General features: G+C 52.4%; 94 protein-coding genes and 1 pseudogene (2 of these 95 only partly in view). 35 read left to right on the top strand and 60 right to left on the bottom strand.

Annotated elements, in window-relative coordinates; genetic code table 11:
- The 3 genes in view from VCU37_RS07075 to VCU37_RS07065 are tightly spaced (at most 53 nt apart) and all read left to right on the top strand, a layout consistent with a single transcriptional unit that may run on beyond the window.
- Nucleotides 1-471, top strand: the 3' portion of a protein-coding gene (locus VCU37_RS07075) for a DUF6882 domain-containing protein (protein ID WP_336249933.1). Its footprint begins 195 nt before the window's first position; the window shows 471 of its 666 coding nt (coding positions 196-666); its start codon lies beyond the left edge, outside the window; its stop codon occupies nucleotides 469-471.
- A gap of 45 nt (nucleotides 472-516) precedes the next feature.
- Nucleotides 517-3,108: a leucine--tRNA ligase gene (gene leuS / locus VCU37_RS07070; protein WP_336249932.1), complete on the top strand. Its 2,592-nt coding sequence runs from the start codon at nucleotides 517-519 to the stop codon at nucleotides 3,106-3,108.
- A 53-nt stretch (nucleotides 3,109-3,161) separates the two neighbouring features.
- On the top strand, nucleotides 3,162-5,102 hold the full coding sequence (locus tag VCU37_RS07065; protein WP_336249931.1) for a M13 family metallopeptidase: 1,941 nt from the start codon (nucleotides 3,162-3,164) through the stop codon (nucleotides 5,100-5,102).
- A gap of 88 nt (nucleotides 5,103-5,190) precedes the next feature.
- Here VCU37_RS07065 and VCU37_RS07060 read toward each other — a convergent pair whose 3' ends face one another.
- On the bottom strand, nucleotides 5,191-5,883 hold the full coding sequence (locus tag VCU37_RS07060; RefSeq protein WP_336249930.1) for a lysophospholipid acyltransferase family protein: 693 nt from the start codon (nucleotides 5,881-5,883) through the stop codon (nucleotides 5,191-5,193).
- A 136-nt stretch (nucleotides 5,884-6,019) separates the two neighbouring features.
- Between VCU37_RS07060 and glgX the strand changes: the two genes are divergently transcribed.
- The 3 genes from glgX to ilvE all read left to right on the top strand — a co-directional run bounded on the left by glgX (nucleotide 6,020) and on the right by ilvE (nucleotide 10,107).
- A complete protein-coding gene (gene glgX, locus VCU37_RS07055) occupies nucleotides 6,020-8,122 on the top strand; it encodes a glycogen debranching protein GlgX (protein WP_336249929.1) in 2,103 nt (700 codons plus the stop codon).
- Between the two features lie 5 nt (nucleotides 8,123-8,127).
- The gene (locus VCU37_RS07050) at nucleotides 8,128-9,024 is read left to right on the top strand and encodes a DUF368 domain-containing protein (protein ID WP_336249928.1); all 897 of its coding nucleotides are present in this window, start codon (nucleotides 8,128-8,130) and stop codon (nucleotides 9,022-9,024) included.
- A gap of 84 nt (nucleotides 9,025-9,108) precedes the next feature.
- Nucleotides 9,109-10,107, top strand: a complete 999-nt coding sequence (ilvE, locus tag VCU37_RS07045; protein WP_336249927.1) for a branched-chain-amino-acid transaminase — start codon at nucleotides 9,109-9,111, stop codon at nucleotides 10,105-10,107.
- 84 nt (nucleotides 10,108-10,191) lie between these two features.
- Here ilvE and glgB read toward each other — a convergent pair whose 3' ends face one another.
- Together glgB and VCU37_RS07035 are read right to left on the bottom strand one after the other, a co-directional pair.
- Entirely contained in the window at nucleotides 10,192-14,088 is a 3,897-nt protein-coding gene (gene glgB, locus VCU37_RS07040; RefSeq protein ID WP_336249926.1) for a 1,4-alpha-glucan branching protein GlgB, read from the bottom strand.
- Entirely contained in the window at nucleotides 14,089-16,044 is a 1,956-nt protein-coding gene (locus tag VCU37_RS07035; RefSeq protein ID WP_336249925.1) for an alpha-1,4-glucan--maltose-1-phosphate maltosyltransferase, read from the bottom strand. It lies immediately after the preceding gene.
- A 113-nt stretch (nucleotides 16,045-16,157) separates the two neighbouring features.
- On the opposite strand from VCU37_RS07035, the gene glgP reads away from it, so the two are divergent.
- A complete protein-coding gene (gene glgP, locus VCU37_RS07030; protein WP_336249924.1) occupies nucleotides 16,158-18,776 on the top strand; it encodes an alpha-glucan family phosphorylase in 2,619 nt (872 codons plus the stop codon).
- Nucleotides 18,777-18,867: 91 nt separating this feature from the next.
- On the opposite strand, the gene VCU37_RS07025 is transcribed toward glgP, so the two are convergent.
- Nucleotides 18,868-20,499: a peptide chain release factor 3 gene (locus VCU37_RS07025; protein ID WP_336249923.1), complete on the bottom strand. Its 1,632-nt coding sequence runs from the start codon at nucleotides 20,497-20,499 to the stop codon at nucleotides 18,868-18,870.
- Between the two features lie 123 nt (nucleotides 20,500-20,622).
- Here VCU37_RS07025 and VCU37_RS07020 point away from each other — a divergent pair, with 123 nt between their 5' ends.
- Together VCU37_RS07020 and VCU37_RS07015 are read left to right on the top strand one after the other, a co-directional pair.
- Nucleotides 20,623-21,180 carry a hypothetical protein gene (locus VCU37_RS07020; protein WP_336249922.1) on the top strand — a complete coding sequence of 186 codons (558 nt, stop codon included), beginning with the start codon at nucleotides 20,623-20,625 and terminating at the stop codon, nucleotides 21,178-21,180.
- A 39-nt stretch (nucleotides 21,181-21,219) separates the two neighbouring features.
- Entirely contained in the window at nucleotides 21,220-21,414 is a 195-nt protein-coding gene (locus VCU37_RS07015) for a hypothetical protein (RefSeq protein ID WP_336249921.1), read from the top strand.
- Nucleotides 21,415-21,747: 333 nt separating this feature from the next.
- Here VCU37_RS07015 and hrpA read toward each other — a convergent pair whose 3' ends face one another.
- The 3 genes from hrpA to VCU37_RS07000 are packed head-to-tail and all read right to left on the bottom strand — an operon-like array spanning nucleotide 21,748 to nucleotide 28,216.
- Nucleotides 21,748-25,707, bottom strand: a complete 3,960-nt coding sequence (gene hrpA / locus VCU37_RS07010; protein ID WP_336249920.1) for an ATP-dependent RNA helicase HrpA — start codon at nucleotides 25,705-25,707, stop codon at nucleotides 21,748-21,750.
- Between the two features lie 3 nt (nucleotides 25,708-25,710).
- Complete coding sequence (gene metA, locus VCU37_RS07005; protein ID WP_336249919.1) at nucleotides 25,711-26,787, bottom strand: homoserine O-succinyltransferase MetA; 1,077 nt, start codon at nucleotides 26,785-26,787, stop codon at nucleotides 25,711-25,713.
- A gap of 19 nt (nucleotides 26,788-26,806) precedes the next feature.
- A complete protein-coding gene (locus tag VCU37_RS07000; RefSeq protein WP_336249918.1) occupies nucleotides 26,807-28,216 on the bottom strand; it encodes a nitronate monooxygenase in 1,410 nt (469 codons plus the stop codon).
- Between the two features lie 133 nt (nucleotides 28,217-28,349).
- Between VCU37_RS07000 and VCU37_RS06995 the strand changes: the two genes are divergently transcribed.
- Genes VCU37_RS06995 through VCU37_RS06980 form a run of 4 tightly spaced genes read left to right on the top strand, consistent with a single transcriptional unit; the run spans nucleotide 28,350 to nucleotide 32,146 of the window.
- Nucleotides 28,350-29,762, top strand: a complete 1,413-nt coding sequence (locus VCU37_RS06995; protein ID WP_336249917.1) for a glycine hydroxymethyltransferase — start codon at nucleotides 28,350-28,352, stop codon at nucleotides 29,760-29,762.
- 39 nt (nucleotides 29,763-29,801) lie between these two features.
- Nucleotides 29,802-30,359 (top strand): PRC-barrel domain-containing protein, encoded by a 558-nt coding sequence (locus tag VCU37_RS06990; RefSeq protein WP_336249916.1) that lies wholly within the window; start codon nucleotides 29,802-29,804, stop codon nucleotides 30,357-30,359.
- Between the two features lie 48 nt (nucleotides 30,360-30,407).
- The gene (locus tag VCU37_RS06985) at nucleotides 30,408-31,064 is read left to right on the top strand and encodes a hypothetical protein (protein WP_336249915.1); all 657 of its coding nucleotides are present in this window, start codon (nucleotides 30,408-30,410) and stop codon (nucleotides 31,062-31,064) included.
- Nucleotides 31,061-32,146 carry an amidohydrolase family protein gene (locus VCU37_RS06980; protein ID WP_336249914.1) on the top strand — a complete coding sequence of 362 codons (1,086 nt, stop codon included), beginning with the start codon at nucleotides 31,061-31,063 and terminating at the stop codon, nucleotides 32,144-32,146. The genes VCU37_RS06985 and VCU37_RS06980 overlap by 4 nt, the downstream gene beginning before the upstream one ends.
- A 57-nt stretch (nucleotides 32,147-32,203) precedes the next feature.
- Here the strand turns inward: VCU37_RS06980 and VCU37_RS06975 are convergent, their stop codons facing one another.
- From VCU37_RS06975 to xseA, 3 genes are read right to left on the bottom strand one after another with little or no spacing between them, the layout of a single operon-like run.
- Nucleotides 32,204-33,214 (bottom strand): COX15/CtaA family protein, encoded by a 1,011-nt coding sequence (locus VCU37_RS06975; protein ID WP_336249913.1) that lies wholly within the window; start codon nucleotides 33,212-33,214, stop codon nucleotides 32,204-32,206.
- Between the two features lie 40 nt (nucleotides 33,215-33,254).
- Nucleotides 33,255-33,488, bottom strand: coding sequence for an exodeoxyribonuclease VII small subunit (locus VCU37_RS06970; RefSeq protein ID WP_336249912.1), 234 nt, complete (start codon nucleotides 33,486-33,488; stop codon nucleotides 33,255-33,257).
- Entirely contained in the window at nucleotides 33,481-34,728 is a 1,248-nt protein-coding gene (gene xseA, locus VCU37_RS06965) for an exodeoxyribonuclease VII large subunit (RefSeq protein ID WP_336249911.1), read from the bottom strand. The genes VCU37_RS06970 and xseA overlap by 8 nt, the downstream gene beginning before the upstream one ends.
- Nucleotides 34,729-34,881: 153 nt before the next feature.
- Between xseA and VCU37_RS06960 the strand changes: the two genes are divergently transcribed.
- Entirely contained in the window at nucleotides 34,882-35,409 is a 528-nt protein-coding gene (locus VCU37_RS06960; RefSeq protein ID WP_336249910.1) for a hypothetical protein, read from the top strand.
- 280 nt (nucleotides 35,410-35,689) lie between these two features.
- Complete coding sequence (locus VCU37_RS06955; protein WP_336249909.1) at nucleotides 35,690-37,345, top strand: peptide ABC transporter substrate-binding protein; 1,656 nt, start codon at nucleotides 35,690-35,692, stop codon at nucleotides 37,343-37,345.
- Between the two features lie 76 nt (nucleotides 37,346-37,421).
- Here VCU37_RS06955 and VCU37_RS06950 read toward each other — a convergent pair whose 3' ends face one another.
- The gene (locus tag VCU37_RS06950) at nucleotides 37,422-38,561 is read right to left on the bottom strand and encodes a UDP-N-acetylmuramate dehydrogenase (RefSeq protein ID WP_336249908.1); all 1,140 of its coding nucleotides are present in this window, start codon (nucleotides 38,559-38,561) and stop codon (nucleotides 37,422-37,424) included.
- A gap of 171 nt (nucleotides 38,562-38,732) precedes the next feature.
- Here VCU37_RS06950 and VCU37_RS06945 point away from each other — a divergent pair, with 171 nt between their 5' ends.
- Entirely contained in the window at nucleotides 38,733-39,785 is a 1,053-nt protein-coding gene (locus tag VCU37_RS06945; protein ID WP_336249907.1) for a magnesium and cobalt transport protein CorA, read from the top strand.
- 96 nt (nucleotides 39,786-39,881) lie between these two features.
- Here VCU37_RS06945 and VCU37_RS06940 read toward each other — a convergent pair whose 3' ends face one another.
- The 9 genes from VCU37_RS06940 to bioA all read right to left on the bottom strand — a co-directional run bounded on the left by VCU37_RS06940 (nucleotide 39,882) and on the right by bioA (nucleotide 51,046).
- Nucleotides 39,882-42,110, bottom strand: a complete 2,229-nt coding sequence (locus VCU37_RS06940; RefSeq protein WP_336249906.1) for a cell wall-binding repeat-containing protein — start codon at nucleotides 42,108-42,110, stop codon at nucleotides 39,882-39,884.
- 167 nt (nucleotides 42,111-42,277) lie between these two features.
- Entirely contained in the window at nucleotides 42,278-44,497 is a 2,220-nt protein-coding gene (locus tag VCU37_RS06935) for a cell wall-binding repeat-containing protein (RefSeq protein ID WP_336249905.1), read from the bottom strand.
- Nucleotides 44,498-44,566: 69 nt separating this feature from the next.
- Entirely contained in the window at nucleotides 44,567-45,022 is a 456-nt protein-coding gene (locus VCU37_RS06930) for a hypothetical protein (RefSeq protein ID WP_336249904.1), read from the bottom strand.
- A gap of 45 nt (nucleotides 45,023-45,067) precedes the next feature.
- A complete protein-coding gene (locus tag VCU37_RS06925; protein ID WP_336249903.1) occupies nucleotides 45,068-46,420 on the bottom strand; it encodes an MATE family efflux transporter in 1,353 nt (450 codons plus the stop codon).
- On the bottom strand, nucleotides 46,372-47,154 hold the full coding sequence (locus tag VCU37_RS06920) for a methyltransferase domain-containing protein (protein WP_336249902.1): 783 nt from the start codon (nucleotides 47,152-47,154) through the stop codon (nucleotides 46,372-46,374). The genes VCU37_RS06925 and VCU37_RS06920 overlap by 49 nt, the downstream gene beginning before the upstream one ends.
- 59 nt (nucleotides 47,155-47,213) lie before the next feature.
- Nucleotides 47,214-47,882, bottom strand: coding sequence for a pimeloyl-ACP methyl esterase BioG family protein (locus VCU37_RS06915; RefSeq protein ID WP_336249901.1), 669 nt, complete (start codon nucleotides 47,880-47,882; stop codon nucleotides 47,214-47,216).
- On the bottom strand, nucleotides 47,858-49,021 hold the full coding sequence (locus VCU37_RS06910) for an aminotransferase class I/II-fold pyridoxal phosphate-dependent enzyme (RefSeq protein WP_336249900.1): 1,164 nt from the start codon (nucleotides 49,019-49,021) through the stop codon (nucleotides 47,858-47,860). The genes VCU37_RS06915 and VCU37_RS06910 overlap by 25 nt, the downstream gene beginning before the upstream one ends.
- Nucleotides 49,022-49,025: 4 nt before the next feature.
- Entirely contained in the window at nucleotides 49,026-49,733 is a 708-nt protein-coding gene (bioD, locus tag VCU37_RS06905) for a dethiobiotin synthase (protein WP_336249899.1), read from the bottom strand.
- Between the two features lie 2 nt (nucleotides 49,734-49,735).
- Nucleotides 49,736-51,046: an adenosylmethionine--8-amino-7-oxononanoate transaminase gene (bioA, locus tag VCU37_RS06900; RefSeq protein WP_336249898.1), complete on the bottom strand. Its 1,311-nt coding sequence runs from the start codon at nucleotides 51,044-51,046 to the stop codon at nucleotides 49,736-49,738.
- Nucleotides 51,047-51,126: 80 nt separating this feature from the next.
- Between bioA and VCU37_RS06895 the strand changes: the two genes are divergently transcribed.
- From VCU37_RS06895 to VCU37_RS06885, 3 genes are read left to right on the top strand one after another with little or no spacing between them, the layout of a single operon-like run.
- Nucleotides 51,127-52,125, top strand: a complete 999-nt coding sequence (locus VCU37_RS06895) for a methionine ABC transporter ATP-binding protein (protein WP_336249897.1) — start codon at nucleotides 51,127-51,129, stop codon at nucleotides 52,123-52,125.
- A complete protein-coding gene (locus tag VCU37_RS06890; protein ID WP_336249896.1) occupies nucleotides 52,091-52,819 on the top strand; it encodes a methionine ABC transporter permease in 729 nt (242 codons plus the stop codon). Before VCU37_RS06895 ends, VCU37_RS06890 begins: the two co-directional genes overlap by 35 nt.
- 16 nt (nucleotides 52,820-52,835) lie before the next feature.
- The gene (locus VCU37_RS06885) at nucleotides 52,836-53,684 is read left to right on the top strand and encodes a MetQ/NlpA family ABC transporter substrate-binding protein (RefSeq protein WP_336249895.1); all 849 of its coding nucleotides are present in this window, start codon (nucleotides 52,836-52,838) and stop codon (nucleotides 53,682-53,684) included.
- 82 nt (nucleotides 53,685-53,766) lie between these two features.
- Here VCU37_RS06885 and VCU37_RS06880 read toward each other — a convergent pair whose 3' ends face one another.
- Nucleotides 53,767-54,423, bottom strand: coding sequence for a helix-turn-helix domain-containing protein (locus VCU37_RS06880; RefSeq protein ID WP_336249894.1), 657 nt, complete (start codon nucleotides 54,421-54,423; stop codon nucleotides 53,767-53,769).
- Nucleotides 54,424-54,488: 65 nt separating this feature from the next.
- Here VCU37_RS06880 and VCU37_RS06875 point away from each other — a divergent pair, with 65 nt between their 5' ends.
- The 3 genes from VCU37_RS06875 to VCU37_RS06865 are packed head-to-tail and all read left to right on the top strand — an operon-like array spanning nucleotide 54,489 to nucleotide 58,060.
- Nucleotides 54,489-55,877: a hypothetical protein gene (locus VCU37_RS06875; protein ID WP_336249893.1), complete on the top strand. Its 1,389-nt coding sequence runs from the start codon at nucleotides 54,489-54,491 to the stop codon at nucleotides 55,875-55,877.
- Between the two features lie 31 nt (nucleotides 55,878-55,908).
- Nucleotides 55,909-57,147 (top strand): glucose-1-phosphate adenylyltransferase, encoded by a 1,239-nt coding sequence (gene glgC / locus VCU37_RS06870; protein WP_336249892.1) that lies wholly within the window; start codon nucleotides 55,909-55,911, stop codon nucleotides 57,145-57,147.
- Between the two features lies 1 nt (nucleotide 57,148).
- On the top strand, nucleotides 57,149-58,060 hold the full coding sequence (locus VCU37_RS06865) for a cation diffusion facilitator family transporter (protein ID WP_336249891.1): 912 nt from the start codon (nucleotides 57,149-57,151) through the stop codon (nucleotides 58,058-58,060).
- Here the strand turns inward: VCU37_RS06865 and VCU37_RS06860 are convergent.
- From VCU37_RS06860 to dnaE, 4 genes are all read right to left on the bottom strand, one after another.
- Nucleotides 58,057-58,689 (bottom strand): TetR/AcrR family transcriptional regulator, encoded by a 633-nt coding sequence (locus tag VCU37_RS06860; protein WP_336249890.1) that lies wholly within the window; start codon nucleotides 58,687-58,689, stop codon nucleotides 58,057-58,059. The two genes, VCU37_RS06865 and VCU37_RS06860, sit on opposite strands and share 4 nt — an antisense overlap.
- Nucleotides 58,676-58,972, bottom strand: coding sequence for a DUF3040 domain-containing protein (locus VCU37_RS06855; RefSeq protein ID WP_336249889.1), 297 nt, complete (start codon nucleotides 58,970-58,972; stop codon nucleotides 58,676-58,678). The genes VCU37_RS06860 and VCU37_RS06855 overlap by 14 nt, the downstream gene beginning before the upstream one ends.
- A gap of 121 nt (nucleotides 58,973-59,093) precedes the next feature.
- Nucleotides 59,094-60,269 carry a DNA polymerase IV gene (dinB, locus tag VCU37_RS06850; protein WP_336249888.1) on the bottom strand — a complete coding sequence of 392 codons (1,176 nt, stop codon included), beginning with the start codon at nucleotides 60,267-60,269 and terminating at the stop codon, nucleotides 59,094-59,096.
- A gap of 3 nt (nucleotides 60,270-60,272) precedes the next feature.
- Nucleotides 60,273-63,653, bottom strand: a complete 3,381-nt coding sequence (gene dnaE, locus VCU37_RS06845) for a DNA polymerase III subunit alpha (RefSeq protein ID WP_336249887.1) — start codon at nucleotides 63,651-63,653, stop codon at nucleotides 60,273-60,275.
- 174 nt (nucleotides 63,654-63,827) lie between these two features.
- Between dnaE and VCU37_RS06840 the strand changes: the two genes are divergently transcribed.
- Together VCU37_RS06840 and VCU37_RS06835 are read left to right on the top strand one after the other, a co-directional pair.
- Nucleotides 63,828-64,937 (top strand): BMP family lipoprotein, encoded by a 1,110-nt coding sequence (locus VCU37_RS06840; RefSeq protein WP_336249886.1) that lies wholly within the window; start codon nucleotides 63,828-63,830, stop codon nucleotides 64,935-64,937.
- Between the two features lie 103 nt (nucleotides 64,938-65,040).
- Nucleotides 65,041-65,619, top strand: a complete 579-nt coding sequence (locus VCU37_RS06835) for a cysteine hydrolase family protein (protein WP_336249885.1) — start codon at nucleotides 65,041-65,043, stop codon at nucleotides 65,617-65,619.
- A gap of 86 nt (nucleotides 65,620-65,705) precedes the next feature.
- Here VCU37_RS06835 and aceE read toward each other — a convergent pair whose 3' ends face one another.
- From aceE to VCU37_RS06820, 3 genes are all read right to left on the bottom strand, one after another.
- Nucleotides 65,706-68,444, bottom strand: a complete 2,739-nt coding sequence (gene aceE / locus VCU37_RS06830; RefSeq protein WP_418896470.1) for a pyruvate dehydrogenase (acetyl-transferring), homodimeric type — start codon at nucleotides 68,442-68,444, stop codon at nucleotides 65,706-65,708.
- A gap of 107 nt (nucleotides 68,445-68,551) precedes the next feature.
- A complete protein-coding gene (locus tag VCU37_RS06825) occupies nucleotides 68,552-68,806 on the bottom strand; it encodes a DUF3039 domain-containing protein (protein WP_336249883.1) in 255 nt (84 codons plus the stop codon).
- Nucleotides 68,799-69,077, bottom strand: coding sequence for a hypothetical protein (locus VCU37_RS06820; protein ID WP_336249882.1), 279 nt, complete (start codon nucleotides 69,075-69,077; stop codon nucleotides 68,799-68,801). The genes VCU37_RS06825 and VCU37_RS06820 overlap by 8 nt, the downstream gene beginning before the upstream one ends.
- Nucleotides 69,078-69,129: 52 nt before the next feature.
- On the opposite strand from VCU37_RS06820, the gene VCU37_RS06815 reads away from it, so the two are divergent.
- Genes VCU37_RS06815 through VCU37_RS06805 form a run of 3 tightly spaced genes read left to right on the top strand, consistent with a single transcriptional unit; the run spans nucleotide 69,130 to nucleotide 71,229 of the window.
- Complete coding sequence (locus tag VCU37_RS06815) at nucleotides 69,130-70,185, top strand: serine/threonine-protein kinase (RefSeq protein WP_336249881.1); 1,056 nt, start codon at nucleotides 69,130-69,132, stop codon at nucleotides 70,183-70,185.
- A gap of 9 nt (nucleotides 70,186-70,194) precedes the next feature.
- Complete coding sequence (locus VCU37_RS06810; RefSeq protein WP_336249880.1) at nucleotides 70,195-70,761, top strand: hypothetical protein; 567 nt, start codon at nucleotides 70,195-70,197, stop codon at nucleotides 70,759-70,761.
- A gap of 6 nt (nucleotides 70,762-70,767) precedes the next feature.
- Nucleotides 70,768-71,229: a hypothetical protein gene (locus VCU37_RS06805; RefSeq protein WP_336249879.1), complete on the top strand. Its 462-nt coding sequence runs from the start codon at nucleotides 70,768-70,770 to the stop codon at nucleotides 71,227-71,229.
- A 15-nt stretch (nucleotides 71,230-71,244) separates the two neighbouring features.
- On the opposite strand, the gene VCU37_RS06800 is transcribed toward VCU37_RS06805, so the two are convergent.
- The 5 genes and pseudogenes from VCU37_RS06800 to VCU37_RS06780 form a co-directional block, all read right to left on the bottom strand.
- The gene (locus VCU37_RS06800) at nucleotides 71,245-72,222 is read right to left on the bottom strand and encodes an ROK family protein (RefSeq protein WP_336249878.1); all 978 of its coding nucleotides are present in this window, start codon (nucleotides 72,220-72,222) and stop codon (nucleotides 71,245-71,247) included.
- 9 nt (nucleotides 72,223-72,231) lie between these two features.
- Complete coding sequence (locus VCU37_RS06795) at nucleotides 72,232-72,945, bottom strand: hypothetical protein (RefSeq protein ID WP_336249877.1); 714 nt, start codon at nucleotides 72,943-72,945, stop codon at nucleotides 72,232-72,234.
- A gap of 130 nt (nucleotides 72,946-73,075) precedes the next feature.
- Nucleotides 73,076-73,354, bottom strand: a pseudogene (locus VCU37_RS06790) (HU family DNA-binding protein); the annotation flags it as partial.
- 115 nt (nucleotides 73,355-73,469) lie between these two features.
- Nucleotides 73,470-73,832 carry an arsenate reductase family protein gene (locus tag VCU37_RS06785; protein WP_336249875.1) on the bottom strand — a complete coding sequence of 121 codons (363 nt, stop codon included), beginning with the start codon at nucleotides 73,830-73,832 and terminating at the stop codon, nucleotides 73,470-73,472.
- An 18-nt stretch (nucleotides 73,833-73,850) separates the two neighbouring features.
- Nucleotides 73,851-75,755 carry an ABC transporter ATP-binding protein gene (locus VCU37_RS06780; RefSeq protein ID WP_336249874.1) on the bottom strand — a complete coding sequence of 635 codons (1,905 nt, stop codon included), beginning with the start codon at nucleotides 75,753-75,755 and terminating at the stop codon, nucleotides 73,851-73,853.
- Between the two features lie 362 nt (nucleotides 75,756-76,117).
- Here VCU37_RS06780 and VCU37_RS06775 point away from each other — a divergent pair, with 362 nt between their 5' ends.
- Complete coding sequence (locus VCU37_RS06775; RefSeq protein ID WP_336249873.1) at nucleotides 76,118-77,263, top strand: FAD-dependent oxidoreductase; 1,146 nt, start codon at nucleotides 76,118-76,120, stop codon at nucleotides 77,261-77,263.
- 51 nt (nucleotides 77,264-77,314) lie between these two features.
- Here VCU37_RS06775 and VCU37_RS06770 read toward each other — a convergent pair whose 3' ends face one another.
- The gene (locus VCU37_RS06770; RefSeq protein ID WP_336249872.1) at nucleotides 77,315-77,767 is read right to left on the bottom strand and encodes a thiol-disulfide oxidoreductase DCC family protein; all 453 of its coding nucleotides are present in this window, start codon (nucleotides 77,765-77,767) and stop codon (nucleotides 77,315-77,317) included.
- Between the two features lie 325 nt (nucleotides 77,768-78,092).
- On the opposite strand from VCU37_RS06770, the gene VCU37_RS06765 reads away from it, so the two are divergent.
- Complete coding sequence (locus VCU37_RS06765; RefSeq protein WP_418896469.1) at nucleotides 78,093-78,512, top strand: DoxX family protein; 420 nt, start codon at nucleotides 78,093-78,095, stop codon at nucleotides 78,510-78,512.
- Nucleotides 78,513-78,623: 111 nt separating this feature from the next.
- Nucleotides 78,624-80,705: a copper-translocating P-type ATPase gene (locus VCU37_RS06760; RefSeq protein WP_418896468.1), complete on the top strand. Its 2,082-nt coding sequence runs from the start codon at nucleotides 78,624-78,626 to the stop codon at nucleotides 80,703-80,705.
- Nucleotides 80,706-80,727: 22 nt separating this feature from the next.
- Here the strand turns inward: VCU37_RS06760 and VCU37_RS06755 are convergent, their stop codons facing one another.
- From VCU37_RS06755 to cobO, 6 genes are all read right to left on the bottom strand, one after another.
- Entirely contained in the window at nucleotides 80,728-81,555 is an 828-nt protein-coding gene (locus tag VCU37_RS06755) for an RCC1 domain-containing protein (protein ID WP_336249871.1), read from the bottom strand.
- 187 nt (nucleotides 81,556-81,742) lie between these two features.
- Entirely contained in the window at nucleotides 81,743-82,777 is a 1,035-nt protein-coding gene (gene mgrA / locus VCU37_RS06750; RefSeq protein WP_336249870.1) for an L-glyceraldehyde 3-phosphate reductase, read from the bottom strand.
- A 9-nt stretch (nucleotides 82,778-82,786) separates the two neighbouring features.
- Nucleotides 82,787-85,672, bottom strand: a complete 2,886-nt coding sequence (uvrA, locus tag VCU37_RS06745) for an excinuclease ABC subunit UvrA (protein WP_336249869.1) — start codon at nucleotides 85,670-85,672, stop codon at nucleotides 82,787-82,789.
- Between the two features lie 33 nt (nucleotides 85,673-85,705).
- Nucleotides 85,706-86,839: a diguanylate cyclase domain-containing protein gene (locus VCU37_RS06740; protein ID WP_336249868.1), complete on the bottom strand. Its 1,134-nt coding sequence runs from the start codon at nucleotides 86,837-86,839 to the stop codon at nucleotides 85,706-85,708.
- Nucleotides 86,839-88,179 (bottom strand): GGDEF domain-containing protein, encoded by a 1,341-nt coding sequence (locus VCU37_RS06735; RefSeq protein ID WP_336249867.1) that lies wholly within the window; start codon nucleotides 88,177-88,179, stop codon nucleotides 86,839-86,841. The genes VCU37_RS06740 and VCU37_RS06735 overlap by 1 nt, the downstream gene beginning before the upstream one ends.
- Before the next feature lie 129 nt (nucleotides 88,180-88,308).
- Nucleotides 88,309-88,893: a cob(I)yrinic acid a,c-diamide adenosyltransferase gene (gene cobO / locus VCU37_RS06730; protein ID WP_418896448.1), complete on the bottom strand. Its 585-nt coding sequence runs from the start codon at nucleotides 88,891-88,893 to the stop codon at nucleotides 88,309-88,311.
- 64 nt (nucleotides 88,894-88,957) lie between these two features.
- On the opposite strand from cobO, the gene cbiB reads away from it, so the two are divergent.
- The 4 genes from cbiB (at nucleotide 88,958) to dhaL (ending at nucleotide 93,220) form a co-directional block, all read left to right on the top strand.
- Nucleotides 88,958-89,860 (top strand): adenosylcobinamide-phosphate synthase CbiB, encoded by a 903-nt coding sequence (gene cbiB, locus VCU37_RS06725; protein WP_336249865.1) that lies wholly within the window; start codon nucleotides 88,958-88,960, stop codon nucleotides 89,858-89,860.
- Nucleotides 89,851-90,840 carry an aminotransferase class I/II-fold pyridoxal phosphate-dependent enzyme gene (locus VCU37_RS06720; RefSeq protein ID WP_336249864.1) on the top strand — a complete coding sequence of 330 codons (990 nt, stop codon included), beginning with the start codon at nucleotides 89,851-89,853 and terminating at the stop codon, nucleotides 90,838-90,840. The genes cbiB and VCU37_RS06720 overlap by 10 nt, the downstream gene beginning before the upstream one ends.
- Nucleotides 90,841-90,865: 25 nt before the next feature.
- Complete coding sequence (locus tag VCU37_RS06715) at nucleotides 90,866-91,417, top strand: bifunctional adenosylcobinamide kinase/adenosylcobinamide-phosphate guanylyltransferase (protein ID WP_336249863.1); 552 nt, start codon at nucleotides 90,866-90,868, stop codon at nucleotides 91,415-91,417.
- A 93-nt stretch (nucleotides 91,418-91,510) separates the two neighbouring features.
- Entirely contained in the window at nucleotides 91,511-93,220 is a 1,710-nt protein-coding gene (dhaL, locus tag VCU37_RS06710; protein ID WP_336249862.1) for a dihydroxyacetone kinase subunit DhaL, read from the top strand.
- Nucleotides 93,221-93,285: 65 nt separating this feature from the next.
- Here the strand turns inward: dhaL and VCU37_RS06705 are convergent, their stop codons facing one another.
- The 17 genes from VCU37_RS06705 to VCU37_RS06625 all read right to left on the bottom strand — a co-directional run bounded on the left by VCU37_RS06705 (nucleotide 93,286) and on the right by VCU37_RS06625 (nucleotide 110,719).
- Nucleotides 93,286-94,323: a zinc-binding dehydrogenase gene (locus VCU37_RS06705; RefSeq protein WP_336249861.1), complete on the bottom strand. Its 1,038-nt coding sequence runs from the start codon at nucleotides 94,321-94,323 to the stop codon at nucleotides 93,286-93,288.
- 2 nt (nucleotides 94,324-94,325) lie between these two features.
- The gene (locus tag VCU37_RS06700; protein WP_336249860.1) at nucleotides 94,326-95,891 is read right to left on the bottom strand and encodes an FGGY-family carbohydrate kinase; all 1,566 of its coding nucleotides are present in this window, start codon (nucleotides 95,889-95,891) and stop codon (nucleotides 94,326-94,328) included.
- 42 nt (nucleotides 95,892-95,933) lie between these two features.
- Nucleotides 95,934-96,770 carry an HAD-IIA family hydrolase gene (locus tag VCU37_RS06695; protein ID WP_336249859.1) on the bottom strand — a complete coding sequence of 279 codons (837 nt, stop codon included), beginning with the start codon at nucleotides 96,768-96,770 and terminating at the stop codon, nucleotides 95,934-95,936.
- 4 nt (nucleotides 96,771-96,774) lie between these two features.
- The gene (locus VCU37_RS06690) at nucleotides 96,775-97,716 is read right to left on the bottom strand and encodes a DUF7973 family transport facilitator (protein ID WP_336249858.1); all 942 of its coding nucleotides are present in this window, start codon (nucleotides 97,714-97,716) and stop codon (nucleotides 96,775-96,777) included.
- 22 nt (nucleotides 97,717-97,738) lie between these two features.
- Nucleotides 97,739-99,106 carry a sn-glycerol-1-phosphate dehydrogenase gene (locus tag VCU37_RS06685; RefSeq protein ID WP_336249857.1) on the bottom strand — a complete coding sequence of 456 codons (1,368 nt, stop codon included), beginning with the start codon at nucleotides 99,104-99,106 and terminating at the stop codon, nucleotides 97,739-97,741.
- Nucleotides 99,107-99,118: 12 nt separating this feature from the next.
- Nucleotides 99,119-99,610, bottom strand: a complete 492-nt coding sequence (locus tag VCU37_RS06680) for a ribose-5-phosphate isomerase (RefSeq protein WP_336249856.1) — start codon at nucleotides 99,608-99,610, stop codon at nucleotides 99,119-99,121.
- A 26-nt stretch (nucleotides 99,611-99,636) separates the two neighbouring features.
- Nucleotides 99,637-100,716, bottom strand: a complete 1,080-nt coding sequence (tal, locus tag VCU37_RS06675) for a transaldolase (protein ID WP_336249855.1) — start codon at nucleotides 100,714-100,716, stop codon at nucleotides 99,637-99,639.
- A gap of 83 nt (nucleotides 100,717-100,799) precedes the next feature.
- On the bottom strand, nucleotides 100,800-101,612 hold the full coding sequence (locus VCU37_RS06670; protein ID WP_336249854.1) for a DeoR/GlpR family DNA-binding transcription regulator: 813 nt from the start codon (nucleotides 101,610-101,612) through the stop codon (nucleotides 100,800-100,802).
- A gap of 13 nt (nucleotides 101,613-101,625) precedes the next feature.
- Nucleotides 101,626-102,687, bottom strand: a complete 1,062-nt coding sequence (locus VCU37_RS06665; protein ID WP_336249853.1) for an NAD(P)H-dependent glycerol-3-phosphate dehydrogenase — start codon at nucleotides 102,685-102,687, stop codon at nucleotides 101,626-101,628.
- Between the two features lie 12 nt (nucleotides 102,688-102,699).
- Entirely contained in the window at nucleotides 102,700-103,749 is a 1,050-nt protein-coding gene (locus VCU37_RS06660; protein ID WP_336249852.1) for a zinc-dependent alcohol dehydrogenase, read from the bottom strand.
- Nucleotides 103,750-103,752: 3 nt separating this feature from the next.
- Nucleotides 103,753-104,409, bottom strand: a complete 657-nt coding sequence (locus VCU37_RS06655) for a class II aldolase/adducin family protein (RefSeq protein ID WP_336249851.1) — start codon at nucleotides 104,407-104,409, stop codon at nucleotides 103,753-103,755.
- Nucleotides 104,410-104,423: 14 nt separating this feature from the next.
- The gene (locus VCU37_RS06650; protein ID WP_336249850.1) at nucleotides 104,424-104,867 is read right to left on the bottom strand and encodes a PTS sugar transporter subunit IIA; all 444 of its coding nucleotides are present in this window, start codon (nucleotides 104,865-104,867) and stop codon (nucleotides 104,424-104,426) included.
- On the bottom strand, nucleotides 104,864-105,289 hold the full coding sequence (locus VCU37_RS06645) for a hypothetical protein (RefSeq protein WP_336249849.1): 426 nt from the start codon (nucleotides 105,287-105,289) through the stop codon (nucleotides 104,864-104,866). Before VCU37_RS06645 ends, VCU37_RS06650 begins: the two co-directional genes overlap by 4 nt.
- A complete protein-coding gene (locus VCU37_RS06640; RefSeq protein ID WP_336249848.1) occupies nucleotides 105,286-106,812 on the bottom strand; it encodes a PTS galactitol transporter subunit IIC in 1,527 nt (508 codons plus the stop codon). Before VCU37_RS06640 ends, VCU37_RS06645 begins: the two co-directional genes overlap by 4 nt.
- 3 nt (nucleotides 106,813-106,815) lie before the next feature.
- Nucleotides 106,816-107,115, bottom strand: a complete 300-nt coding sequence (locus VCU37_RS06635; RefSeq protein WP_336249847.1) for a PTS sugar transporter subunit IIB — start codon at nucleotides 107,113-107,115, stop codon at nucleotides 106,816-106,818.
- Between the two features lie 231 nt (nucleotides 107,116-107,346).
- The gene (gene glpK / locus VCU37_RS06630; protein ID WP_336249846.1) at nucleotides 107,347-108,879 is read right to left on the bottom strand and encodes a glycerol kinase GlpK; all 1,533 of its coding nucleotides are present in this window, start codon (nucleotides 108,877-108,879) and stop codon (nucleotides 107,347-107,349) included.
- Nucleotides 108,880-108,973: 94 nt separating this feature from the next.
- Nucleotides 108,974-110,719: a glycerol-3-phosphate dehydrogenase/oxidase gene (locus VCU37_RS06625; protein WP_336249845.1), complete on the bottom strand. Its 1,746-nt coding sequence runs from the start codon at nucleotides 110,717-110,719 to the stop codon at nucleotides 108,974-108,976.
- Between the two features lie 161 nt (nucleotides 110,720-110,880).
- On the opposite strand from VCU37_RS06625, the gene VCU37_RS06620 reads away from it, so the two are divergent.
- Nucleotides 110,881-111,831 carry a sugar-binding transcriptional regulator gene (locus tag VCU37_RS06620; protein WP_336249844.1) on the top strand — a complete coding sequence of 317 codons (951 nt, stop codon included), beginning with the start codon at nucleotides 110,881-110,883 and terminating at the stop codon, nucleotides 111,829-111,831.
- Nucleotides 111,832-112,394: 563 nt separating this feature from the next.
- On the opposite strand, the gene VCU37_RS06615 is transcribed toward VCU37_RS06620, so the two are convergent.
- The 3 genes from VCU37_RS06615 to VCU37_RS06605 form a co-directional block, all read right to left on the bottom strand.
- Nucleotides 112,395-112,694 carry a hypothetical protein gene (locus VCU37_RS06615; RefSeq protein ID WP_336249843.1) on the bottom strand — a complete coding sequence of 100 codons (300 nt, stop codon included), beginning with the start codon at nucleotides 112,692-112,694 and terminating at the stop codon, nucleotides 112,395-112,397.
- Between the two features lie 166 nt (nucleotides 112,695-112,860).
- Nucleotides 112,861-113,706, bottom strand: a complete 846-nt coding sequence (locus VCU37_RS06610) for an adenosylcobinamide-GDP ribazoletransferase (RefSeq protein WP_336249842.1) — start codon at nucleotides 113,704-113,706, stop codon at nucleotides 112,861-112,863.
- 34 nt (nucleotides 113,707-113,740) lie between these two features.
- Nucleotides 113,741-115,343, bottom strand: the 3' portion of a protein-coding gene (locus VCU37_RS06605; protein WP_336249841.1) for a magnesium chelatase subunit D family protein. Its footprint extends 581 nt past the window's final position; 1,603 of the gene's 2,184 nt are visible here — the last part of the coding sequence; its start codon lies beyond the right edge, outside the window; its stop codon occupies nucleotides 113,741-113,743.

The following is a 115,343-nucleotide window of genomic DNA, read 5'->3' as shown; positions in this document are numbered from 1 at the left end:
TGGGCTGACGGCCAGCCCTTCCCTGAGGAACTCACAATTACCGCCAGAGCCTTGCGTGATATGGGGAAACGAGAACTACTCCCAGAGTTTGGCGAAGCTATTTGGCATCTCGACGATATTCAACCTTATGTGGTGGCTGCGATTGCCCGTGGCTGGGGGCTAGCTGACGTGCTCTACCGTGTTCCTATCGACCACCGTGCAATCTATGTATTAATGAGTGATGTCACCCTCCCTGCACCCAAAGCCCATGAGTTAGCGAACGCACTGACCACCGCAATTGCTATGGTGCCTATTGACCATCGTCGCGCCACCGTTGACCTCATGGCTGATGCACGTATCCCTACGACGGGTGTTGATGAGGTTGTGCTGGCAACAGTGCCACCATCTGGGCCAGATGGAAAACCAGAAAGTGTCACGATTACCTTTACGCCCCAAGGAAAAATCGCAGATGTTGGGGTCGTCATCGTCTGATCCGTACCTGACGATTACTGTAGTGCCAACCGAAGGAGAACCACGATGAGCGACGCCCCTGCACACCGCTATTTACCGAACACAATTGAACCTAAATGGCAAGCCCGTTGGGAACGAGAAAACGTGTTTGCCGCCCATAATGATAGTGACAAACCCAAGTATTACGCCTTGTGTATGTTCCCTTATCCATCGGGTACTGGGCTTCATGTTGGCCACCCAGAGAGTTACACGGCCATCGATATTGTGAGTCGGTATAAGCGGATGCAAGGGTTTAACGTGCTTAATCCCTTTGGGTTTGATGCCTTTGGCTTACCTGCCGAGCGTGCGGCTCAGCGCGAAGGCCGTCACCCTGAGGGCATTACTCGTGAACGGATGGAGTATTTCCGTACACAGGTGAAGTCACTTGGGTTCAGTTTTGACTGGAACCGTGAAGTAGTTACCTGTGACGTGGACTATTACCACTGGACGCAATGGCTTTTTACGTTGTTCTTTGAACGTGGATTAGCGTACCTAGCTGAGGTACCCGTGTGGTGGTGCGAGGCGCAAGGCACCGTATTGGCCAATGAGGAAGTTGTTGATAATCGGTACGTTGAAACCGGTGACCCTGTGGAACGTCGCTATATGCGCCAGTGGATGTTGCGGATTACCGACTATGCCGAGAGTTTGCTGGAAGGGCTTGATGACCCATCCCTAGATTGGCCAGAAGGGCTTAAAGACATGCAGCGTGCATGGATTGGAAAATCCACTGGCGCGCAGCTTTCCTTTGTGATTGATGGACACGACGATTTGACCTTTGACGTGTTTACCACACGGCCAGACACCCTTGGGGCGGCAACCTATTGTGTGTTGGCGCCAGAGCACGAACTCGTTGCTGCGATTACGACTGATGACCAGCGTGAGGTCGTGACTACCTACGTTGACGCTGCTGCGGCTAAAAGTGAGCGTGATCGTCAGGTAGGGGAGAAGGATAAAACTGGAGTCTTTACAGGGGCCTATGCCATCAATCCGTTGAATGGGCGCAAGGTACCCGTATGGGTTGCGGACTATGTGTTGGCCGGGTACGGCACGGGTGCAATTATGGCTGTACCTGGTCATGATGAGCGCGACCATGACTTTGCTACAGTGCACGGGCTGCCTATTGAAAGTGCGTACACCTTGCCAGAGGGGTTTGATATTGGTGCTGGGGTATTCCTCGCAACGGAGACCCAAACCACGGTCAATAGTGGCCAATTTGATGGTCTTGGCCAAGAAGAAGCGAAGCAGGCGATTACCGATTACCTCGTGGCTGAAGGTATCGGTGAAGCACAGACCAATTACCGGCTTCGGGATTGGCTCTTTAGTCGCCAACGGTATTGGGGTGAACCATTCCCCATTTTGCATGGGCCAAATGGGGAAATTGTGACTGTGCCTGATGATGCCCTTCCGGTTGAATTGCCCCATGTTGATGAATACCGTCCAACTGATGCTGGTGAACCACCTCTTGCGCGTGCTACTGAATGGGTGAACGTCACTATTGACGGTAAAACCTGGAAACGTGAAACGAATACGATGCCCCAGTGGGCTGGTAGCTGCTGGTACTGGTTGCGGTACATGGACCCACACAATGATAAGGCTGCTTGGAGTAACGAAGCGACGGAGTATTGGCAGGCAGTGGACCTCTATATCGGTGGGGTAGAACATGCTGTTTTGCACTTGCTGTATGCGCGATTCTGGAACCATGTCTTCCATGATTTAGGGCTAGTGTCTGTCCGTGAACCCTTTACTCGGCTATTTAACCAAGGGATGATTCTGGCGAACGCCTACCGTGAACGCAATGGCAAATATCATCACCCTAATGATGTGGTGAATCTCCAAGATGAACCCTTTGAGATGGTGAGTCCTTGGACGCAACAACCCGTGGTAACGACGTGGTATGCAACGGATGAGCACGGCAAGCGGGTGCCGGTTGAAGAGAAGTCCGGAAAGATGGGGAAAAGCCTTAATAATGCCGTTGACCCTATGGACATCGTGGCCAGCCACGGCGCCGATGCACTGCGGATCTATGAAATGTTCATGGGCCCGCTCGACCAGGTGAAGGTGTGGTCTACGTCTGGTTGTGACGGGGTGCTGCGCTTTTTACAGCGGGTGTGGCGTCTGTTTATCAACGATGAAACCGGTGAAGTGCGGCCCTTCGCGTCACAAACCAAACCGGCAGCACGTAAAGCCCTCCATGTCGCGGTCAAAGAAGCCGGGGCGGGTATCGAAGAACTTCGCTTTAATACGCCCATTGCCAAGATGATGGAGTTTGTGAATGTCTGTGGTCCAGACACTCCATCACGTGATGATGCTGAGATCTTTGTGCGTATCTTGAGTCCTTGGGCGCCACACGTGGCAGAGGAGTTGTGGGAACGGTTTGGCCACACAGAGAGCCTCACGTTTGAGCCTTGGCCAGCGGTTGACGAGTCCGCCCTCATCGATGATGAGATCACGATTGTGATCCAAATTAAGGGCAAGAAGAAGACGGTAATTCAAGTACCAGTTGATGCAGATGATGACACGATACTCCAAGCTGCCCGCGATGCGGCTGACCTTTCTCCCGACAATGTCATCAAGGAAATCCTTGTGCCGGGTCGGCTTGTCAACTTTGTGACCAAGTAAATCCAATTAATACCAATGAAATCCACGCTTGTTTACTGGTAAAGGAAACCTCGATGTTTAGTGCCAAAATCCGTCCCCAAGATGACCTCTGGGGTTCAGTCAATAATGATTGGCTCGCTGACAACCCCATTCCTGAAGACAAAGCATCCTGGGGGTCCTTTGAGCAGCTCAGGGAACTCAGTGAAGAGCATGTCAAGACCATTATTGAAACAAGTGCTGCAAATGCGGTGAATGACCATGAAGATGCCTTGATAGCCCACTTGTACGACGCGTTCATGGATGAAGATCGTATTGAAAGCCTTGGGCTTGAACCTTTTCATGAACGGTTGGCCGCTATTGAGGCCATTGATTCACTTGAGGAGTTTATTACCGCGTCCGGTCAGCAGTACCGGCAAGGGACCGGCAGTGTATTTGGCTTTTATGTGTGGTTAGATGCGGACAACCCTGACCGGTATGTGCCGCATATGGGACAAAGCGGTATCGGGCTTCCCGATAAGGCCTACTACCTTGAGGCAGAACATGGCCCGATATTGGAAGCGTATCGCTCCCATCTGATCAATATGCATCAGCTCGTAAGGCTTGACGGGGAGGCAAGCCCGTGGGCAGACCGCATCATCACCCTTGAAACCAAGATTGCTCGTGCCCATTGGGATCGTGCAAAGTGCCGCGATGCCATTGCGACACATAATCCACGCAGCGTTGATCAGCTTCGAGACGATTGGCCGCAGATAGACCTATTCCTTGACGCCATCGGTTTACCAGAACAGGCTCGTGAGCGCATTCTGGTCAGCCAACCTGATGTGGTGCCCGCGATGGCTGCCGTGTTGACATCAGAGCCGTTAGCGGACTGGAAAGCCTGGATGAGTTGGCGGTCCATTCGCGCGATCGCAAGTCTTGGTCCACAGGCAATCGTGGATGAAGATTTTGCCTTTAGTGGTCGCATTATGAACGGGACTGAGGTTATTCGCCCTCGCTATAAGCGCGCAATTGGACTGGTTGAAAGCTATCTCGGTGAACCCATTGGTAAACGCTATGTCGCCAAGCACTACCCTGAGCGCGCCAAAGTACAGATGGATGAGCTCATCACCCATCTCCTTGATGCCTATCGTGAGTCCATAACCAACCTTGACTGGATGCAAGCCTCAACGCGGACCAAAGCGTTGACCAAACTCGATAAGTTCACCCCAAAAGTCGGGTCACCGATTACCTGGCGTGACTATAGTGAACTCCGTCTTGATGGCCTGAACCTTATTGATAGTGTGCTGGCCTGTCGTGGATTTGAGTACGCCTATGAGTTGGACCGATTGAATCGGCCACGCGATAAGAACGAATGGCTCATGACTCCGCAAACGGTCAATGCGTATTACTCCCCACTCCAAAACGAAATTGTGTTTCCGGCAGCCATTTTGCAGCCACCCTTCTTCGACCCAGACGGCGACCCTGCCTATAACTATGGTGGCATCGGAGCCGTGATAGGCCATGAAATTGGGCATGGATTTGATGACCAAGGCAGTCGCTATGACGGTGATGGGGTACTTCAGAATTGGTGGACTGACGCTGACCGCGAAGCATTTGAAGACCGTACGGCTTCATTGATTGCCCAGTTCCAGGGGCTTATCCCGCGAGCACTGGCTGAAGAATCCGAGTCGCTCACGGGTGTGAACGGTGAATTGACCTTGGGTGAGAATATCGGAGATCTCGGTGGGGTAGGTATCGCATTACAGGCCTGGCGCGCCTATGTACGTGACCATGGTGCTGATGACACGATTGATGGATTGACCGCCGACCAGCGGTTCTTTGTCGGATGGGCCCGTTCCTGGCGTTCGCAATCTCGTAATGAGCGTGCCCGTCAACTCTTGGCCGTTGATCCCCACTCACCAGCAGAGTTTCGAGCCAATATCGTAAAGAACGTCGATGCGTTCCATGAGGCATTTGAAACAACCCCTGATGATGCCATGTGGCTTGAACCTAGTGAACGTGTTCAAATCTGGTAGGGGAGACTAACCCTATTGAGAGCCAATGCGGCTCCGATGTGGCTGACCGGGAGTACCGGTCAGCCACCGGTGTCATAGCGAACGTGGCCTAGGCCGCTTTCCATGCCGCAAGTTCGGTTTCTGCTCGAACAATTGCACTGGTCATCGCTTCACGTAGTCGCTGCGTATTGGCCCGAGCCGCCAGGTTCGGGTCTGTGTGAAAGAACGTCTGGTCAATGTAGAACACCACTTTTTCTCGACGGAAGAAGCGTGGCCATTTCCCTACCGGCCATGCCTTTTCGGTTCCGGCGAGGCCAACAATCATGATCGGTACGTCACTCTGGGCAGCCAGACGTGCTGCACCCGTATGTAAACGGCCCATCTCCGTAGGGTTCTCACGATTATGCGATAGGCGAGAACCCTCAGGCATAATCACAACGGAGTACCCGCCGCGCAACGCCTGCTCAGCATCGCCAAGCACCCCGCCGCGTCGATCATCGTCACGATACACGGGAATAGCCCCGGCTTCTTTTAAGAGCCAACCAAACACGGGTATTTCCGTGTATTCGTACGCAACGAGGAAGCGGATAGGAATGTTGTATTTCACCGCAGCGATTGCACCGGTTGCAAAATCAATGAATGAACGGTGATTGCCTACCATTACGGCTCGTCCATCAAACCCTGGGGGTGGGCCATTCACAATGCGCAGGTTCATGGCCGAAGAAAAGACGATGCGCATCAGGGCGACAAGCACGTGCATGAACACCGTATTGCGTCGAGGGGGGTTGGGAGTTGTTGGCATTTCATTACGTTACCCATTGAACAGTAAGAAGTACACCACTACCTGCCGAACCTATACACAATGTGCTGAACATCACCTATGGGTCTACGCGCATTCAGTACCCTTTAGGGGATTACCGGTAGAGAGGATGTTGTGTATGAATCCAGTCCAAGGCGGATTGGGCCCACTAAAACCAAACGACCCCGGCCTGACACAACCATTTGGTGTGCATTGGGATGGACGGGGATCTTCTGTTCGGGTGTATTCAACCGTGGCTAAGGGCATTGACCTGTGCCTATTTGATGACGGTGGGGTTGAGCATCAAGTGCCGCTCGAAAATATGAATGGTGGGAATTGGGGTGCGTGGATAGCCGGATTGGACCCTGGCACCCACTACGGTTTTCGTGTTGATGGGCCGTGGGACCCAGACCAGGGGCATCGGTGCAACCCGAAGAAACTCCTTATGGACCCCTGGGGACGTGCCTTTGACGGATGGTTGAAGTGGGATGAATCCACCCAAGACCACACGGGCAATGTGCGCGAACGCAATGACCTCAACAATGCCAATGTGATGCCGAGGTCTGTCGTTATCGACCCGGTGTATCGATGGCGGTTTCCTGGACGCCCCAATCATCGTCTGCGTGACAGTGTCATTTATGAGCTCCATGTAAAAGGGTTTACCGCCACCCATCCTGACGTGCCAAAGCCCCTGCGTGGCACCTATGCCGGATTAGCCCATCCGGCGGTTATTGATCACTTCAAACGGCTTGGTGTTACTGCGATTGAGTTATTACCGGTCCATCAGTATTACGATGATGGGTTCTTAGTCCGCAAGGGTTTAACCCAGTACTGGGGATACAACAGCGTCGGGTTTTTTGCGCCGCACTCGGCGTATTCTTCACTCGGGACCCGTGGTGAACAAGTCACCGACTTCAAATATATGGTTGACACCTTGCACGCCAACGGAATCGAAGTGATTTTGGATGTGGTGTATAACCACACCGGTGAAGCCGATATGGCCGGTCCGGTTATTAATTTCAAAGGGTTTGACAACCGTGCATGGTATTGGCTTGGCGGGGACCGAACGCACTACGTTGATTTTTCTGGCTGCGGGAATACCCCAGATATGCGCCAGCCGCAGATGGTGTCATTCATTATGGATAGCCTCCGCTATTGGGTTACTGAAATGGGTGTAGATGGGTTCCGTTTTGATTTGGCATCAACAATGGCCCGAGGCGATTCCGGCGTACAGATGCACGGCCCGGTACTGAGCGCCATTCACCAAGATCCGGTACTTCAACAGGTCAAATTGATTGCGGAACCGTGGGATCTCGGCGGTGATGGATACCGCCTTGGTGACTTCCCACACCCTTGGAGTGAATGGAATGGGGGATTCCGTGACCAGATTCGCTCGTTCTGGCTCCTTGACCAACCTGGGCAAATATCCAATGTCGTTAATCGGGTGGCAGGATCCCAGGACACCTTTGCGCACAATATGCGTACCTGTGAATCAAGCATCAATTTCGTCACTGCCCATGACGGTTTCACCCTCAATGACCTTGTTAGCTACGAAGAACGTCACAATCACGCCAATTTTGATGATAACTCAAGCGGTGATGTGCATAACCATTCCAGTAACCATGGGGTTGAAGGTCCTACCGACGACCCGGCCATCAATGCGATACGCGCACGCCAACAACGCAACCTGCTCGCCACCTTGATGCTGAGTATCGGAGTGCCAATGCTGCTTGGCGGTGACGATATCGGTAATACCCAATACGGCAATAACAATCCCTACTGTGTGGATGCCCCACTGAGTTGGATTGATTGGGAACATGCTGATAGTGCGCTATTCGCCTTTACATCAAACCTTGTCCACCTCCGCCGCAATAACCCGGTGTTACGGCGTCACGCGTGGCTACAACCCGAAGATGTGCGGTGGTTGCGACCAGACGGCAAGCCGATGGAATCAGCTGATTGGCACAACGATGCCTTACGTACCTTCACGATGCACCTCCTAGGTGATCGTATAGACCCAGCACTGAGTTTGAACGGTGTTGATCAGCCTAAGGACCTGGTTGCCATCTTCAATGCAGATACTGGTCATCAGGCCGTCACTGTTCCAGGAGATACCAACATGGTGTGGGAAGTCGTTGTTGATACTGCTGAATCACTGCCCAACACGGTGACCGGTGGGTCGGTACTCATGTTGGAAGGACGCAGTGTTGCTGCCCTCAGCCCGAATGACCGCATACAGTAACGGCCATGGCTAAACACTCAGGCACGTCGTATCGAGATACTTCCCCAACAACTCCGATCATTCACATTCTTCAGGGTCTCCTGATGGGTGCTGCCGATGCCGTACCCGGCGTCTCTGGTGGCACGATGGCCTTGATTTGTGGAATCTACGACCGGCTCGTTGGTTCTATTGCCATTGGAGTTGACGCCATTTTGTTACTCTTCCAAGGCAAGTGGCGGCAATCCCTGAAGCGACTGGGACATATTCGGTGGTTCTTCTTGTTGCCACTAGTACTGGGGATAGGGCTCTCCGTGGTCACTGCGAGCCACATTTTGCCCGACCTTATTGCTACCTACCCGACGGTCACAAGTGCGCTCTTTTTTGGGTTGGTAGCAGCAAGCTTGCAAGCACCCTACCGAGAAATTGGTCGGTCGCTCCAGCCCCGCGATTGGGTAGTGATGATTGCGTTTGCGTTGTTTGCCTTTTGGCTAGTGGGGCTGAATGAAGCCGGAACGGTCACCGACCCCGGCTACCTCCGCATTTTTCTCAGCGCAGCCATTGCAATCACCGCAATGATTCTTCCAGGTATCAGCGGAGCCTATCTGCTCGTTGTCCTGGGAATGTATACCCCCACACTGACTGCACTTAAAAGTCTCAACCTGCCTTATGTCGTTACCTTTGCACTCGGAGCGGCTATTGGCCTGGGCGGATTTTCGAAGATACTTACTTGGCTCCTCACCCATCATCGTGCCACGACAATGAGTGCTTTACTCGGACTGATGGTTGGGTCACTTCGAACCCTCTGGCCATTCACGGCTGGCATGAGCATTGCCCAAGGCAGCATTGTCGTTGCCTGGATCGGCTTGGGTATGGTTATGGTTACTGCCATCATGCACATCGCCCTGCGCACATCCGCGTCCTAAGCCCTTCCCTACACCTCTCACCGGCAGTTTCAGTTGTAGTTTATGAACTAGACTGTTGCACCCCGCTATCTTGAAGGAGCCTCCATGGCCGGATCATTCGGTACCACCTTTGCCCCCCTCATGGCCGTCAGCCAATCAGATGCCAACGGGGTCTATGAGCCGGTAACGATGCAACCATTTGGACCGATCTCACTTTCTCCTGCTGCCCATGTCTTGCACTATGGCAGTGCATGTTTTGAAGGGTTAAAGGCCCATCGTGGGGAGGATGGTGTTGTTCGTCTATTTCGTTTAGATGCCCACGTAAACCGCCTGGTCCAAACGGCGTCACTCATGCATCTACCCCATCCTCCGGCTGCGTTCATGACCGATGCGATCTATTCCACGGTGCAGGCCAATTTGGATGCGATCCCAGCCCAGCCAGATAGTGCCTATGTCCGCCCGATGATTATTGGGACCGAACCCAATATCGGAGCAGCTGGTCATCCCAGCACAAGCGCTTCTTTTATGGTCCTCGTGAGTCCTGTCGGGCAGTATTTTTCGGCCGATAAAGCCCTGCGTATTGCCGTTGAAACAGAACTGTTGCGTACCACACCAATGTTTGGGCGGGCGAAGGCAGGTGCAAACTATGCCCTTGCCCTGCCACCAACCATGGCTGCTGAAGCGGCCTATGAAGCTGACCAGGTACTCTTTGCCCCAGGTGGGGATATTCAAGAAACCGGAGCCAGCAACGTGATGGTCTTTACTGAAAACACACTGATCACACCGCCGCTATCTGATGCATTCTTACACGGGGTGACCAGGGACTCCATCATTCAACTTGCTCGTGACAATGGTATGACGATTGAAGAACGCCATATCAGTGTGGATGAACTGGTTTCCCTTGCCCCAACCGGTGAAGTGGCATTGACCGGTACGGCAGCGATCATGGCGCCGGTAGGCACCTTAATTGTCGATGGTCAAGAAGTACCCATTCGTGATGGTAAGCCGGGTGATACTACGACGGCACTTCGAGCACAACTCCGGGCAATACAACAAGGTACTGCACCTGATACCCATGGATGGTTAACCCCAGTCACCAGGTAGGAGCAGATCACACCACCGGTTTGAGGAAAGGGGTATGGCGATGTACCGCCATACCCCATCGTGTGATTCTAATCTGATGACCAGCTAGGACTTATCCAAATCTGGGGTGAAGTAAAGAACACCCAAGGGGGGAATCGTCATCCGTGTAGAGGCAGGCTGTCCATTAAATCCCTCTAGACCGGCATGTACACACCCTTGGTTTCCTACTCCCGACCCGCCATAAATATCTGCATCGGTGTTAAGAATCTCACGCCATGCCCCTCGTTGGGGGAGTGGTATAGGGAAGTCATATCGTGGAACCGGAGCAAAGTTAGCAACCACCACCACTGGAGGATGCTCGTCAACGCTGTTACGAACGAAAGCCAGAATATTGTCATCGGCATCATCTCCAATGAGCCAGGTGAACCCTTCTGGAACGGTATCTAGTTCATACATTGCGTGATATTGAGCTTGTACCGTATTTAAATCTGTGACGAGTTTATGAATACCGATATGCGGTTCTGCGGCGAGGCATCCCCAGTCGAGTTCACGCTCACTTGACCATTCACGCCATTGGCCAAATTCAGAACCCATAAAGAGCAACTGCTTACCCGGATGGCCCCACATCCAAGCATAGAGCGCACGAAGATTGGCAAATTTCTGCCAGTCATCACCAGGCATTTTTGCAAGCAACGCCTCCTTGCCATGGACAACTTCGTCATGGGAAAGGGGGAGCACAAAATTCTCACTCCAGGCGTACACCAATCCGAAGGTCAAATCGTCATGATGCCATTTCCGGTGCACCGTTTCGTGCTGAATATATTCCAAGGTGTCATGCATCCACCCCATATTCCACTTGAATCCAAACCCCAGCCCACCTTGGTCCGTCGGACGACTAACTCCGTCCCATGACGTTGACTCTTCAGCAATCATAAGCGCATATGGGTTGCGCTTATAGACCGTGGCATTGACCTCTTGCAAGAATCGAACAGCCGCAAGGTTCTCTCGCCCACCGTATTCGTTGGGAACCCATTCCCCTTCTTCACGGCTGTAATCCAAATACAGCATTGAGGCAACGGCATCAACCCGAAGCCCATCTACGCCCATTTCTTCAATCCAAAATAAGGCACTTGCAACCAGGAAGTTACGCACTTCATTGCGGCCATAGTTATACACAAGCGTGCCCCAGTCAGGATGCTCGCCTTGGCGTGGGTCGGCATGCTCAAACAGGTGGGTGCCATCAAACTGGGCAAGCGCCCACTCATCTTTAGGGAAGTGCGCTGGTACCCAGTCAACGATGACCCCAATGCCGGCATCATGGAAAGCTTTCACGAGTTTCCGGAAATCATCAGGAGAACCGTACCGACTGGTTGGCGCGAACTGACCGGTTACTTGATATCCCCACGATGGCGCATAGGGGTGCTCTGCGACCGGGAGAAACTCAACATGTGTAAAGCCCAATTCTTTAACATAGGGCACGAGCTCATCAGCTAACTCAGCATACGTAAGCGGCCGGTTTTCATGCCAGCGCCAAGAACCAAGATGAACCTCGTAGATACTCAACTGCTCAGCATGCGGCCGTTCTTCGGGCGTCCAATTTGGTGATGCGGTATCTATACCCGATGAGGTAAAGACACGACTTGCCTGACCCGGTGGAATCTCCGCATACTTCGCAAATGGATCAGCACGAGTGACAAGACGCTGATCCGCCGTCACAAGCTCAAACTTATAGAGGGACCCATCGGGCACATCTGGGATGAATAGCTCCCAGATTCCGCTTTCACCCAAACTCCGCATGGGATGAAGCCGTCCATCCCAAGAGTTGAACTCTCCGATCACCCGAACTGCATGAGCATTGGGTGCCCAAACCGCAAACGCAATCCCACTGATACCGTGCAAGGTCCGCCGGTTCGCACCCAACATTGTCCAGGCTTCTTCATGCCGACCTTCACCCCAAAGATACCGATCGAGTTCACCGATGGTTGGCTCAAATGCATAGGGATCAACAAGGGTGAATACGTCGTCTCCATAATGCACCTGCCAGCGTGCCTGACCAGGGTTGGGTTGGTCATCAAAGAAAGGCGATTCAAAGAGTCCGGGGTGGCGTTCCGTGGCTGCTACCGGAGCGGCATCAGGGGTAACGTGATAGAACACGTCTGTGGCATCTGGACGCCAGATTCGATGAACCCAACCATCAGCGGTGCGATGGACACCCAAGACATCGTGGGGAGCTACACACCGGCCGTCTGCCAATTGTGGTGCCATCTCCAAGAGCACGTCATGTGATGGACGAGGTTCTGGTTCGCTACCAGAAGACATATCGGTCATTGTGTCCTCCTCATCGTCACTAGGTAGGTCGATCGTATCTGATGACACCGGTGAAATGGGAGCTGAGTCGGTATCAGATTGTGAAGGGTCGTTCACCTGCACCTCTACCTGCACGTCAGTCGACATGGTTTGTGGGGTATCGTCAGTTGGCGCATCTTCTTCGGCAGGGTCAGACTCGCTATCGGGGTCTGTATCCTCATCCGGTTCATGTGTCTGTACATCTGAAGGAGCCGTCATACCCACCGGTTTGGTATCGGTAGATGCACCATTGATGGGTGTTGGTGTATCAATGACGATGGCGTAGTGGTCACCCTGGGAAGATTTTGGTTTCGCCTTAGTAACTACGGTTGGAATAATGGGCGCAGGTGGGGTATCGGCTCGAATAATGTCCGTGGGATCATCATCGAAGCCGCTGAGGGGAACTGCTGCCCATTCAGGGCGATGCGATAACTCATAGCGTACTTCATAGAGATGGCGTTCAAGTTCATGCACATAGAGCCATTGACGATCAGCGGTCGTTAGCCCGTATCCAGACAGCAACTGCTTGCGTGAGGCTTGTGCCCACTCATGGGCGAAACGTGGATCCATCCCTTCTCGAATAGCCGTTGCTTCCGCATAGGCGATTGAACGGGTAAGGCCGGCTAAATCATGCATCCGACCTTTGGGTTCATGCCGTTCACTATGGCTACGACCAGGTTCACCGGCAAAGTCAATAATCCACCAGTCACCATCAGATTCGATAAGAGTCTGTCCGAGATGAAGATCACCATGAACTCGCTGCACCGGTTCTGGGTGGCGTGGGAGGTGGCCAAGCACGTAGTTCAGGTGGTTCATTAACCCGCCGGTGGCATCAAAACCTGCTTCAGCCATAGCCTGAATAGTTTCCTGGCTATTGGTATTCAGCCGCTCTTCCCAGTCATGTGCGTTCAAATGAGGCGCATCAACGGGCAATCGATCATGGAGATGTTTATGAATGGTTTTTAAATGCTGGCCGAGGGTGTACATCCAGGAGGGGGAGAGGAGCACATCCTTACCCCGCATCGTATCCATGGCGGCTTCCCAGCCATTTATGGCGTCATGGACGAGGGCATGGATGGTGATGATGCCTTCAAGCCGTGGACCAACCATTACACCCAGTAGGGGTACAACACCAGGAGTTTTAGCCAAGGTCAATTCACGACCAAGCTCAAATTCTGGGTCTGGTCCGTCCTCAAACGTACGATTCAGTTTGACCGCAACTTGCCCATCCACTTCAAAGGTTGAGTTACTTTGTTCACCACCGATAACACGGGCTTCTTTCAGTGGTAGCTCAGTCAGCGTGTTCATTGATCCCGAGCGCAACCCATCTGGAAGAGATCGATGGTCAAGGACCGCACGCACGAGTACCAAAATGGCTCCAGGACGGGTGCTCACCTCGGCAACAGGGATGTGATCAACCTCACCAATCCGGTCTGGATCATCCGCTGAACACCGTGTTACGAGTAACGTGATGGTGCCAATACTTTTGTCTTGCCCATGAAGATCGACGGTTATCAGCCATGTGGGGTGTTCCTCTGGGCTGCTGACTTGCCAAATATTGGTCGGGATAATGTGTTCGATCGTGCGATCTTTTGCCCCGAACCAGCGCTGGTTGGCAAGCCATTCACCAGCTCCATCGAAAACCATTGATGCCATTTAGTCCACCTTCTGAGACAAATCGAAGAGATGCATTGGTGCGCCGTTCCATGGATTGAGCGACACCGGGTTGTGGGCTCCATGCCAAAACCATGTATTTCCAGATACTAGGTCTCTTACTTTATAGGAGGCTTGCTCAGGAAGGCCGAGGCGTTGCAAATCGAGATGGACCCACGTGTTAATTGGTTCGTTTGCGCCCATATGAATGACGGCTAGCAGTGGGTCGCCACCGTTAGGGTCATGTTTTGAAAATACGAGTACATCATCGTGGTCGGCGCCGTGGAACCACACATTCGTTAGGTGTTGGAAATGCGGATAGGTATGCCGCCAGCCATTGACCAGTTTGATCCAAGGGGCAATAGAGTGAGCTTTGTTAAAGTCACGAGGTTTGAACTGGTATTTTTCGCTGTCTTTATATTCTTCACTCCCCAATGCAACTGCAGTGTGTTCGAGGAGTTCATATCCGGAGTACATACCGGCATTTGGGCTTAACAATGCGGCTAATGCCCAACGAATCTCAAACATTGCCCGCGATCCGCTCTGCAACTGGTCGGTCAGAATATCTGGTGTATTTGGCCAGAAGTTTGGACGTAAGAAGTCAGCGGTTTCTGTCACCAGTTCAACAACATAATCAATCATTTCTTGCTTATGGCGGCGCCAAGCAAAATAGGTGTAGCTCTGCGTAAATCCGAGTTTGGCTAATTGATGCATCATCACTGGGCGGGTAAAGGCCTCAGCCAAGAAAATAACATCTGGATTCGTTTGGTGGACCTTATCAATTAACCACTCCCAAAAGTTCAATGCTTTTGTGTGGGGGTTATCAACACGGAAGATGGCGATATCGTGCCCAATCCAAAACATCACCACCTCATAGAGGGCATTCCAAAGCCCCTCTTGGTCTGGGGTGCTGAAATCTATGGGATAAATATCTTGGTATTTCTTTGGGGGATTTTCTGCATAGGCGATAGAACCATCACTCTTGATACGGAACCATTCAGGATGTTCCTTCACCCAAGGATGGTCAGGGGAACATTGAATGGCAAAGTCCAATGCGACTTCCATGCCGAGGTCCTTCACCGCTTGGACAAAATGGTCAAAATCATCCAATGTGCCCAGTGCTGGATGGACAGCCATATGCCCACCTTCGTCAGACCCAATCGCCCAGGGCACCCCAGGGTCGTTTGGTCCGGCAATCAGCGAGTTATTGGGACCTTTTCGGTTCGTTATCCCAATGGGATGGATGGGTGGTAGATACACCACGTCAAAGCCCATTTCAGCAATACGTGGCAATGCGGATTCGGCTTGGGCGAAGGTGCCGGACGTAAATCCGTCAGACCCGATGGAACGGGGGAAAAACTCGTACCAGGTGCTAAATGCAGCCCGTTTGCGATCAATCCAAAGGGGAAGTGCACCGGAGAAAGAGGCATCTGGCATCCATGGATGCGCCCTAATAAGTGCATCTATCCGTGGGTCTTCAGCGGCCTTGATCCGGTCAGCGTAGGGATAAGTAGGGTCAGTTAATGCGGTAGCTAGGGCATGCAATTGTGCTTGCGCACTAGGGTCATCTTCAGCGAGGGCAATGTGTTCATTAAGTATCTGGGCACCATCAGCAAAATCGACATCAAGATCGGGAACAAATGCATCAACTTTTTTGCGCATACCGTCGCACCAAGACCGCCAATGATCTGTCCATGCGACGATTTCAAATTCCCAAGCCCCCAGCGAATCAGGTGTAATGGTGGCGGTAAAACGATCAAATGTTTGGGCACTAAGTGGAGTAATTCTCCAATCATGTTCGTTGATTGCCCGGAATCGTACGGAGGCAGCAACAAGATCATGACCTTCTCGGAAACAAACTGCAGACACGGGTATTTGACGATTATTTACGCCTTTAGCCGCGTAACGACCCCCATCAATTTGAGGCTGGACTTGAGTGATTTGGATACGATTTTGCACAGCAACAGAATTAGTAGAAAACCACAAATTATGCAAAGTCATAGGTCTAATTCCCTAAATACGTCAAACTAGTTCTCAGTGCTCGTCAACTGCCCCTAATCAGAGGAGACCTCGTGGCCAAGGCCATTCGTACATTTCGCATCAAACCATCGTTGCCTCAAGAACTTGAGCAACTCAACGCATTGGCCGCCAACCTTCGTTGGTCTTGGCATCGTCCGACCTTAGACCTCTTTGCCAGTATTGACCCTGACCTGTGGGAAGAAACAGGCGAAAATCCGGTCAAGTTCATTAATCGTTTGCACCCTGACCGTATGGAGTCCCTACGCCATGATGAGGCATTCTTGGCGCGTGTAACTCGTGAACACGATGAACTCCAACACTATTTAACACGAGACATGTGGGCCCAGTTCCAAGAAACCCCACCAACAGGCATTGCCTATTTCAGTGCTGAGTTTGGGTTAACGGAAGTCATGCAGATTTATTCTGGAGGGCTAGGGATTCTGGCAGGAGACCACCTCAAGAGTGCAAGTGACCTGGGCTTGCCCCTGAGCGGTGTCGGTTTGTTTTACCGCCACGGCTATTTCAATCAATCCCTTGACTCAACCCATTGGCAGCGTGAGAGTTACCCCGATGTCAATCCCCATGACATGCCAGTTGAACGCCTATCTGAACATGGTGAGCCTGTGTATGTAACGGTTGATCTCGATGGCCGTACCGTGACCATACAAACATGGGTGGCTTCTGTTGGACGGGTGCCGCTGTTGTTATTGGATACAGATGTTGAAGGCAACCACCCTGATGACCGTGTGGTTACCGACCGCCTCTACGGTGGTGATGCAACCCATCGTGTGCGTCAAGAGATTGTGTTAGGTATCGGTGGGATTCGAGCACTAGCAGAAGCTGTTCGGCTCGGTGTTGTGCCCTTCACCCCCACGGTCTTTCATGCTAACGAGGGCCACGCGATGTTCTTACAGTTTGAACGTATGCGCCAACTGATCACCGGCCAGCGCAGCGTACTTGTTCCTGGTGGTACCGACGGGGTTACCAACGGGATGACCTTTGAGGAAGCAAAAGAAGTTGCCCGGGCAGGGGTGCTCTTCACAACGCACACGCCGGTTCCTGCGGGTATCGACCGCTTTGATCGCGGCCTAATTGAACACTGGTTTGCAAACTTTGCGGATTCATTTGGTGGTATGGATGCTCTATTGAGTTTGGGTCATGAAAATGGTTCCGATAAGTTCAATATGGCGATGTTTGGGTTGCGCTTATCATCCAAGGCAAACGGTGTATCCAAACTCCATGGCCAAGTAAGCCGAGAAATGTTCCAGTCTGTCTGGGCTGGCGTTGAAGTAAGTGACGTACCAATTACGTCAATCACGAATGGCGTTCATGCTGAAACATGGACAAGCAATGAAATGAGCCAGATATTCGATGAGCATCTGGCCGAAGGTTGGCGCTGGAATCCTGATGCTTGGGCTAACGCCGGCAATATAAGCGATGAACGTCTGTGGGAAGCTCGCGTGCATAACCGCTACAAGCTGGTTGAAAAGGCGCGTGAATGGACTCGTGACCAACACATTGCACGTGGCGCGAGTGAACCAACCCTGCATTGGATTAACGAAGCGTTAGACCCTAATGCGTTAACGATCGGGTTTGCACGACGTTTTGCAACCTATAAACGGGCAACCTTGCTTCTCAGCCAGCCAGAACGGTTGCGTAAATTGTTGACTGATCCACACCGACCCGTTCAGTTCATTTTCGCGGGGAAGGCCCATCCAGCTGATGACGGAGGCAAGTCACTCATTCGCCAGATTGTTGACTTCACTAAAGATGACCCTGAGATGCGTAAGCGTCTGCTCTTCATTGAAAACTATGACATGGAAGTAGCCCGTTACATGCTGCATGGGGTGGATGTCTGGTTAAACAATCCACGTCGCCCCCATGAAGCATCTGGTACATCTGGTGAAAAGTGTGTATTGAATGGTGGTCTCCACGCCAGTGTGCTTGATGGCTGGTGGGACGAAATGTATATCAGCTCAGAAGATTCTGACTTTGAAACGCAAAGCAGCAACGGCGTTGAAAATGGTTTTGCTATCGGTACCCGTTTCATGCATGCCGATGATGCACAACAAGATGCCTCTGATGCGGCCAGTTTGTTTGACCTCCTTGAACACCGGATTATTCCCTTGTTCTGGGATCGTGAAACAAACTTGTATCCCCGTCGCTGGATGAAGCGGGTTCGTCATTCCTTGGCCACAAACGGCCCCAAGGTCCTTGCTACGCGCATGGTGATGGATTACACGAATGAGCTCTACACCCCGCTAGGCGAACACGCCAAGCGCTTGGCTGAACATGCCGGTCAGCGTGCTATTGAGTTCAACCGTTGGAAGGATAAGGTCCGCAAGGCCTGGCATGAAGTCACGATCAATGCGGTCCATATCGCCGATAGCGCAGCAACCGCTGGTGAACAGCGTGAAATTGTCATTGAAGCCAACCTTGGCTCGCTGAACCCAACGGATGTGAAAGTTCAAGTCCTCCATGGGGCAGTCACCGTTGATGGCACCATCACTGAGCCAGATGTACTTGACCTTGCCATTGGTGACGATGGCCGCTGGCACGGCAACCTTCATTTGACCAATGCGGGTGAACACGGGGTCACCGCACGCATCATTCCCCACCACGAAGACCTAGGCCACTTTGCCTCCGTGGGGAAGATCACCGTCTTGAGCTAGCCACACCTATTGACTGTGTGTCGGTGTACCCGTATCGGCCCGATACGATACACCGACACACCGCCTTTCAGCGTGGGTTGACCGAGACGAACTAGCGGCGAATGGCCAGGCCGGTTCCGAGTTCAACAAAGGTGATGTCGGGGTGGTCGGTGATCGCTTTGTCCAATGCCACCGTTGACCCAAATAAAATCAGGTACTGACCGCGTGAGTTTTGCACAATGATTGACCGGAACTGGTCACGTAAAGCGTCCACAGCAGACGCATCGATACGCCGGGCCTCAACCCAGGGGAGTGGTTCAAAGCGAACCGGAGCCCCAAACTCATGTTCAAACCGATGGGCGGCCACCTCAAACTGCAAGGCACCCACACCGGCCAAAATAGGGAGCTGGTCGCCTAAATCAAGGCGACGGAGTACATGAATGACACCTTCCTCATCGAGTTGGACTAACCCATTTCTAAATTGCTTTGCCCGACTGGTGTCTCCGAGGCGGACACTCATGAACTGTTCAGGTGCAAAGGTTGGGATTGGTAAAAACGTCGCGGGTTTATCCATATACAACGTGTCCCCAGGCACCAGATCCGTGGCATTAACGAGACCTACAATGTCACCCGGTACAGCCGCATCCACACTGTTTCGGTCCGCAGCAAAGAGTTGGTGGGCGTATTTAAGCTGATAGCTACGCCCCGTTCGTGCGAGTGTGGCGCTCATACCGCGTTCAAATACCCCCGAGTTCACACGCAAAAATGCCATCCGGTCACGGTGTCGAGGATTCATATTCGTTTGAATCTTGAACACCTGACCGCTAAAGGGTGCGTCAAGGTCACGATGGCCAATGATGGTAGTGGCGGCAGTGTCTTTTGCATCAATAACTGGTTGAGCTGATGGGGGAGGGGCCAGTTCAGCAAAGCCACGCAGCAAAATCTCGACACCAAAGTTGTGCAAGGCTGAGCCGAAAAACATGGGTGAAATCTTGCCGTCCATGAACGCATCGTGGTCAAAGTCACGATCGTCCATATCGAGCAGATCCAACTCTTCACCCACTTGTTCCCAACGATCGGTGGGGCAGGCACCTGGGTCGGCTGTGGCAAAAGGCTCTTCGATAAACGTGCCTTTGCGGGTACCTGACTGGGTATCACCAACTCGAACAAGGTTTCGGGTTTCTCGGTCAACGATGCCAACGAAACCTGGCCCGTCACCTACCGGCCAGTTAAATGGCACCGGACGTACCCCGATTTCTGCTTCAATTGAATCGATAAGGCCTAAGGGGCCAAGGCCTGGCCGGTCACACTTGTTCACAAAGGTAACGATAGGAAGCCCCCGGTCTCGACAGACTTTGAAGAGCTTTAGGGTTTGAGGTTCCAGACCCTTTGCAAAGTCCAACACCATGATGGCCGCATCGGCGGCGCACAACGTGCGATACGTATCCTCTGAGAAATCTGCGTGGCCAGGGGTATCTAACAGATTGAAATGCCAATCACCCCACGAAAAGTGCATGACGGTTGACGAAACACTAATCCCACGTTCTTGTTCGAGTGCCATCCAGTCACTACGAGTTCCTCGGGCAACTCGACGGCTTTTGACTGCACCGGCTTCACCCACCGCCCCGGCATACAGCAGGAATTTTTCCGTTAAGGTCGTTTTACCAGCGTCAGGGTGGCTGATGATCGCAAACGTGCGCCGCTGGTGAACTGCGCTTGCAAAATCAAGTGATGTAAGGCTCATGAGACCTCAAAGTCTGCCAGTGATTGGCCAAAAGTCGTAGGTATCGCAAATATGAATCGGTACCTGAGCTGCTTTTGGTATAAGGTGAGTACATCGAGGTTGTCTACGACAGAGGAGAAAACGGTGTTTAAGCGTTCTAAGACCGGAGCTGTCATACGGGCAGCCCTACCCTTCGCCAACTTTGCGTCTGACAAGATTTCACACTACGGAGCCAAAGGGTTCCGCATGGTTGCTGATCAGTTAGATGGGCGTGTTGAAAACAAATTCTCGAATATGGAGAGTGCTTTGCAAAAATTTGATTTTGATCAGCTTGTGGATAAAGTCCGCTCAATCGATCCCCTCGATACCCGGCATCTTGCCAACGCCAACAAGGCGCTTGAGGCTGAGGTTGAGGAATTGCGCACCCAGCTAGCTGAAGCGATCAAGCCCAAGAAAAAAGGGCTCGGTGTCTGGTGGTGGCTCATTATCTTGATGACCTGCGGCCTTGGCCTATTCGTAGCAGCGGCCTGGTGGCTGTACGGCAGTGATGACGACGACTTATTTGATGAGTTTGATGACTTCACCTTGCTGGATACAGAGCACGATATTCCTAATGTCCACGAAGCTGCTGAAGAAGCAAAGGAAAACGCAAAGCGTTTAGTTGAGGACGCAGTTGGAGACGACACGGTCGACCTCGGGTAGTCAGCCTCAATACATTGCTTTAATTGACAGGATAATCAAATGAAAAACGTGCTGAAATTTGGGTTATTTGGATTGCTACTTGCCGCCATCGTGTGGGTTTGGATGCAATCCCAGCAAGCGAACGACGACCTTTTCGATGAGTTCGATGATTTTGAGGGATTTGACGATCTGCCAGATCCCCACAAGGTTGCGAAGGAAGCGAAGGAAGCGGCCCTTCAGGCAGCAGGTCGCTAGTCCAAACACTATTTTCCATACACAGAGGTAGGCAAAACGGCGGTATACCCGCCGTTTTGTCATATATTCGTGACCTGGCCGCACACCCGTAGTGCATACACCCACATTCAAAACGTCCGTATTTGCAATGTAGAAATCCACCAATTCACCAGGTGAGGAACTATTCGATAAAAATCCTAGTGATTACGAATGTGGCTATCTTTACATCAGTGGTGGTTGCTGGATACATCGGCTGCAGCCATCATGCATGCCCTGGTTGCTTGGCTTCTCTAGCATTGCTAACCCTAATGTGGAGTTGTGATGTCACCCCTATTACCAGGACTCCAGGCCGCATTATGCCGGTTGGTCGCGTTGAATAAGGGCACGAATCTGGTTACGAATCCGTCGTTCAGACACGCTTTGCGCCGTACCAAGGCGCTGCGCAAAGAGCTGGACGTGGAGTTCTTCGAGTTGCCATCGAATGGCGTTAAGTTCAGCTTGAGTAGCAACCCTTGCTCGTTTAAGAGCAGCGAAGTCCTCCTCTAAATCAACCATTACAAGCTGGTTTCGATCATCCTTATCAAAGCTGCCGGGCAAGGCCAGTAGCCGTAAGCGCAACGCATCAAGGTAGCGGGGGAGTTCTCGTAATTGGCTTACTCCCATACCCGTGACAAAACCGGGATACACGAGTTGCTGGTACCGCAACAAGACGTTGGCGCGCACCTGCAAACTTGGACGATGCTGGGTTGGCGTGGTGAGCGCAGCATTAACGGCTTCAGCAATTGTTAATGCTGACACCACAATTCGGGCAACTTGGGCGATCTCTGTTTTCCAATGCCGGTCAATCACCTCAGTCCGTTTTACAAAATCGGCATGCGTCCAAGCCACCCCACCCGTACGCATCAGCAAATCATCAACGACTGCCCCAGCCATATCTGCGGCCAAGGCCTCTACAGATTCATGGGGTGCAAGGGTGAGCCGTAATTTATCTCTCGCGCCCAATGTGCCATTGACCACCTGTAACGGTCGGGCACAGTGAGCAAGAAGTAACTGGCGTTGTGCGGCTACCATCCCTGAGCGTTGGGTAGCTTCTGTTGGCATGATACGAATCCGAACATGCTTCCCGTCTGTATCGGGAACCAGCGCGGGGTACCCGGTTACCGCATGACCGCCAACTTGACGAGTGATCGCTCGTGGTAAATCTGTCTCCGGGAACCCGTCAAGCCCGTCGGCTTCTAACTCAGCACCCACCTTTTTAATTTCCGCCCGCATATGTCCGGCAACCCCAGCTTGAAGCGCCCCCAAATCGGGACTTGTGGCCAAGATGGTGCCATTGTTGGTTACCGCCCACCGAACCCGGAGATGAGCGGGCCGATCGACTTGGGCTATTTGTGCCGCAGTCACGATTTGACCGACTTGGTTGGAAATCGTTGTTGCTAACACCTGGTTAAAAGGACCGTCCGCAGGGTCAAGTTGTTCACCATATCGTTGTGCCGTCGTGGCTATCGGGCTGAGGCCACGACGAATGGTCTTATCCAGCCCGCGCAATATCGTTTCGATCAGTTCTGCACGGAACCCTGGTACCAGCCAATCACCCGCCCCAGGCGTAATAGCAGGCAGTACCCCTACAGGGACATGTATCGTCATCCCATCGGCTTCGGCATCACTCGGATCAAACGTATAGGTCACCCCAAGCTCGTGTCCATCAATGGTGAGGTGGTCAGGAAACCCTCGCCCACCAAGGCCGTCAGCATCTCCAATCAGTTGCTGGGCTCGAAAGGTGATCGATGCTTCACGCTGTTTTGCTGCCCTGGCACGGCGTTCTTTTAACGCTGAATTCGACTCGCCATCACGGCGCTTTAACGGTCGGGTACCTTTACGAATCCACTTGGTAAGCTCAGTTGCACCAGTAACCCATTTGGGCAAAACAGCCATCAACCGGTCAATGAGAACCGCTTCAGGGTCAATGATCCCACGGGCACGCATCCGATCTTCAAGCTCATGGGCATCATCAATTGCCGCTTGATTGGCGGTGATGACCCGTTGAAGCTCCGGCGTCATTGAGCGTGCAGTGAGCTGGCCACCAACAAGGCCTTCTTGAATAAACAAGTCCCGTGCGGCCCCTTGATCGAAGTGGGCTAGCGGAACAGGCCTGCCTGGTTCGATGACTAGCCCACGGAATGAGATACGCTCCGTAACCACGGCCTGCCCACGGTCGGCCATCCAACGCTGGTCAGAACGAGTAAATGTGCAATGGTGGCGGAGTAACCCCACAATCCACTGGGGGTCGATGGTGGCGACATGGGTAGCCCACAGGCCGGTGGTTTCAACGATTTCGCTTGCAACCACCCAATCTGGTGGATGGGTAGACGTTGCTGACCGCTTCCCAAGACGAAACTGCGTACCACGAGTACCGCTGTACGTGACCGGCCCCTTCTGCGGCGGTCGGCGTCGTTTTGTTTTTGATTGAGGAGGTCCTGATGTTGGAATCCGTTTTTGGCCAACACCGGCAGCCATCGCCACAAGCACCGCACGATGAAGTGCCTCACCGGGTGCACGGGCATCATCATGATCTTGGACTCGATTGGCAGTGTCGCTAACGAGAAATGCATCCTTGGCTGCCTTGCATAACTGGTTAACCAGGTCAACCCACTCACGCCATCGCAAGAAGTGAATGAACTCAGCTTTACACAGAGCCCGAAACTTGGTACCTGATAGTGCGGCACGCTGGTCTTGAAGATAATTCCATAACGCCAACACGGTGAGGTAGTCAGAGGCGGGGTCATCGAAACGCCGGTGCAGTCCGACTGCGACATCACGTTGCGCTTCAGGATATTCGCGTACATCACGAAGCGATAACGCTGCGGTACAGATGATGGCAGCATCTAAGACCCCAAAGGCAGCGCCGGCAATCATCAGGCGTGCCAACCGTGGGTCTACCGGCAGGCGGGCCATAGCACGACCGATGTCGGTTAAGCGCTGCCCATTGGGCTCTTGGGGTGCCGCCTCAATTGCATCCAGTTCATCTAACGTTGTTTTTGCGTCGTTGATCGCCTTTTTATCTGGTGGCTGAATAAAAGGAAACTCGGCAACATCACCCAACCCCAGACTGGTCATCTGCAACATCACGCTGGCAAGATTCGTCCGTAGAATCTCGGGTTCAGTAAACGCCGGGCGCTGGTGAAAATCATCTTCACTATATAGGCGAATCGCAATACCCGGACCGATGCGTCCACAGCGTCCAGAACGCTGGTTGGCACTGGCTTGGCTGATCGCTTCAATGGGGAGGCGCTGCACCTTAGATTTTCGACCGTACCGACTGATACGGGCCAACCCTGAGTCAACGACATAGCGAATACCTGGAACGGTCAGACTCGTTTCGGCGATATTGGTCGCAATAACAATGCGACGACCCGTATGCGGGCTAAACACATTGTGCTGTTCTTGGGCACTCAGGCGAGCAAACAATGGCACAATTTCAACGCCTTGGAGTAACCGGTCATGGGCTGCCGCCTTGGAGAGCGCTTCAGTGGCATCACGAATAGGACCTTCCCCACTGGTAAAGACCAAGATGTCTCCTGGGCCTTCAGCACACAGTTCATGCACCGCGAGCACAATCCCTTCGGTGACATCACGATCGACGTTGTTGCCCTCAAAATCATCGTCTTCAGGATGCGCCGCTCCGCTCGGTGCGTCCAAGGGGCGGTACCGAATCTCAACGGGGTAGGTGCGCCCACTCACCTGCACGATCGGAGCAGGTTCACCATGGTGAGCAAAATGCTCAGCAAACCGTTCGGTATCAATGGTGGCAGATGTGATAATCACCCGTAAATCTGGGCGTTTAGGCAATAGGTTGGCGAGATAGCCCAGAATGAAATCGATATTCAGGCTGCGCTCATGCGCCTCGTCAATAATCAAGGTGTCGTAGCGGTTTAATGCGGGGTCACGTTGAAACTCATTGAGCAAAATCCCGTCTGTCATCACCTTGATGCGAGTTTCTGGGCCCGTTGTATCGGTGAAGCGAACCGTATAGGCAACCGCCTGTCCGATTGTTGTGCCCATTTCTTCGGCTACACGTTCGGCAACGGCACGTGCTGCAATGCGGCGAGGTTGGGTGTGCCCAATTAATTTTGGACGACGATCTCGAGAACGAGCTAAAGCAGAGGCATAGGCAATTTTGGGTAGCTGCGTACTCTTCCCGCTGCCAGTTTCACCAGCAACCACAACCACCTGATGGTGGTCCAATAGCTGCAGAATCTCCTCAACATGGTCTGTGATGGGGAGATCGGCTGGGTAACGAAGTTGGATCGTCATCGCCTAGGGCAAAATAAACTGTGCGAATGGATTATCTGGGTCAACACCGTCCATCCACGGTACGCCACGTTCCACGTTGGTGAGTTGGTAGACCAGCCCAATCCAATTTGCAAACAGACTGCGTGCGCTATCGGCCCAAGAGTTGTGCAAGGTCTCAGTAATCTGTGATTCAGGAAAAATGGGTATCGGCTCACCGTTTCGACGCGCATTGATCACCGCATCCATGTATTCACCAAGTATCGTTTTGGCCTCCGGACTTAAATAATGTTCGGGGAATGGTGGAAGTCCGGCGGGTACCCCTTGGGCCCATAAGGTCAAGTCGCGTTTGAACTCTTTTAAGAGGCTATTGGTGTCGTATTCAGGGTGGCCTTGAAGAAAAACAATACGGAGTCCGTCTGGGCTTGTAGCAACGGCTACATCGTTAGAAAAGCTCTCCACCAATACCTGCACGCCAGCCCGTTCAAGGGACGGACGGGTGAGGGTATTCCAGCGAGAATGTGGCATATCAAACTTCGTATTCATGCCACGTAGCAGTGGATGTGACCGTTGAACGGCCCGATGTGCAAACACTCCCCAACGCTTGGACGCTAACCGTTCGCGCTCAATCCCATACAGATGGTTGACCAGGGCGTGTGAACTCATACACGAACACAATGTGCTGGTTACGTGGTCATAGGCCCATGAAATTACTTCTATGAGGGGATCCCAAAACCCCTGAGATTGGAGTGGACCAGGCCCGATATTTGCCCCTGTGATGATAAGTGCGTCAAGTCCATCACGTTTGAGGTCATCAATAGATTCATAGTAGGTATCAATATAAGCCTGCGTGTCATCCGATCGCTCAACCCCTGGGAGGGTGAAGGGGTGGGCATGGATTTGTACGATCGAGTTGGCATTCCCTAAAAGGGATAGGAATTGGCGCTCAGTGGGAATAAGTGCGGCATCGGGCATCAAATTAAGGAGTCCGATGTGCAGTTCTCGAATGTCTTGCGCATCAGCCTGGGCTGGGGTCAACACCGCTTCGCCACGATGGCGAAGGTCCATGAAGGTAGGAAGATCACAATGGGCTACAAGGGGCATCGCCAGCCAGTTTAAATTGCTATGCCGCTGCTACATACGCGGCTGGCTTCCCGTTAATCCAGTTGATGACATCCACGGCTTCCCAGCCATCGGGATGACGGTCCAAAAGGGCTTCACAGGAGGATAAATCCTGCCCCAACGTGACGACCGGAGGTTCGACATAGCCATCTTTTCGTGTTTGACCCAATCCGGTTGTCGCCATCAACCCGTTGCACAGGCACGCACGACCTTCAGTATCAGCAATGTCACCACCTTTGGCCACATATTCATCAATGGGTTCAGATGCACACCGATACCCAATACGACCATTCTCACGTTCATACGGGGTACGCAGATACCCAAGATCACAGAGACGTGGACGTTCAGCATCATCACGCTTGGCAATTTTGAATGGGAATCCGGTTGGTGATGCGAGCATATCGTTGCGTACTGACAGGGTTGAAGCCCGGAGCTTATCCATCATCTCATCACGCAAATGAGGGGCCAGCCCAGACTCTTTACTCATCGCAAATGGTGTACCAACTTGTACACCAACGGCACCCAGTGACTGCGCGGTGGCAAGTCCTTCAGGGCTTCCCATACCCCCTGCAATCCATACGGGTAGTTCGGTGCCCATCAATACATCCCAGTTAGGGAGGTCTTTTTTGCCATAAATCGGTTCACCAGTCTCATCAAGACTGAATTTCCCGCGCGGTGGTGCGCTATGTCCACCTGCATTTGGAGCCTCGTAGATAAAGGCGTCTGGACGAATGGTTTCGTCGCGGTTTAAAAAGGTTGCCAATTTGTCACTTGACACAATGGCCATCATCTTTGGTGGCTGGGCTGACGCCCCAGGCGTAACGACTTCGGGGTCGATAACTGTTCGATAGTCCTGCGTGGCATTGTCAACATGCACCGAGACGGATCCTGCTTTACCAGATGCAAGCCGACGTATGAGCTCGGGAATCTCGCGAGGAATACCGGCGCCCATCAGAATCGCATCAACGCCCCCAATCATCGCCCCCCACACTGCGGCAGGAGTTGCAAACTGAATCTTTTCTAACAGGTTGATGCCAATGCGTCCGTTGTGCCCTTCCTTGGCTAGCCACACCTGGGCAAAATTTGCCGCCACACTCAAGTCATCGGCGTGTCGACGCGGTGCAATCGTCGGCATCGGATGGGGGCGGTACGGGGCGTCCTTCTCTTTTCCACCCTCAACGAAGTAGCGCTTAATTAAAAACTCAGCGATGTCCTGGAGGGGATAGTGGGCGAGTGCGCGCCGCCAGTGACCACCCTTATCACCTTGTTGAAGGGTACGGACCATCACCGCATCTGCGGCAGTGCCACTTACAACCCCCATCGCACCCGCGTGTGCACAGGCATTGGCAAGTTGCCAGGAGGAGATATTCACTCCCATGCCGCCTTGGATGATTGATGGAAAGAAACGCATTGATGTTTCCTTTCTCTGGATTGTTCGGGCATTCGCAAAAATCTACGACGTAGTAACCTACGCTATCGTAACTAACGGATACATGCTTTTTATGGCACCATGTCCATGTCTGAGTCGAAATGGAGTCCTAATCATGTCCTTAGCCCACGATGCCTTTGCCGCTACTCAAGCCTTGATCGCCGACCAAGACCCTGAAATTGCGGCTTTTATCGTTGAAGAACTTGAAAATCAGCGCCGTCAGTTGAAGTTTATTGCAAGCGAAAACTATGCAAGTCCTGCGGTTTTAGCGGCGATGGGGAACTGGCTGAGCGATAAATATGCCGAAGGGACACCTGGCCGAAGGTTCTATGCGGGCTGTGAAATTGTTGACAAAGTTGAAACGTGTGCAAATGAACGGGCAAAGGCCGTATTTGGTGCACAGCATGCATATAGCCAACCCCATAGTGGGATTGATGCCAACCTCGTCGCGTATTGGGCTATTTTGAGTGCTCGCGTGGAGGCGCCAGCCCTCGAACGGGCTGGGGTCAAGCAAGTGAACGCGATGACCGACGACGACTGGGACAACCTCCGTGCAGCGTTTGGTAATCAGCGCCTGATGGGGATGAGTTTGGATGCTGGTGGGCATTTAACGCATGGATTCCGCCCAAATATCAGCGGGAAAATGTTTAATCAGCGTTCCTATGGTGTTGACCCATCCACCGGAAAAATTGATTATGACGCCCTACGGCAAGCGGTGATTGCGTTTGAGCCGCTTGTATTGGTTGCTGGCTTTAGTGCGTATCCAGGCCGTATCAACTTTGCCAAGATGCGCAGTATTGCCGATGAAGTTGGCGCCGTGTTGATGGTCGATATGGCCCACTTTGCGGGGCTAGTCGCTGGTGGGGTGTTGACTGGGGAGTACCACCCGGTTCCATATGCCGACATTGTTACGACCACTACGCACAAGAGTTTGCGTGGTCCACGTGGTGGGTTGGTGTTGTGCACCGAAGAGTTTGCCCCCCATGTGGACCGTGGCTGTCCGATGGTGTTGGGCGGACCAATGGCGCATGTGATGGCCGCGAAAGCGATTTGCTTTGCGGAAGCGTTAAAACCAGAGTTTAAAACCTATGCCCATCAGATCGTGGCGAATGCCAAGGCGCTTGCAGACGGGCTGACGGCTAAGGGAGCCACATTGACGATGGGTGGTACGGAAAACCACCTTTTTGTCCTTGATACACAGGCATCGTATGGACTGAATGGGCGCCAAGCCGAGCAAGTGTTACTGAAAGCTGGGGTGGTGTGTAACCGCAATAGCGTCCCCAATGACCCCCAGGGTGCCTGGTACACCTCAGGTGTTCGCCTGGGTACACCGGCGGTTACCTCCCTGGGTATGCACGAAGCCGATATGGCAGAGGTGGCAGACATCATTGACACGGCATTGCGTGCCGCGACGCCGGGTGATAGCCCAGCCAAATTTATCTTTGATGATGCAACAGCCGAACAGCTCGCTGACCGGTCCGCAGCCCTCTTGACCAAGTACCCCTTATACCCAGATATTCAGCTTTAACGACGTCAATCTCTTTGATGTGTCGGTAAAGGACAAGCGATGAGTCAATTGATGACCGCAACTCGTATCGTGGGCCTCCCTGTTGTAGATCTTGCTACGTCACAGGTGCATGGCACGGTTCGTGAGATTTTGTATCACCCGTATGAAGGGGCATTGATGGCCTTTTCGTTATCAGACACCGGGTTCTTTGGGCGCAAGCTTAGGACGTACGTACCCGTTGACCAAGTATCGGCTATCGGGCGTGATGCGGTCATGATTGCTGATGACACTGCCTTGGTTGAACCGAGTACACACCCGCTGCCAGATCTGGACCACCCAGAACAATCCAATGTGATTGGTGCCAATGTGATGACAACCGACGGTGTGCATCTTGGGCGCGTTGTAGACCTGGTGGTGATGGTTGGTGGAGATGGCACGGTAGTGGGGTATCGCATTCACACTGAGGAAGGTCGGGCAAGTTACATTCCGCTTCCAACGCAAATCAGTGTGAGTGGAACGAACCTTGTGGTGCCAAGCGATTTACGAGACTTTGTTCGTGATGATTTGGTTGGACTGGGTGCGGCGGTGGATGCGTTCCGTGATCGGGTCGGTATCTGAACCCAAACCCATGATGGTGCCTTGAGTCAGTAATAGCGAGGAGATGCGATGCGCAAGATTGTGACGGCAACAAAAACATTGAAGCGGCCGGTGATGGCTGTCGCAACGGCCTCTGAATTGGGTAGGGTATCTGGGTTTGGTGTTGATCCTGAAACGTGCCGTGTTGCCTTTGTGCGCTTTGGCCGTGGATCAAATACTCGTCTTGTTGCGTGGGAAACCTTGGCCGGTATTGGACCAGATGCCGTTATGGTCGCTGATCATGGTCGTATTAAAGCCCCTCACACACCTGAAGAAGAACTCATTGCACACGGTGATCGAGGCCTCTTAGGGCATCGCGTACTGAGTGAGATTGGTAACGATTTGGGTACGGTAACTGATTTTGATTTCGATGCCACAAGTGGAGAGGTCCTGCGGATTGTGACTGACCACATGACGCTGGACGGTGATGTGTTGCGTCGGGTCGGCCCGGCGGGTGTGATTGTGACTGCCGATGTAGACCCGGTGTACGCCGATGGTATTGCACGTGCCGCGAAACGCCGTCCCATTGGGGCGTTGCCGGAAGGCCCCCGGCGGCGAGAAGGCGTGGCCAGTGATGCTGAAAAGGATGCCTTGCGTGCCGAGTTTGCACGTCAACAGGCTGCACAAGAAACAACGCATACCGAAGTGACGTGGGTGGACGTCGATAGCGTTGAGGTAGACGGATGAGCACTATTCATCTCCGTGGCCCGATCTTGCGTGGACCAGATGATGTGGTCGGCCAAGGTTGGGTGGTAGATGGGCGTATGACCTATACCAAACCAAGCGGCTCCATTGACCACACGATCGACGGTTGGGTTATCCCTGGGCTTGTGGATGCTCATTGCCATATCGGGTTGGGTGCCAAGGGACCGGTCAGTGACGATGAAGCCCTCGCTCACGGCCAACGAGATTTGAGTGCTGGTGTCACCTTAGTGCGTGATGCTGGTGCGCCAAGTGATACGAATTGGCTGCGTGATGACTTGCGAGTACCTGAGATTATTCGAGCGGGGAAACATATTGCGAGAACCCGCCGGTACTTTCGTGATTTTGCTGTAGAGGTCGAACCTGAATACCTGGCAGCAGAGGCCACCCGTCAAGCTAAGGCTGGAGACGGATGGATCAAGCTGGTTGCTGACTGGATTGACCGGGAAACAGGTGACCTGGGGCAAACTTTTACACCTGAACAGTTCAACGCCGCGATTGAAGCAGCCCATCAAGCTGGCGCTCGGGTTACGGCCCATGCCTTTGATGAAGGTTCTATTGAGCCCCTGGTGCTTGGAGGTATTGACGGTATTGAACATGCCACTGGCATGACTGAAACCACTGTTGGGTTGGTTGCCGATCACCAGGTGGCTGTGGTGCCAACCCTCATTAATATCAATACGTTTGAGTCAATTGTGGCTAGTGCGAGAGAAAAGTTCCCGACATATGCCAGGCACATGCAAGCACTTTATGACCGGCGCTATCAAACGATTCATATGGCCCACGAAGCCGGTGTACCCCTCTTTGCTGGTACCGATGCAGGATCAGCCATTACCCATGGGCGTATTGGAGAAGAACTGGTTGAGTTAACCAAGGCTGGGCTAAGCCACACAGAGGCGTTAGCTGCCGGTTGTTGGCATGCCCGCAAGTGGCTCGGCTATGCAGGGCTTGAAGAAGGGGAGTGGGCAGACGCGATGGTTGTCCCCCAAGACCCTCGAGAACAGGTAGTCGTCTGCCAACATCCTCGCGCAGTGCTACGGCGTGGACGGAGTGTTGGCCTGGTGTAAGTGCCAGAGCAGATGAAAGGCATCAAGAACCCCGCGCATGTCGGGGTTGTTGCGTGTCTATGACGCGTCGGCTTGCTGTTTTGCAGCCATGGCCCGTGTCATTAATGACAGTACGGGAATGCGTGGATATAAATAGCTGACGGCTGTCATAAGCGTGACCACACTGAGTGCCCCTAGGATGACATGGAGCACGTGAACAATGGGCGATAGCGCAATGAATACCTGGACCAAGATGATGAGCAGGTCTACCCCCAACAGGCCGACAAGTACTGCCCACACCCGACGACCGGGTTGAAGAATGCGTTTGGGAGAACGGTATATCCACACAGTACTCCCAACCACTGCTGCGGTGAGGATGACGAGATCCCCGACATAGGCGTGAGTCAGTGTGGCCACATTGATGGAATCGGCGAACGGTAATGCCTGAATGTGGGCGTCATTGGCGTCAATAAGCAGCACACCACTCCCGATCGCAACGATTGCCAAGATGGCAACCCCCCAAACAATGAGCCGACTTGACCACCCCGTTGCCGGACGCAGGGGAACATCAGGGCGACCGAGGCGAATAACAAGCCAAGTGGTGAGTGCAATCAGTACAAATGACCAGGCGGTATGTGCCACATTCAGCCATTGAATGGCAGGGAAGATCGCTGCACACAACCCAAGGATGGCTTGGACGATGACCCCAGCAAGCGGCAACGCTGCAAAGGTGTGTATGCGATGGGGGCGCCGCTTCGTAGGCAGTGTTCGTAACGTCAGCGCAATAAGTCCAACTGCACTCACAATGGCAAGAAGCAATAACACCCACTGCGCAGTATCTATGGTGGTGTAGTAGCCGGCAAAGGGCAGATCGTGCGCATTCGGTTCGCAATCTGGCCAGGCATAGCAGTTGACTCCCTGCTCAATAAGCCCCGCTTTTGCCACACGAACGATTGCATGGGCCACAACGACCAGGAACTGGATGATCACATTGGCAACGGCAAACCCATCCACCCATCGGGTAACCAGGTCGCGGCGAGCGACAGGGGCCTCTGGTGTTACTTGTGTTAAATACTGGGCATCATTCACGTGCGTCAGCCTACTCAATCGTGTTCAAGAAACGAAGTGCCTAGAACGGTTCTTTTTCATCAGTTTCATCAGGCTCCTCACCACGGATGCGTTCTGTCGCGGCGAGAAGAAGGGTTTCACAATGTTGAGCCAGGGCTTCTCCACGTTCCCATAACCGAACGGTGAGGTCGAGCGGCATCGTACCTCGCTGCATTTGTTCAACCAGTTCAGCGAGTTCGTCGCGTGCCGTTTCATAGGGCATATCGGCAATATCGTCGAACGATCCTTCAGTCATCTTGGTCTCCAGGTGTGGTGTGCGATTCCAGTGGGGGTGTGGGTACCGTTGCGAGGACTGCACTATGGAGTGAGCCGTCGCGGAGCCGGACAGTCAATTGAGTGCCTATGGGCGCTTGGTCTATCGAAGAAATAACGTCACCGTTTACCATCGCAAGGGCATATCCCCGTTCTAATACTTGGTTAGGAGATATCGCGTCTAACGTAGCTCGGAGCGTTGCGATATTGGCACGATGAAGATCAAGGTTACGCAACACGATGTGCGCTAATTGTTCACGAAGATGTGCTATCTGCTCATGCCACTGTGCTACGAGTGCATCTGGACGTGCAATATGTGTACGCAACGTCTGGATCCGTTCGTGTTCATGGTCGAGGAATTGATGCACTGTTTGATGGAGATAGCGGCGTTGGCGCTGAATTTCCTCATATTCGCGTATGGCATCAAGGACAACAACTTGTCCAGCCCCTGTGGGAGTTGAGGCGCGGTAGTCAGCAACATCATCAAGGATGGGGTGGTCTGGTTCATGGCCAATGGCGCTAATAACAGGCGTTGTCATATCCGCCACAAATCGCACGAGGGATTCATCACTGAATCCCACCAAGTCACGATAATCACCACCACCTCGGGCCACGATGATCACCTCTACGGCCGGATCAGCCTCAAGCCGTTCGAGGGCCTGAATCACCTGTGGAGCACAGTCAGCACCTTGGACAGGAGTATTTACCACCTCAAAGGTTGCTCCTGGCCATCGTGCAAGGGCATTTCGCTTGACATCTTGTTCAGCCATCGTTTGAACACCAACCACGAGCCCAATCTTTTGGGGGAGTAGGGGCCAGGTACGCTTCCGATCAGGGTCAAATAGGCCTTCTTGGGCAAGGCGTTGACGCCGCTCTTCAATTTGAACAATGAGTTGACCGATACCGGCTTGGCGCACCTCAACAACGTCGAGTTGTATTTGACCGCGTTTAGTCCAAAATGTCGGAGTGACCTTGGCAACAACCTGATCACCTACCTTAGGCAACGGATCAGGGAGGACGGGACGGCGGCCCTGCCAGATGGAAAAGGAAAAGGCGTGGCCGTCTTCTTCAAAGGTTCCATACACGGCACCACGACGCGTATTCCATTGAGTGATTTCGGCACTAATCCAGACAAAACCGAGCTTGTCAATATAGGCCGTCAAACTTTCGTTAACGAATCGAAGTGGACGTGGTTCCTCAGGTGTTCCCGTCACATTGTCCATATCAACACGATATTCCTTGGCTTGGTGTTATGGCATTCCTGGACATTAGTTCAAGGCAATGCACACCTTTTAACTACTTTTCATCAAGAAGATATGCGCAAAGCTAGTCGAATGAACTACCGTTGTCGGCAGTCTGACGCTGGAGGAACCCCAATGCGCAATCGCATGCCAATAATCGCTTCACTCGTTGCTATGGTCGCCCTGAGTGGGTGTAGTTTGCTTGGACAAGGCGGAAAGACCACGCCATCAGAGAGTGCGAGTGCCAGCGCTGATGCGACTGCGGTTGCCTCGGTAACACCTGAAGCTACCCCAACGCCGGAAGGCCCACAAACGGTTGCCGAATATGACCTGTTCCTCCAAGAGCGTGCCAATGTTGTTGCTGGCGAGCTGACGAATATTTCCAATGGGGTTACGCAATTCAATAACGGTGCGATTGATGAAGAACAATTGCGTTCAGTTAGCGAAGAGGCATTCCGTACGATTACTGAGCAAACGACGATTGTGAAAGAAACGAATGTGCCTGAGGGTGCTGAAGATCGTCAAGCCAAATGGCTGAATGCCGCGTCAGCCATCCAAAACGCCCAAACAACGGTCACAAACTGTCTGACGGCTTCTGATCCGGTTTGCCGCGCAATTGGTAACACGCTTGGTCCACTTGGTGAAGCACTCAACGTAAACTAATCCCACCATATGAACGAACGGCTGTGCCCAATGCGTACACAGCCGTTTATGTATAGGGCTTATACATTATGGATGGCTGATCGGCAAGGAAATTAGTCCACTATTTGGCTGATAAAGGCTAGTGGATTTGTTTATTCCTGTCCTATTGATATATATTCTCCTTTGCGTTGTTATTCACAGGTTTGTGATGCAAGCGTTCGGTCAACGATGCCCGGAGAGCTCCTCGTGCGTTTTGTATGAGTAGTTGTGTTGATATTGCCTTACGTTAAGGAGAAACGTAATGTCCAAATTCCGTCTGAGTTCTGCATTGTTGCTGTCATTAGCCATGTTGGCTGCTGGCTGCTCAAGCAACCCATCTGGAGGAAGTTCCGAGGGCGCATCTGACGCCGGATCATCCTCTAATTCCAGCTCTGAAGTAGCTACAGGGGAGACGGGTGGCACCTTGAATGTGTACGCCTGTGAACCTCAGGTTCTGGTGCCAAGCAATACAAATGAAAGCTGTGGGAGTGAGATTCTTTCAGCCCTTTTCACACCACTCGTGCGTATCGACGAAGACAAGAAGCCAGTCTTCGGTGATAACCAGCCTGACACTGTCGCCAAGGACATCAAGCTCAGTGATGACAAGCTTGTCTACACAATTACGTTAAAAGACGGGTTTACATTCCACAACGGTGAAAAGCTTGATGCGGAAGCCTATGTCCGGGCATGGAACTATGGTGCCAATCCAGACAATGCGCAGAATAACTCAGCGTTCTACGACAAAATTGCCGGGTATCAAGAGGTGCAAGACAAGGCAGCAACAGAGTTGTCGGGGCTGAAAGCCGTTGATGACAAGACCCTTGAAGTTACATTAAGTGCACCGTTCTCCCCATTTATTTCTTCCTTGGCGTATACCGCGTTTTATCCCATGCCCAAGGCTGGTGCTGATGATGTAAAGGCGTATAACGAAGCCCCCATCGGTAATGGTCCATTCAAGATGGATGGGGAGTGGAAGCACAACCAGAGCATTACCGCCGTGGTAAACGCTGATTACCCTGGGACGAAGCCAAGCTTCTCTACGTTGAATTTCCAGATTTATTCTGATATTGGCACGGCCTATAACGAATTGCGCGCCGGCAACTTAGACGTTGTTGAAGACCTACCGCCGGAACAACAAGCTTCCTTTGAATCTGACTTGGGAGAGAATCTTGTCGTAACACCTTCATCGACATTCGGGTTCCTTGGTGTACCAGTTAATGTTGAAGGGTTGAAAGATAAGCGCATCCGTCAGGCTCTTTCCTTGGCCATTGACCGTGATGCCTTGAATAAGGCGGTATGGAATGACACCCGTACCCCTGCAGATGACTACGTTGCCCAACCTATTGACGGATACCGCGAAGGGGCCTGTACCTACTGCACCTATGATCCTGAACGGGCCAAGCAGCTCTTTGAAGAGGCTGGCGGCTATGACGGTACCCTTGAAGTTTGGTTTAACAGCGGTGCTGGTCACGAAGAATGGATTGAGGCCATTGCCAATAGCTGGAAGCAGAATCTGGGTATCTCAGAAGTGAAGTTCCAGTCCATGATTTTCGCGGAGTTTTTGAACAAGCTCGAAGAAAAGAACGTGAGTGGCCCATATCGCTTGGGTTGGTCCGCCGACTACCCATCCATGGATAACTATTTGGCACCAATTCTTGGGACGGACGGATCATCGAACTACACGGGCTATTCCAACCCTGAATTTGATAACCTCATTAAGCAGGGGAACGAAGCTGCAACCCGTGAGGAAGCAGTGAAGTTCTATCAGCAAGCTGATGACCTTGTTTTGGAAGATATGCCATTGATTCCTATCGTGTACTCAAAGAAGTTCTCGGGTATCAGTGACAATGTTGATGATTTCAAGGTCGATTTCTACGATCACGTTGAATACGTCAATATAAAGCCAAAGCAGAACTAGGCACACTTCGGTCTAGAGGGGCGGCCAATGGCCGCCCCTGCATCATGTGGATCTGGTTGGTCTCAAGTCTGTTCACCTAAGACGACGGGCGTGGACGCGGGGGATAAGCCACGGGCTCAGGATGCAATCGAATGCCAAACGTGCGCTCAACCTCTTCCATAATCTGATTAGCCAAGTTCCAAACATCGTTGGTTGTTGCTCGCCCACGGTTGGTGATGGCAAGGGAGTGCTTGGTGCTGAGGGTGGCTACCCCGTTTTCAGGCCAGCCTTTTTTGAATCCAGCACGTTCGATTAGCCAGGCTGCAGAGAGTTTGTATCCATTGGCAACTGGATGAACCGGAATACGCTCGGCAACATCATCACCACAGGCAAATCGCACCCGCTCAATGACTGGACGAAGATCAGGTACAACGGGGTTGGTAAAAAACGACCCGGCACTTGCCGTGTCTACATCGTGAGGGTCATAGACCATGCCTTTTGCACGCCGCTGGGCAAGGACCGCTGTTCGTACTTTTGCACTCGGGCGACGTTCACCTTCGCGTGCATCACACATGCGTAGTAATTCGGTGTAGCGCAACGGGGCGCTCAGCCCATCAGGATTTCCGCGTAGTTGAACCGCAAAGACAATGCGACGGTCTTGAAACTTTAAATTGGATGTTCGGTATCCCAAGTCCAGTTGTTCTGGTTCAATCCATTGGGCTGCTTTAGTTTGCCGATCGTAGACGAGTACTGCGTTTAAGATATGGGCGATTTCGACCCCATAGGCACCCACATTCTGTACGGGGGTCGCTCCAACAGACCCAGGGATACCTGATAGGCATTCCAACCCACCAAGTCCAAGCCCAATGGCGCTCTGGACGAGGTCATCCCAGGTGATACCCGCATCAGATGTAATGGCGCCAGACTTTGGATCAATTGTGACGTGATCGGTATAGCGTGCATCACCAGCGCGAACCCCAGAGCCAGGCAATTGGACCGCAACAACATCCAAGTCGCCATCGTCAATCACGAGGTTGGACCCACCACCAAGGACCAGGCTTGGAATATCCATATGATCTAAATAATCAAGCACCTGCTTAGCGGCTGCGTTCGTATTAGTGCGCACAATGGCACGCGGCATACCGCCGACCCCAATAGTGGTAAATGCAGAAAGGGGACGACTCGTAATAACTAAGACATTCGGAATTGCTGTAAGGTCTTCAATGAGTTCAGGCACATAGGCAGCTTAGCGGTTACGGCACCACGGTAGAAGGAAAAGAAACGGAAGATTCAAAAAACGCACATAATATATATTATGTAAACTTATGGATATTTGCGGGAAGAGTTCGGTTCCGTTGGTCTTGTTCGCTAGACTCTCGTACGTTTGACGTTTCAGGAGGTGATTTCGATGGCAAAGACTGATATCTGGCCTTCTGCGCCGATACAGCCCTCAGACAGTGGACGTCCACTTCAGAGAACGAACCCATCGGTCACCCTGGTTGTTGATGGGTTACCACAAGGGGCACCTGAGGACTATACAGTTACACAGTTGCTAGCCGACCTGGACGCCAATCCCAATATGATTGGGTTATTGAGCTTCGACCAGCCCGATGAAGCTGATCTCGAGGAACTGATTGAGTCCATGGATTGGCACCCGGTGATGGTTGAAGACCTCACCATGGCGCGCCAACGCAGCAAGGTAGAACGCCACGGTGAAGCCTTGTTTCTTGTCGTTCGACCCGCAGGGTATGTTGACATCGATGAAGACATCGTGGTGGGTGAATACCACGTCGTCATGCATCGTAATTTGATTGTCCTTGCTCGCCAAGGGCTGCATGGTGGAGCCAATCAGCGGTTTACCCGTGCATTTCGGCCTGACCATGAACTCTTACAACATGGACCAGAAGCATTGCTGTATGCGATTATTGATGCGGTCGTCGATACCTACTTCCCCGTGCTCTACGGCATTAGCAACGACGTGGAACAGATTGAACGCCAGGTATTTAGCGGTGACCCCGATGCACCTGAACGTATTTATCGCCTCTATCGAGAAGTGATCGACTTCCAACATGCAGCCCATCCCCTGGTTGAGGTGCTTGATGACCTGAGCGGAGGCTTTGATAAGTACACCGTTCCTGAAGAGCTTCAGGCCTATCTCGAAGACGTACAAGACCACCTCTTACGCGTGAACTCACGGATGGCGAGTAACCGCGACTTGCTCAATCAGATTTTGACGGTTAATGCCACGTTGGTTGCTGAACGCCAAAACGAAGATATGAAACGGGTATCCAGCTGGGCGGCCATGTTGGTTGTACCCACGGTCGTAAGTGGCATTTATGGGATGAACTTCACGCATATGCCCGAATTAGATTGGGCTTATGGATACCCTATGGCGCTCATATTGATGTTTGCCTTGAGCCTTGGATTGTATTTCTTATTCAAGCGTCGCAATTGGCTCTGATCGACGCGATAGGCAACAACCAATGTGGGTGTGCCGAGACGTTCCTCGGACAACACCCACATTGGTTTACTGCTGGCTAGATCGCCTCTGTATGGCTTACTGGTTGCTGGCTTGTTCTACCGCCTCGCATACCTGAAGCTCACCCATACAAATGACATTCTGTAAATTCAGGTCCTTCAGGACCTTCTTCGTTTCTGGTGGCACGGTGGTACCGGCTGTCAACAGAATCGGAGCATTCAAGTCATTGGAAAGCCCAGCCAAGCTGAACCCCAACTGCCAGGCGTTTTCACCTTGACCGTCAATGACAATGGCACGCTGAGGAGTTTGGAACTTGTGGGCAATCTGGCCGGCTGTATCGGCACGGTTTGCACCAGCAATACGATTGACTGTTGAACCCGTCACCGTTGCAATCGTGTCAGCAACCGAAGGGTTTACAGCCGCATGGCCACCAACAACTGTTGCCTGAACGCCAAGGGTCAACTGGCTCAACATGCTGGCAGATAATTTATCCGTTTGCGTTAACAAGATCGGCCGTCCGGTTTTTGCAGCTAAACCACCCAAGGCAATGGAATCAGCCCAAGAACGCGTTTCGTCGCCTTGATCACCGAATGCACGTGCGATAAATCGATCCTTTTCCATCCTTGATGTGCGGGTTGCCTGTGCTTTCGCAATTTCGACAGCCGTTTGGGTACGGTCAGAACCGGCGATACGACGGGTGGTTAATCCATTGGCCTGCAACGCCTGTTCAACCGCAGGACTCAATGCCATAGGGCCACCCAGTAACCAGACTTCATGGATGCCCATGGCCTTGATTTCATTCAAGATGAAGGGTTCTAACTTGTCTGGACTGGTGAGGTACAAGGACGCATTATTTTGCAATACCCCACTGGCCAACGCATCGGCCATCTTCGTTTCACTCGCCAACAACGCAATTCGTTTTGCTGACGGTTCCGTTGACTTCGGCAAATCCTTAAATGCAGCCCGTAACCGGTTCACCCCTGCGGCAAGCTCAGAACCAGCTGGTCCTTGAGTTTTTGGTAGCGTCCAACGCATCGGCCCATCTGACGGTACCGGTACGTTCTTAAGCAGTGCAGGATCACCGGGGCGGCTAGGCAGGGTCTCTGGAGCCTTGGGTGCATCTGGTGCAGGTGTCGGTGGTGCGGGTGCGTCTGGTACCGGTACTGGTGCTGGCGCCGGGGGAACGGGCTGATCAGGTTTAGGATGTTCTGATGCAGGTGGCTGCACAGGGCCTTGCTGGTTACCACTGTTAGGTGCAGCATACGGTGGCGTCTGTAAATAGATGTGAGGTGCAGGAGCCCCCGGTGCCAAGTTGGCATGCATCACATGTTCAACCCATGGACGAACATAGGACACAGACGAATACATCGTGCCTACGCGACCACAAATATCGTCACCCCAGAAATTATGGATTTGGGGTGTGTAGCGTGAGTGGCTGACGATACCAACCTGACGGCGCTGACCGTGTTCAGTCACAAACAGTGGTCCCCCGCTGTCACCAACACAGCTGGCAGGGTGACGGTGATTCGTGCGGTGATGACGTTCTGATTCTGGGATACCGTTGAGACGGTTAATGTCGATCTGCTGCTCAGCACAAATGAGCGTATCTAGTGGACAGTTGAGGACAGGGACCTCAGCACTTTCGAGAAGGTCAGGGTTCGCACGGTACCGACCGGCGTTCATTACACCTGGTGCATTGATACTTTCCCACCAAGACGCCCCTCGACCAACAACACGCGCAGTGCCTTGGCGTGGCAGTTCTTCCCCGGCACGGGCCAACGTGACGGTGGGTACGGCCAACTCAACATCGGGGAACCGATTTAACCGCTCCCTCGTTTTGGGATTCATTGGATATCCGGTTGAGATATTGTTCTCTAGCTCGACAAGCGCAACGTCATATTTGCCGCGAGTAATCTCCCGTGATTCAAAGTTCTCTTTGAATTTGGGGTGGATGAAGAACCGCTTGGAGGTGTGCCGCGTTCCGTACGTGCGACCGTCTTCGGCTTTCCCATAGGGGGTAAATGCGGTAACGGTGACCGTGGCATTGGGGTCACTGTCGGCAAGGCAGTGTGCTGCCGTAAGAATCCAGTGGTCATCAATGATGGTTCCGCCACAAGCCGCTACAGAGGAATCCCCAATAGGGATTGAAAGGTAGACAACCTCTGGATAGTCCGTTGCTGCCTGGTCCTGCCCATTCACAATACTAAAATCAGCGGTTTCCTGAGGTGCCGCTATGGCCGGAATCCCCAGACCAGTTAATGCGGCACAGGTGGCAAATGCTGCCGCTATCACAGTGCGTTTAAACACGAATCGTCCTTCCATGAATTGTTCGTGGCTATCGTGACCCAAAACCTGAGGCGCGCTGAGCCGAGCCATCGCCTAGACATCGGCATCAGCGTGCCGTTCTTAACCCTCACTTGGGTGACGGCAGTCTAGTGCTTATCTACGCCGTCATTGTTGGGCAGCTTGCTCAATTACGGTTGCAGTTGACGACACACGACTTGGTCGGCAAAACAAAAGAGGTTGTTGATGCCGAGCTTGGTGATTGTCTCACGGGTTTCTGGGGGGACGGTCTTGCCCGCGACGAGCAAAATTGGGGCGTTGTTCTCCCCTGCCAATCCTGCAAGGCTGAAGCCTAACTGCCAGGCCTGGTGCTGTTGGCCATCAATAATGTAAGCATGGGTTGGCTTGGTGAAGTTTGTGGCAATGGCGCCAGCTGTTCCAGCACGGTTTTCACCCGCAATGCGTGCCGTTGGAATACCGGTCAATGTTGCAGCCAGGATTTCAACTTCAGGTGCTAAGGCATTCGGTCCACCAACCAGAGTGACTGGCACACCCTCGGTTAAGCGATTCGCAACATTCTCAGTGATCGCGTTTTGAGGTGAAAGCAAAATGGGTTTCCCCATCCTTGCGGACAACGCACCAAGGGCAATTGCGTCAGCCCAGGAGCGAGTCTCGTCCCCCTTATCACCATACGCCCGTGATAGGAACCGGCCTTTGGGTGTATTTGCTTGGAGGGCAACGGCTTGGTTCGCGATTTCGATTGCCGTTTGGGTGCGGTCTTCACCAGCAATCCGTTGTGTGTGATAGCCAAGATTGGACAGAGCTCGTTCAACCCCAGGTGCAATTGCTTGTTCCCCGCCAAGGATCCATACATCAGTAAAGGCCTGATGGGCGAGTTCTTTGGCAACAAGTGGCTCAAGTTCGGTTGGGTCGGTCAAAAACAATGTTGTATTGCGTTGTAATACGCCACTGGCTAAGGCGTCGGCCATTGTCTGCTCGCTCGCTAAGAGTGCAGTTTTGCGCCCACCCAATTCATTCCGGACGGCAATACGTTCTGAAGCTGCACGGAGGCGTGCGACCCCGACGGACAGCACGGAACCATCCTCTTGGGTTGTTTCTGCGATTGGCCAGGTAACATCGCCGTTACGAAGCTGCGGAAGTTGTTTAAGCAATGGGGGGTCATCGGGATAGGTAGGAACGATACCCAACGGCCGTTCCGGTTCACTTGGATCGGGTGTTGGCGGTGGCGTGTTGGGCTCGCTACCTGGTGCGTCGGGAGCCGCGCCACCCGGTGGCAAAGATTGACTTGGCGGTGGCGGTGACCCTGCTCCTGGTGGTGTAGGTGCAGGTGTCGTATCGCTATAGGGTGGCACCTTCAAGGAAACTTGAGGAAGGTCTGCGGGGGTACTTGGATTGGCTGCAATAACCGCATCAATCCATGGGCGTACGTAAGCGATTGACGTGAACCATGTGGCAACACGCCCACAGGTATCGTTACTCCAGAATGTTTGGGCGGCATTGTTGAATCGGCCATGACTGATAATGCCGACCTGTGTGTGAGTGCCATCCGGTGCGGTGATAAATAATGGTCCGCCACTATCACCAACACAGCTTGATGGGAGTCGATGTTTGGTGTCGAGATGCCGTTCCTGTTCAGGGAGATCTTGAAGGGTTTTCTCGTCAATCCGGTTACCAGCACAAACGTGGTAGTCCGAACGGCATCCTGACTGGACCGGGATTTGAGCACTCCGAAGCTGCGTGTTTACCGAATCATAGTGACCGGGTATACCAACGTAGGCGTTACCGGGAACCCATGACTTTGCACCGCGACCAACGACGATACCGTTACCTGAGCGCGGTATATCTGCTCCGGCACGGTCCAAGGTAACCGTTTTTAACACCGGGTTGGCGTCGCGTCGTGGATGCACTTGGAGGGTGTTGGGGTCGATCGGTGTTGTTGACGAGATTGGTTCACTCAGACGGACGAGGGCAACATCGTATTTCCCGCGTGTTGGGCCACCAGCATTGAAATCGTCAGCAAACTGAGGATGGGCGAATACGGAGCTACTCACAATTGGACGGGCATAGACATCACCAGAAGCAGCTTGGCTAAAGGCAGTTTGTACCCTCACGGTGACGGGGAAATTCGAATTCCAATCGTGAAAACAATGGGCTGCACTCAAGATCCAACGATCATTAATAACGGTGCCACCACAGTCTTCTGTGGCACCTCCCCCACTCATCAATGGCACCGAGATTGCAACAACTTCAGGATAGGTCAAGGGATCTTCATCTTGACCGTTGACAATGGAAAAGGAGCCATGATCATCGGCGGGCATCCACGCCGAGGCTTGGGTTGCGGTTAAAGCACTTGAGACCGCAAGGGCAGCCATGGGAATGCGCCAATTCAACGGAGTACTCCTCTATCAGGGTTGTCTAAGTGTGATGTAATCATAATGACGGCTTATCTATGAGAGGCCTTAAGCCTGGGTATCAATAACCAGCCCGGCGGCGTCAACCGGATTGGGAATAGTGCGCTCGGCATATCGACACCGTTCTTGGGCGAAACGCTTTGCCAAGGCATCAATACGGGCGAGGTCATACCCATGTGCCTCAGCATTTGTGTATAAGGCTCCCAGCAAATGACGTTGGTCCATTGCTAAATGACTCACCAGATGTGGGATACGCATTTGGTAGCGCTCAAAAAGTGGCTCCAAACTGTCTAATGAATTCAAAAAGGTACCGTTTGGGATGGTTTGAGGTTCGTCGCTGCCAGCCCGTTCCTGTGGTTGGCTTGGTGAGCGATTACCCCGATCCTGTTGACCGTGATGATGTCGGCCCTCCCCTTCCTCACGGCGAGTAGGCAAATAGTCAGTCACGGTTGGTTCTTGTACCGGGGCAGGAGCTGTTGTCGTTCGTAGGCGAGGGATGTCCATCACCGCTCCTTTCGTACCCTGATATGGCCCTAACGGTGTAAGACGCTACGAAGGGTCTATTTGTTGCGCTTCCTTTTTATCGGCCATTCGCATCCCTACCCAAAGCACTATTCCTCGAATAACGATTGCGACCTCAACAGCGATCCATAACACAATCAGATGAGCTTGAGCGGATACCACAACCAGGCCAACCCCGATGGCGATAGAACAACCGATAATGGCGCTGGCCGTGAGTACTTTCCACCGCTCATAGCCCATCACAATGCCGTCACCTACAAACGTTAACCCATCAAATGCCGCGCTAAACACAGGAACGATCCAAACCAGTGCGGTGAGGGCAACGACCGCTGGATCGGTTGTGAAGAGTCCGATTAATGGGTAGCGCACAAGCATCATGACCGGTATGAGGACCAACCCGAAAACGGCACCGAGACCAGATGCGGTACGCATCAGAACTCGGCGTTCTCGGACGGTAGCCGTATCAAGTGACTGGGCAACAAGGGCTTGGGAGGCATGGGCAAAAGAATCGAGGATGACGTTTTGAATGGTACGAACTTGCATCAAGATCTGGTGGGCTGCTGCAGCGACTACGCCTAGCCGGCCCGCAACTGCTGCCATGACCATATATTGTCCGGCCAAAAAGAGGCTCCGTACGAACAGGTTGGAAACAGACCCAAGCATGGATTTGAGTTCCAAACGAGAGGGGTACCACTTTGATTTTCGGGGAATACGAACCCCTAAATACCTATAGGCGTAGGTAATTAATAAGAGGCTCTCAATACATTCGACAATATCTGTACCAATAGCGACCCCTTTGAGCCCCCACCCCAACCCCAGGGCCAACCCCATTGATATGGGGAGATTCAAGATCGCAATGGCAATGCTGACAATGAGAACTGGCACATTGGCGTTGACACCGCGATACGCACCCCACCACACAAATGAAATCATCAAAAAGGGCATACCAAAGGCGCGTAAACGAACGTAGTCAACGGCAAGGGGCTGGAGCGCATCAACGGCGCCGGTGAGGTGAATGAGTAGCCCTCCCCCAAACCAGTACAGCATGACCAACCCCAGGGCAATGATCTGAGAAACGACCAGGGCATAGATGGTCGCTCGATTCGCGGTGCGCATATCGTTACGACCAAATGCACGCGCAACGGCGGTGGTACTCCATGCCGTAAGGAAAAAGAACATCCAGCTGATGGACCCAACCAATGTGCCTGCCAAGCCCATAGCCCCTAACTCGGCAGTCCCAATTTGTCCGGCTACAAAGGTATCGGTCATGGTGAGTACCGGCTCGGTAAGCGCACTCATCCCAATAGGGACACCGAGCGCAATGATGCGCTTTACTTCATGCGTCCAACTTGGGGGTTTTGATTCGTTGCGATCAGCCACACAGGTCTCCAGCTCAACGTTACTTGACCATCGGGGGTGGAATAGTGTTCACGCCATTGTTCGTCTAAGCGGCGAAGAGCACTCGGCGTACGTATGGATGTTCCACCTGTGGCGGTCACACCCGTTGCTTTCAAGGATTTCAACGCATCTAAGGGCGTATCGAAGAGCTCAATTTCTTCACCTTGTTCAACAGCGGTGATCGTCATACCAGCGGTGGTTAACCATCCAACCCATTCACTTAGAGCCGGATAGTGTAGCCCATGATCGGTGAGCGCTGCGACTTCTTTAAGATTGCCGGGGCCATAGGTAACCATGGCAAATACGCCACCATTTGTTAATAGATCTGGTACACGAGTACAGAAGGACTGGGGACTGGCGAACCAGTGCACACTCGAACCTGCACACATCAAGGCATAAGGGCCGCCAAGATCAAGGGTTTGGGCATCCCCGATGAGTGACGTCGTGGGGGTGGGTGCGAGGTCACGAACCAATGCTTCAGGCGGCGAATACAAGTCATTCAGTGCCCACTGTGTGATGGTGTGGTTGGCGTGAACACGACGGGTAAGTAATCCCGTACCACAACCTATGTCAATCGCAGAACCATGAATATGGCCGATCGTTTCATTCAGTAAGGCGATAAGGCGATCTGCCACTCGTGCCTGAACATGAGCATGTAACCCATAGGTTGTTTGAGCTTGGGCGAAGCGTCTACCGATCAGGTCCGGAGAAGGCATTGGGCCATCTTGCCTGTCCAACCGGCCTGTTGCGAACAGGTGACGTCATTGCGACGTATTTAGGGGACCAATAGGGCATCTGGTAGCCAATGTGCGCCAGTCACAATCGTTGGCTCAGCCAAGCCAAGGCGCTGCCATTGGGCTATTTGGCCCTGAGGGTCACAGATACGGTCATGTGAACTAACACAGGCAGAGGACCATCGTGATGCTCGCACCATCGGTGGCTCACGTTCAATCGCAATCCACCAGGCCAAGGACTGTTGTAAGCGGATGAGGTCGGGATGACCGTCAAGGGCGCGCCAGCGCTGAAGTGCCCGACGAGATCCACACATACCCATTTGAAAGGCATGGAGGGCATCTGGAGTCAGAGCATTGGCCATCGCAACGGTTGTTGTTCGGTCGAGACAGCCCTCAAACGGGAATGGCACCCCATTAATCGCCTCAAATTGGGCGTTACTTATGTCACCTAGTAGTCGAGAGGCAGTTACAACACCCAATGACCATGCTGTAATTCGACAGTTGTCATAATCTTTGGCGTCAGTTATGAGGGTATTCAGCCAAAGGTCATTGACCGGATTGCTAATGGCCACAACCGCATGGTCTTCGTTAACCCGTTGGATGGCTGATGCCGGAGCACTCCACCCTAAACACACAATGTCAAGTGTTGACGCTTGGGGCGGGCGGTGGACCCAATGCATACTTGTCAGGTCAGCGTTTGATCGGTCCATAACTCACGAAGATCATTCAAAAACTCGTGGATGGCTGCAGTCGGCATATCTGCACGCACGCTCAGGCGCACGCGCGAGGTTCGCTCAGGTACGGTTGGGGGCACAATAGCCATCACCTGCCATCCCAACGCTTGTAACCGGCTGGCAAGATGTTTTGCCTTCGTATTCTCACCGACCAAGATCGGAATGATGTGGGTACACCGTGAGGTGTCTTGGCCAGTAACCGATTGAATACCGTTGGCGAGTAGGTGTTGATTTTCCGTCAATGCACCTCGACGGTCATCGGCTCGACTCACAATATCAAGGGCATAGCCTGTCCAAGCGGCTTGAATCGGTGGGAGTGCCGTCGAGAAGAGAAAAGAACGGGTTGTTGAAATGAGAAGATCTTTCACTGGCTCAGAGCAACCAACAAAGCTTCCAACAGATGCCATCGCTTTCCCCAGTGGCGCAATGAGCACATCAATGTGATTGCTCACCCCCTCACGCGCAGCTACCCCTCTCCCCCGCGGTCCGGTGACCCCAACGGCGTGCGCTTCATCAACAACAGTAATTACGTGAGGATAAATCTTGGTAATCTCCACCCATTTCGCTAAATCCACCTCATCACCATCCATTGAGAAGATGGATTCAGTCACCACCATGACCCGGTCATTAGGGCTATGGGTAGCCAAGAGTTCTGCTAGATGATCTAGGTCATTATGGCGGTACCGGCGAAGGTGGGCGCCTGAAAGGCGGATACCATCCAAGATGCTGGCGTGGACGAGTCGGTCGGTATACACGGTGGTATCTCGGTTAGCCAAGGTCGATAACACCCCAACATTGGCATGCCATCCGCTTCCCATTGAGAGGACTGGTCTCCCCCACCACAAACTTGCTTGGTGTTCAAGGGCAAGATGTTCTGGGTGGGTGCCAGTCTGTAACCGTGCTGAGGAGGCACTAAAGTGCGCCTCAGAGTGAAAATGCTGTCGGATAATGGGATCTGATGCGATCCCGAGGTAGTCGTTCGATGCAAAGTTAAGGCGACGCTCTTCATCCACCGTTGCCCAAGGGCCGTCAATCGTGACGGGGGTGTACTGACGCTGGGTACCTGCTTGTCGCAATCCAAGCAGTTGTTCATACGCCCACGCATCTAGATTCATTGCGCTATCCGAGGCTGATCGGGTGGGCTTGCCAGTGGGCTGTGAGGGTGGCAGTGAAGCGGTTATGGTCCATATCACCCAAATGGTCTGGCAATACCGTTAGCAGTGGTGAATTGGCAAAGGTCTTCATTTCATCAATATTTAATTGGCCGGCCACATCGTCCGGATTCGGTGCAGCACCCACAACGGTTCCCAATAGGGGTACTGCATTTGTTTGAAGCATCCAAACCGTCAGGCGCGTGTGGTTCAAGGTGCCTAGACCTGCACGGTTAACGATGACGGCATGAGGATCAAGGTCCAGTGCCTGCAAGTCGTGGGCTAAATCAATCAGTGTGTGGTCCTCAGCATCTAATGGCACACTGATCCCCCCTGCGCCTTCAACAAGAATGACATCATAGGTGGGTACAAGCCCAGCGATGAATGCTGCATGCTCACGCATGGGTGGTAACGCCACACCAGCACGGCTAGCTGCTTGGGTTGGCGCCAATGGTTCGGGGAGACGGACCCGCTCATAGGTATCTTCAGGTGCTATGCCACTGAGACGAGCAACGGTTTCAACATCGGATTGTTCGCCATCCTCAACCCCAGATTGGACGGGCTTAACGACCCCGACACGACGGCCTTGTTGGCTGAAATGAACTGCAAGGGCTGCGGTTGCAATTGTTTTACCTACACCCGTATCGGTTCCTGTAATCAGTAGTACCTGACTCAACGTTATTGCCTTTCAGCGTGTTCAACCGCAATGGCCATTGCCGCGGTTATCGTGTCGATGTGGTGGGTTTGGGCGATGTATGGCGGCATCGTGTACAGCAGTTTACCGAATGGGCGTACCCAAACCCCAGCATCCAATGCCGTTGCAGTCAGTCTGGGTACATCAATGGGGTGATGAAGTTCGACGACACCTACGGCGCCAAGGATACGAACATCAGCTACCGCATCAACGGTGATGAGCGGGCTGAGCCCTTGATGCAGCCGTGTCTCAATCATCGCAACTTGGTCTTTCCAATCTTCGGTCCGCAATAACCCAATCGAAGCCAGACTGGCCGCACAGGCAAGTGGATTCCCCATAAAGGTGGGACCGTGCATCAAGACTTCTGATGGGCTCTGGCGTAATCGTTCAGCAACCTGGCTGGTGACCAAAACGGCTGCCTGGGTCATATATCCACCCGTGAGCGCCTTGCCCACACACATAATGTCTGGGACCACATCAGCATGACTAGCCCCCCACCATTGGCCAGTTCGACCAAAACCTGTGGCGATCTCATCAAAAATGAGCACTAATCCTTGGTCATCCGCAATGGCACGCAGGATTCGGAGCACTTCAGGGCTGTAGATATACATGCCGCCTGCCCCCTGTAAGACAGGTTCAAGTACGATGCCACAAAGCTCGTTGCGATGGGCCTCAATGAGGGCACTCACATCACCTGCCCATGTTTGAAGTGCAGGGTCATCACTCGTTCGCCCATATCCGGCAGGTGGTCGCGGTAGAAATACCTGGTGGCCGAGTGCATCACCGTACAAGGCGTGCATACCCCCTTCGGGGTCACAAACACCCATCGCACCCCAGGTATCGCCGTGGTATCCCCCCCGAAGGGTGGCAAGGCGCATGCGCGATGTATCCAATGTGCCCTGAGGTGATCGGGTAATGGCTTGTTGGCGAGCTAATTTCAACGCCACCTCAACAGCCACACTGCCACTATCGGCTAAAAACACATGGGCGAATCCCGAGGGTGCAAGGGCAAGCAGTTCCTCACAAAGCCGAATCGCTGGCTCGTGGGTGAGGCCACCAAACATGACGTGACTAAAGCGGTCAACTTGGTCTTTGATAGCTTGACTCATCACCGGATGGCGGTAACCGTGGACCATGCACCACCAAGAGGACATCGCATCAATGACCTCACGCCCATCTTCTAAAGTCAAGTACACCTCGTGGGCATCAATAACAGGATAGGCCGGATAGGCCGGAGGCATTGGGGCATACGGATGCCAGACGGCAGCTGCATCACGTTCAGTCAGGGTATTCATCGTTTCCACTGTAAGAAAAAATTGAAGCCGATAGGGTTGAGCCGAGCAAAAACCACCCGATAGCAGGAAAGGAGGGTCCATTGATCACGTTAGCGCATGTCTCAAAAACCTTTCCTGGGCCCAATCCTGTACGCGCGTTGGATGATGTGAGCTTACATGTTGAAGCTGGCGAGATTTATGGTGTCGTTGGTACCTCTGGTGCTGGAAAGTCAACGCTGATTCGTACGGTTAATGGCCTCGAACGTCCCGATAGTGGCACCGTCACGGTGAACGGGCGTGATATGCGTGCCTTGCATGGAGAAGCACTGCGGGTAGCCCGTCACGACATCGGAATGATTTTTCAACAGTTCAATTTATTGTCCAGTAAAACAGCACTGGCCAATGTTGAGCTTGCGTTGATCACCTCAGGTTTTACAGGTGATCGCGAACGTGAAGCCATGAACATGCTGGATCGTGTTGGTCTTGCCGATCGTGCCCACCAGTACCCTGCCCAGCTTTCTGGTGGGCAAAAACAGCGAGTCGGGATTGCCCGTGCCTTAGCGAGTAAGCCGAGCGTGTTGCTCAGTGATGAAGCCACCAGTGCCCTTGACCCTGAAACAACACACCAGATTCTTACCCTTTTAAAAGAGCTGAATGAAGAGCTAAACCTCACAGTGCTCCTCATTACGCATGAAATGGAAGTGGTAAAAACCATTTGTCACAGCGCCGCATTGATGCGTAAAGGCAATATCGTTGAACAAGGCAAACTCGTGGATGTGCTTGCGGTTCATGGATCAGTGTTAGGGAATGAACTGTTCCCACTTGGGCCACTCCCACGCTCTCGCGGCAATACGATCATTGAAGTGACCTTTGCTGGTGTGGCAACTAATGAACCCTTCATTGCACAGCTTGTGCGCGACCATGACATTGACGCGTCGTTATTGGGTGCGGCGATAGAGAATATTGGTGATATGCAAATCGGACGGACCCGGCTTGAATTGCCTGGCCCGGTGGAATTACATCAACATGCCCTTGCTGACCTACGGTCTAAGGGGTTAATTGTCGATGTCATCAGCAACCGGGAGGGCAACGATGGTTGATCCGAGCGCACCAGGCTTTTGGCCCAAGTTATTTGAATTACTGCTTGAAGCGACGTGGCAGACGCTATTCGTGGTTATCGGCACGATGATTTTTACCGGCATGTTCGGACTGCTGATGGGCATTGCCCTTGTTGCTACCGAAAAGGGCGGGGTACTTGAGGCACCGTTTGGATCTCGAGCTCTAGGTAAGGTGATTAATGGCTTTTTGGCTATTTCCATCAATATTGGGCGGTCTATTCCCTTCATCATCTTGATGGTGGCCCTCATCCCATTCACGCGGTTCCTATTGGGGAGTGCCTTTGAGGTACACAGTGCGATTGTGCCCCTCACGATTGCTGCCATCCCCTTCTATGCCCGGATTGTCGAGATTTCACTCAAAGAGGTTCCACCAGGACTCATCGAGGCTGGAGAATCACTGGGTGCAACACGGTGGCAACTTATTTCTCGGTTCATGCTGCCTGAAGCAATCCCTGGGTTGTTACGCGGATACACCACAACGGCGGTCAGTGTTATCGGTTATAGCGCCATCGTGGGGGTCATTGGGGCCGGTGGGTTAGGTGATGTCGCCTTACGATACGGCCATCAGCGCTACAGCGTTATCCACATTATTGGCACGGTTGTGATCCTTGTCGCCATTGTTCAAGTTTTCCAAGCCGTTGGTGGCTGGTTAGCCAACCGACTAGACCACCGATAATTCGAAAGGAATGCACATGAAGAAACTGATTGCTGTTGTGGCGGCAAGCGCCTTTGCGCTGGCCGCATGCGCAGCCCCAAGTTCAACTGATTCAGCGTCTGCGGGTGCGTCTTCGGGCGCGAGCACGGCAGCAGGTGAGGGCGGCAAGCTAGGAACCTTGAAGGTCGGTGCTACCGCAAGTCCAGAGGCTGAGATCATCCAATATGTTATTGATTCTGGCCAAGCTGAACGAGCCGGTCTTGTCGTAGAGATCCAAGAGTTCAGCGACTACACCACACCCAATCAAGCGCTGGCAGATGGGTCAAATGACGCCAACCTCTTTCAACATCAGCCGTTCTTAGATGAGTATTTGGCGAATAACCCCAATGACAAAATTGTCACGGTGGGGCCTGTTCACTTGACCCCGATGGCGGTCTATTCCAAGACGCTCAAGTCCATCGATGAGCTTGGTGAAGGGGCACGCCTCGCCATTCCGAATGATCCATCTAATGAAGCGCGCGCCCTTGAACTATTGTCCCGTGAAGGGCTAATCAAGGTCGAGCAGGATGCGACATCAATCGACCAGATCACCGATAACCCCAAGAAGCTCGAAATTAGGGAACTCGAAGCCGCCACATTGCCATCAGCACTCGATGATTTTGATGCGGCAGCGATTAACTACAATTATGCCGCTGGGGCAGGACTCACCGCCGAAAGCCAAATTGCGGTCGAACCACAAGACAGTGTCTGGTACAACATTGTTGCCACCCGCGAAGAGTTAAAAGATGACCCGCGTATCACGACCTTCTACTCCCTCTTAACCAGTGATGAAACAAAGAAGTGGATGGAAACCGAGTGGAAGGGTCTCGTGATCCCTGCACCATAAGGCAGCACACACTTGTACGACGTATAACGGGCACCCCTGAGGTGCCCGTTATTTGGTGAGTGCTATCGAAAGTAAATGCGTGTTAGGCGCGCCGCCATGTTGAGTCGCCAGTCTCTTCGTCTGGTTCGCCTTTAATCAGTTCACCATCGGCTTCCATACGCTCAATCAGCTGGCGTACCACGGTACGTGACACGTCGGCCTGTTCAGCTAACTCTGCCACCGTGAATGGTTGCTCAGTCATCGCAGCGACGGCACGACCGGTCGGGCTATCAGGATCTTCGCTCCCTGCGGTTGGCGTTGCTGAAGGGGTTGGTGTGGAAACGGGTACGACGCGGGTGCTTTCGCTACGGTCGGTTGTGTCGACGACTTCTTCAGCGGCACGCATTTCATCTTCGTCAACCCACCCAGCAGCTTCGTCACTGATATTCAGTCCAGCCTGGCGGAGTACTGGTAACGGGACACCTTCATAGAAGAAGTCGTCACCGATCACTTGGTTGGCTTCAGCCCATTGGCCGGCAAAGGCAACAAAATCAGCTTCAAGATCAGGAATATAAGTGGCTGGATCAGAGGCTTGCCGCCATTGAGAGCGCAACAATACGCGACGAACAGGGTCCGTTGCTTCGGTTATTTGCCCGGCAAGATCGTCTACGTGGTCCCAGTCAACCGCCGAATTGGGGTCTTGAAGTGCTTCCATGTAGGCGCGTACCGCTTCGTCAGCGACGCGAGCTCCACGTACCATGAGTTTTCCTTTCACAGAGGATCAGTTGCACGTCATGCTACCAAACTGGTTGGCGCATACCGCTAATGCCATATTCTTTACATGAGATTATGACTGGTGACCCGAAGAATCGATTTCCCCAACCATCCGATCCCGATTCGGAAGGGTGGTGGCCATCTGCATATTTTGATCAGCCCGACTACCCAGGAGAATATGCGGGTAGAGACCCGTCTGACCAGGGAAGTAAGGCATCGGTATCACCGAAACAAGAAGCTGCTCCGAGTGTCTCTGTACTAAAAAGGGACACTATTACTGTTGAATCAGACACACCGCTATCAATGCCATCAGATTTATCTGATGCTGAGCGGTGGGCCTCGATGGATGGTCACGAACATCCTCCGATGCTGGTGACTGTACCAAACCAGGATGAGGCCTCTGGATCTAACGAATTAGACGTCATCCCTACAGTTACCCCTGCTTTTACGAAAGAAGAGACAGAAGCAATTTTGCGGGGTGAGGTACGGACCTCTGAGCAAGAACCTCAGCAACCACCTCAGCAACCACCGCCTCTGGTATCACCACAATCAATCCCAAGTTCTCCACCCCCCTCTTCATCAGAACTAGCCCCTTCCCCCATGTCACCAGACCAACAACCTATCGATCAGCGAGCAGACATGAGCGCACCTCAACGTGCTCCTGCTCAAGCGATGCCATCACAACCTGAACCAACTCAATCGGCACCAATTACTGTAGCTCCGCGAAGTGTTGCCCCATCTGTACCAATCCCTGCTGATGATACCGATAGTTGGATTGTCGAATCCTTTACTGAAGAAGACCAAGATGAGACGCCATACGGAGCGCCCTTCTCTTCAGAACCCCCAGCTGCAAGCCGATTCTGGGGGCGGTCTGCACGCCGGCGATCTACTGATAATGAGGTCGATCGTAACCTCACAAATACCCATGCCCCGCTCGATGTTTTGTTTGCCCAAGATCAGGTAGGGAAAGCTCGTCGCATGGCACTTCAACCGGGGTTTGGTCGAGACATCCTTGTTTGGCTGGTTGCCCTCATCGGTGCGGCTCAACTATTGGGCCGTTTTTGGGTGTTGCTCCCGACATTGACCGCATGGAATGCAAACCATTCAGATTTTCAAATTAGAGCAGCGATCAGTTTGATGGTCGGTGGAGCAGTTGGGGTTGTCCTCACGATTCTTGCCGTTCGCTTCATTACCGGGATGCGGTCGTCATTGCCTTGGATGATCGGCAGTTTTCTCGTCTTTGGGGTGTTCCCGTGGTACGGCTTCGGGTCACAACTCTCCCCCACTGGATTGCCACCAATTCCTCCATTTATGGATGTATTGTTTAATCCGATCTACGACCCTTCTAGCATGTATGGGCTAGCACTATTCGTGTTAGCGATCTGTGCACTCGCCGCAGGAGTGGCCGCATCAATGGTTGGTACTTCTCGGAGAAGTTGACTAATCCACAGTCCTTCGTTACCGTGCAGCCATGAGCAACACACGTGTTCTTGCAATGGTCCTTGCCGGTGGCAAAGGTACGCGCTTAACCCCTCTCACGGTTGACCGTGCCAAGCCTGCTGTTCCCTTTGGTGGGAGCTATCGAATTATTGATTTTGTGCTATCCAATCTCGTCAATGCGGGACTACGACGTATTGTGGTATTAACGCAATACAAGTCTCATTCGCTCAATATTCATCTGAATCAGACGTGGCGCATGTCACCGTTGATGGGTGATTTCGTGACCCCCGTTCCAGCTCAGATGCGTTCTGGAAACCGCTGGTTTGTGGGATCGGCCGATGCTATTTTCCAAAATTTGAATGTCATCAGAGACGAACACCCTGATCACGTCGTTGTCTTCGGTGCTGACCATATTTATCGCATGGACCCGCGGCACATGCTTGAAGAACATATTGCGTCGGGGGCTGGGGTCACGGTAGCCGGTATTCGTGTGCCCAAAGAAGAAGCGGGTGCCTTCGGCATTATTGAGCCAGGCCCAGATGGGCGTACGATAGCGCATTTTGTCGAGAAGCCATCAGACCCACCAACTATCCCAGGTAGTCCAGATGAATGTTATGCATCTATGGGGAACTACATTTTTAGCGTTGACGCCCTGATGGAGTACTTGTCAGCCGATGCTAAGGATGATGAATCCCAACATGATCTTGGGGGAAATATCATTCCGGCCATGGTGAAGGACCATGTGGCATCGGTCTACAACTTTTCTGAGAATATGTGGCCTGGTCAAACAACATTTGAGCGAGGGTACTGGCGTGATGTAGGGACGTTGAAGGCCTATCACGAAGCTTCCATGGATCTGGTAAGTCTTGAACCAGCCCTTGACTTGTATAACTACCGCTGGCCCATTCTGTCCTGGAATCCCACGCGCCCTCCAGCCAAATTCGTTCACGATGAAGCTGACCGGATGGGACGAGCGGTGTCATCCATGGTAAGCCCTGGGTGTGTGGTGTCTGGTGGTTACGTTCACGGATCAGTGCTCAGCCCCGATGTACGGGTTAATTCATTCAGTGAAGTACATGAAAGTGTGTTGATGCACAAAGTGAATGTTGGCCGTCACGCGGTCATACACAATGCCATTATTGACAAGAATGTGGTTATTCCTCCACATACCGAAATTGGTGTTGATTTGGATAGAGACCGTGAACGTGGTTTTACCGTGACTGAAGAGGGCATTGTTGTGATTGGAAAAGATATGGAGATTAAAGCGTAATATGGCTTCAGAGGGCGGAACAAAGGCAATTATTGCTGCACTCATCGCAAACGTTGGTATCTCGATTGCGAAGTTCGTGGGGTGGGGCTTTACTGGATCTTCAGCAATGCTTGCAGAAGGTATCCATAGTTTTGCTGACAGCGGCAATCAAATGCTGCTCTTACTTGGCGGACGCTGGGCTAAACGTCCTGCCGATGATATCCATCAATTCGGGTATGGTCGCGAACGCTTTTTCTGGGCATTTATCGTGAGCCTTATTCTCTTTAGTTTAGGCTCGGTATTTAGTCTCTATGAAGGGATCCATAAACTTGTGAATCCCCATAAACCCGAGAACTTGATTGTTGCGCTTATCATTCTGGCTGTCGCAATCCTTCTTGAGGGATATAGCTTTATCACGGCCTGGAAAGAAGCCAATAAATTACGTGGGAATTATTCGTTATGGGAGTTTATCCACATTACCCGTAACCCTGAACTGCCTGTTGTCTTACTAGAAGACTCGGGTGCTTTGGTTGGCCTTGTTATTGCTTTTATTAGTGTGTTATTGAGTGAACTTGTCAATCCAGTCTTTGACGCCATTGGCACCATTTGTATTGGGTTGTTACTCGGTGCAATTGCAATATTCCTTGCGGTTGAAACAAAGAGTATGTTAATTGGCGAAGGGGCCAGTGAACAAGAAGCAACCATGATTCGGAAGGTCATTGATCTTGAACCTGGAATCGTGAAGCTTCTCAATATGCGTACACTGCATACAGCCCCTGAGGAGTTCATGTTGGCTATCAAAGTTGAGATGGATAGCACCCTGTCGTACGCAGAAGTAGCTGACCAGGTCAATGCGCTTGAAATGAAGATTCGAGAGGTCGTCCCCCATGCTCGCTATATCTTTATCGAGCCAGGGTTGGACGGTCAGGGCTAACCCATTTGGGGTCGTTCGATAACCGGGGCATCAAGGAGTTGATTGATTGCCCCACCCCATATCATCATCATCGCATCAGCAACACGTTGACGACTCTGCACATTTTGCGTCGTCGTCAAGTTATGGCTCGCGACCATGGATACAAGGATTTCAGCCGTGTCTTGGATGGCGTCTGGCTTGCACGGTGTGCCAACCACACGTGCAAGCCCTTCGAGACGTTGAATGATCCGGCTGGTAAATGCTTTGTGCACACTCGTCCATGACTGTGCAAACCGTTGTTGGTCTGCTGATGCCTGACGCCATACCTCAAGGATGTCTGCAGCATCAACGTGAACATCCAAGAATGCTTCAATGAGTGAACGTAACCCATCTGTGGGGTTTTGAGCCCGCCAAGGAGATGCCGCAAGGTCAATGAGGGGTGTGACTACCTCACTAATAAGCTCATCCAACACCGCTTCACGGTTTTCATAGTAGGTATAAAACGTGCCGTGACTGACTTGTGCAAGAGAGGTGATGTCATTAACCCTCGTACCAGCCCAACCGTTTTGAACAAAGGCGGTACGCGCTGCATTGCGCAACGCATCTCGTGTTCGTTGCGCTTTGCTTGGTACCGCGCTATCGAGATTCACGGGTTCGGGTGTACCCAGGAATGGGTGAGTTTGTGGTACGCAATAATCGGAACATCCCAGTAAATACAAACACGGCACCAATGGGGGCTAGCCACCACTTCAATGCAATGCCTAACATGAGTATTGCCCCAATCACAAGTAGGATGATCGCCAAACGGCGCTGCTTCCACGTGTAATCAGCCTGGGTGGTCGCCGCGATCTTACGTAACTCTGGATCTTCTTCTGCCAGGTTCGCTGCAATATCATCAAGGATTTGCTGTTCGTGTTCGCTTAGGGCCATCATTCACCACCTCTGTCCCTCTTGTGTCTGTCCCTTGATCTTACAACGTAGCGTCTGTGAACAGCCAGGATATGGCCGATACAGAGCGGCAACATAACGGTTTTTTAGAAGGCGTTTAACCAGGTCAAGTGGGATCAATCAAGGCTCCTCGCGTAACAACCGAACCGTGATATTTATTGCGTATACCGTCTATAACGCGGTCAATGTCTTGCCACTTTTCTTTACCGTCCAAACTGAGTTGGCGTGCCCCCTCGCGTGGATACAACGTACTGAGACTGATGCCTAATAGCCGTACGGCTACTCGTTGGATGTGCATGTGGTCTAACAACAACCGAGCAGCCTCGTAGAGACTTGTTGCATCATCGACAGGCGTAGGCAGGGTTCGGTTACGTGTTGTTGTCGTAAAGGAACTGGTACGCACTTTGAGCGTAACCACCTGGCCACATGAGTGCGCTTTCCTGGCACGAGTTGCAACGTGTTCAGCAAGCCGTAACAGCTCGGTATACATCTGCTCCACATCACTAAGATCACGATCAAAGGTTCGTTCTGCACTGATTTGTTTACGCGGTTGGTGCACAACTACAGGACGTTCATCAATGCCCATTGCACTTGTTCTGAGATGTGCTGCGCTATGGTGACCGATAAGACGATCCAGAAGATCTGGCGGCAACGCCAAAACATCTGCACATGTATGGATTGCGTGGCGTTCGAGTTTTTCTACAGTCTTAGCGCCAACACCGTGGAGCTGTCCGATTGGCAATGGGTTTAGAATCTCTGTGATAGCGGTATGTTCGATGTGATACACCCCGTTTGGTTTTGCCAGATTTGATGCCAATTTGGCAAGCTGCTTAGTGGGGGCAATCCCAACGCTGGCCGGTAGGGTTAGTTCTCGGGCAATCGTTGTGCGAATCTGTGCCGCAATCGTTGCCGGTGGCCCAAACAGGTTTACTGCCCCGCGAACATCGAGATAGGCCTCATCAATACTTACCGCTTCGACAAGCGGCGTAAATGATTCCAAAATGCGCATGACCGCACGGCTTGCCCGCTGGTAATAGTCTCCAGGAGTATGCACGATCCGGAGGTCGGGGCATAGCCGTTTAGCCGTACTCATCGGCATTGCTGAATGAACACCGTATGCACGGGCTTCATAACTGGCTGCGGATACAACGCTGCGCCCACCATCTCGACCAACGACAACGGGTAGCCCAATGAGTTCAGGGTGTAAAACCCGTTCGACAGATACAAAGAAACAATCCATATCGACATGGAGGATTGGTTCAGTTACCTCAGGTGTATCCATACCTTATCCGCTACTTCCAGCACTGGCGTGCCACAACTGGTGTGGCATTGGCTGTGTGCTCAGTGGCCAGGCACGTTCTCCGATAATTGTAGGGAGGCGTCCACGCCGTTGGATACGTCCCTCTACAGCCATCAACCAGTTCGTAAATACCGTGCGGGCACACTCATGGTGAGCCCATGGGAAAAACGTGATGTCAGCGAGGCCAGTGCCATCGTCAAGGGTGAGGAAAATAATGCGTTTACCCGATTTGGTTGGTGGTGTTTGTGAAGCAACCTTAGCGCCTATGATGCGAACACGTTGCCCATTGGGTAAGTGCATCAAGTCAGCACTCTTTGTGGTGTCTGATACACGGTGGGCATACCAGTCGATGATGTGTTGGCTCATATCAATACCCGTGACTTCCACCTCAGCACGGATTTGGTGTGCTGGCCTTAGCGCGGGTAAGCCCACTGGTGGATCAGCGCTAAAGAGTCTTAGTTGAGTCGTGTTAGCTGGGTTTCGGTTTTGGTGTCGCTTGCGTGGTTGGGTCGCCCAGCGTTCCTCTACCTCAAGTTGAATATCACCACGGCTGAGGGCTGGTGCGATCTCATCAAAGGCTCCAATCCGAGCAAGGTCAAAGGCAACCGGTGCGTGGAGTTGGGTGCGTTTATGGACATCTTCGATTGAATGAAAGGGCTGACCTGCACAAATGGAGGTGATTTGAGTCATATCGATACCCCGAATACAGGTGAGGGCAGGACGAATCGCCCAGCGGTGGCGTTGGCCAGTATGACTTGGTGGTGCCTGACCATAATCACCGTCAATGAAGGTCGTATCGGGCGTATATGGGTCTAGTACTCGGGTGACGGTATAGGTCGCTTGTGAATGATTGATGCTGACCCCAAGGGGAATAATGCCATGTCGTCTGGCTTCAGCATAGATCAGGCGAGCCGGGTACATCCCAGGGTCATGGGTGAGCACACCAGCTAAGAACTCGGGCATCATATTCGCTTTCAGCCAGGCGCTACGATACGTCGGCACACTAAAGGCTGCTGCGTGTGCTTTACAAAACCCAAACGATGCAAACTGTGCCAAGCTATGCCAAAGCCAATCAGTAACTGCTTGGGTGATGCCACGACGCTGGCACCATGAACGAATCCAGTCTTCCATTGCAGGAAGTGCATGGGTGTTGCCAAGATTGCGGCGGGCGATATCTGCTTGACCAAGGTCACAACCAGTGATTGCGCTAATACAGCGTATGACTTGTTCGTGATACACGATAACCCCGTAGGTTTCAGCCAAAATAGGAGCCAAAAGGGGTGGCAAGTCGACTGGTTCATGTCCTTCCCGTCGACGCAAGAACGGTTCGATCATGTCACCTTTGACCGGACCAGGGCGAAAGAGGCTGATATCAATGACTAGATCGTGGGTGTTCTGTGGGGTGAGTCGACCGATGAGTTCTCGTTGACCAGGACTTTCGATTTGGAACATCCCGATCGTATCAGAGCGTTGGATCATAGAAAATGTGGCTGGATCGGGTGTGGCGTCAACCAGATCAAAGTCAATGTGCACTCCCCGTGTATGTTCTGCCAACCTTTTGGCGTGTGTCATTGCACTGAGCATACGCACACCCAAAAGGTCTAGTTTTACAAGCCCGAGGTCTTCAATATCGTCCTTATCGTAGGGCACCATCGCAATCGTATCCCCATTGTCGCGGGGACCGGAAGGAATGAGAGGCGCAATATCGCCTAAATCTGCATTAGCCAAGATAAGGCCACAAGGATGGAGGGCGAGGTTGCGTGGAAGCCCGTCTAAGCGTTCAGCTATTGCGAAGAGCCGTTGGAAAGGTGGTGCATTAAGGCCAAGGCCTTGGGCTTCAGGCAATGTAGCGGCTAAGTGGCTGATACGAGCTGCACGGGTTCGGGGAAACGCTTTGGCTGCCAGATTGATGTCTTGTTCTGGGAGGCCGAGCGCTTTCCCTACTTCTCTAATTGCGCTACGGGCTCGAAATGTAGCAACCATTGCGAGACCGGTGACCCGGTTTGCACCCCAAGTATGAATTAAGTCACGTTGTACAGCTTCGCGGCGATGGCTTTCAACATCAAGGTCAATATCAGGGAGGTCTGTACGGTACTCATGTAAGAAGCGTTCCATAATGAGCCCGTAGTGCATGGGATTGACATCAGAGATGCGTAAGGTGTACGCGATAAGGCTGCTAGCAGCCGAACCACGACAAGCAACAAGAATGTCTTGTTCACGGATCCGTTGGACAATCGCACTCACAGCTAAGAAATAGGGGGCGAGCCCACGTGCCGTGACGATACGGAGTTCATGGTCAAGGCGTTGAACGGCTGGGTCATTTGGGTGTTCATCGGGGTTGATACCCAAACGCTCGATCATACCGATACGGCTTAGCTCAGCTAAGGCATAGGTGCTGGTATTGGTTGGTGCAGTATCCCATTGGCCAAAATGTGGTACGCGGTTCTGCCCGAGCCTCCAGTCCACATCAACTTGTTCACTGAGCACCAAGGTGTATTGCAGGGCGTCTGGTCGTTCAGCAAAGGTGTGTTCAATGGCTGCGGGGTCATCCCATAATCCCTCCGACGGGCGACGGCGTGGGTAGGTGGCTCCGACCCGTACCTGTTCACGAATAGCGTCGAGGACATCGGCAATGATGTCATCTTCAGGAACTAAGAAACGTGGTACTTGATTAAGTACGACACGGATACCTAGCGCATCGCCGAGGGCACAGGTGGCGCGGATTAAATGATGGTCTGCCTGGTCGCCATGGTAGGCAATGCCCAAGGCAAGCTGATTAGGGTGTAACCAATGCATCCACCGGCGGGCTTCTGTTTTGGCTTCATCGTGGAGACCAGCACGTATAAGGCGGATGATCGGACTTTGGTGCCCAAAAAGCACAACGAGGCCCGCTACTCCCCCGATGTGGGTTTGAATATCGGCTGTGGTGAGCATGGGGAGACGTCGTGGATTTCCGGTATTGGATAGAAGCGGGATGCCCTCATAAAGACCATGTGCTGCACTGGTTAAGCGACAGATGGCGGCAAGCCCCCGAGTTGTTGTTGCAATAACCGTTATGCGAGGGGCGCCATTAGTGATGAAGGGTTGACCAACGGCACACCCACCGTGCTGGGTTCGTTCTCGTGCTCGTTTCCAGCCTGGTAACGCAGCATCGTGTACTGCAAGATCAACCCCTGGAATATAGGTAATGCCGGCACGATTACAGGCTTTTGCAAGGCGAACAGCACCGGCTAACCCATCTCTGTCGGCTACACCTATCGCTGGCATCTTTGCTTGAACTGCATGAGCTACGAGTTCATCGGGGTGTACGAGTCCTTCACGGTGGCTATAGGAACTTCGAGCAGCAAGATGGATAAACGAACTCATGTTCGATATCCTAAAGGAATCGAACGTATGTTCGCAATGTTTTTTGTGTGCTTGATGTTGTACCCCGTTATCACTAATGCGGTATACCTAGCCAGGGCATGAACATGCCTATGGAGTGACCTCCATATGGGAGGGCATTCATGCAATAGAGACTATGGAGACTGAGGTATTGCAATGGGTAAGCGACTCGTATCTATGCTTGTAGCTGGTCTACTCCTGAGTGCGTGTGGTGCCGCACCAGAACAAGGAGGCACCAGCGAGGGTGGACAAACATCAGCCACAACCGCGGCGAATGGTGATCGGCCTGCCGTTTGTTTAGTCAGCGGGTTTGGTGGCCTTGACGACCAGGCATTCAACCAATCTGCCTATGAGGGCCTTCAAGCAATCGCTGAGGAGTTATCAATCGATTTTACGGTGAATGAACCTCAAGATGTCAGCGATTACCAGCCAAGTTATGACGCCATGGTTCAAGAAGGATGTGGGTTATTGATTGGTATGAGCTACTTGCAGTCTTCAACCGCAGCGAAGGTCGCTGAAGATAACCCCGATCTGCACGTGGCCCTTGTGGACTCTGGGTTCTTCACCGAGCAGAACGAGCCTGTCACACTCGATAATGGACGGCCATTGGAGTTTGATACCGTTCAAGCTTCATTCTTGGCTGGTTATGCAGCATCAGCAGTATCAAAAACACGAACGATTGGCACGTTTGGTGGGACGCAGGAACCGCCAGTTATCGCATTTATGGATGGATTTGCTAAAGGTGCGAACCAGTGGAATCTCGATCATCCTGATGATCCGGTGCATGTATTGGGGTGGGACCCTGAGCAAAAGGATGGCACGTTTGCAGGCACCTATGAAGATATTGCCCAAGGTAAAACCCTCACCACTGCAATGTTTGGGCAAGGAGCCGACATTGTGATGCCTGTAGCAGGCAGTGTTGGCCAAGGGGCGGCAGCTGCGGCAAAAGAAAAGGAAGGCACCTTTGTTATTTGGGTCGACTCAGACGGAGCCCTCAGTGCCCCAGAGTATAAAGATGTGATTTTGACGAGTGTCATCAAGGACGTTGGTGCCTCAGTAAAAGAAGCGGTACGTGATGAGGTTGAGGGCAAGTTCACGGCTAACCCCTATATTGGCACCTTAGAAAACGGGGGTGTGCGTTTAAGCCCCTTCCATGATCATGACGGACTGGTAGACCAAGCGGTAAAAGACCGTTTGGCTGAGCTTCAACAACAAATTATTACCGGCGACCTCAAGCTAGAGAGCGACTACTCTCCCAAGTCATAGCTCAACAGAGGGGATAGTGATTTTCAATGCTGCTGGACCGAACCCGTGGTAGCAAGGAGTGGCCACTATTCCCGCTTTCATCCTCTAAATCGAAAGGAGCATGATGGCCGATCAGCTTTCGTTCTCCCCCGATATGGCGTTGGTTGTTGTCGATGTTCAACACGATTTTGCGCATCCAGAAGGCAGTCTCTTTGTGACGGGGGCACCAGCGGCTATACCTCATATCGTTGGGCTTGTCACGGCAGCTCAGGCTGCCGGTGCACCCGTTATTTACACTGCAGACTGGCATCCTGAGGATACGGCGCACTTTAATCAGTGGCCAGTGCATTGTGTAGGTGGTACGCCTGGTGCTGACCTCATGCCAGAACTTCCTCCAACAACCTATCCGATTATTAAAAAGGGCATTCATGGTGAAGATGCCTATTCAGGGTTCACGATGAGTGACCCGGTCACAGGTAAGCGTTCGTCAACGGACCTTGAGGCCGTATTAGCCACAACCGGGGTGCAAGAACTTGTTATCGTAGGAATTGCGACTGATGTCTGTGTGCGGGCAACGGTCCAAGACGCCATTGCAAAAGGTTGGCCGGTCACCGTTGTTCAAGATGCCTGTGCCGGGGTTGATGAGGTAAATAGCCGTGCAGCGCTTGCCGAGTTTGCCAGCCTCGGTGCCCGAGTACTCTAACAAGAGGGCCCCGTAGCGCTCAATACGGTATTCAACATGCACGAACGCCACCCATATGGGTGGCGTTCATAGCGCTGATGCGGTGTTTAAGCCGGGGCGTTATTGACCGGGATATCTTCGTAATTCATCTCGTACTTACGAAGAGCCTGCTCAACCACGCTGTAGTCAATCTCGCCATCTTCGGCAAGTTCGTACAGCACTGCAACAACGATTGACTCGGCATCAATACGGAAGGCACGGCGGAGAGCCTCACGGGTATCGGCACGGCCAAAGCCATCGGTACCCAAGATTGCCAAGGTCTTACCCTCTGGCATATACGGTGCAATGAGGCCAGGTACACCATTGACAAAGTCAGTGACGGCAACAAATGGTCCACCACTATTTTCTTCGAGCTTTTCGGTGACCAGTGGAATACGTGGTTCCTCGGTGGGATGCTCACGATTCCATTCCAATGCCTCAACTGCTTCACGATGGAGACCTACCCAGCCTGGTGCACTCCAGACATCGGCGGCAACGTTGTACTCGGCAGCCAAGATTTCTTGCGCTTTCAAGGCATTTGTCATAGCTGAACCAGAGGCAATGATCTGTGCCGTCATCGTATGGTTCGCGTCAGATTCACGGAAGCAGTAGATCCCGTCAATGATTTCTTGGGGGTCAAGGTCCGCAGGTATTGCTGGTTGGACCGTTGGTTCGTTGTAGACGGTGAGGTAGAACATCACATCTTCAGCGTCCTTACCCATCATGCGTCGGATACCCTCTTCTACGATGACCGCGACTTCAAAGACAAAGCTTGGGTCATACGTAATTAAGGATGGGTTCGCAACGGCATACAAGATTGAGTTACCGTCCTGGTGCTGAAGGCCTTCACCATTCAGCGTTGTGCGTCCGGCGGTACACCCGACAATAAAGCCACGGGCACGCATGTCAGCAGCTTGCCAAACGGAGTCACCGATGCGCTGCAACCCAAACATGGAGTAGAAGTAGAACATGGGCAACATTTCCACACCATGGGTGGAGTGGCTTGTTCCTGCAGCTTGGAAAATAGCCATGCAGCCGCATTCCGTGATGCCTTCGTTCAAGATTTGGCCGTCTGTTGCCGTGCGATAGCTCATCAGCATGTCCGAGTCAACCGGGTCATATTGCATCCCTTGCGGGCTGTAAATGCCCAACTGGTTGAACATCGAATCAATCCCGAACGTACGCGCTTCGTCAGGAGTAATCGGTACGATACGTTCGCCAAAGCCCTTGACCTTAATGAGGTCACGCATTAAGCGGACGAGGCCCATCGTGGTGGCAACCTCAGCATCACCTGAGCCCTTCTTCATCGCGTCATAACGCTTAGGTTCAGGGAGGGCCATATCGGAGTGGTATTCACGACGTTCAGGCAAGAAACCGCCAAGCTCACGACGACGTTCGAGCAAGTATTCCTTGGCTTCAGGGTCATGATCCAAGCTGACGTAGGGCACCTGATAGGGATCAACGAGGGCTGAATCCGGAATATTCAGTTCAAGGCGGTCACGCATTGCCTTGAACTGGTCAATGCTCAGCTTCTTCATCTGGTGGTTGGCATTGGCACTCATGAAGCCCTTGCCAAGGCTCCACCCCTTAACCGTCTGCGCCAAGATGACCGTGGGGCGGCCCTTGTGATTAACTGCAGCATCGAACGCAGCATTAATCTTGCGCACGTTGTGCCCACCACGGTCGAGAACAGGTAAGTCGTTATCGGTGAGCTGTGATTTTTCGAGCAGGTTACGCAGTGCCGGAGTATTAAAGAAGTGTTCCTTGACATAGGCTGCGTCGCGGGCAGTGAACGTCTGGAACTGACCATCAGGTGTGGTATTGAGTTTCTGGACCAGCTCACCTGATGAGTCCATGGCGATAAGACGGTCCCACTTGGGTCCCCACAGCACCTTAATGACGTTCCACCCCGCACCGGCAAACTGGCCTTCAAGCTGTTGCACAATCTTGCCATTGGGAAGTACCGGACCATCAAGCCGCTGCAAGTTGCAGTTTACTACCCAGGTGAGGTTGTCTAGGCCGTCACGGGCGGCAACCGTCAAGGCACCCTGTGCTTCGGGTTCATCCATTTCACCATCACCGATGAAGGCCCAAATGCGCTGATCTGAAGTGTCTTTCAGGCCACGGTTGTGCAAGTACCGATTGTAGCGGGCTTGATACACACTATTGATTGTGCCGAGCCCCATGTTGACGGTTGGGAACTCCCAGAAATTGGGCATCAACCGTGGGTGTGGGTAGGCCGCTAAACCGCCCTTTGTTGTTTGGCGGAAGTGATCAAGATCCCATTCCGTCATTCGTCCTTCAAGGAAGGCGCGCGAGTAGGCCCCGGGCGAACCGTGCCCCTGCATGTAAATGTGGTCACCTCCACCAGGGTGGTCTTTACCGCGGAAGTAGTGGTTAAAGCCCACTTCATACAGGTGGCAGGTGGATTGGTAGGTGGCAATGTGCCCGCCTACACCCAAACCAGGACGCTGGCCGCGTTGCACGATAGCAGCAGCATTCCAGCGCAGGTGGTGACGGATACGTTCCTCAATTTCCATATCACCGGGATAGTCCGGTTCTTGGTCGGCAGGAATCGTGTTTACGTAGTCACTTAAGGGTAAGGTGCGCACGTCAATGCCGAGCTCTGAACTCGCCGCAAGCAATTTACGGACAATATATTTGGCACGTTCTTCACCGCCGTTCGTAACAACGGCCTTTAACGCATCAACCCATTCGCGAGTTTCTTCTGGATTACGGTCGGGTAAGGCATCCGCAACGATACGGTGCAGGTCATTGACCACGGGCAATCTCCTTGGATAAGCAATGCTGGTTAAGACAGAACTTAGCGTATGAACGTTCGTTCGTCTTCCATTTTAAATACTGCACGTCAGTTGACGCTGTGCAGCTAACGTCGACACAAGATAGGTGCGGGTTAATCTCCTCGTTTGCCTTGCAACCGATTCTTAATACGCTCGCAGTCTGGACAGACGGGATATTTTGATGCGTCTCGACTTGGCACCCATTGTTTGCCACACAAGGCTTTAACGGGGGTACCTAACACCATGGCCTCGGTAACTTTTGCCTTCGCGTCTTTTCCAAAGACATAGTGGGCAAATCGTTCGTGGTCACCATCTTCAGTAGAGATCTGTTTGGTGTCAGTATCTTCATGAATTAAGGTGTCACTCATTACTCAACCTTACCGTATCTGCCTCTTCCAACACACGTTCGTATGCTTGCCGTTCACGGGCTTGGGTACGCCGATCAGATGCGAGAAGCCAGAGTGATGCGGCGAGCCACGCGACCACCCCTAATCCAAAGATAACGGCCATAGCCCGAAAGGTAAGGCCGGCCAGCAAGCCAACAACAACCATCACAAGTAACGTCGCCAATGCGATACCTAGCCAGAGGCTCCATAACGGGCCTGCAATGCGGGGGTTAGGTTTGGGAATAGTGACCACGGGTTTATTATCGGTTGGAACGGTCCAATATGCCGAAACTATTCTTTATCTCATGAACCTCCCTATTCAACACCCTGCTGACCCGGTCTTACTTGGCGGGAGGTACCTGCTTGGCGAACGCATAGCATCAGGTGGCATGGGGTCCATTTTTAAGGCTATAGATACTCAGATGGACCGTGAGGTGGCGGTCAAAACACTCCACCCACATTTGAGTAGCCAGCCAGATGTCCGAGAGCGTTTTCAACGTGAGGCAACCATGGCAGCCAAACTTGTTGATGCCCATGTGGTTGCTGTATTTGATCAAGGTGATGAGCCGTATGCGTGGATCGTCATGGAACTGATTAACGGACCAAGTTTGCGTAATGTGCTCAGTGTGGCTGGGCCACTCACCCCTTCAGTCGTTCGTTCGATTGTTCGTCCCCTTGCCGTTGCCCTTGCTCGAGCCCATGAGATTGGGATCATTCATCGGGACGTTAAACCAGAAAATGTGCTCATCACCCTCGAAGGTGTACCTAAGCTCGCTGACTTTGGTATCGCCGATCTTGCCCGCCCAGATGTGGCCCCCGAAGACAGTGACCTCCTCGGAAGTGTCCACTATCTCAGTCCCGAAGTCATCAACGGCGAATCAGCTAGCCCAGCGAGTGACCAGTACGCCCTGGGCGCGATGACCTATGAGCTACTGACCGGGTTAAAACCACTTCCAGCGTCCACACCAGCTGAAATCTTGGCCCGTCATGCAAGTGAAGCGATACCAGCCCCATCACAGATGATGCCGGGTCTTAGTGCTGAAATCGATCACTTGGTAGCCAAAATGACGGCCTTACGCGTTGAAGATCGGTTCCCAGATATGCGTGCGGTAGCAGACGCAATTGCTCAAGCCATTGCTGGGCATGACGAACCAATCCAATTACGTCAACTCCAGGCAGCAAATCACACCATGATGCTGCGACGTGATCAGTTGCCAGCGTTTATTCCCACTCATCAACCCAAACGGCGATTCTCACTGGTTTGGGTACTACTGATCCTTGTTGTTATCGGAGCCGTCGTGTGGTGGCAGTACGGGCAGGATATCCGTTGGGAAACAATCGTTGATTTCTTTAACGGCTAGACTGGATCCGTGCGACAAGCTGATCTTTCCTGGGACTTTGCCCTTTCTAACCATCTCGAAGTTAAACACCAAGCGCAATTACGTGGCTGGCTCATTGATCATTTACACCGAGTCATTGCCGATGATAATTATCACGCATGGCTCATGAGTATTGCTGAAGACACCTGTGATGCTGGACACGTCCATCATGACATTGCGCTTTGGTTACTTGGACAGCGCGAGCTTCATACGGTTTTGGTGACTGAAGAACACTACGATCTGGATGGGGCCAATGTCGAAACAACATTTGATACTTCTATCGCGTCACATCCCTACTCAAGTATTACCGGTGTTCAGTTGATGAGTGTGGCCAAGCCAAATGGTAGTCAAATGGATGTTGGGTTAGGCGTTATGCTTATGAATCCGACGATTGCTGGTCATATCGAGCCAGTTTCCTTTGGTGATATTGAACCGTCTACGATGTCCGTTAATCTAATTCCATCAACGATCACGCTCATGGGCGCCGGTGAACGTATCAATGAGTTTGTTGCATTTCGTGATGATGTACTACAACGTGTTCGAACACAGGGGCGATGAAACGTAATGGCTGACGCACTCGAAGAATTAGTCACCTTAGACGAACCAACCGCAACTGCGGTCCGTACGGTACTGCGGCGCGCTGGTATTGATAGCCAAACTGAATTGGCCTCCGTTGATGAGATCAGGATTCTTGTCGTTCCTGATCAACGAGATCGTGCCTTCATGATTATGGCTAACCGGATGGAAGAAGTCCTTGCCTTACGAGACGCCAAGCCAGTTCCCAAACGCATGGGTGCTGGCGTTGCAGCTTATCAAGACAACCCAAACCCCAAGCCACTGATCACCACCCGATTTAAAGACATCGCGTTTTTGGTGACGATGCTACTCATCCCAGGCCTATTGACGGTGGGGGTGGGTGGTGTGATGGATCCAACCATGATGGTGATTATTTGGGGGCTGGCCTTAATTATTGGCGGGGTTTGGATTGCTTCGGGGCGGAGCCGACATGCCCGAGGCTCTGAATAAAGACACGGGCACGAACTAGGCTGGGAGACGGCCAGCGTGGTGGCCCAGTCCGAGGAGGCCCGCTCCAATCATCCCAGCGTTATTGTCCATTTCTGCATGGACAATCGGTACCGGTTCACGGTAGAGGGGGTAGCCAAGGGTGTATGTGTTCATTACCCGTTGTGCTTCAGGAATCATCAATTCATGGGCGCTTGCCGCACCACCTCCCAAGATGATGAGTTCTGGGTCTAAGGCATTGACGAGTCCGGCAAGGTGAATACCTAGCCACCTCGCAGCCTCATTCACAATCGCAATCGCGCCGGCATCACCGTCACTAGCCGCCATAGTCACCGCTTTGCCGTCAAGCGGATCAGCATCTTGGAGCACAGAGTCCAGCAGCCCAAAGCGTTCACGACGTTCACGTGCCAGTCGACCCATTGCCCAACCGGACGCATAGGCTTCGATCTCGCCACGAAGACCGCCGACACCGGCAACGCCATCAACAGCGATCACCATATGGCCTGGCTCACCGGCAAATCCACGAGCACCTCGGACAAGTTTGCCATTCACAATGAATGCACCACCGATACCGGTGCCTAAATTAACCATCGTGATCTCGTGGGCGTCATGGGTACGTCCAGCTCCAAGGCAATATTCGGCCCAAAGGGCAACATTGGCGTCATTTTCAACATGAACGTCCGTTGCTCCAGTTCGTTGGCGAATCTCTTGGGCAATATTGACGTCACGCAAACTGATATTTGGTCCATACCGGAAAATCCCGTCATGGGTTACCAACCCTGGTACACCAATACCCACTGGTGTCGGTGCGGTTTGGTTGGTATGTGTCCAGACCTCTTTAATGGCACTTGCAATGTCACTTAGTACAGAGACTTGATCGCCTCGAGTTGGCTTTTTAACGGCGTATTCGACGCGGCCAGAACGGTCAATGAGTCCACAAGCGAGTTTTGTTCCGCCAAGGTCGATACCAATGGCATAGGGGGTTTCAGAAGACATGTTTTGAGCTTACTGGCCAAACCCTCTTGTTCCCAAATAGAAATCGGCTGCACCAACCAAGATAAATGCCAGCAGCGTTCCAGTAATGAGTAGTAGCAAGTTCTTGGCGTTCAAGAATGGTTCTTGGCCAAGCAGTGTACGCTCCAGATCTTTGGGGCTTGTGACCCAGATGACCCCGATACCGATGAAGAGCGGGAGGGCTACGAGTGGACGTTGGAGAGCGACAAAGATAGCCATTCCTAGCCAACCGGCTGTAATAAGGACGCGGGTAATGGCATGAATCGTCCGTCCTGCCAGATAAAAGCCGTAGCCAGGGAAATACCACTCATTTCTCGTCAGTTGAGCAAGGGCGATCGGGTCTGGTTTTTCATCTCCAAAGCGATTGCCACAGCGTTCACATAAAAAGGTGTCAAGGGATTGAATATTCCCGCATTGGCGGCACTCCCACACTGGCTGCCCGTTAACCATCCCAAGCCCGTCATCATTAATTACTACACCCGCTGTTGGCATGGTTGCCTCGTGTTCACGTTGGGTGTACTCCGCATGATCTGCTGCTTGAGTGGGGGCAAATGCTGATGGCGGCGTGGCTGGCTTGTGGTTGGCAGTCTCCTCGGAATAGGGAGTAGCGCGACCGTTCAGTGCAGGTTCCCTTGGCGGTGACGTTGATGATGTAAGAAAGCGGATTGGGGGCTGAGGAAGGACTAACGGCTCAAAGGGAGCCATGCACTGGAGGCAAAATGAAGCCTCAGGCGTATTTCGTGCCCCACAGGATGTGCACGTTTTTGCCACAGTGTTCCTTTCCTACGTAAAAATAAACGACCGACCATATGGTCGGCCGCTCATAGACCAAGGTTTATACGTTTACCTGGTCCTTGAATTTTTTAGCCGGCTTAAAGGCAGGCGCCTTGCTGGCTGGCACTGGCAGTTCTTCACCCGTTTGGGGGTTGCGTCCGGTTCGGGCGGCGCGAGAACGACGTTCGAAGCTGCCAAAGTCAGTGATGGAAACCTTTTCGCCGCTGGCAACGGCGTCACGGATCGTTCCAATAATCGCATCCAAAGCACGGCCAATATCGGCCTTGCTCATTTCAGCGGAGTCTGCAGCAGCGACGATGAGTTCACTCTTGTTCATAAGATGTTCTTCCTTTAGATCGGAAAACGCTTGTTACAACGTTTTGTATAGCCGCCCTTAACGGGGCTGTTCTGGTCAGGCTATCGCATATCTTGGTGATCTGCGACAGCCTAAATGGTCAGGATGCCTTTATTCGTTGTGCAATTTCCTTCCAAGCAGCTTCATCTTTACCCACCGCAAGGGTATTTCCGTACCGAACTAACGGGAGTTGAAGGACGCTTGGATCGGCACATAGGCGAGCAATCCAATCCTCCTCCCCTGCTTGGAGATAACGCCATCCCCCTTCAACATACGCCTTGGCCTGTTTATCAACCACAGCATCAAGGCCAAAGCGCTGAACAAACCGACGTAGCTCACCTGGTGAAGGCGGTTTTTTACGGACATCTACCGCATGGTATTTCAGGTTGCGTTCCTTAAAGAAACGCTCCGCAGCCTTCGCGGCTTTGTGTTTGGGATGGATAAAAAGTTGAAGTTCTGCCATGGGCTGTTGTTGTCCTGATTAGGTGTCAAATTGGGTGTGATAAAGGCGAGCGTACAACCCATCCGCAGCCAGTAATTGATCACTTGATCCGGCTTCAATAATTTCACCTTCATCAATAACCAAAATGATGTCTGCACTCGTTACCGTTGAGAGTCGGTGGGCAATCACAAGCGATGTACGTCCGGCTAACGCTGAGGTAAAGGCGTGCTGAATGGCTGCTTCATTGGCTGAATCTAAATGGCTGGTTGCTTCATCTAACACAACAATGGCCGGGTCGGCTAATAACACACGGGCAATAGCAAGTCGCTGTTTTTCGCCGCCACTCAGGCGATAGCCCCGTTCACCCACAATCGTGTCAAAGCCGTAGGGCAAGGCGTCAATAACATCCATGATGTGCGCCATTTCGCATGCTGTACGCAGGTCAGCTTCGCTGGCAGTGGGATTTGCAAGCAACAAATTTGCTCGAACCGTGTCGTGGAAGAGGTGAGGGTCCTGGTTAACGACACCAACTGTGTGCCGGAGGGTAGAAAAACTGAGATTACGAACATCAATACCGTCAATGGTGACGGATCCGCTTGTCACATCCCATAGGCGATTAACGAGGCTCAAGATCGTCGATTTACCCGCCCCGGAAGGGCCGACAAGGGCAACGGTTTGACCGGGTTCTGCGGTGAAGGAAATATTGTGCAAGGTGAGATGGTCAGGCTGATTGAGGGTAATGGTTCCCCAAGAATCCAATGTTGATTCCTTGGATTCTGGTGGATATCCAAATGAAACATTGGAAAACTGAATACGCCCTTGGGGATTGGGTAAGGGAATAGGATCTGTTGGGGCTTCCAATTGGATGGGCAAATCTAGGATGTCAAATACTCGATCAAAGCTCACTAGCGCTGTTAATACCTCAATGGGGGCATTGGAGAGTGCCGCCAATGGCATATAGGCCTGGGTGACTAATACCCCGAAGGCCACTACTTCTCCTGGTGTCATGGCACCTGCTATGGCCATATAGCCACCGATGAGGTAGGACAATGCCGTTCCAATAGCGCCCATCAGGGTTAGGACAACGAAGAAGGTACGACCAGTGATGGCTTGCTTAATCCCAATATCACGCGCTTGATCGGCTTTTTGCGCAAATTGGTTTGCGTCATCATCAGGGTGGCCAAAGAGTTTGGATAACAATGCCCCACTTGCACCAAAACGTTCCGTCATGAACGTTTGCATCGTGGCATTGAGTTCCATTTGATCGCGCGTGTAACCCTCGAGACGTCGGCCCACGATCTTGGCGAGCACGATAAAGATCGGAAACATCACGAGCACGATCATCGTGAGCTTCCAATTGAGCGCCAGCATCACCCCAATCGCGGCAACCACTTGAACGATATTGGCCACCAATGTCCCAAAGGTTCCCGTTACTGCACTCTGGGCCCCGATGACATCACTATTAATCCGACTGATGAGGGCACCAGTTTGGGTGGCGGTAAAAAAAGCAATGGGCATTTGTTGAATATGCCGAAAAAGCGTGACGCGTAGATCACGGATAAGCCCTTCCCCGATGCAGGCGCTCACATACCGCTGGCCGATATTGAACGCCGCAGTCAGCACGCTAATGCCCACAAGGCTGAGTGCAAGCCATGTGATACGCGTCGTTGCGGTCGCATCTATACCACCATTGGCAGAAAGGGTATCGACAATCATGCCGATGATGCGCGGTGGAATCACCGTAAGCACACTCCCAATTGCCAAGATGGACACCAGCGCAATGAGGTACCGGGTATAAGGCTTTGCGAAGGTTCTCCAAACACGTCCCCACAAGGCCATTGAGACAGGGCGATTATCACGTGGGTCCATACCTTGGCGAATGAGCCGACTGCCAGGGCGCATACGGCCCATCCCCATGCCAGCGCCCACACCCATCATCGACATGATGACCTCCTGCTCAAGATTACGTCACTGGGCATGTTTGAAATTGTGGTCTTACCGCCAAATGAAAAGCACGCCCTGAGGTTCGACCTGCAGTTTACCGTGTGCCTCATGTGACGTACGGCCAACATCCGTGACAGGCACGATGGCTAAACCTATAACGATTGGCTGTAGGTTAGAAGGCTGGATCGGGATCGTGACGCAGAACCGTAAATCGTTCGCAATAACTGGGCCTAGGTAGACTGATTCTCCATGAGAATCTTGGTACGAGAGAAGCCGAAGCTGATCCAGACGTGTATCACCGATTCCGTTACTGACCAAGGTCTACATCAGATCCCTATCACCTCCAGAAAAGTGGTCGACGCATGACGATTGATGTTGTTGTTATTGGTGCTGGCCAGGCCGGCCTTGCCGCGGCGGGGCAACTCGTCTCTGGTGGGCTAAGCGTAGGGTCCGAGTTGTTGGTGCTTGACGCGAACGACGGTCCTGGCGGGGCCTGGCGTCACCGCTGGGATTCATTGACCCTGGGACGGGCACACCGAGTTGCTGACTTGCCCGGTTTACCACTGGGTGAGGCGGATCCGAATGAGCCTGCCTCCCGCGTTGTCTCGGACTACTACGGCCGGTATGAGCAGCATTTTGGCCTTTCAGTCCTCCGACCAGCCACGGTCAGCGCGGTGCGTTCTGAGGACGGTGATGATGGCCCGCTGACCGTGTACTACGACCATGCTGGACAAGAACACAGTGTGCGTGCACGACTGGTTATTTCAGCGGCTGGTACTTGGACCCGTCCCTTCATACCACGCATACCTGGCGATTCATCTTTCAATGGGGAACAGTTGCATACGGCTGACTTTGTTGATGTGGAGCATTTCCGGGGACGTCGGACAGTAGTGGTTGGCGGGGGGCTCTCAGCGGTGCAGTTCTTATTGCAACTTGCCCCAGTTACCGAGACGATTTGGGCGACACGCCGACCACCAGAGTTTACAAGCCGAGACTTCAATATCGAGTGGGGTCTCGATGTGGAACGGGCCGTGCGCAAACGCACTGAGGCGGGGCTTCGCCCTGTGAGTGTTGTGGCAGCAACCGGTATCCCGATGCTGCCTGACTATCTTGAGGGCGTGGAGTCCGGGGTGCTGGTCAGCCGGGGCATGTTCGACCGTATTACCCCAACCGGTGTGCACTTTCCAGGTATGTCCGCCACTCCAGCGGACGGAGAGGCGGAACTGAAGGTACCGGAGAGTTGGGCACCATTTCAGGACGAAACTGACGTGCCCGTTGATGTGATCTTCTGGAATACCGGGTTCCGTTCGGAGCTGCGGCACCTTGCCCCACTCCAGCTACGCGCACCCGGTGGAGGCATCCAGGTCCGCAATGAGGTGGAGGTCCCCGCCGATCCCCGTGTCCTCCTCGTCGGGTATGGTTCCAGTGCCTCTACCGTTGGCGCGACCAGAGCCGGTCGCCGTGCCGCAAGCACCGCGTTGCGCCGGCTCGGCCGCCGCACGAACTGATCCTATGCCGCCTGAACTTCACCTTTGGGCGGCTCTATCCGGTGCTTGGAGTTAACCAGAACAGCTCGGCGCATCTCCCCCACCGATAGGGCGTGTGCAGGTTGCTCCTTCTATTGCGAGTTCGCAATCTTCAGGGTGCGCGGTGCACCACGGGGTTACGCCGCGGAGCAGGTAGCGGTGTGCGGAGATCCAGCGGTAGGTGCGTTCTTGTGCCCAATGCAAACCGGGGATTCGATGCAAAACTGAGAAGAAACGGATGCCGAGTACAGCGTCAAGTGCAAGGTTGATTGCTGCAGCACCAGCGGTACGACGCCCATTGCTGAATGCCCAAGCAGCGTTCTGGGTATCTGCTTCAGTGAGCCCAAATTGTTCACGAACGCCGAGCCGCTGGGCTGGGTGCACATTGATGCGTGCGTGCCTATCGAGACGCTTAATCCAATTGACCGATCGGGTGCAAAAGCCGCACTGGCCGTCGAATACCAGGTCAACGGTGGGATGGTTCATATCAGGCACCTAGGTGAGAGGAATTGGTTCGCGTTTGACAGTTCGAGCAAGGATAGGACAATGCAGAAACTGAGTCACCCTGTTTGTGGTCCTCCCTCCTCAATTAACCAATACCAACGGGGAAAAAACCCGTTCAGCAATTCTTTCTGCTGGCAAGTAGGTGGGTTATAGCCCAGGCTTACAAACTGTCCTCTGATCCTTGGCTCTTATGAATGTGTGCCTGCCCCTAGAGTGCGCTTGCTAGATTGAGCATCTAATAGCAAGCATGAAAGGAGAGGCAGTGATGCTGGAACGTGATGGGTTAATGAAGGCGCTTGGGGAGCTTATGCGTCCGGAACGAACGAAGGCACGAGTATCCCAGACCGTGACCCGGTATCTGCTGGCCGCATTAATGAGTTACGCCGGGATTACTCATCTCACTTCTATGCGTGAGGAGTTCCAAGCCCAGGTGCCAACGTGGCTTCCTGTAGACAAGGACACCGTTGTGGTGGCCTCAGGGGTAGCTGAAATCGGTCTGGGGGTGGCCTTGGCCGCTTTTCCTGCCCATCGTCGGCTCACCGGGGTGGCACTGGCTGCATTTTATGCCGCGATCTTTCCGGGAAATATTGCACAGTATGCCGAACGGAACGGGGCGTTTGGACTTGATACCGATGGGAAGCGGTTAGCAAGGTTGTTTGGCCAGCCTGGGCTTATCGCCGCCGCACTCTGGGCGGGTGGCATACCCATCAAACGGCCCAGAGACTAAGTGCCGATAGCCTATTGTTCAAGGTGATTGACAACCAACGGTGGAGCTATCTCTCTTGAACGGGATACCACTTTATAAACGGGGAACAGGGCTAGGAGGAATACTGCACGCATGAACGAGATGCACACGCACCACAGCGCTGGCGAAGCCGGACCACACGGACACACAAACCACCAGGGAGATGCGCATGGTGGGCATGCAGGCCATGGTGACCATCTCGCGCAGTTCCGGCGACTGTTTTGGATTATGTTCCTCCTCGCCATCCCGGTGGTCGGATTCAGCGAGATGTTCGCTCAGCTGTTGGGCTATCACCTTCCGGAGGCAGCGTGGTTCGGGTGGATCCCACCAGTCCTAGGTACCGTCATTTACATCTGGGGTGGCTGGCCCTTCCTGAATGGTGGTTTGAGTGAGCTTCGCGCTCGGACACCGGGCATGATGTTACTCATTGCCTTGGCAATCACTGTTGCCTTCATTGCTTCCTGGGGGGCCAGCCTTGGTTTGCTTGACCGTACGCTCACCTTCTGGTGGGAGCTGGCGCTCCTCGTGGTCATCATGCTGCTGGGCCACTGGATTGAGATGCGTTCTTTAGCACAAACCACATCGGCCCTAGATTCCCTAGCCGCACTGCTCCCCGACCAGGCCGAAAAACTTGACGGAGAGCGCATCATAAAGCTTCCCCCTGCCGAACTCATTGTTGGTGATGTTGTGCTCGTCCGTCCGGGTTCCTCAGTGCCTGCAGACGGGAATATCATCGCCGGATCAGCCGCCATGGACGAGTCGATGGTCACTGGCGAATCTAAAACCGTGCGCCGTGAGATTGGTGATCAGGTGGTTGCTGGTACCGTCGCCACCGACTCGGGGCTACGGGTGGAGGTCACTGCCACCGGTGAGGACACTGCCTTAGCCGGTATCCAGAAGCTGGTCGCAGACGCACAGGCTTCCTCCTCGCGGGCGCAGCGTATTGCGGATAGAGCTGCGGCGTGGTTGTTCTGGTTTGCCCTCGGTGCCGCGGTAATCACTGCGACCGTGTGGAGTGCGCTCGGCCTGCCTGATCTGGCGGTTGCCCGAACCATCACTGTGCTGGTCATTGCCTGCCCACATGCCCTTGGCCTGGCGATTCCATTGGTTGTTTCTATCGCAACTGAGCGTGCTGCCAACGGTGGCGTACTCGTCAAGGACCGGCTTGCGCTGGAGTCCATGCGCACGGTCGATACGGTGCTGTTTGATAAAACTGGCACGTTAACCCAAGGTGAGCCTGCCGTCACCGCAATCATGGGGACCGATACCACCGTTGATGATGATGTATTGGCCTTGGCCGCTGCGGCGGAAACGGACAGCGAACATCCATTGGCCAGTGCCATTGTGAACGCGGCAAAGGCTCGTGGACTCGTGGTGCCAGAAGCCAGCGGATTCTCCTCCTCGCCGGCGATTGGGGTCAAGGCGACCGTTGGTACCAGTGTCATTGAGGTTGGTGGGCCCCATCTGCTTGATGCCCACCAGCAAGACGAATTACCCATCGCTGACTCGTGGCGTGATGAAGGTGCCATCATCCTGCATGTCCTCGCTGATGGTGCGGTTATCGGTGCCCTACGGCTGGCCGATGCAATCCGGCCAGAATCACGTGAAGCCGTTGATGCCTTGCACACGATGGGTGTACACGTGGTCATGCTTACTGGTGACGCGCAGGCGGTTGCCAACACGGTTGCTGAACAGCTTGGGATTGATCGTGTCTTTGCCGGGGTGCGTCCTGAGGAAAAGGCCACCAAGGTCAAAGAGCTTCAGCACGAGGGCCGGAAGGTGGCAATGGTTGGCGACGGTGTAAACGATGCGCCCGCCCTTGCCCAGGCTGATGTTGGGATTGCAATCGGCGCTGGTACTGATGTTGCGATTAGTTCAGCCGGTGTGATCCTAGCGTCTTCTGACCCGCGCTCGGTACTTTCCGTCATCGCCCTTTCAAGAGCAAGTTACCGCAAGATGAAAGAAAACTTATGGTGGGCTGCTGGCTATAACCTCCTATCTGTTCCACTTGCAGCAGGCATCCTCTCCCCCCTCGGTTTTGTATTGCCAATGAGCGTTGGGGCAATTCTTATGTCTATCTCCACGGTTGTTGTTGCACTTAACGCCCAGCTATTACGCCAACTTGATCTGACCCCAGCGCACACCACCGAGCGCATACTTGGCCGGTCCACATAACCAAGGATGCTGACTACCGCCATCAGAAAAGACGCCAGTCTGCGGTATTGCATTGCCCATGACTGTTGTCACCGACCACCACAACGGACCCATCAGCGCGCAACCCAACGGTAGAGGCGCTACCCGCAGCGATAGCCACGATATTGGTCCAACCAGACACATCATCTTGCCCGAATTCAGCACGTCCAGCCGTGACAACCGTGCCGTTTGCCCTAAGGCCAACACAGTGGTAGCTGCCAGCCGCGATAGCCACGATTTCGGTCCATCGTGCACAACCATTCCAGAACGCTGGATAGCCGGTTACCTGGACGGTTCCGTTGCCTTTGAGCCCGATGGTATGGAGATAGCCAGCAGCAACCGACTCAATCCCATTCCAATTGCTCACCTCGCACTGGCCATAAGTATTATTACCGGCGGCACGGACGGTTCCGTCAGCGAGGCGGGCCACAACGTGCCAGTCTCCACCTGTGATAGCAGTGACATCTTGCCACTGAGCTAGCGTGTCGTAGGTGACCGGGTCGGTTGTGATGACCGTTCCGGTGTGGCGTAACCCCACACTGAATCGCCAACCTGCAGCAACAGCGACGATATCGTCCCAATCGTGTACGTTGCATTGCCCGTGGCTATTCCACCCGCAAGCGAGAACAGTGCCGTCACTACGGAGACCGAGTGTGTGTGACTTTCCTGTATTCCGAGCCAGGTGTACACGTCCGGCTGCAACCTCAACAATATGTCGCCATAGTGATGTCTGACATTCCCCAGCGGTATTCGCCCCAACCGAAATCACCCTGCCATCAGCGCGCAACCCAACCGTGTGTCGACGACCTGCAGCAATTACATGAGGAGCCATGCGTACCGTCTCCGATAGCGGACCATTGATTTCAAACCCCCTTCACTTAAGCGGGTAGCTTACGGCCTGAACCTAGCACCGCTTGTACGTAATAGTGGCACGTGAAGGGAAGATGGAGTCCGATGGGTTCATCAGGGCCGGTTTGGGTACTTCATTAAGTCACCAACTCCGGCCCGTCGGTACGCCCTTAGGCATGTTTGGATTCAGTTGCCTCAGCCCAGAGGTTGATACCAGATTCAGTGGCGTATGCGTCAATCCGTTCAAGTTCTTCTTCGGTGAACACCAACGCATTGATCGCATCAATATTCTCATCAAGTTGTGCCACACTTGATGCCCCAATGAGCGCACTTGTCACTGCCGATTTGCGTAAGGTCCAGGCAATAGCCATCTGTGCTAAGGATTGGCCACGCTCATGTGCAATGGTATTTAAAGCTTTGATTTTCTCGACCGTTTCATCATTTAAATGGTCAGCATGAAGTGACGTGTTTGAGGCCAAACGGCTATCAGCAGGGATACCGTTCAGATACCGGCTAGTGAGTAACCCTTGGGCCAGTGGTGAGAAGGCAATGATGCCCATCCCATTCTCCGTGGTGGTATCCGTCAGGCCGTCCTCAATCCAACGATTTAACATTGAATAGGATGGCTGATGAATGACCAAAGGCGTTCCCATTTGCTGGGCGATCGTGCTCGCCCGTTCAGTGAGGTCAGGGCTATAGCTTGAAATACCGACATACAAGGCGCGGCCAGAGCGCACAATCTGGTCAAGGGCACTGATGGTCTCTTCGAGAGGGGTATCGGGGTCGGGGCGATGGTGGTAGAAGATATCCACATATTCAACGCCAAGGCGCTTTAAGGATGCATCACAACTGGCAATGAGATATTTCCGTGACCCGCCATAGCCGTACGGTCCAGGCCACATACGCCACCCCGCTTTGGAGGAGATAAGCAACTCATCACGATAGGCGGCAAAATCTTCACGCAAGATTGCCCCGACTGCCGTTTCAGCCGCGCCATTGGGCGGGCCATAATTATTGGCGAGATCAAAATGGTTTACCCCGCGATCAAAGGCACGCCGCATAATGGCTCGCATCGTTTCAACGGGGCGATTCTCGCCAAAGTTGTGCCAAAACCCCAAGCTAATTGCGGGCAGATACAGCCCGCTTTGGCCGCATTGGCGGTATGGCATCGTTTCATACCGATCAGGATGTGCAAGATAGGTCATCGTCGCTCCTTATCCTTCGTTGCTGAGGGCGGGTAAGAGTGGCCGTAAAAACCGCCCGGTGTGAGAGCCTTCGGTTCGGGCAATGGTCTCAGGTGTTCCCGTCGCTACGACGGTGCCACCACCAGAGCCACCTTCAGGTCCCATGTCAATAATCCAGTCTGCCGTTTTAATGACGTCAAGATCATGTTCAATCACGATTACGGTATTGCCTTTATCTACGAGTCGATGAAGGACTTCAAGCAGTCGGCGGACATCTTCCATATGTAACCCAGTGGTTGGTTCATCCAAGATGTACACGGTTTGACCCGTGGCACGTTTACGTAATTCACTGGCTAATTTCACCCGTTGGGCCTCTCCCCCACTCAAGGTTGTCGCACTTTGCCCGAGGCGGACATACCCAAGCCCCACATCGACGAGGGTTTGAAGATGGTTTGCAATCGTCGTTTGGTTCGCAAAAAACGCGTTGGCCTCTTCGATAGGCATCTGCAAGACATCAGCAATTGTTTTGCCTTTGTAGTGCACTGATAGCGTTTCACGGTTGTACCGTGCCCCATCACACACTTCGCACACGACGGCAATATCAGGTAAGAACTGCATATCAATGGTGATCGTGCCATCTCCGCGGCAATGTTCGCACCGACCACCCTTGACGTTAAAACTAAAGCGCCCAGGTTGGTACCCACGAACCTTTGCCTCTGTGGTAGCCGCAAATAGTTTGCGAATGTGGTCAAAGGCTCCCGTGTAGGTAACGGGATTGGAACGTGGGGTTCGCCCAATGGGGCTTTGATCAATGCCAACCACTTTGTCTACAAGGTCTAAGCCAGTCACTCGCTTGAACTTTCCGGGCACGATACGGGTGCCATTCAATTCACGCAGTAAGACGGCTTTCAAAATATCGTTGACCAGCGTGGATTTTCCCGACCCACTGACACCGGTTACGGCACAAAAGACACCGAGCGGGAAATCAACGTCAACGGATTGCAAGTTATGTTCAGCCGCACCAACGACCCGAATCGCGTGCTTCTTCTTGACTGGTCGCCGTTGCTCAGGGACGACCACACTGAGCTCTTCACGGAGATGTTTGGCCGTAATCGACGCGGGGTTTTCCATCAGCTCAGCGAACGACCCGTTGTGGACAATCGTGCCCCCGTGTTCACCTGCCCCAGGCCCGATTTCAACGATATGGTCAGCGTGTTCTAAGGTGGCGCGGTCGTGTTCAACCACCAATACGGTGTTGCCAAGATCACGTAAGCGGAGCAACGTCCCAATGAGGCGCTCATTATCTCGTTGATGTAGCCCAATACTGGGTTCGTCCAGCACATAGAGACATCCCACAAGGCCTGATCCAATTTGCGTAGCCAGGCGAATACGCTGAGCTTCTCCCCCGGCCAAGGTTCCAGCCGACCGGCTAAGGGTGAGATAGGTCAACCCCACATCAGCCAAAAAGGCCAGGCGATCATTAATTTCTTTTAGAATCGGTTCGGCAATTTGCCGCTCTCGGTCAGACAATACGAGCTGTTGAAAGAACGCTACCGATTCGTTGATAGGCATATCGGCAACATCTGCAATTGAGTGGTCATTGATACGCACATGAAGTGGTAGCGGGGCTAAACGTGCGCCATGGCATGACGTGCAGGGCACGTCCCGGAAGTAGGCTTCAAAGCGTTCGCGCCGTGAGTCCACGTCGGTTTCTTGATATTGGCGCGTTACCCACGGAATAGCGCCCTCAAAATTGGCTGAATAGGTGCGTCTGCGCCCAAACCGATTCTTCATGGCAACGGTCAAGGTTGGTTCGTAGCCATAAAGCAGAATCTGTTGGACATCAGGGTCAAGTTCACTCCAGGGTGTTGCCGGATCAAACCCCAATTCTTTGGCCAACGCAGCCATTACCTGAGCGAAGTACCGTTTCGTCATGCCCGTATCAAAGGGAATGATTGCGCCTTCATTCAGCGGGGTGTCTTCTCCAGCAATAAGGAGCTCAGGGTCAACTTCTTTGCGTATCCCCAACCCATCACAATCAGCACACGCCCCATATGGAGTATTAAAGGAAAAAGAACGTGGGGCTAACTTGTCAAAGCTCAGCCCGTCATAGGGGCAAGCCAGGTGTTCACTAAAGAGAAACGACTCAGGCGTATCATCGTCACGCGGCACCGTTTGAACCGCAATGAGCCCATCACCAAGGGCAAGGGCTTGTTCAACGCTATCGGTGACACGGCGATCAATGCCCGCTTTAGCCACAAGACGGTCCAAAACAACTTCAATCGTGTGCTGTTCATAGCGAGCAAGCTCTGGCGGTTCGGCTAAGGAAATAATCTCGCCATCAACCCGAGCACGGGCGTACCCCTTGCTTGAAAGATCGGCCATCAGCGTTTGGTGGTTGCCTTTTTTACCACGCACAACAGGAGCCATAATCAGGTATCTGGTGCCCTCTGGAAAGGCCAAGAGTTGGTCAGCAATTTCTTGGGCACTTTGTTGTGTAATAGGGCGGTTACATTCAGGGCAATGTGGTTTGCCGATACGGGCGTAGAGCAAACGAAGGTAGTCATACACTTCGGTAATCGTGCCAACCGTTGAGCGTGGATTTTTACTCGTTGTTTTTTGGTCAATACTGATCGCCGGACTGAGCCCCTCAATAAAGTCCACATCAGGTTTATCCATCTGGCCAAGGAATTGGCGAGCATACGCGCTTAATGATTCAACATACCGACGTTGGCCCTCCGCATAAATCGTGTCAAACGCCAGACTCGACTTGCCTGATCCACTCAACCCACTAAACACGACCAAGGCATCACGTGGAATGGTCAAATCAACATTTTGTAAGTTGTGTTCACGCGCCCCTTGTACCGTAATTGTGCGGGTAGATGAATCGGGTATTGGCGTTGAGTGATCAAGCATACGACCATCATAATTGTCCGAACATGTGTACGCTTATGAGGTTGTGCGTAAGCGAGGCGCTTTTCGAATATCCAGCCGGCGTTTAGCCATATCAAGATCGCTTTGAGCTAAGAGTTCTTCGATTACATCTTGCGTCCCTGGCAAGGAACGTCCGGCGGTTGCACGAACCGTAATGTCCGGGTTAAAGGCTGATGCCATCGCTTCAAACGCCTGGGTGTACGTGCGCGCATCAACGCCATCATTCGTTGGGAATACGGAGACAAAATAATCACCACCTACCCGTGCATGGAGTGCTTGAGGCCATTGCCCAGGTAGTTCAGAACCGATATGGCGAAGGAGGTTGTCACCTACTTCAAACCCGTGTGCAACATTGATTGCGTTGAAACCGTTGATATCAACACAAATGACAAACCAAGTCTCTCGTTTCAATTCATTCAGACGATCAACCAACCCCACCCACGTAAAGAGTCCCGTGAGTTGATCGCGCTGCATGTAGGTGGAGAGTTCGTATGTTGCTGCAATCAATTTTCGTCGGAACAACAGTTGTTGGCGTGTCATCACGATTAAAGAGGCTGCCCCACCAATACCCAAAATCTGTATGTGGACACCATAGATTGACGTGGGATCCGTGATAAAGGCCACGGGGAGCAATAACATCGCCAATCCGTTTATTCTTAAAATCGTCACACCGGTTATTGCTGCTGTGACTGACCACCCATCTCGGAGGGCATAAATGAGTGCGCCGCCAAGCACCGTTAACCCCATAGCCGCCGGCCAAATAGAAAAGACACCAAAGATGGCTGAAATGGTGATGATGGCGAGTGGAGAATAGAGCACAAGTCCGAGACAGAACGCGCCTACTTGTGTTTCGGTGTTCTTTCGTGTCCCTTCAATCCATGCAAGCAAAAAAATAATGGTTGAAATACCTGTGAACGTAATACTCTCTGGCTGCCAGCCAGTAAGCCAGGCAGCATACCCCACAATAAGGAGCGTAAGAATAGGAATAATGTCTCGTATTGGCACCTTTGCATCACTGATTAGCCCCACGATCGGCCACATACCAAAGGCAATGAGGAGGGGAAGATTGATGGGATTGATACCGCTGGCTAAAAAGAAAATCCAGAATAAACAGATAGCGCTTTGTACAAGAAGAAGTCGAATGGGCATTACAATGCCTGCCGTTCTCGTTCTTTAGCCCGATAGGCTTCATTTACAAGTACAGATAGTGGTTGATTCGCAGCATCTGAAAACCCACATTCAAGACTCAGATAAATACGTTCATCTTCTATTTCATAAGGAATAGCAATAGTTGATCGTAAGCGGCTCTCAATATCAAGCACTTTGCGAGTCCATAGAACGATAAACTCATTTCCACTACTACGAAGTACTATTCCGCGGTCTTCAACACGGGCGATTAGACGCTGGGCAAATTCTTTGAGTACATTATCACCCACTTCGTAGCCATACGTTGTATTGACAAGTCGTAAGCCAATAACATCGATAATAGTAGCATTAACGATCGTATTATCGGCGAAGGTTGGTAAGGCATAACGATTAGGTAAGCCAGTTACACGATCAGTGATCGCAATGCTTTTCACTCGCTTATTTGTTACATGAAGACGATGCTGTAAGTTGTCTATTTCAACCAGTAACATGACTGTACTAATGAGTGCCGCTGTTCCTAAAATGACTTGTGATACGACTGAGATAGATGATGTACCTGATATACCAAGAAGTAGCGGTACAAAGGCAAGTGTGATATCTTGCCCAAAACCATAACGAACAACAGTATCACGTGGCAGCGTTAAGGAACATCCACTAATAGCCGTCAACGCAATACAGACGAGTGCGATATTAACCAGTACATCTGCAATTCCATAGGTGGTTGACCATATATAGATGGGATGGTTTGGAGCGACATGTGCAAGGATATAAATACCTGTACTTGCAGTTAGAAAGATGAACCCTGTATCAAGCATTCGAATGCCTGGTGGTGTCTTCTTTGACCAAGGTCTTATTTCAAGTGCTTTTCCAAATAGCCATATTACTAATAAATAGTTCATTGCAGCGAACATAAATGTTGCTCTGAAGGATTCTCCTTCCCAAAGTTGAACAAAAAGAAGAGCGGCTAACAAAATTGCTGTTGATGTAGTATTAAATAGTGTTGTTCTCCAGCGAAAGTGTTGGACAATTTCTACACAAAAAATGGTAAATCCATAGGCAAGTATGGGTGAAATGCTAGATATAATAAACTTATATTGTGGGAATAGTGTATAGGCAAAGATCTGCCAAAAGAAGAATATGGATAGTGCTATAAAAGCAGCACCATAGACCAATCGAGCAGGGCCAACTATCACTCGATAGGCCAGGGAAAGAAACATAATTGTGAGCAGGCTGTACTGAATAGCCGTGCTACTAACCCAAGGGAGTACGCTGCTAGCCGCAAGGACGACTAACACTGCACCGAGTGTAACTGGAATCCGAAGCGTAGAAGGCGTGGTCGCCATGGGTGTCCTTGAAACAAAATAATGCCGTTCAGGCGATATGTACGGACACCCATGACGGGCACTTTAAGGATTTGAATAAATGTGACGAAAGAATGCCGCCGATCAGTGCATGGCACTTGGAGAACGGACTTACCATTCGATACCGGGTTGGGCCTTTATGCCCCGTTCCAATGGGTGCTTGATCGGGTGCATTTCAGTCACCAAATCAGCAAGTTCAATCAAGCGGTCAGGGGCGTAACGTCCGGTAATAAAGATGTGTTGAAAACCAGGGCGATGCGTAAATACATCGACAACCTCATCCATGTCAACCCAGCCATAATGAAGCGGGTAGGTGAATTCATCGAGCAATAAAAACTCGTATGATTCATCAGCAATACGACGTTTAACTTCTTCCCAGCCCTCACGTGCAAGATCTTCGGTTTCAGTAATGTCACGACTGGTCCAAGTCCATCCATCGCCACAAGAGAACCAGTCGATGGTGCCTCCTTGCTCAGCATCGTTGAGGAGCTCTGCCGCTTTGCGCTCACCTAGCGGCCATTTTCCACTTTTCAAAAACTGGTAAACACCACACCGATACCCCTGTCCCCATGCACGTAATAGGACTCCAAAACTTGATGATGATTTTCCTTTTGCGGTGCCAGTATTTACGAGAATGAGTGGGGTTGCTCGTGGTGGATATCGTTTCTCAGTTTTTGGTTGGGGTTGGCGACTCATAAGAACTCCTCTGTCTGGCAGCATAAGTGGCGAACACTTCTGGTATGAAGATAGGTTAAGCTCCATGGGAACTCCACCATCACCGTTGCCTGTTTTACTTGGCGCTATCACCTTAGACCAAATTATTGGTGAACCACCTGTTTCGGTTCATCCTGTTGTTGCAATCGGATGGGTCGCCGACCAGGTGGAGCGCTTCATCATGCGTCCTGATGAACCGCTTCCATTACCAGTTCTTCGTGGAGGGCTGGGTTGGATAGCGGGGTTGAGCGTCTGTACGACAGCCGGATACATGGTTGCCAAAGCGCCTCGTGCCGTCCAAGCCATAGCATTGTGGACCCTCTTTAGTCATAAGATGCTAGTCGATGAAGTATCGGCGGTCGAAGAAGCCCTCGATGACGATGTGCAAGCCGGACGTGATCGGGTTGCGATGTTAGTGAGTCGAGATACGTCAGCCTTAACGCCTGCCCAAGTTCGTGGTGCCGCAATTGAAAGTTTGGCTGAAAACCTTTCTGACAGCGTCACCGCTCCCCTCTTTTGGTGGGCTATCGGTGGGATACCAGCAGCTAGTGCCTATCGGTGGATAAATACTGCGGATGCACGCTTTGGGTATCGAGATTCGCGTTGGGAATATCTAGGAAAGGTGGCGGCAAGGATGGATGATCTGGCCAATGTGATACCAGCCCGATTGACGGGTCTTATCCTTGCCCAAGGGTGGCGATTGATCGCCAAGGCACGCCCGGATATCTCGGCAACACCGTCTCCAAATGCCGGGTGGCCAATGGCTGTGATGGCGCACTACTTGGATACCAGACTTGAAAAAGTTGGGGTATATACGCTCAATGCTTCTGGGCATGAGCCCGCTCAAGGTGATATCAGAAAAGCGGTTAAACGGGTGCAACTTGGTGGTGCAATGATTGGAGTCGTTACTGGCGCCTTAGCCTATTGGCGGTCACGCGCATGCCGGTGATACATGGGGGTACGGACGCTGGTCCTCCAGTTCGTTTTGATTTGTCAACTAATGCGAACCCACTCGGTCCATCCCCGTTTGCAATGAGGGCGATGCAGGCCCCAATCAGTGCGTATCCTGATCCGTCATATGCTGCTACCCGTCACGCTATCGCACATCACACTGGATTTTCATTTGATGAAATCGTGGTCGGGGCTGGTGCTACAGAGTTGATTTATCGGGTCGTACTTGCTCGTTCGGGACCAGTCCAATACCCGGTTCCTGGATTCGGTGAATATGGCGGCGCTGCTGACCTTTTTCATCGCAGTACAACACCCTTTCCTGGCCATCCCCAGGATGGTGAATACACCCTCATCCCCAAGGGGGTGGCATTTATCACCCAGCCGGGAAGCCCCGATGGGCTATGGCGCGATAACGATTGGTGCGAACAACTCCAGGATGATGCTGATCACCGTGATACCTGGATTGTATGGGATATGGCCTATGCCCCATTGTGTGCACCGTCAGTCATACACCTTAAGCCGTTTAGCGAACAGTCAATCTTGCTATTCGCACCAAATAAGGCTCATGGCTGCACCGGACTACGTGCGGGCTGGTTACGAGCACCCAAAATAATTGCTGAACAATTGCGAGCGCTCCAAATGTCCTGGATTTGTTCAACACCTGGAGAACAGTTCCTACGTGAACAGGCTTCATCTGAAGCGGATAGCTGGGTAACAGAGTGTAATATCACGTTACAGCGAATGGGCGAGCGGCTGGCTACCGTCCTTTCCCAGAAGGGCTGGCCAACGCACAAAGGACACACCCCTTGGATTCTTACAAAGCCCAAAACTCCAACCTCTTCGCAGACCTTACGGTCGGCGTTTGGGGTCCAGGTTCGAGATTTGACCAGCCAAGGTATGCCTGGCTGGTGGCGTATTGGCGTACCGCATCCAGACGATTTGGATACGGTTTTGACGATCTTCAACGATTTACCTTAACTCCAGTAACAAGACAGGAACTGCAATGACTGTACGCTTACACCTTGTGGTAGGTGGCCAGTCAAGTGGAAAGTCCGCTTGGGCTGAGAAGACCGTTTTAGCAGCCACAGAAGAATGGTTGCGACCAGTCATTATTTGCCCATGTATCGCATTCGATGACGGTATGAAACAACGTATCCAAGCGCACCAAGAAGCACGTCATGAACGTTGGCTGACCGTAGAAACGTTTGATATCACCCACGTATTTGATCAGATTGATCCTGATGTTCCCGTGCTTGTAGACGCAGTTGATACCTGGTTAAGTCAGCGTGCCTATGAATTAGGGTTGGATCAGGCTGATCCGACGGATGAAATAGCGAGAAGTCGATCGCTCATTGACGAAGCAAGCCGATTTGGTGAGCTCGCAAAAGAACGTATCGCACCTACTGTTGTTATTGCTGGTGTCCCTGGTATGGGTCTTGTGCCGTTGGGTACAGAGACGCGTCGACTCGTGGATTTACATGGTCGTATCACCCAAGCCTTGCATCCTGATCTCGTTACGTGGGTACATGCCGGCCGCGTCATCGCGCAAGGGTGAAGCCCCGCCCGTTTTTTCTAGTTTTCACCTGGTCAGCTTCGCTTACGTATCCAATCACATGGTTCAATTTAACGACCATGTGAAAGGAGCGATATGACTAAGTTATTTAATGATCCCGCAACATTCAGCGATGACATGCTTGTTGGCTTCCTTGACGCCTTTAGCCCATGGGTTGTCGGTGTCCCTGGTGGCTGTATCCGTGCCCAAGCACCTGCAGCAGGCAAAGTGGCGGTCATTGTGGGCGGAGGCAGCGGCCACTACCCAGCTTTTTGTGGGGTGGTTGGTCCTGGCTATGCTGATGGTGCCGTTGTAGGCAATGTATTTACAAGTCCTTCAGCTACAGAATGTTACTCAGTTGCGAGCGCAGCTCATGTTGGTGGTGGCGTACTCATCATGGCAGGCAATTACGCCGGGGATGTGTTGAACTTTGATGAGGCTCGTGACCGGCTGAGAAGTGAGGGTATTGCTGCTGAAACACTGTATATCACTGATGATGTAGCCAGCGCTGGCCCAGACGCGATTGAGCAACGTCGCGGTATCGCAGGTGATTGCATAGTTTTTAAATGTGCAAGCGCAGCTGCCGAAGCAGGGTACAACCTTGATGAGGTAGTCAGGGTTGCTGCTAAAGCCAACACGGTTACTCGCTCAATGGGTTTAGGGCTGGATGGGTGTACCTTGCCTGGGGCTCCTGATGCACTCTTCCACGTACCCGACGGCAAAATGGGCGTCGGTCTTGGCATCCATGGTGAGCCGGGGATTAGTGAAGAACCTCTGCCAAGTGCCCGTGAAGTGGCAGACCTCCTTGTTGATCGCTGTCTTGCGGAGGCTCCAACGACCCACTCGGGCCGTATCGCGGTCATTCTTAACGGGTTGGGTGCTACAAAGTACGAAGAGCTTTTTGTGGTATGGGGCCAAGTTGCCAAGCGTCTGCGTGATGCGGGATACACGATTGTTGACCCGGATGTTGGTGAATTAGTAACGAGCCTCGATATGGCTGGATTGAGCCTCACGATCGCATGGCTCGACGATGAACTTGAACAGTTTTGGCGTGCTCCGGCCAATACACCTGCCTATCGCAAAGGTGGTATCGATCTTGCTGGAAACCGTCGTGAAGTTCAAGCCACTCACACCGCATCATCGGCGGTAAGTAAAGGGTCAACAGCCGCCCAAGAACTCGCGAATAAGGCAGTTGAGGCGCTCGATGCTATTGCGCGCACCATGCGTGCCCATGAACGTGAACTTGCGGACCTTGATACGGTCGCTGGTGATGGAGACCATGGAAGAGGCATGGTTAAAGGTTCTACCTTTGCCCTAGAAGCTGCCCAAGCGGCTCGTGATCATGGAGCCGGCATCGGTGGAGTGATGGCGGCTGCCGGTGACGCCTTTGGAAGTCGTGCGGGGGGAACATCAGGCGCGCTGTGGGGTGCGGGTCTCACCGCCTTTGGCCAGGTCTTTGATGATCAAGCTGATTCATTCGATCCTTCTCTCGCGGTGACTGCAATACGTGCTATGCGTGACGCGATTCAGTATCGTGGTGGCGCTTCACTCGGTGATAAAACCATGTTGGACGCCCTCTCCCCCTTTGTCGATGCCCTCACAGCAGCCCTACCCGATAAGGGGTTAGTGACCGCGTGGACAGACGCGGCAACCATCGCAACCCAAGCCGCTGAGTCAACGGTTGCGTTGCGACCAAAACGCGGTCGAGCCCGTCCGTTAGCTGAACGGTCACTTGGGCATGCTGACCCTGGGGCAACATCAATGGCACTTGCACTGACCGCCATTGCATCTATCAGCACCGACTGACTAATCGATTGAACCCAATGTAGGGTCTTGCAAATAACCAAGACCCTGCATTGGGTTGCGTGTTGTTATGGCGTAATTGCTACCTTGACACCTTCACGGTTAGCAACAACTTCCAAAGCACGATGAATCGCATCAAGCCCAAAGTTGTGGGTTACGAGTCGAGCGGTGTCGATCACTCCTGATTCAATAAATTGAACAGCCCGTCGATGGTGATACGGACCTGAATTAGAGGCTCCATACACGGCAATCTGATTGTAATGAATCAGGTTGGCATCAATAGTGGCGGTTGAATCTTTTGGGAACCCCGCAAATGCACTTACGCGCCCAAGGTTTTTTGTGCATCGAAGTGCATCATTCATCAGCGACGGTACTCCGATAGCAAGAACTGCCAAGTCGACACCGTTACCATCTGTAAGCTCATGGACGGCTTCGGCGAGATCAATGTCGGTGGGATCAATCGCATGGGTTGCCCCCATCGCGAGGGCCAAATTACGTCGTTCCCACCCCCGATTCGTTACGATGATCCGGTTTGCACCCGCAGCTTTTGCAACTTGAGTCCACAATAGGCCGATGGGACCAGCCCCAAGGATCAGTACATCTTCACCAAGGGTCAACCCACAGGCGGCAACACCGGTAAGAATACAGGCCAACGGTTCGGCTAAAGCTGCAGCAGGAGCAGGAACAGACGAATTGATACGTACGACTGAACCACGAGCCAGTGCCCGTTCAGGAATGAGCATCAGATCAGCCAAGGAACCATCAAGGTCATAGGAAAAAAGCTCTGGGTGAACGCACATTTGCTGATTACCTGTCACGCACGGTGTGCAACGTCCACAACCGATGAGGGGTAATACGCTCACGCGGTCACCTTCTTGCCATCCGGTAACACCGCTGCCTACCCCGACGACTTTCCCAGCAATCTCATGTCCTAAGATGATGCCTTTTCGTATCCCGCTTGTTTTTTCACCTCGTACAATACGGACATCAGTGCCACAAAGGGTGGTACAGGTTGGGGCGATCAGGATGTCATGGTGACCCATGACTGGATCGGGGACCTCTTTGAGGTTCAGGTCCCCTGGCCCGTCAAAGACGACTGCGCGCATCGTTACCCCAACGTATCAACAACAGCATGTTCAAATTCGCGTAACGCGGGATAGGTATTGGCGTACTGGTCAACATAGAAGGCGTATGCCTCGTGATTATGCTGATCGGGCTCAATAACTTCAACTGGATGCACCATCTGATCGGCAGCTTCTTGGAGGTCGCTGTAGATTCCGGCACCTACAGCTGCGATCATGCATGAACCTAAGACCACGGCATCACCAACTTCGGTTAGCGTGATAGGCACACCCGTTACATCAGCATGCATCTGCATCCAATGGCGGCTCTTTGTTGCCCCACCGCATGCAACAATTTCATCCACGGTGAGTCCGGCTTCACGCATATGACGCAAAATATGTTCGGTGCCGTAGCACACTCCCTCTTGAATGGCACGATAGATATGTGCCGGCGTGTGGTGCAGGCTTAGTCCCCAGATTGAGCCACGGGCTTTGGAGTCGGTGTAGGGCGTACGATTACCTTGGAAGTACTCGTTCACAATCAGTCCCTCTGAACCGATTGGGATTTCAGCAGCGCGTTGATTCATCAGATCGTAGGGATTTGCGCCGATCGTTTCGGCTGCTGTTGATACCGAGCCAAGGAAATTGTCTTTGTACCACTTCAGCACAGAACCTGTTGAAACCTGGCCACCTTCACAGGTGTATTGCCCTGGAACAACCCCATCCGTATAGGCTCCAAAAAAGCCTTTTCCGCTGAGGGCGGTGTCACTTTGGGCACTGATGACATGGCTTGACCCTGTAATCAAGGCCGTTTTCCCAGGACGAACGACACCGAGACCAATTTGGCCTGCCCATGCATCTGCAATTCCTTGGGCAACCGGTGTTCCTGCTTTCAGCCCCAAGTCATTAGCGGCTTGAGGAGTTAATGTCCCAACCAATACCCCTGCATCAAGCACTCGATCGGACATTTTTGAAAAGGCTGCGCCGGCACCTATATGGTCATAGAACTCTGTCGGCCAACCACCATGATCACGGTTGTAGTACATGCGGTGAGCTGCTGAGTTAATGTTGATGGTCCATTCGCCCGTCAGCTTGTACGTCACCCAGTCAGGGGCATCAATGATGTATGCGGCCTGGTCAACGATTGCTGGTTCGTTGGCGGCTAACCAGGCCACTTTGAAGGGGTACCACTCGGCGGTGGCTGACATGGTGCCACCACCGTTATACAGCCTGGCCCAATGGTCAATCGTTGACGCTCGCTCGGCTTCAGCGCTCGCGCGTACATCCATCCACATAATTGCCCGACGGAGATGGTTACCATTCGCATCCATCGGTACAACAGTCATGGTGGTGGCGTCGTAACTAATACCGGCGATCTGATCGGGATTAATCTTGGCACCTTCTATCGCTTTTCGTGTGGATGCGATAAATGATGACCACCAATCACCGGGGTCTTGTTCTGCCCAACCCGGGCGTGGGTGATGAGTTGGGTATGAGGTAGCGGCAAAATGAACTGGGTGGCCATGGACATCAAAGATGGCTACACGGCAGGACTCGGTTCCAAAATCAACACCGAGCAAGAATGGTCCGGATGAATCTGTGGGCAAGCTCATAGCACTCCTTTACGAAGATGGGGCTGCGGCTTGGCCTCAGCCCTAGGTGGGTCGAATATTCACGGGGATGAGATCATCGATACGTTCGATAATCCATGTCGGTCTATCGCCAGGATCACAGGTTTCAACATCAGCCAAATCGGAGTCCCCTGTCAAAACGAGAGCACTCTTCATTCCGGTATTTACCGCCATTTTGATATCGGTACCCAAGCGGTCACCAACCATCACACACCGTTCGAAGGGAATATCAAGCCCCCTGAGGCTTTCATGAATGGTTATGGGGTTGGGTTTCCCGACAATCGTGTCACAGGTCACCCCAGTGCACGCTTCGATAGCGGCGATGATGGCCGCACAATCAGGTTCACCTCGCCCACCAGGAAAAGGGCAGTATCTATCGGGATTAGTTGCAACCAAGATGGCCCGACGATGAAACCAAATGGCGTCAAAGGCGATTTGCAATTTTTCATAGGTAAAGGCGCGATCATATGACGCAATAACAATGTCTATCTCAGTCGGATCCGAACTCATACGGATACCTGCGGCATCAAGTGCCTCAACCAGTGGTGCTTCAGCAATAGGAAATACCGTGGCCCCAGGATGATGGGTTTGAAGCCATCGGGTCATGGTGACCACGGTATTCGCAATTGTTTCTATCGGGGCATCAATACCCAACCCCGCAAGCTTTTCCACATACATATGGGGGCTTTTAGTGGGATTATTCGATAAGAACCGTACGGGAATTTCGTGTTGTCGTAAGGTGTCTATCAATTCCCGAGCACCGGGGAGCAATTCATCCCCTAAATAGATGGTGCCGTCTAGGTCAAAGACGTACGCGTCATACCACGTCGTAATGGCCTCGGGGTTGGGTACGGTCGTCATGGCCTTAAGCGAAGAACGATGCTGATACCAAAATCAAGAATGTATTGAACCAGATAATGCCTGCCGGTGGATCGATGTGGGTATCGCCATTGGCGTAGAAGAGTCGCTGAACGAACTCGGCGCCAAACCCAGCAATGAGGCCAAAGATGACGCCGATAACCAAAGCGACGAACATATTGCCACCAACAATGGGCAGGTAGGTAACAGCCCCTAAGGCAGAGGTCAATGTGATGTGGTGAGTAACGGGCATGTTTGCGCCAAGGACCAACAGGATGATGCAGATGGCACTTAATGCAAAGGGAAGGATCGGCGCGAATCCCGCAAGTGCAGGATTGATACCCTCAATCTGAACGAGATACATCGCAATCCCGATAGCCAAAACCGAAGAACCCACAGACAACACCGCCACCTGGCCGGGACGTTCTTGCCAAGGAACCCAATGACGATCACCATCTAATGTGGCAGCCCATTTTGCAACCGGCGTTGATGAGAACATCGCACGGGCGATGAGACCGCTGAGCAGTACGGTCAAGGCAACGGCGTCAACTTTTTCACCCAAGTACGGGATGTAGGACACAATTGCCTTGATCAGGTACCCAAGTACACCAAAGCCAGCACCCACCAACAGTACATCGGGCTTATCTAGGCTGACTAACGGCGTATTCAAGTCTCGTCCAGTTTCCAAATAGCCTTTCTTAGCCGCATAGGCTGCGGCAGCAGCACCACCTGCGAACGAAATATGAGGACCGAAGATGGGGCCAAACGCTACAAAGTCAATGACGTATGAACTGTCTGTGACGGTGGCAACGGCTAGGCCCAGCAAAATAGTTATGCCGGTAAAACCGAACGCGATGTTGCCCCCGATTGCGGCACCAAATAGGCCGCCGGCAGCTGCGGCAATGAGCCAATAGAGGTTCACATCGCCGAAAAGCACGATGGGGTCCATAGGGATCCTTTAAATTGTGGAGTTAACTAGCTAGTGGGTCGAGGTGTCTACCCCAAAAACCGTCTGGCCCGAACAGGGCGTCAACAGCATTACCTAAATATTGCACATTATTGAGCAGATCAAGAATCGTGTAGCGAGAACGTATGGAATATGCCTGGAAGTAGGTTTGCTTCAAACGTGCAAGATCAATCCCAATCATGGCCGGATGGCTTGGTGCACCGACGGCATGTAATGCCGCCATAACCTCCTCAGGACTTATTAATTGCGCCTGACAACGCTCAACAATTTGGGGCCAGCGAGCAACAATGCGTTCAAGACGTTCACGCAACGCTTCGCCATCGACAAACTTATCCATCGTTTGTGATACCGCGGCATCTTGGATAGCCGGAATATGTAATGCCCGAACCTGTTCTTCTACCTGGGCGCGGGTTGGTGCTGTGGCTACAAGGGCATCAATGTCAATCGTGGTGAGATCAAGCGACAAGGCATATTCCCACAACGCACAAGAGGCTATCGTGCCAATACCCACCTTGAAGCCGTGGCTCAATGGCGGTTCTTCATCCAACCCATGACCTTCCATTTCCCAGGTGTGACTAAATTGATGCCCAGCCCCAGAGGCCGGTCGGCTGGATTGGTAGGCCTGCATAGCAAGGCCACTCATCAGATTGCCTTCGGCTAGACCGACGAGGGCATCGGGGTCACCAGACGCAATCGCATCAGGGTTGGCAAGGGCCTGGCGTAACGGGCCCTGAACAAGTTCCCACACCCGAGTATCAATGGCTTCAATTCCGAGTTCTTCACTCAGTATCCAATCAGCACCAGCCGGTATTTTCTCGATCAAATCACCATAACCAGTTGCGGTCAGCCGCTGAGGTGCTTGAGCCATCACATCAACGTCTGCAACCAGGGCAACGGGGGCGTCACAGGTCCGGGTGATTTTAAACCCATCCTTGGCGATCGATGCGCCGAACGCAGCAAACCCATCGACACTGGCTGCTGTACACACATTCATATACGGGCGTTCCAACTCATAACTTGCCAATTTGGCCAAGTCATTTAATGTGCCTGCGGCAATTGAACAACAAATGGCATCCGTTGCTCGAAGGATGCCACGGAGGATGTCAACATTTTCATAACTGGCATACAGCGTTGGAGACCCAGGAAAGATATACGGGTTATCCATTGAGATACCAGCAGCCTCAAAACTTGCTTGGACATCTGGGCCACAGGCATTCCAGGTATTCGTATCTGCGACCAAAATCGCTCGTTTGCCAGGAAATGACTGCGCAAAGAGTGCACCGGCCTGACCGGTGACATGATGGCCAAATGCAATGTGCTTGGTCGTGTCTGCGTACGCTAAAGCCTGTTGAATACGATCGTCAATGGCCATGACTTCCTCCTCTCACGCACAGTTTCCTGGGACCGTTTCAATCGCTCCATGTGCCTCGTCATAGGCATCTAAGGCCGCCACTTTGGGGCCTGACCGACTATTGGGATCAAAGGTGTAACCAAGCCATTCCTTTGCCAGCCGTCGAGCTAATTCAATGCCAATTACCCGTTGACCAAAGGTAAGCACCTGTGCGTTATTTGAGAGCACAAGACGCTCAACACTAAATGAATCATGGGCCACGCTCGCCCGAATACCGGGTACTTTATTGGCAGCAATGGCAACCCCCATACCGGTACCGCATACGAAAAGGCCTCTATCTGCTTGGCCATCTGCAATCATTTTTGCAGCTTTCACCGCAATATGGGGATAATCAACATCTTCACCGGGTTGAAGCCCAACATCGATCACCTCATCGACACGGTCATCTTGGCGAAGGTCTTCGGCAAGGATTGTTTTGTAGTCAACCCCGGCACTATCTGCAGCAACAACAATTCTGAGGCCCATGAGATTCTCCTTTACATCAGGCGTTTTTAACTGGGTAGTGAGGCAGCAACGGTTGCAATTGCCTCGTCAAAAGACGTTACAAATGCGCTAAGACCAGCAGTTTCAAGGTCATTCGCAATCTTCGTAATATCAATGCCCGCCTCGGCGAGCTCCTGAATCGTGGCGCGGGCATCTTCACCACTTCCACTCAGGCGGTCAGCTGGATTACTGTGGGTTCTAATAGCATCTAGGGTCGCTTCAGGAACGGTATTCACCGTGTCAGGACCAATTAATTCATCTACGTACAGTACGGGCGAATAGGCCGGGTTCTTTGCAGAAGTCGACGCCCATAGCGGACGCTGCACCATAGCCCCTGCAGCTTTAAGTGCTGCCCAGCGCTCCCCCGAACGCATCCGCTCAAATGCAGCATAGGCGCTGCGAGCATTCGCGATAGCAGCTTTGCCTCGCAGTGGTGAACCCTCTGGCAGCAGGGGGTCCACCGCGCCATCAACGCGAGATACAAAGAAACTTGCCACGCTGGCCACGCGATCCAGTGGTAAACCTTTGGCCAATCGGGTTTCTAACCCCCGAAGCCAGGCTTCGACAAGCGCTTCATATCGCTGGACGCTGAACAACAAGGTTGCATTGACATTGATACCCTCACTAATCAGGGTTTCAATGGCGACCAGTCCCTCCATGGTGCCTGGTACCTTAATCATCAAATTAGGCCGATTAATGGTTGTCCATAATTCTCGGGCTTGACTAATAGTCCGTTCAGCATCATGGGCTGCTGACGGATCGACTTCGATCGAGCAGTACCCATGCAACCCGTTACTTTCCGCATATAGGGGCGCAAATAAGTCACAGGCCGCACCAACATCTTCTTTCATCAGTGTCCATAACACGGTGGCAGCGTCATTGCTACCCAGGGATGTAACAGCTTCGGCGTATTCGGGAGCACTGGCGATCGCACTAGCGAAAATGGAGGGATTAGACGTTAGTCCATAAATATCGTGTGCCGCGATGAGCTTGGCGATATGGCCATCTGGCCCGAGCCAGGAACGAGTAATCGCATCAAGCCAAATTGCTTGACCGAGTGATTCAATCTGTGAAGAACGTGTGGTCATAACTACCTTTCAACACGGGGCAGGCGCATTTCGCCTGATGAGCTATCTAAATGCGGGCAGAAGTCTAATGGGTGGTGAATGGCCTACGGTGCCGAGGCATGCACCAGAGGTGTCACAACGTCAAAGGGGACACCAGACTCTTCTAACTGGAGTTGTGCATCTGAAGAAATACCAGTATCGGTAATGACATGGTCGTAGTTCGATAGTGGCGCAATGCGATACAGGGCTGATCGTTCAAATTTGGTGTGGTCAACGACAAGAATCTTGGCCGTGGCACTTTCCATCATGGTGCGTTTGATACTCACAAATCGGGGGTCCGAATGCATGCACCACCCCTGGTTGATAGCTGACACGCTCATCAGTGCAACATCGAGGCGTAATGACCGCACGGTCGTTTCACTAAGGGTTCCTACGTACCCATCTGCCCACGACACGTATTCTCCCCCGGTGGAGATGAGTGTGACACCTGTCATCCCACCGAGGTGCCGCATTGCCAGGGATGAATTGGTTACTACCGTGATAGGGGTTAGGGTATGAAGCTCGTTGACTAAAGGAAAAAGTGTCGTTGAATCGTCGATTAATACGGCTTGACCGGGACGAAGCATTGTTTTAGCGCGCGCACTCATCGCTTCTTTTTCTGCCTGGCACCGCCCCATCCGTAACGCAGTGGCGAATTCAGATAATGATGACATTGCAGCAGTGACCGCCCCACGGTGCCGTTCTACAAGTTGTTCTGTTTCCAACGCCGCAATGTCGCGGTACACCGTCATTGAGGAGACACCCAATTCAGCAGCTAATGCATCAACATGCTGCGCCCCCCGTCTCACGACCAAATCCAATAACTGAAGTTGGCGCCGTCGAGACGGGCTGGGATCGTAACGAAGTGCCTCAGACATGACAGACCAGTGACTACTCGATGGTTTGATAGAACAAATCCCAGGGCATAGCAAACGGACCATCGTGTACGACAACGTTGTACAGATGACGACACAGCGGGAACGAACTCGCGTTTACAATGCCTCGATCGGTTAAACGTTCAAGTGCTTTGCCTACAACCTCAATAGCGGCAACACCTTCTAAGGTGATGCCCTTCATCGGTCCGTTTACAACCTTGCTGAATGGCATGCCAGAACCCACATAAGTTGCGGCACGCACATTACGACCTCCCATTGACGTGACGAACATATCCCCTACTCCACCGAGCCCATCAGCTAGCGTCGGATTACCACCTAAGAACTCAACCCACTGTCGAAGCTCAGTTTGGGCTTGGGCAAATACGGCTGCCTCATAGTTGAACATCACGTACTTGTCATGTTCTTTGCCTTCGTGTTTCAGTAAACCTCGAGCTAAGCCCATTGCGAACGCATAGACATTCTTAAATGCCGCACCGACTTCGTACCCCACAAAGTCTGTTGAGGTCCAGATGTGGTAATAGTCCGTTCTAAACAAGTCGGCAAGGTATTGGAGGCTTTCATTGTCTTCGCCGCAAAACACCACACATGTCTGGTGCCGAACAGCCAGTTCACCTGCGATTGACGGACCCACAATGGCGTTCCATGTCACCTTTTGGACATCTTCAGGTTGCATCATACGTTTCAGTGCCTGTGGGATGGTGTACAGCGTCCCATCATCATCAGCGCGCATGCCTTTTGTGATGGAAAGAAACTTCATACCTGGCTGGAAATACTGACCAATGGTGTTGCCAATCCACTCAACACCAAAACTATTCGTACCATTCATCACCACGTCAGTGCTTTCAAATGCGTGAGCCGCATCAGCAAAATGAAATGGTTCAACCGCGGCGGGCAACGACAGCTCTAAAACAGGGTGCATTCCCGAACTCTGTAGTGAATCAATAATGTGATCATCAAGATGGGTACCGACGAGACGAACCGTATGTCCGTTATCAGCTAAGGGCACACTCAACGCGCTGGCCATCACCCCTGCCCCTAAGATTGTTATTGTTGCCATAAGGTTTCCTTTCTATGCCTTGACGAGGTCAGGTACCAACGCATATTTCGATCCGTTACCCTGTGCCATGTCTTCAAGACTGATAATGAGATCCTCAAGAGGACGCAATTCAGTAATTAATGCTTGCCCATCCACAATGCCTGAATCGAGCATGTCTACCGCCATACGGACATATCGCGGGGTGTGATGGAAAATGCCCTTAATTTCAATCTCTTGATAGTGCATCACCGAGGTATTCAGTGACATCATGGCATTTGCTGGTGTTCCTCCAAACATGATGGCGATACCACCAGGGCGCAGAACCTTCCATGTTTGTTCCCAGACCTCGGCCAGACCGACTGCCTCGATCGCAACATCAGCCCCACGGTGGTCCGGAGTGGCGGCTTTCACCCGTTGGGCGATGGCATCAACATCGTCAATACCGTCAATATTGATCGTCTCCACTGCTCCAGCCGCAGCTGCTTGGTCCAAGCGCCACGCGCGCTTGTCAACGCAAATGACATGGGCTCCACGTGCGGTAGCCAAGCGGGTATGCATTTGCCCGATCGGCCCTGCCCCGTTCACCACAACGGTGTCACCAAGCCGAATACCGCTCTGGTCAATACCGTGAACAACCGTGGCCAGTGGCTCCAAGGGTGCGACAGCAGCGAAGGACAGATGATCTGGAATGTGATAGGTATTTCGCCGTGTGATCGCAGCAGGGACGATGAGTTCGTCCGCAAAGGCACCGTATAAAAACTCAAGGTTCGGACATAGGCTTTCACGGTCAATTGAACAGTAGAAACAAACACCACACGGGACGGTATTGGCACAGACAACCCGATCACCTTCACGAAACGTTGTCACGCCCTCCCCCACCTCGGTGACAATGCCCGCTGGCTCATGCCCAAACCGTGAGGGGGTAACCGGGATGGTCGGGTGGCCGCGCCGGTAGGTTTTCAAGTCGGTGCCACAGGTAGCCGCCGCTTTTATCGCAAGTTTTATTTCACCTGGACCAGGGTGTGCGATTGGTACTTCCTCAAGACGTACATCACCAGGCCCATGAAATATCCATGCGCGCACTCCTCACACCTCCCTTTGAGGGGTATCAGCAATCGGGCTATAAGAAGCCAATTCTTGTACGACCGACTCAACTTGCTTGGTGGACAAGAGGTGAGGATCTCCAATAGCGGCAGCCTTGCACCACACCTCACAACACCACTCCAGATAGGCACATTTGGAATAGGCTGACGCAAGATCCTTTCCCCAAGCGATTGCACCATGATTCTCCATGAGCACGGCTGAACGGCCTTTGGCCGCAGCCAACACATTATCGGCGAGTTCTTGTGTTCCAAACTGGGCATACGGAGCAACACGAACCGCACCCCCCATTGGTGCCAACATGTAATGAATTAGCGGTGTCTCCCGCCGCAAGGTGCCTAATACCACGCCATAGATGGGGTGGGTATGCACGATCGCTTGGGCGTCGGTTTCTCGATATAGCAACGTATGTAACGGTGTTTCACTAGAGGGTTTGAATGCACCTTCGATGACATTGCCTTCTAAGTCAATGATGGGCACCATATCTGGCGTTAACTCTGGATAAGGCACCGCGGATGGGGTGATCACAATGTGGTCACCAATCCGAATACTGACATTGCCAGATGTGCCTAATGTCAACTGATCATCACACATACGAATACAAGAATTGATGATCTGTTCACGCTCTTGTTCATACCGCATAGCAACTCCAAGCATTACGTGGTGAGTGCGCTGAGCATTGTCAGCGCGCGTGTTTGATCACCCTCGATGAGGGTTGTGGCTGATGGCTCATCTTGAAGCAACGCAATCATCTTGCCAAGCAACTCCAATTGGGCTTGGGCGTCAACAACGATGGGCCATAACGATGCCTGAGCCTCTAAAACGGTTTCCGGTTCTCCCATCGCTAAAAACGTGATTGGGGTGTGATGTCGAACCAAAATCACCCCTGGTCGCGCTATATGTTCTGGGTCGGCATGGGGTAAGGCGACTTGTACATGGCCAAAATCAAGACCCGTTGGAAAGGCCTGTTCACGCGCGATGAGTGCCTCAGTCAGGGATGGTTGGGCTACCCCTTCGGCTACTAATCGCGGAACAACATCATGGAATAACGCATCGCTCGTTGTGGCATCTGTTTCCCACACGGCATAAAACTCATTCACGATGTCCTCCTTGAACCGCTTGCTCGCGTTCGGCGTTGGTGATTGTGGCGAACATTTGCTCGAATACGATGCATCGTGGTTGGGGTTAGCCGAACGGCGCGTTCAATAGTTGCCCCGTTAGCCCGCTGGACCCATAATCCTGACATCGCGGGCATCCATTGCTGTTGTTCACCTATTCGTTGCAATGTTGGACGAAAACGATTGAGTAATTCTTCATCACTGAGTCGATCAGCACGTTGCCCAAGGGCAGCAATAAACGCATTGGCCTCGCGAAGGACGAGAGATTGGGTTTGTCCACCGGCACGCATCGCCCACATCCAGATGACGATAGGAATGACGATAATCCAGAATCCACTGATAAACCCATCAACGGCCGTGCGCCACCACGGCCCAAGGACGGTGTCTAACCAAACGTGCGTCATGTGTAGCCACCATCGCTTGCGGAATCGTCTGAGGATCCTTCAGTAGAAGCCGCTGACGCGGTGTAGTCATCCCAGCTTTCATCATCTGAGGCATCTTCGGTGACATAGAGATGTTTATCTTCCATTCCGATCACATCTCCCCGTAGGTACTTCACAAAAAAGACGATGTAGCTGATTAGGGTGAAACCAACGATAAACCCAGTGAAGACCATGAAATTGGGGCCGTAGGCATTGATCTGGTCGAGCATGAATGGGAAGACCAAGAGGAAGGGAACCAGGTGGGCACCCGAATCAATGGAAGAAATGAGCTGGGCGTTATCTGGCATATCAAATTGAGCAGCGATGGCCAATTGGGTTGTTGCATCAGCTAAGAATGTGCCAATGGCAAGATAGAAGGTCATGACGATGGACATAATGACCGTTGACCGGATGATATTGCCTCGATGCCAGGTTGTCGCCCAAATACAAAAGAACGGTAGCGTTGCCAAGTCGGTAAAAGGCAGCATCTTGTTGAGTCCAATAAAGCTCATCAAAATAGCTAGTACCAACGTGATGGGGACCATAATGATGGCGGTACTCATATTGGCTGGTGCCCCAATCAAAATAGCGGCGTCAAGACCGATGTATAGCTCTCGCCCTGGGAAGCGACTTGAAATGAACTTCTTGGCTGCGTCAGAAATAGGCACAAGACCTTCCATCAAAATGGCAACCATACGAGGCAAGACCAGCATGACGGCACCTAGCGTGATGGAAACACGCAAAATATTCGCGAAGGCGTCACCAGGGTCGGTCGCAAAATCGGGGTAGTAGGCCAAAATGGCGATCAACCCGCCAAGCACCGTACCCATCATCATGGGTTCACCAATTACACCCCACTTTTCTTGGATGTCTTCGGGTGTGGCGTGCAGTTTGTTTAGCCCCGGTACCCGATCAATGCCTTTGTTAAGGACCCAAGTCAGCGGAGCAAGACCAGCGGTTTCCGTATGCGGCGTGGTAATGCCGGGCATCTGATAGACATCTTGGATGACTGGGGCGAGTGCATCAGCAAGCTTAAGCACAATGACCGACGTCAAAATACCGATGCCGATAGCCAGTATGAAGTTTCCCGTAATGACATGGACAAACGCAGCACTAAAAATAAAGTGCCAATAATTCCACATATCAACATTGAGCGTTTTGGTCCAGTTCAATGCGATCATGGCCAGGTTTGTCACGATGCCCAGTAAAAAGATCCATGGCACAACCGATGCGGTCCCAAAGGCAATCGTGGCTGCCACAGGCCAGCCAACATCCACAATGGGTAGGTTCACCCCAATATTCTCAACCATTTTTTGGGTAGTAGGCCCAAGTGTTTCACCCATGAGGCCAATGACCAGGTTGATGGCAATAAACCCAACCCCGATTGTTAACGCTGATCGAAATGATCGACCCACTGGCATCCTGAGTATCATGCCCAGGCCAAACATGATGATAGGTAAAACGATGGCTGGCCCGAGATCAAGGATGTATTGGATAAACGCCATCACCTATCCCCCAGACTTCAGATAGTTGGCAATATCATCAGCGAGTTCTTCCTCACCAACACCAGTTAAAAAGGGAACGCCACGAAATACGCGAGGCCCCCCTGGCTTTACCCGGACCTCAGCGGTTGCCACAATGACATCTGGCGGGCTCGTTTCAACTTTGGAGGCGATCTCAGAGGCTTTACATTCAGCAGTCAAGGCCTGAATTCCTCGCTCCTTCATCACCTCTTTAAGCTTGGCTGCAACTTGCACACTTGTGGCGATACCTGTGCCACAGCACACCAAAAATTTCTTCTTGATCATTGCGCTTCCCTTCAGATCACCCCCAAACCTGGGGGATTGAGTTACTTGAAGTGATCGTGGCAATTCACAAAGTTCTGTGTCAAATTCACAGGCCAATGTTTATTCATTTTTGTCGTACTAACCAGGCAAAAGGGGCTGACCTATCAGTGGTCTGTTATCGCCAAATGACAGGTATAGCGGTATAACAATGGCCCACAGACATGCTGTGGGCCATGCAATAAGGTAGGCGAGTTAGATACTTGCCGCCTCAACGTCCTCATCGACCCAATCAAGGGTACGAGTGACGGCTTTCTTCCATAAGCGATACGTCCGGTCGCGTGCGTCCTTATCCATTGAAGGTATCCAACGCTTATCTTCAACCCAATTGTCAATCACATCTTGGGTTGATTCCCAGAACCCGACTGCCAAACCTGCAGCATAAGCGGCTCCGAGGGCTGTTGTTTCAGCTACGACGGGCTTCACCACGGGTACTCCGAGAATGTCGGCTTGGAACTGCATCAAGGTGTCATTGGCCGTCATCCCACCGTCTACTTTCAGCTCGGTAAGTGGCACCCCAGAATCAGCATTCATGGCATCAAGCACTTCGGCGGTCTGGAACGCGGTCGCTTCCAAGACCGCGCGGGCAATATGGCCACGATTGACGTAACGCGTAAGGCCAACAATTGCACCACGAGCATCAGAACGCCAATACGGGGCGAATAACCCGGAGAAGGCGGGAACGAAGTAGCAACCACCGTTGTCTTCCACGGTGTTGGCCAAGGCTTCAATTTCTGGTGCGCTATCAAACATCTTCAAATTGTCACGTAACCACTGCACCAGGGAGCCAGTGACCGCAATAGAGCCTTCCAAGGCATATACGGCCTTGTCATCACCCATCTTGTAACAAACAGTTGTTAACAGGCCGTTTTCACTTGGCACGATCTCATTACCCGTGTTGATGAGCATGAAGTTACCCGTGCCGTAGGTGTTCTTAGCCATACCTTTTTCAAAACAGGCTTGACCAAAGGTTGCTGCCTGCTGGTCACCAAGGTTGCCAGAGATAGGTACGCCAGGAAGCAGACCTGTCGGACGCCCTTCGGCAAAGACCTCTGATGAGGAGGTAATGGTAGGCAGCATGGACTTGGGGATGCCAAAGTCAGCGATAATCTCGTCATCCCAGTCAAGGGTTTCCAGGTTCATCAGCATGGTTCGGCTTGCGTTGGTTACATCAGTAACGTGCTTGCCACCGTCAGGACCACCTGATAGGTGCCAGATTAAGAAGCAGTCCATGGTGCCCATCAACAGGTCACCAGCCTCGGCTTTCTCACGTGCACCTTCGACATTCTCAAGAATCCAAATCACTTTTGGACCGGAGAAATAGGTAGCCAGTGGCAACCCGACCTTCTTCTTGTACTTATCTGGACCTTCATCCCCTGCCAAGCGATCACAGATCTTCTGCGTGCGAGTGTCTTGCCAAACGATGGCGTTATATACCGGCTTCCCTGTATTTTTGTCCCACACAACGGTTGTTTCACGCTGGTTAGTAATACCAATGGCTGCAATCTGGTCTTTATTTGCCTGGCAATCTGCAAGTACTTGACCGATAACCGCGCGGACGTTATCCCAGACCTCCTCAGGATTGTGTTCAACCCATCCAGCCTTCGGGAAAATCTGTTCATGTTCCATCTGGCCGACGGAAACGATCTGCCCGCCATGATTGAAAACAATGGCACGGCTGGACGTGGTGCCCTGGTCAATAGCCAGGACGTACTTGTGGTCACTCATAGATGCTCCTTTTTGAGCAGTCGAAGGGATGTCTCTCTGTAGTTCTATCGGACTAGGGGTATGGAACGCAATTCCTTAAAAGTCCTGTACGGGGCTAGTTGCCCCCCAACATGGGCACCATTTCCTTCGCCTGACCACGAGCAGCAGATGCTCCAGCATCATTGGTCTGGCGTTCCGCCAATAATTCTGCCTTCACACGGTTCAAATAATTGGTACGTTCCTCCTGAATACGAGCATCATTCCAACCCATGATTGGCGCAATAATCTCAAGTACCTGGTCAACCGCTCCAGCACCACGGTCACGAGTCTCACTATTCAGGCGGACACGTTGGATAAAGATATCTTCTAAGTGCAACGCGCCTTCATGAAGTACTGCCATCGCAATTTCTGCTTTCAGGTACCACGGGCAGGCCTCCAACCGCTCTCCTAACGCTGGGTTTTCACGGATTAGATCAAAGATCACTTCAACTTCTGAGCCGTAGCGCCCAAGGAGGTGACGCAACGTTGATTCATCAATACCGAGGTCACCTTGAAGGTCGTGTACTTGGGCCTTGATCGCATCAAACCCATCAGCACCAACAACCCCAATCGTTTCTGTGCGGGAGGGATGGCGACGGGCTTCAACGTCACCGATAGCCATATCTACCGCATCTTTCGCCATCACGCGATAGGTCGTGTACTTGCCGCCAGCGATGGCGATAAGGCCAGGGGTAACTTCAATGGTGGTGTGTTCGCGACTGACCTTCGTTGAATCCTTATTCGAACCTTCTTTAACCTTTGGCTGTAAGAGTGGACGTAACCCGGCGTAGGTACCAATGACATCATCACGCGTGATTTTGTCTTCCTCATTGAGCATCACATTCGCATGTTCAATGACATAATCAATATCTTCAGCCGTGGGTACAGGGTTCCGGAGTTGTTCATGCCACGCGGTGTCTGTCGTGCCAATCACCCAGTAGTACTGCCATGGGATGATAAATAGGACGCTCTTTTCGGTACGCAGGAACATACCGGTTTTCGCTTTGATCTTGTCACGGGGTACCAAGATATGAATGCCCTTGGATGCTAGTACCTGCAATCCACCATCTGGTGTGGCCATATGTTGAATCTCTTCGGTCCACACACCTGCAGCTTGAATGAAGTGCTTGGCTCGAATCTTGAACTCAGTCATCGTTTCGAGGTCAATGGCTAATGCGGCAACAACACGGCCATCTTCATTCTTTTCAAACCCAATGACTTGGCAGCGACTGACCGCATCTGCACCGTAGCCGACTGCGGCGCGAACCGTGGCAATCACCATGCGTGCATCATCAACGCGACTGTCGTAATACTGAATGGAGCCTACGATGAGGCTTTCATCTACGGAAGGGAAGAGCTCTTTCGTTTCCTCACGGTTGTAGTGCTTTTGTGTCGGAACAATGCGCTTGCCCAACGCACCTGCCACAGCCAACGCGTCGTACATACCTACGCCCACCGCTGAATAGGAGCGTTCAATAACGGGTGTCTTCAGCGGCCATAGGAACGGTTGAGGCCGTACCAGATGTGGGGCGATCGTGGACATCAGCAATCCACGTTCACGCAGGGCTTCACTGACCAACGGAAAGTCAAGCTGGTACAGGTACCGCAACCCACCGTGCATCATGCGACTCGAACGGCTTGAGGTGCCACTTGCCCAGTCTTGGGCTTCCACAATGCCAGTGCGATACCCCCGGCTCTGGGCATCAAGGGCGATACCAGCACCGGTAATCCCACCACCGATCACCAAAATGTCGTATTCCACCGTTGCAAGACGATCAAGTGCGTTCGCGCGTTGCGTTGGATTGAGGGAGGTTGAATGCATGGGATGTGCCTTCTTGTAGAACAGTTGTTAGGTAGTCCTATACAACCGCCGATGAACAAAATGTGCAAAGTGAAATACATATGTGCACCCGCACGTTTGACTAACCATGCATATGAGCGCACAATAGCGGTTTCCAATATTCACCGTATGGAGGGCTGTCAATGGCATCTGACACGACCATGATCGAGGTTGCTACCCGGTACTGGCTGCATAACGAAACGATGCAGGCCATCGCAAGAGATATGGGTGTTTCGCGCTCAACGATTTCCAGAATGTTGAGTGAAGCAAGAGATCTTGGTGTGGTTCAGGTCAAGGTGCGCCAACCTGCCGTAAGCAGCCCCATGGACAGAGAGCTATCCGATCGGTTCGGCGTGAACGCCAGGGTCGTGCATCTCCCGGCCAATGCATCGGCCAATCAGCGGTTACGCCGCGTGACCCAAGTGGCCGGCGATCTCTTAGTCAATATCTTGACCCCTGACGATGTGGTAGGTATCGCGTGGGGTACAACGATCGTCAATGTCTCTGAACAACTCAATGCCCATCCCATTCCTGGGTTAACGCTGGTGCAGATCAATGGGGCAGTTAACACTCGCAACAGTGGGATTCCTTGGGTTGGTGACCTCCTCACCAATATGGCAACCAAAATGGACGCTCGGATTGTGTATTTCCCGGTACCGGCGTTCTTTGATAATCCCAAGACCAAAGAACTGATGTGGCAAGAACGTTCTGTTAAGGCTGTTCTTGAAGTGCAATCTAAAATGACGGTTGCCCTGTTTAGCGTAGGCGTCTTGAGTGGCCCAACCATTAGTCATGTCTATGCCAATGGCTACTTAGACGAAAAGGACATGCTTGCGTTACGCCAACAAGGTGTTGTGGGTGATGTGTGTACGGTGATGCTGCGTGAAGATGGAACCTATGAGGATATTCCCATTAACCAAGGCGCCACGGGATACACACCTGCACAACTTGCGGAGGTGCCTCGCCGTATCTGTGTCGTGTCTGGACCTACCAAGGCTGCTCCCCTGTTAGGGGCGTTGCGTGCTGGTGTAGCAACAGATCTTGTGATTGATTGGGATACCGCAAAAGCGTTGCTGAGTCGCGCCAACCGCTAGCACTCTTGAGGTTCAGTCACTCTTGGGGTTCGGTAGGCCGAGGGGCCATATTGGTGCGCCTGGCATGTCTAGCGGCGCGTACGATTGGCCCACTTCACAATACAATGATTATTAAACCAGATAGAAGATAGATACTATTCCAAAAAATATAGCTATTTCTGATATTAATATATTGAATCTTACGACTAGAATCAGTATCAAGAAAGTCGTACTTTGTAAATCTACATTTATCAGTATATTTTTTACTTCCTTTTTGGCCTGTCCATACGATAGCTCTCTTCCGTGAGGAATTATTGAGCTTGAAACCACACGCATAGTAATCAACATATATTCTCTATTATTCCTAAAATATTATTTATATATACTTTAGAGGATTGCCTATTAAATATCTTCGTAGGCAATCCATGAAGTAAGCCATAAGCGTAAATTACGCTATTCTAAAATGGCTTTTACTAACTACCTAACCATTCTTTTTATATAGATATAAATTTATCTCTATAGTTAGGGAATGGTCCAAATGTAACTTCAGCATTTGTTGTTAGTTTATTTTCTTCAAGAGTTCTTTATTCATAACTCTTGGATGAGTCTCCAAGCGGAGAGCTGGCATTGCGGTCTTTGATTGAGAATACTGATTCGTCATTGGTGAAGTAGCCTTTGCCTTCAACCCATCCACCGATCGCATTCGCTTCAATATCCTGTTGTTCAGCAATTTCTGCATCGCTAAATACCTGAGGACCTTCCAAAACGTCGTCGATGACGTATTCAGAACCCGCGCTCGCGTCAATACCAGATGCTCCAGTGATCGATTCAGCGATTGCATTAAACGGCAGCAACGAAATTACGATTGCAGCAGTAGCTGCCAAAATGGTATACTTTATGGTTGGTTTCCTTATTTAGAGGGATAGTTCAAATGCGGACTCTTAGAACCAGGCCGCATTTGCAAAAATACTTTTGTAATAAGGAAACCGCTACTAACAAAAGTTACCTCATTTCTTTGTACTTACGACTACCTGATCGCCTGGTGACTGCTTAGTACAGGTAGGGGCCACTCAGTGCCAAGCCAAGGCAGACCATAGCTTCAGCAACCACAATGCCGGTGCCGCAAATATCGCCACCACCAATCCCGTCAAGCGTTTTGCTCACCCGATTAATGAGATAGAGAGCGGAAGCTGTGGCGATTCCCATGATGGCGAGCACCATCAGAAGCGGAAAATGCAGCAGATTTGCCGCCCCTACACCGAGTGCTGCCGTAATAACAAGCATAAGGAGAGCTCCGTTGAATGGGATGACCGACCGTAAGGGATCTGAAAGCCCACCCTCTGATGGGGCGACCGACCGCAGCGCCATACCTGCCAATCCACGACCGACCAACGGGGCGAGTCCGATCATAAGTACCGTAGCCCCAAAGGGGGCCATGGCGTAGATCGCAGCCGTGAGCAGCGCAAAACGTACGATATAGGCCACCACCAGGTAGGCTCCACCTACGGCACCAACTGCAGAGTCTTCCATAGCTCGTTTAACATCACTCCCTGAGCGTTTGGCCGCAAGGCCATCAGCCACATCTGCGAGGCCATCAGCGTGCATTCCGCCCGTCAGTAGGATGTCAATACTCATCACCCCGGCAGCGGTGATCAGTGTGCCAACTTCCTCATTCGGTATCACCAGCATCAAGGTTGCAACCGCACTCCAAATGACGGCGAACATAACCCCGACGAACAAGAATGAGAACACATCTCTGGCGTGAGGGTTACGCACCTGAGGCGGACCGGCTGGCAAGGTGGAGAAAAAGCCAATCGCCCAACCAATGGCCATTGGCCATGAGGGCTTATTTGTTTCGCCCTCATTCAGTGCCCGATACCGGTCAAAGCGTCCCATGAAGCCTCCCTTGGTTGGATTGGACAGGGCAGTTCTATCGCAGTTGAACTGGCTGGGTAGCCCCAATAATCATTTCACGTAAACCACCCGACGTTAGGGTGTCCAGGGGCACATAGGCAGCCCCAAGTGTGTCAGCCAACTGTCTTGCTAAACCGAGGCGAACATGGCCTTGTTCAGTATCAATCACCAAGGCAGGAACCTTCATTCCGGCAAGCCCTCGAGCAGCTTGCATTGCGTTTGCCACGCCACCAGTCTTTGGCCAGGTTGCCCGACCATCACTAATAACGACCAATAATTGTCTACGCCGTGCATCACGAATCCGTTCCGCATCCAAGACTTGAGCTGCCTTTTCAAGACCAGCTGCGAGTGGGGTCCGTCCACCAGTGGGTAATTCCTTTAACCGCCCAGCCGCAAGATCAACACTTGTTGTAGGAGGGACAAGTACATTTGCGTGTTGGCCACGAAATCCGATCAACCCAATTCGGTCACGGCGTTGATACGCATCAGTCAGCAAACTCAATACGGCACCTTTAACCGCTTCCATACGCGATTTGGCCGCCATTGAACCACTGGCATCAACACAGAAGAGCACAAGATTGCCTTCTCGTCCTTGGCGAATATTGGACCGCCAATCCTGTGGACTGATGCGGTCAACAGGTGCTTGATACTCCCGGGTATTGGCCTGGCCGGCCGTGCGAATCGCAGCTCGTCGGAGCGTGGGCACCAACGCCAAATCATGGTTGACCTGGGTTTGGTTACCGATAATACGGCCACGATCACCAATTGCGGGGCTACGGCGACCCCAGTCCCCAACACCGCGTCCAGCCAGGCGAATGGCCAAGGGCATAAATGTTTCACCAACCGCCATGACTTGTTCAGGCTGTGGGGTTTGTGGCCCATCAGGTGAATCGTCAGCATCGGGGGCTAATTCTGGTTTGCCTGCATCAGACTGCGGAGGGGAGGCAGGCGGCTCCCCCTCATCTTTTCCCGGCTGATCCTCCACTGGTGGGGGTGACAGCGGTGGTTCTTGTTGCTCACCTTCAGGGGGCTGCGGGGGTTGATTCGGCGGCATGACATCGGGCGTATTGGGCAGATCATCTTCCATGTCTTGCATGGCCTCATCAAGCTCTTGCTCATCAATGCCTGGTTCCTCAAACGGACCGCGACGCTTACGGTGTCCAAGCGCTAACCGCGCTGCCGTTCGAACATCATCCAAGGTCACATCATGGCGACCTTCCCACGCGGCAACCGTCATTGCGGTACGGGCACAAACCAAGTCAGCACGCAAGCCATCAACATCAAAATGTGCGCACAAGGCCACAATATTTTCCAATTGCTGGTCACTAAGGTTGACATCATGAACCAGTTCGCGGGCGCGAACAATACGCATTGCTAAATTGCATTGCGTTTCTTGCCAGGGTTTAGCAAACCCTACTGGATCAGCATCAAAGGCTAACCGCCGACGAACAACTTCTGCACGTTCTTCGGGATCGCGGCTAGCTGAAACGGTGACGCTAAGCCCAAAGCGGTCAAGTAACTGTGGCCGCAACTCTCCTTCTTCTGGGTTCATCGTGCCAATAAGCTGGAAGCGGGCCGGGTGTACGACACTGACCCCTTCGCGTTCAACTCGGTTGATA

Origin of the sequence: Stomatohabitans albus (assembly GCF_036336025.1) — a bacterium.
GTDB lineage: Bacteria > Actinomycetota > Nitriliruptoria > Euzebyales > Euzebyaceae > Stomatohabitans > Stomatohabitans albus.
This window is presented reverse-complemented; position numbering and strand designations above follow the sequence as displayed.

Coding starts and splice junctions, on each gene's coding strand:
- leuS (WP_336249932.1), top strand. CDS start 517: ATGAGCGACGCCCCTGCACACCGCTATTTACCGAACACAATTGAACCT.
- VCU37_RS07065 (WP_336249931.1), top strand. CDS start 3,162: ATGTTTAGTGCCAAAATCCGTCCCCAAGATGACCTCTGGGGTTCAGTC.
- VCU37_RS07060 (WP_336249930.1), bottom strand. CDS start 5,883: ATGCCAACAACTCCCAACCCCCCTCGACGCAATACGGTGTTCATGCAC.
- glgX (WP_336249929.1), top strand. CDS start 6,020: ATGAATCCAGTCCAAGGCGGATTGGGCCCACTAAAACCAAACGACCCC.
- VCU37_RS07050 (WP_336249928.1), top strand. CDS start 8,128: ATGGCTAAACACTCAGGCACGTCGTATCGAGATACTTCCCCAACAACT.
- ilvE (WP_336249927.1), top strand. CDS start 9,109: ATGGCCGGATCATTCGGTACCACCTTTGCCCCCCTCATGGCCGTCAGC.
- glgB (WP_336249926.1), bottom strand. CDS start 14,088: ATGGCATCAATGGTTTTCGATGGAGCTGGTGAATGGCTTGCCAACCAG.
- VCU37_RS07025 (WP_336249923.1), bottom strand. CDS start 20,499: ATGAGCCTTACATCACTTGATTTTGCAAGCGCAGTTCACCAGCGGCGC.
- VCU37_RS07015 (WP_336249921.1), top strand. CDS start 21,220: ATGAAAAACGTGCTGAAATTTGGGTTATTTGGATTGCTACTTGCCGCC.
- hrpA (WP_336249920.1), bottom strand. CDS start 25,707: ATGACGATCCAACTTCGTTACCCAGCCGATCTCCCCATCACAGACCAT.
- metA (WP_336249919.1), bottom strand. CDS start 26,787: ATGCCCCTTGTAGCCCATTGTGATCTTCCTACCTTCATGGACCTTCGC.
- VCU37_RS07000 (WP_336249918.1), bottom strand. CDS start 28,216: ATGCGTTTCTTTCCATCAATCATCCAAGGCGGCATGGGAGTGAATATC.
- VCU37_RS06995 (WP_336249917.1), top strand. CDS start 28,350: ATGTCCTTAGCCCACGATGCCTTTGCCGCTACTCAAGCCTTGATCGCC.
- VCU37_RS06990 (WP_336249916.1), top strand. CDS start 29,802: ATGAGTCAATTGATGACCGCAACTCGTATCGTGGGCCTCCCTGTTGTA.
- VCU37_RS06985 (WP_336249915.1), top strand. CDS start 30,408: ATGCGCAAGATTGTGACGGCAACAAAAACATTGAAGCGGCCGGTGATG.
- VCU37_RS06980 (WP_336249914.1), top strand. CDS start 31,061: ATGAGCACTATTCATCTCCGTGGCCCGATCTTGCGTGGACCAGATGAT.
- VCU37_RS06970 (WP_336249912.1), bottom strand. CDS start 33,488: ATGACTGAAGGATCGTTCGACGATATTGCCGATATGCCCTATGAAACG.
- xseA (WP_336249911.1), bottom strand. CDS start 34,728: ATGGACAATGTGACGGGAACACCTGAGGAACCACGTCCACTTCGATTC.
- VCU37_RS06960 (WP_336249910.1), top strand. CDS start 34,882: ATGCGCAATCGCATGCCAATAATCGCTTCACTCGTTGCTATGGTCGCC.
- VCU37_RS06955 (WP_336249909.1), top strand. CDS start 35,690: ATGTCCAAATTCCGTCTGAGTTCTGCATTGTTGCTGTCATTAGCCATG.
- VCU37_RS06945 (WP_336249907.1), top strand. CDS start 38,733: ATGGCAAAGACTGATATCTGGCCTTCTGCGCCGATACAGCCCTCAGAC.
- VCU37_RS06930 (WP_336249904.1), bottom strand. CDS start 45,022: ATGGACATCCCTCGCCTACGAACGACAACAGCTCCTGCCCCGGTACAA.
- VCU37_RS06920 (WP_336249902.1), bottom strand. CDS start 47,154: ATGCCTTCTCCGGACCTGATCGGTAGACGCTTCGCCCAAGCTCAAACA.
- VCU37_RS06915 (WP_336249901.1), bottom strand. CDS start 47,882: ATGGACCGATCAAACGCTGACCTGACAAGTATGCATTGGGTCCACCGC.
- VCU37_RS06910 (WP_336249900.1), bottom strand. CDS start 49,021: ATGAATCTAGATGCGTGGGCGTATGAACAACTGCTTGGATTGCGACAA.
- bioA (WP_336249898.1), bottom strand. CDS start 51,046: ATGAATACCCTGACTGAACGTGATGCAGCTGCCGTCTGGCATCCGTAT.
- VCU37_RS06890 (WP_336249896.1), top strand. CDS start 52,091: ATGTCATCAGCAACCGGGAGGGCAACGATGGTTGATCCGAGCGCACCA.
- VCU37_RS06885 (WP_336249895.1), top strand. CDS start 52,836: ATGAAGAAACTGATTGCTGTTGTGGCGGCAAGCGCCTTTGCGCTGGCC.
- VCU37_RS06880 (WP_336249894.1), bottom strand. CDS start 54,423: ATGGTACGTGGAGCTCGCGTCGCTGACGAAGCGGTACGCGCCTACATG.
- VCU37_RS06875 (WP_336249893.1), top strand. CDS start 54,489: ATGCCATATTCTTTACATGAGATTATGACTGGTGACCCGAAGAATCGA.
- glgC (WP_336249892.1), top strand. CDS start 55,909: ATGAGCAACACACGTGTTCTTGCAATGGTCCTTGCCGGTGGCAAAGGT.
- VCU37_RS06865 (WP_336249891.1), top strand. CDS start 57,149: ATGGCTTCAGAGGGCGGAACAAAGGCAATTATTGCTGCACTCATCGCA.
- VCU37_RS06855 (WP_336249889.1), bottom strand. CDS start 58,972: ATGATGGCCCTAAGCGAACACGAACAGCAAATCCTTGATGATATTGCA.
- dinB (WP_336249888.1), bottom strand. CDS start 60,269: ATGGATACACCTGAGGTAACTGAACCAATCCTCCATGTCGATATGGAT.
- dnaE (WP_336249887.1), bottom strand. CDS start 63,653: ATGAGTTCGTTTATCCATCTTGCTGCTCGAAGTTCCTATAGCCACCGT.
- VCU37_RS06840 (WP_336249886.1), top strand. CDS start 63,828: ATGGGTAAGCGACTCGTATCTATGCTTGTAGCTGGTCTACTCCTGAGT.
- VCU37_RS06835 (WP_336249885.1), top strand. CDS start 65,041: ATGGCCGATCAGCTTTCGTTCTCCCCCGATATGGCGTTGGTTGTTGTC.
- VCU37_RS06825 (WP_336249883.1), bottom strand. CDS start 68,806: ATGAGTGACACCTTAATTCATGAAGATACTGACACCAAACAGATCTCT.
- VCU37_RS06815 (WP_336249881.1), top strand. CDS start 69,130: ATGAACCTCCCTATTCAACACCCTGCTGACCCGGTCTTACTTGGCGGG.
- VCU37_RS06805 (WP_336249879.1), top strand. CDS start 70,768: ATGGCTGACGCACTCGAAGAATTAGTCACCTTAGACGAACCAACCGCA.
- VCU37_RS06800 (WP_336249878.1), bottom strand. CDS start 72,222: ATGTCTTCTGAAACCCCCTATGCCATTGGTATCGACCTTGGCGGAACA.
- VCU37_RS06795 (WP_336249877.1), bottom strand. CDS start 72,945: ATGGCTCCCTTTGAGCCGTTAGTCCTTCCTCAGCCCCCAATCCGCTTT.
- VCU37_RS06785 (WP_336249875.1), bottom strand. CDS start 73,832: ATGGCAGAACTTCAACTTTTTATCCATCCCAAACACAAAGCCGCGAAG.
- VCU37_RS06780 (WP_336249874.1), bottom strand. CDS start 75,755: ATGTCGATGATGGGTGTGGGCGCTGGCATGGGGATGGGCCGTATGCGC.
- VCU37_RS06775 (WP_336249873.1), top strand. CDS start 76,118: ATGACGATTGATGTTGTTGTTATTGGTGCTGGCCAGGCCGGCCTTGCC.
- VCU37_RS06770 (WP_336249872.1), bottom strand. CDS start 77,767: ATGAACCATCCCACCGTTGACCTGGTATTCGACGGCCAGTGCGGCTTT.
- VCU37_RS06765 (WP_418896469.1), top strand. CDS start 78,093: ATGCGTCCGGAACGAACGAAGGCACGAGTATCCCAGACCGTGACCCGG.
- VCU37_RS06760 (WP_418896468.1), top strand. CDS start 78,624: ATGAACGAGATGCACACGCACCACAGCGCTGGCGAAGCCGGACCACAC.
- VCU37_RS06755 (WP_336249871.1), bottom strand. CDS start 81,555: ATGGCTCCTCATGTAATTGCTGCAGGTCGTCGACACACGGTTGGGTTG.
- mgrA (WP_336249870.1), bottom strand. CDS start 82,777: ATGACCTATCTTGCACATCCTGATCGGTATGAAACGATGCCATACCGC.
- uvrA (WP_336249869.1), bottom strand. CDS start 85,672: ATGCTTGATCACTCAACGCCAATACCCGATTCATCTACCCGCACAATT.
- VCU37_RS06740 (WP_336249868.1), bottom strand. CDS start 86,839: ATGCCCATTCGACTTCTTCTTGTACAAAGCGCTATCTGTTTATTCTGG.
- VCU37_RS06735 (WP_336249867.1), bottom strand. CDS start 88,179: ATGGCGACCACGCCTTCTACGCTTCGGATTCCAGTTACACTCGGTGCA.
- cobO (WP_418896448.1), bottom strand. CDS start 88,893: ATGAGTCGCCAACCCCAACCAAAAACTGAGAAACGATATCCACCACGA.
- cbiB (WP_336249865.1), top strand. CDS start 88,958: ATGGGAACTCCACCATCACCGTTGCCTGTTTTACTTGGCGCTATCACC.
- VCU37_RS06720 (WP_336249864.1), top strand. CDS start 89,851: ATGCCGGTGATACATGGGGGTACGGACGCTGGTCCTCCAGTTCGTTTT.
- VCU37_RS06715 (WP_336249863.1), top strand. CDS start 90,866: ATGACTGTACGCTTACACCTTGTGGTAGGTGGCCAGTCAAGTGGAAAG.
- dhaL (WP_336249862.1), top strand. CDS start 91,511: ATGACTAAGTTATTTAATGATCCCGCAACATTCAGCGATGACATGCTT.
- VCU37_RS06705 (WP_336249861.1), bottom strand. CDS start 94,323: ATGCGCGCAGTCGTCTTTGACGGGCCAGGGGACCTGAACCTCAAAGAG.
- VCU37_RS06700 (WP_336249860.1), bottom strand. CDS start 95,891: ATGAGCTTGCCCACAGATTCATCCGGACCATTCTTGCTCGGTGTTGAT.
- VCU37_RS06695 (WP_336249859.1), bottom strand. CDS start 96,770: ATGACGACCGTACCCAACCCCGAGGCCATTACGACGTGGTATGACGCG.
- VCU37_RS06690 (WP_336249858.1), bottom strand. CDS start 97,716: ATGGACCCCATCGTGCTTTTCGGCGATGTGAACCTCTATTGGCTCATT.
- VCU37_RS06685 (WP_336249857.1), bottom strand. CDS start 99,106: ATGGCCATTGACGATCGTATTCAACAGGCTTTAGCGTACGCAGACACG.
- VCU37_RS06680 (WP_336249856.1), bottom strand. CDS start 99,610: ATGGGCCTCAGAATTGTTGTTGCTGCAGATAGTGCCGGGGTTGACTAC.
- tal (WP_336249855.1), bottom strand. CDS start 100,716: ATGACCACACGTTCTTCACAGATTGAATCACTCGGTCAAGCAATTTGG.
- VCU37_RS06670 (WP_336249854.1), bottom strand. CDS start 101,612: ATGTCTGAGGCACTTCGTTACGATCCCAGCCCGTCTCGACGGCGCCAA.
- VCU37_RS06665 (WP_336249853.1), bottom strand. CDS start 102,687: ATGGCAACAATAACAATCTTAGGGGCAGGGGTGATGGCCAGCGCGTTG.
- VCU37_RS06655 (WP_336249851.1), bottom strand. CDS start 104,409: ATGCGGTATGAACAAGAGCGTGAACAGATCATCAATTCTTGTATTCGT.
- VCU37_RS06645 (WP_336249849.1), bottom strand. CDS start 105,289: ATGACGCACGTTTGGTTAGACACCGTCCTTGGGCCGTGGTGGCGCACG.
- VCU37_RS06640 (WP_336249848.1), bottom strand. CDS start 106,812: ATGGCGTTTATCCAATACATCCTTGATCTCGGGCCAGCCATCGTTTTA.
- VCU37_RS06635 (WP_336249847.1), bottom strand. CDS start 107,115: ATGATCAAGAAGAAATTTTTGGTGTGCTGTGGCACAGGTATCGCCACA.
- glpK (WP_336249846.1), bottom strand. CDS start 108,879: ATGAGTGACCACAAGTACGTCCTGGCTATTGACCAGGGCACCACGTCC.
- VCU37_RS06625 (WP_336249845.1), bottom strand. CDS start 110,719: ATGCATTCAACCTCCCTCAATCCAACGCAACGCGCGAACGCACTTGAT.
- VCU37_RS06620 (WP_336249844.1), top strand. CDS start 110,881: ATGGCATCTGACACGACCATGATCGAGGTTGCTACCCGGTACTGGCTG.
- VCU37_RS06610 (WP_336249842.1), bottom strand. CDS start 113,706: ATGGGACGCTTTGACCGGTATCGGGCACTGAATGAGGGCGAAACAAAT.